A 114123-nucleotide genomic window follows, 5' to 3' on the forward strand; every position below is an offset into this window, starting at 1 on the left:
TCGCCTGGCTATCTCTGTTACACAGCGATTCTGCGCAATGCGATATACAAACGTCTTAAGGCTGGCATCCCCCCGGAATGCGGGCAGAGCTCGCCATAACCCCAGCCAGATCTCCTGTAGTAGATCATCATGCTCAGCCCTGGAATGTACATAACTATGTACCACCCGAGAAATACCTTCAGCATATTCCTCTATTGCTTGTTGAAATAATTGATCCCGCGATTCCACCGGCTACTCCATCATCTATGTAAGATACTGTACCGGCGGCATCAAAAACCTTACAAAATGTTTTCAATATTTTTTGGGCTTACCTCTATCACTATTTCCGGAATAATGGATAGGGCTATTAGCTACTCTATTGCGCTACACTGGCACAACATTGCCACCAGCAACTAGGGTGCGCCTATGGCGAAATCTATTAACAAAGACCAGAAACTCGATAACCAGCTCTGCTTTAGCCTCTATTCAGCATCTCTTGCGATGGGCAAGATGTATAAACCCCTGCTTGAAAAACTGGGGATTACCTATCCGCAATACTTATTGATGCTGGTTCTTTGGGAAGGAGATCAAATCACCGCTACGGAACTGAGTCAGCGCCTTGGGCAGGACAAGGGTGCCCTAACTCCAGTAATCAAGCGCCTGGAGAACCTCAAACTTATCAGCCGTCACCGCGACCCTGGGGATGAACGCAGGGTATTTATTGAGCTGACAACCAGCGGCAAGTCTATGCAAAAAGAGGCCGAGTCGATCCCAGAGAAGGTCTTACTGGCTTGCGGCCTTACCCGCCAATCTGCCAAGGTGCTTAGAGAGCAGATTGAAGTATTGCGCCAAAGCCTAAACCCATAAACCCCTTCGGCCCGTCAGGGGCCCCTTACTTCGTCTACCTTAGCAGTACCTATTGCCCTGATAGGCAAAAGTAATTATCGCAATAATAGTTATCGCAATAACATTTATTTGTGCCTCAGGTATGCCACTCACGGCCCCAAGGGCACTACCCCCGATTTTTATGACAAATTCATGAGGAGACGATTATGCAAACCCTATATAAAGCCGTAGCTACTGCCAACGGAGGCCGTGAAGGCCAAGCCAAATCTTCCGATGGCCACCTGAGCGTAAAACTGTCCATGCCGAAGGAATTAGGCGGCTCTGGCGGCGAAGGGACCAACCCGGAGCAACTGTTTGCAGCCGGCTACTCAGCCTGCTTTATTGGTGCGATCAAATTCGTTGCCGGCAAGCAAAAGGTAAACGTATCCGATGAGACTACTGTGCGTGCGGAAGTTGGTATCGGCCCACAAGGCAATGGATTTGGCCTGGATATTGACCTCTATATCAATATTCCCGGGCTCGATCAGGCTACAGCTGAAAAAATTGCAAACACAGCTCACGAAGAAGTTTGCCCTTACTCCAATGCAACCCGCGGCAACGTCGATGTGCGCCTGCATATATCTGTTTGACAAGTTGCAGTAGCGAACTCTTCAGAAGGTGTTAGTAATGACAAAGCTTAGTATTGCAAAGCTTGCGGTCCCTCTTCTCTTTACTATTGGTGGTATCTCAGCTTTCGCCGCCATTTCTCCTGGTGTGGAGCAAAATACGCAGAAATTCCTTAATGCACTGGCCCAAGGTGGTGGCAAGCCCATTGAGCAAATGTCTCCAAGAGATGCCCGCGCTGTTCTTGTAGGTGCACAGCAGGGCGCAACACTCCCACCGGCAGATGTCTCTCATAGAATTATTCATGTGAATGGTGAGAAAATTCGCTTAACCGTGGTTAAACCCAAAAACATCAAGGGCGAGCTACCTGTGTTTATGTATTTCCATGGTGGCGGATGGGTTCTGGGTGATTACCCCACGCATGAACGCCTGATTCGTGATCTGGTAAACCGATCAGGCGCTGCAGCAGTTTATGTTGATTACTCGCCCTCCCCGGAAGCAAAATATCCAACTGCTATTCATCAAGCTTATGCGGCGACTCAGTGGGTAGCAGATCATGGCAAGGAAATCGGAGTTGATGGATCACGTCTTGCGGTAGCTGGCAATAGCGTAGGTGGTAATATGGCAGCCGTCGTTTCCTTAATGGCTAAAAACAAGGGAACTCCGAAGCTCCGATTCCAGCTATTGTTATGGCCAGTTACGGATGCGAACTTTAATAATCAGTCTTACGAGGCGTTCGCTACAGATCACTTCCTGACTAAAAATATGATGGAGTGGTTCTGGGATAGCTACACGACTGACCCGAAGCAACGCGCTGAAATTTATGCATCGCCCCTGCGTGCCAGCATTCAGCAGTTACGCGGGTTACCACCCGCAATGGTTCAAACTGCAGAAATGGATGTACTTCGGGATGAAGGAGAGGCCTATGCCCGAAAGCTGAATGAAGCAGGCGTAACTGTCACTGCTGTCCGCTACAATGGCATGATTCACGACTACGGTCTGTTGAATGTGTTGAGTGATATCCCTGCAGTACAGGATTCTTTGGATCAGGCCGGTGCTCAATTAAGGGACCATCTAAAATAAGGCCGGAACAGATAAAAGTAGCCTCCCAAAGAGGCTACTTTTTATGATCTTAAGATGATATACGCGCTAAAGCTTCTATTTCGACCAAAGTATCCGGTGACGCCAATGATGCAACACCGATCCCAGTGATCGCCGGACGGGCTGTGCCCAAATATTTTGTCAGTATCGGTACAATCTTAGGCATATGCTCACTGAGCTCCCCTCTGATATAAACACGCAGCTGCAGCAGATTATTCACTGACGAATCTCCCTCAGTTAACACCGCTAATAGATTTTCAAATGCACTTTCTGCTTGGGCTTCAATATCTTTATTAACCACTTCATAGTCGGTATTCCAATCCACCTGACCGGAGATAAATATAAGGCCACTGATAACGTCCACTTTACCTTGAGACAGGCCAAAGAGCGCACCATCATATAGTGATTCAGGATTGATATTTAAAATATTCATAAATAAAACTCTGTAACCCGAAAAAAGTACAGAGCAATACTATGACTATGGACTTATCAAATCTATTGAGCCAGGCTTGTTACGGATACAAGCAATCTACTATTGGTTAGCTCAAATAATTAACGGCTTTTTCCAGAACCCAACTGATCAGTGGGTCACTTTCAGCAGAGGGGTGAAACGCTGCGACGATTTCATAACCAGGAGGATATTTATCAAGGGGTATTTCATATAGTCCTTCACAAGGTAATAGGCGTGAAGGTATAAAACCCACCATATTGGTCTTCTTCAGATATTCCTTTGTTATAAAAAATGAAGGTGTAGAAATTGCAACATTTCTTTTTAAACCTTGCTTTTCAAGCCATCCATCAGCAGAACCGAGAAAACTGCCCACTCCAGGTGATGTGACGACAAAGTCGTAGTCCATTAGTTTTCTTATAGGTAGATAGTTTTCAAAGCTAATTTCCCTATTTGAAGATATACATAGGTATCTTTCTGTAGCCAGAGGTCGGGCAATCAATCCACTCGGAACGTACCCTTCAGAGGTGAAGGCAAGGTCAATCTCCCCCTGATGCATTTTTTGAGTAAGTGTCGTACTTTCAATATTTTTAATGATTACTTTTATTTTAGGCGCATACTCTCTGAGATCAGCAACTAACTCGCCAGTGACAAGAGTTTGTGCATAATCCGTTGCAGATATAACCAGCGTTCTTTCTGATTTGGTGAAGTCGATTGAGTCCGGCGCCGGCATCTCATTAAGCAATATTAGAATTTCACAGATTTTTGGTTCAATCAACTTTGCATAGCTGGTTGGTACCATGCCGTGCCCCGAGCGCACGAACAGAGCATCGCCGAGTATTGTTCGAATTTTCTTTAACTGTAGGCTCACAGCCTGCTGTGAAATATCTAAATTTTCGGCAACCAGGGATAAGTTTCTATACTTAAACAACGTATCCAGTAATTTGAGGTGCGAGATTTCCAGACTCTTAATCATATAAACGGTTCTAGGCACATCCTAGTTGGAATAAATTGTTAGGAGTTTATGAAAAATTCCAGCTCTGTCTTATAAATTCAATTTCTACTTTAAGAGCACCTGTAGGCAAATTGTAACTATCCAGTGAGCTCTCTCATTACGGCAGGCCCTAGCACCTTAGAGCAGCCATGCGGTTAACAATTTGAAATCCTAGCCGGGCGGCAGTGCGAGCAGCATGATCTTCAATATCGAAATAAGGATTAAACTCAGCCATATCAGCAAGGCAAACTTTCTTGGAATCGATCACGGTATCAAGTAACACTTCCAACAAATCAAGTGACACCCCCCGGCCAGAGGGGGCACTTACAGCAGGCATCACTGCAGCAGGCAGAACATCCAGACACACAGTGAGATAGACAAAATCTACTCTATCGGTAAACGCGCGAATTTGCCCCTTTACCTTATCCAGATTCCAGCTACTGATTTCCCGATCGCGGATTACCTCAGCACCCAGCTCACCTGCCCGGTTATACAGCGCTGGTGTATTGGCGTTATCAGCCGCACCGACACACAGATAATTAAAAGGGCGACCATTGATCTGGCACTGTTCAGCAATCTGGTAAAACGGCGTACCCGATGACCCCTTTGGCGAGGGGATACGCAGGTCCAGATGCGCATCAAAATTAATAACCCCCAGGGTTTTGTCCCGCTGTTGTTCACGCATCCAGCGGGCGATACCTTGATAGCTGCCAAAAGCAATCTCATGACCACCACCCAAAACTAACGGGAAATGACCATTACCTAATAACTCATTTATCCGCGCCCCCAGTAGTGCCTGACCAGACTCCAAGTCCTCACGCTCAACACGAACATTGCCTGCATCATAGAGAGGCAATTCAAAAGTGGCAGGCAGGTTAGCCATTGCCAGGCGCAGGATACGTGGGCCTTTGGCGGCACCGATACGCCCTTTATTACGGCGAACACCCTCATCGGAGGCAAAACCGAGAATGGCGATCCCAGGAGGATTATCCAGCTGTAATGGTGTAACCCGTTGATGCCAACGCTCACCGGCGCGACCATCTTCGCTATCAGTGCGACCACTCCACAGGTGCATATCAGCCAGCTGTAACATCTCTACCTCCGAGAAAAATTTGCGCGGGCTTCAGCGCACCCACTTCATAAGCCAGCAGGTCTGGGGTATCCATCGGCCACAAAACCATATCAGCGCGTAGCCCCGGACGCAGCACGCCGCGAGAGCAACAAAGTCCCAACGCTCGCGCCGCTGATCGGGTCACACCGGCAAGTGCTTCGGCAGGAGTTAGACCAAATAAGTTACAACCCATATTCATCATCAAACGCAAAGAGGCGATCGGACAGCTGCCGGGGTTGAGGTCAGTGGACAGAGCCATGCACACTCCCGCCCCACGCAACTTTTCAACTGGTGGGACCTGGGTCTCATGCAGGGTATAAAAAGCACCTGGTAACAATACCGCCACGGTACCGCTTTCAGCCATAGCCAGTGCATCGGCATCGCTGATGTATTCAATATGATCCACGGATAATGCGCCAGCCTTGGCAGCCATAGCCGTTGCGCCGGTACGAGCCAACTGTTCAGCATGTACCTTTACAGGTAAATCGAGTTTCTTTGCAGCATCAATTACCCGCTGGCATTGGTCCACGGAGAAACCGATAGTCTCGCAAAACATATCTACAGCATCTGCCAGCTGCTCTCGCGCCACCGCTGGTAGTATCTGCTCACAAATCAGGTCAATATATTCATCAGGGCGACCATCGTATTCCGGTGGCAGGGCATGAGCTGCCAGGCAGCTGGTCACTATATTTACCGGATTATGTTGGGCCAGGCGGCGGGCGGTTCGCAGTTGCTTTAGCTCGGTATCCAGGTCGAGGCCATAACCGGATTTGATTTCTACCGTAGTAACCCCTTCGGACATCAATGCATGAAGGCGCGGTTCAGATAGTCGATATAACTGCTCGGCACTGGCTGCACGGGTGGCGCGCACTGTAGAAATAATGCCACCACCGGAGCGGGCCACTTCTTCATAGCTCTCTCCCCCCAGGCGGCGGGCAAACTCCCCGGCCCGATGACCGCCATAAACAAGGTGGGTATGGCAGTCGATTAGCCCTGGGGTCAACCACTGGCCCTCACCATCAATAACCTCGTCCGGGGTGCAGTCAGGTAATTCCCGGCGTGGTCCCAACCAGACAATCTTGCCGCCGGTTACCGCTACAGCAGCATCCTCCACAGCACCGTATGCACCCACTATCGAGGGGTCCATGGTGGCGGCATTCACATTCGTAATCAGTAGGTCACAGCGTTCTGTCATAAGCTTCTAGCGGCGCGCTTTTCCTTCTTAAACCATAGATGCCCGGCTGAGCTGCCAGGCAAAACCGAAGCACTCAGGATACAGACCATAGCCCCGGCTTGACAGTCATCATTTTGGCCACCATAGTAGCCAGAAACACCTATTGTATATACAACCATATACAAGCATTCATTACACTGTACCTGAGTCTATGAATACTGCAAGCGAGCCACGCTACGCGATGATTAAGCGCCATATCCGCCAACAAATTGAAATTGGCGCTTGGCCCGTCCACTTCCAGGTGCCCTCGGAGAACCAGCTGGCGCAAGAGTTTGGTGTCAGTCGTATGACAGCCAGGCGCGCCCTGAGCGAACTGACCGACGAAAGGGTACTGATGCGCTCCCAAGGGCTTGGCACTTTTGTTGCTGAGCCGGTGCCTGCCAGTTCCCTATTAGAAGTGCGCAATATTGCCGATGAGATTTCGGCACGCGGACACAGCTACAGCAACCGCATTTTGCTGGCACAGCAGTGTATGGCCAGCGCTGAAGTGGCGCGCGCCCTGGAAGTGCCCGAACAGGCCAAAGTTTTTCACTCCATTATTGTGCACTGTGATAACAGCCTGCCCATTCAATGGGAGGAGCGCTTCACCAATCCTGCATTAGCCCCGGAATACCTGCAGCAGGATTTCGCCCACACTACGCCCAACGCCTATCTTTCCAGGGTTGCACCTTTAACCGAGGCGGATACCACTGTTGAAGCGATCGCCGCAGAAGCATCCATTGCCTACGCATTGGAAATAGCTACCGGCGATGCATGCCTGCAGGTATGGAGACGCACCAAGAGCAGCGCCGGCACCGTGAGCTTTGCGCGCTTAGTACACCCGGGCAATCGCTACCGTCTGGGTGCACAACTGAGATTCTAGACACTGCTTTATCAAAAAAATCGCCGACTGGCCAAATAGCCAGCAATAAGGGCGCATGAAATTTAACTAATTCATTTTGCGAGGAATCCATGTCCACCGATAAACGTCACGACCCAAGTCGTAAAATCCGCGCTCCTCACGGCACCAAGCTCAATGCTAAAAGCTGGCTTACCGAAGCTCCCCTGCGCATGTTAATGAACAATCTGGATGCAGAAGTTGCAGAGCGCCCGGAAGATCTGGTGGTTTATGGTGGTATCGGCCGCGCAGCACGCGACTGGGAGTGCTACGACAAGATTGTCGAAGTGCTAACGCGCCTGGAAGGTGATGAGACCCTGCTGGTACAGTCTGGCAAGCCAGTAGGTGTATTTAAAACCCATGCCGATGCGCCGCGAGTATTAATTGCCAACTCCAACCTGGTTCCCCACTGGGCCAACTGGGAACACTTCAACGAGCTGGATAAAAAAGGCCTGGCCATGTATGGCCAGATGACCGCCGGCTCCTGGATCTATATCGGCTCCCAAGGCATCGTACAGGGAACCTATGAAACCTTTGCAGCAGTGGCACGCAAACATTTTAACGGAGAAGCAAAAGGCAAATGGATTCTCACCGGCGGCCTCGGCGGCATGGGTGGCGCCCAGCCCCTGGCAGCCACTATGGCAGGCTTCTGCATGATCGCGGTGGAGTGCGATGAAACCCGTATCGATTTCCGTTTGCGCACTGGCTATGTAGACAGGAAAGCCACCAGTCTCGACGAAGCGCTGCAAATGATTGAAGAGGCCATGGAAAGAGGCGAAGCCATTTCGGTTGGCCTGCTGGGCAACGCAGCCGATATTTTCCCGGAAATTGTGCAGCGCAATATTCTGCCAGATTCAGTTACCGACCAAACTTCCGCACACGACCCTTTAAATGGTTACCTGCCTAAAGGCTGGACCATGGAATACGCTGCAGAAATGCGGAAAAAAGACGAGGCCGCGGTGGTAAAAGCGGCCAAGCAATCCATGGCTATCCAGGTGGAAGCCATGCTGGAGCTGCAAAAGCGCGGCGCCGCCACCCTCGACTACGGCAACAATATTCGCCAGATGGCCCTCGAAGAGGGTGTGGAAAATGCCTTCGACTTCCCCGGATTTGTACCCGCCTATATTCGCCCGCTGTTCTGTGAAGGTGTAGGCCCTTTCCGCTGGGCGGCCCTGTCCGGCAACCCGGAAGATATCTACAAGACCGATGCCAAAGTTAAAGAGTTGATCCCCGACAATCCGCAGCTGCATAACTGGCTTGATATGGCCCGTGAGCGCATTCATTTCCAGGGACTGCCCGCACGTATCTGTTGGGTTGGCCTGAAAGATCGTGCGCGCTTGGCTCTGGCATTTAACGAAATGGTCGCCAATGGCGAATTGGAAGCACCAGTGGTTATCGGCCGCGATCACCTAGACAGCGGCTCAGTGGCCAGCCCTAATCGCGAGACAGAGGCCATGATGGATGGCTCCGATGCTGTCTCCGACTGGCCGTTGCTAAACGCCCTATTGAATACCGCCTCCGGTGCCACCTGGGTATCCCTGCACCACGGTGGTGGTGTCGGCATGGGCTTCTCCCAACATTCAGGTGTGGTGATTGTCTGTGACGGCACCGAAGCTGCGCGCAAGCGTATCGAGCGTGTTCTCTGGAATGACCCTGCCACCGGCGTAATGCGCCACGCTGATGCCGGCTATGAAGTCGCGAAAAAATGTGCAAAAGAACAGGGCCTCGACCTGCCCATGCTGAAGGACTGATTTTTTACCGCAATAAAAATACTGCCGGTAGAAATCTCTTACGGCTCGAATAATTTTTTCGGGCTGGACTACCGGCGCCAGTGCAGTAAATATTTTTTGGTGAATTAATTTATGTATCAATTGGAAATCGATCCCGGCCAGTTAAGCCTTGCGCAACTGCGCCGCGTAGCTCGCGAGTCGGTGCAGCTGTCCCTGGCAAAAAGTGCCTACCCCGCTATCGAAGCTTCTGCCCACACCGTTGCCCAGGTAATTACCGAAGGCCGCACGGTATACGGTATCAATACCGGTTTTGGCCTACTCGCCAACACTCGCATTGAAAAGCACGACCTGGAAAACCTACAACGCGCTATTGTACTGAGCCATGCCGCCGGCACCGGCAACTTTATGAGCGAAGCTACCGTACGCTTGCTGATGGTACTGAAAATCAACTCCCTGGCCCGCGGTTTTTCCGGCGTGCGCCCTCAGGTTATTGAAGCACTGATACAACTGGTTAATGCAGGCGTTTACCCTGCAATTCCCGAAAAGGGCTCTGTAGGTGCTTCAGGTGACTTGGCACCGCTGGCCCATATGAGTGTGGTACTGCTGGGCGAAGGTGAAGTATTTATTAAAGGCGTACGCAAGCATGCCCATGAGGGCCTGAAAGCCGCAGGCCTGGAGCCTATCACCCTGGCTCCCAAAGAGGGCCTCGCCCTGCTAAACGGTACCCAGGCTTCCACCGCCTTTGCTCTGCTCGGCCTGTTCGCCAGCGAGGATTTATTCGCCGGCGCACTGGTTACCGGTGCCATGACACTGGAAGCCGCCAAGGGCTCACGCCGTCCCTTCGACGACCGTATCCACAACGCCCGTGGCCAACAGGCACAGCGGGATGTCGCCGCCGTTTACCGCGACCTGCTCGGTGAAAATAGCCAGATCGGTGATTCACATCAGTTTTGCGAGAAAGTACAAGATCCCTATTCCTTGCGCTGCCAGCCCCAGGTAATGGGCGCCTGTCTGCAACAAATGCGCTTTGCCGCTGAAGTGCTGCTGGCCGAAGCAAATGGTGTTTCCGACAACCCACTGGTATTTACCGACGAGAAAAACCCGGATAACTCTGACATTATTTCCGGCGGTAATTTTCACGCGGAACCAGTGGCCATGGTCGCCGATAACCTGGCGTTGGCACTGGCAGAAATCGGCTCGCTATCCGAACGCCGTATGGCCCTGCTGATCGACAGCAACCTGTCCGGCCTGCCCCCGTTCCTGGTGGAAAATGGCGGAGTAAACTCTGGCTTTATGATCGCCCAGGTTACTTCTGCCGCATTGGCCAGTGAAAATAAATCCATGGCACATCCTGCCAGCGTGGACTCCCTGCCCACTTCCGCAAACCAGGAAGACCACGTTTCCATGGCGACTTTTGCCGGCCGCCGCCTGCGGGAAATGGCCGACAATACCTGTGGTATTTTGGCTGTGGAATTACTCGCAGCTTGCCAGGGGTTGGATTTTCGCGCTCCATTAAAGTCCACAGAAAAACTGGAATCGGCGAAGACAAAACTGCGCGAGCGAGTGCCTTTCTATGATAAAGACCGTTACTTTGCTCCGGATATTGAAGATGCTAAACAGCTACTAAGCAGCGGCGCTTACCTCGATGCTGTAAGCCCGTTAGTACTGCCGAGCGCCAAATAATTTGATTTAGCTCCCGCAACCAGCAAGGCTGGCAGGAGCCTTTCTCACAAAATATCGGCGATATTCCATCCCGGTATTTTGTGAATATTTAGTGGTTTTACCCCCCTCCCCACCTTACCGTTTTTGCTCCAGACAACCGCCTCTCAGAAGTGGGACTTTCCATTCGTCTCATCTCATTACCAATTTGCCCGCCAATCCCCTACTAGAACATTTTTTTTACTTCATGATGATTTTTGCGACAAAAGTGCTAGGCTGATTATTAGACGTTTTACCCGCCAAAAGGCGTGGAGGTCTTGATGAAATCGCTGTCCAGAAGGCTGCTCTGTGGCTCTGGCTTTGCACTGGCAATCGCAGCGGGAGCTTCCCTCTCTGCTTGCAGTGGTTCCGGCTACCCATGTGGGAGTTACGATTGTTCAGCCAGTTATTACGGATACAGCCCTTATTACAGTAAGACCTATTACAACCTGCGTGGTCGCTATGCCCACTGCCACCCCGATGGCACTTGTCACAACGTGCAGCATTGTAATTTCTACTGGGACGGCAATTTCTACCGCCTGAGACCACCGGCAGTAGTGAACAGAGGCTTTCAGGTGCTTGATCCTCCCGACCCACGCTTCCGCGCCAGGCCCTACTAATCCCGAAATTTAGTGTTCGCCAGATTGGCACACACAAGGGGCTTGCCCCCTGTGGGCACGGCCTCTCCGGGGGGAAATTCCACTTACCGGAGAAAGCACTATGAATAGAGCTGTGAAGTCGGTGATTATCGCCGCCACGGTATGTGTGGGCCTCACCTTAGGGGCCTGTACAACCGGAGGTTATGGTGGCTATTACAGTGGGGGGGGAATCGCCTATACCTCCTCTTACGTATACCCTTACGCCACCCCCAACTACTACCCTTCAAGTAATATTTATGTCTCCTACCGAACGCCGGTTTACCAGTACTACCGGGCAACACCGCGCTACGGCTACTACTATGGCGGAGCCTACTCCTATTACCGCTCCCCCGCGCTCCGCGGAAATCCTCGCTATCGTGCGAGGTACTACTATCGTGGGCTGCCTTACTACAACCGCTTCTACTCTCCCAGACCATCCTACCTGCGTGTTCGCGCCTACCATGGCGGATATCGCGGCCACCGAGTGTATCGTAGCCATCGCGGGTATAGAGGACATCGCGGTTACAGAGGGCATCGCGGGTATCATCGCGTTCGTGGAGGGCATTACCGCGGGAGACGCTAATCATCCGCTGTTATAAAAATTTTTACCCCATCGGGATTTTTCCAAGTCCCGGTGGGGCACTTAAAAAGCGGGACAGACATTGGTCTTTAAAGTGAACACAACCCTGAAATCTGGGCCTCAAAAAACCAATGCTCTAGAAATTGAAAGTTTCGACAAGCTATCTTCACCTCATCACTTGCGATAAGTGTCGCCACAATTTACAAAATGTCGCTTATTTCCTCACTTTGACATTTATTCCCTCTAATCTGAGAAAAGACACATCACAAGCTTGTGCAACTCATTGCAAGTCAAGAGGTAACTGCGGTGCAGAAATTACTACTGCTTCTGCTTACCGTGGCCCTGGCAACAGGAGTTGCCGGTTGTTCGACAACCGCGCCCAAGGGAAGCCCCAAGTCATTGTCCTTGAACGGGCAAAAATTTCACTGTGTAGAGCAGGAATTGGAAACTAAAACCCTGGTGCGTTGTAGCCGCTCCGGCTAAAAATAGATTTAAATACTCCGATTTTTATTTAAATTTGAAATTTACAGTTGAGTAAGATGAGCTTTACTCAACGCGAACAACCCGCAGGGTATCTGTGTGACCACCAATATCCTGTTGATAGCCTCGCGAAACCAAAACAAAATCTCCTGGCATTAACAGCTTCCTCTGCTTCAGGTGGCCTATTGCCTTTTGGTCCCTGGAGGGTCCATCCATGCCCGCAACTGCCATCAATACCGGATCGACGCCCCGGTAAAGCGCCACACGGTTACAGATACGGCGGTGTCGACAAAAGGCATAAATGGGGATTACCGAACGGACCCGTGACATCAGTAGAGCAGTATTTCCGGTTTCGGTCTGGCAGATAATCGCCTTGATATCCCTGCAATGATTCGCAATGGTAATAGCAGCCACAGCAATACAAGCATCACCAGCCGGATAATTACCACGTAAAATATCTGAGGGCCTCTGGGTAGCACGGTGTTTTTCCGCCCCAATAATCACCTCAGCCATATGCCGCACTGTCTCCACCGGGTAACGACCGCTGGCAGTTTCCGCCGAGAGCATTACCGCATCAGTACCATCCAGGACAGCATTGGCAACATCACACACTTCGGCCCTTGTCGGCACTGGGTTGGAAATCATCGACTCCATCATTTGAGTAGCGGTGATTACTGTGCGATTCAGGTAGCGCGCAAATTTAATCAGGTGTTTTTGTACCCCCATTAACTCCGCATCGCCAATCTCTACCGCCAAGTCACCGCGTGCCACCATTATTGCGTCGCTTGCCAGGATTAATTTTTCCAAATGCGCATCACTGGAAACCGCTTCAGCACGCTCTATTTTGGCGATGATTTGGGAAGTGCCGCCAGCCTGTTGCAGGAGTTCCCGCGCCCGGTGAATATCCTGAGCCTCACGGGGAAAGGAAACAGCCAGGTAATCCAGTTGCAACTCCGCGGCTACCTGAATATCCCGCAGGTCTTTTTCAGTCAAGGCCGGGGCTGTGAGTCCTCCACCTTGTTTATTAATCCCTTTGCGATCCGAAAGCCAGCCCCCTGACTCCACTTCGGTAATAACTTCAGTACCTTCGATTTTTTTTACTCGCAAACTGAGGCGACCATCGTCCAATAAGAGACAATCGCCGAGGACACAATCCTGTGCTAACTGGGGATAATCCACCGATACCCCATTGGCATCGCCACCCGCATCCGCTCGGTTGGGGTCGAGGACAAATTCCGAACCGCTCTCCAGTAAAACTCGACCATCGCCAAATTTGCCCACCCGAATTTTAGGTCCCTGCAAATCACCGAGAATCGCAACATGACACCCCTGCCGCGCCGCCTCAGCACGAACCTGTTCGGCCCGGCGGCGGTGATCTGCGGAAACACCATGGGAAAAATTGAGGCGTACCATATTGACTCCCTCCTCAATCAACTGGCAGAGGGTATCGCTCTGGTCACTCGCGGGACCGAGTGTGGCGACAATTTTCGTGCGTCTGATCATGTCTGTATTTATCCGCAAATCCCTACCCCCATCTCAGTGGAAGCATAGCTTGTCACTCCTGTCGACTCCCTATCGCAGGCAATTACTAGGCTTATATATGAGGCAGATTCCGGCTGGATATATTGGACAAAGCGGGAAAACGAAAATCGGAATAAGGGAGTTATTCGCCAATGAGCAGGTTGGTGCAAATTTGGCTACTGGGAGCCCTGCTGGTAATTGGCGGATGCCTGGCAACCGGTTCGGAGGAAGCAAGAGTCATACAAAATGCGGGGAACCCGCAGAGTGTATGCGGTAAAAAGTGGCAGTTGGTGCGCCTGCGAGTTAACGGGGCCGCTATCCCGGTACAAAAACCGGAAAACTTCACATTCCTGTGCAACCCCGATGGCAATGTAATGGGCCGCAGCGGCATCAATACCTATCGTGGGGAATTACAAATTACGGCCAACGGCCAGATGTTGTGGGACACCTCCAGCTTTGTATCTACCAAAATGGGCGGTCCACCCCAGCTGCTGCAACAGGAACATACTTACCTGCGGGCGCTCTCCGGCACCCGCCAAGCTTTTACCAAATCCCGGGGAAAACGCCTGATCCTGCGCGATGCTTCCGGTGATATATATATTGAATATGTCCGTGCAGGACCTTGAACGCCACCACAGACCGCTGGTAGTTTTTACGATTAAATGTCGCAATACTTACGAGAACGACATCATGCCGCGAGATCACTTACGCTTGCAGCTTATGATTCCAAGCCTGCTCGCCCTGCTTCTTTCCGGGTGTATGTCCTTTGACGCCCCCAGTGAACCCCAGCCTCTCCGACATTCAGCCTGGTCTGCCTGTAATCACGAGTGGGTTCTGTCCAGTCTGAAAGATGGCGAACATACCTATGAGTACCTACTCATATGGCGGAAATTTTGGCGCGAAAGACCTTTTTTCACCTGTGACCGCTTTGGTTTTGTACGCGGAAGCGGCGGTGTAAACCCCTACCTGGGACGCTTTTCCCTGGAGAGCAACGGTGCTCTGTCCTGGTCAACAGTCCCGGCCATCTCACGTAAAGGCCGGGCCCATCCCAGTGATGAGCTGGAGGCCGACTACCTGAAGGCACTGCGCAAAGCCCGACTCCTCGAAGTCGTTGGGGACAAATTGATTATGAGTAGTCGCGACAGCAATACCCGGCTCGAATTTAATCGGGTTGATGAAATCATGCGCTAAGATCACTCTACACAAAGGTTACAAGCATAAAAAAGGCGACCCAAAGAGTCGCCAATATTACAATCAAGAAGAATCAAAAAGATGAGTCAGATGCGCATTCGCTTAAGAAAGCCTCTATGCCGCGCATCATACTTTCAAAAAGTGACAAAAACATGACCACTGCGCACCTACAAACGGCGACGCTGGTGCCTCTCCAGGTTTTCCTGCCGCTTGCGCTCACTCTTGCGTAGTAACAAATAGGTCGCACCCATACCACCATGTTGCTTCTGCGCACTGTGGAAAGCTAGAACCTCATCCAGTTGCGGCAACCAGTGATTAATACAGCTTTTCAAAAGCGCCGGCTGCTTACGTCCCTCCCCTTTTCCATGAGTGATCAGGGCACAGCGTACGTCCGCCTCCACGCAATCCCGCACAAATTCCACGACGATACTACGCGCCATCTCCACAGAGTGGCGATGCAAATCCAGGCGAGCATCCACTGTGTACTTACCCAGACGCAAATTGCGGAATACCCCGTTTTGCACCCCATCCCGCTTAAACTCAATAGGGTCCCAGGGTGCCACCAGCTCAACATACTCGCCGGAGAGGGGATTCATTTCGCGCTCAGTCTTGCGAGTGGCCGCAGCGCGGCGCTCACGCAGGATTTGCTCAGGTGTTTCACCTTCCTTGCGCAATGTCACCCGGCGCTCCTGCACCAGTGGTTTAACCCCCCCCAGTTCACCGAGGGCGTCTTTAAATAACTTGCTGTCGCTGCTCACGAAATACCCCCTGCCAGCGTCAGTCTAGAAATAAATCCTTAGTTAATTCCCCCGCATTGGACGGGTTGTGAGCATAGTCGGTGAAGTCCTTTACACCGCGCTCCACCAGAAGCTCTTCATCGATTAACTGGCGTCCAGTAAGAGTACCTTTCTCAGTCGCCAGTATTTCGTAAGCAGCATCCGCCATGATCGCCGGTTTGCGGCTCTGTTCAAACATCTCGCGGTTGCCCACCGCAAATTCGATTGCCGCAGTAGCCACCAACGTACGCGGCCATAAAGTATTCACGCTAACTCCCGCCTCACGCAGCTCTTCAGCCAACCCCAAACTCAAGATGGTCATACCGAATTTGGAAAGGGCATAGGGGGCAAAGGGCCCCAACCACTTGGGCTGTAAATTCAGCGGGGGGCACAAGCTGAGAATATGGGCGTTGTCAGACTTCTTAAGGTAGGGGATTGCCAAGTGAGCCGTCAGATACACTGCGCGACTGTTGATGTTCTGCATCAGGTCGTAGCGCTTGGGCGGGGTGGACTCTACATTGGTCAGGTTGATCGCGCCGGCATTATTGATCACCGCGTCGATACCCCCAAACCTGTCTGCAGCCTGAGCCATCGCGTCCTGAACCCGCTGCTCATCACGCACATCCACCTGCAGGGCCAAGGCCTTGCCACCAGAGCCCTCAACCTCCTGGGCGACCGAGAAGATGGTGCCGGGCAGCTTTGGATGTGGTTCTGCCGACTTGGCAGCAATCACAATGTTTGCGCCGTCCGCTGCGCACTTCAGCGCTATAGCACGACCAATACCTCGGCTGGCGCCGGTGATAAAAATGGTCTTGTCCTTAAGTGCCCCTGTATTCTCTGTCAGGGTTACAAACTCTTCACTCATATTCCTCAGCCTCCGGGGCAATAACTGCCGGACTGTAAATTTCCTTGAAGATCGCCGGCATACGTTTCGGCCTACCACTGGACAGCTCGATGCACACCATCCGCCACTGGGCCCGCAATACCAGTGCCCCATCGGCGGCGCGAAAGACTTGAAAGCGGCGGGTCATATTCAGGCGCCCATCCACTTCTGTCAGCCAGGTGCCAAATACCAGTTCATCCCCCTCTCTCGCCGCCAGTATATAGTCATACTCTCCGTGGCGAATGGCCATTCCCCGGTCGAGATCCTGGTAATTCGTGACATCTAATCCCAATTCAGCACTGTGAGCCCAGGCTGTAGCTTCACACCAGTGCACATATTCCGCATTGTTGGCATGGCGCAGGCCATCTACATGGTGTGTACCTACGGTCACTCTGCGCGTAAAGGGTGTCGGTAAATCCCACTGCATAAGCAACTCCCAGCAATTCTTTAGGTTCTTATGGGAAGAGAAATTCCATCACTCGCCCAGAGGGCAAGTTACAGGTATAAAAAAAGGCCCCCTCAGGGACCTTTTTGACAAGTGACGTGTGATTATGCGTCAGCTTGTGCACCTTCGGCCTGCTTCTGGGCCTGATCCAGCGCCTGGGCGAACAGCGCATCAAAGTTAACCGGCGGCAGCATCAGGGCCGGGAAAGAACCTTTAACTACAGCGTTGTCGATCACTTCGCGGGCGTAGGGGAACAGGATTTGCGGGCAGGCAGTATTCAGTGCCTGGGCCAGCTGCTGACCTTCCAGGCCTTTAATGCCAAACAGGCCGGCTTGTTTTACTTCCACCAGGAAGGCGGTGTCTTCTTCCAGCTTCACAGTGATAGTCAGAGTGAGCGCAACCTCATACAGGTCTTCATCAACCTTGGCGGTCTTGGTGTTCAGCTCCTGGTTAACCTGGGGCTTCCACTGTTTCTTGAAAACCTCGACACCCATGGGAGTCTCGAAGGAGAGGTCCTTCAGGTAGATACGCTGCATCGCGAATTGTACTTGTGGAGCCTCTGCGTTTGCCGCGCCGTTTAATTCTTCAGCCATGTTACAGCCTGTTCTTTATAAAGTTTATTGATGCCTTCCGTGAGAAAGACTCCCTGTATGAGTCTTCAGATTGGGGCCTGAAAATACCGTTTCAAGGCCCGGTACGGATAAATAGCAAAAACCTGCCGCCGCATGTGGCCCACGGCGACAACCTTTTTCAACCAGTGGATTTCAGTAACTTATCCAACTTGCCAGCGCGCTCCTGCGCCATCAAATCGTCGCAACCTCCCACATGAACATCGCCAACCCAAATCTGCGGCACTGAGCGGCGCCCCGCTTTAGCCGCCATCTGCGCACGCAGTTCCGGTTTATTATCCACCGCGATCTCGCGATAGCTCACGCCCTTGCTGTCGAGTAGTTGCTTGGCACGAATACAGTAGGGACAGAAACGGGTGGTGTAGATGACTACATCCTGCATAACAAAACTCCGCCAAATGCTATCAAAACAAGCTACCGATCTAACTCTTTCCCTTGACCAATGGCAGGTTCTGGTTGCTCCACTCACTCATGCCACCCTGCAGGCGGCGCACCTGGAAGCCTTTTTGTTTCAACATACGCCCTACAGGCCCTGCGTGCTGACCCATTTTGTCCGCGACAATAATGACCTTATCTTTAAAAGGCTCCAGCTCAGCAATGCGCTCAGCCACGTCCCCGTGGGGGATTTGCAGGGCATCGACGATATGCCCGTCAGTGAATTCACTGCGATCGCGCACATCCAGCACCTTGGCCCCATCGCTGTTAATCAGCCGGGTAACTTCATGCATGGATACCGGTACACCGGCCTTATAGCGCTCGCTCAGAACCAGCGCATAGAGCAATGCCACGAGCAGGCCAACCAGCAGCCATTGCTCACTCAAAAAGACGAAAAAATCCACTCCGCCCCCAAAATCCTTAGTGGTTATCGTTACGGCGCTGCTGCGCCAAAGCTGGCGGGAGTATACACGATTGTGGCGAATTTCTAACCAGCAAAATGGTACCTCCGCCGTGCTTACACCACCTTTGCGAGGCTGCGCCCTGGCTAATCGACATGGTTAAATGATGGCCGAACAGGTTAAAATCCGCGTCCGCAATTTAAACCATCCAATAGAGGAATCCCGTCGCTATGGCCGCTCCGCAAGCCCCGCACAAACGCCCCTTGGTCCTGCTGATTCTGGACGGCTTCGGCCACAGCGACAATCCCGAGCACAATGCGGTTCACGCCGCAAACTCCCCGGTTTGGGACAACATCTGGGCCAGCCGCCCAAAAACCCTGATCCAGACCTCCGGTATGGCAGTGGGCCTACCCGATGGACAAATGGGTAATTCTGAAGTGGGACACATGACCCTGGGTGCCGGCCGAGTGGTGTATCAGAACTTCACCCGGATCAACAAAGCAATTCAGGATGGCGACTTCTTCCGCAACACTGCCTATACAGCGGCTGTGGACAAAGCCATCGCCAATAACGGTGCGGTGCACATTATGGGGTTACTGTCTGAAGGCGGTGTGCACAGCCATGAAGACCACATCGTCGCTATGGTGACCCTGGCTGCGCAGCGCGGTGCCCGCGCCATTTATGTACACGCTTTCCTGGATGGTCGTGACACGCCGCCGCGCAGCGCCGAGCCCTCTATCGCACGGCTGATGCAGGTATGTGATTCCATAGGCAATGCTCATATGGCTACCCTTGCCGGCCGCTACTTTGCCATGGACCGCGATCAACGCTGGGAGCGCACCGAATCTGTCTACGACATGCTCACCCTCGGTACCTCAGAGTACAAAGCGTCTGACGCCCTGGCCGGATTGGCCGCCGCTTATGAGCGCGGTGAAAGTGATGAATTCGTTGCCCCGACAATTATCGGCGAGCCCGCTCCCATCCAGAATGGCGACGCTCTTATCTTTATGAATTTCCGCCCAGATCGCGCGCGCCAGCTGACTCGCGCCTTCACCGAAACGGACTTTAGCGGCTTCAAGCGCAAAGCCAAACCAGAACTGGCGGACTTTGTGATGACCACCGAATACGCTGCGGATATCCACGCCAGCTGTGCCTTCCCACCGGAAAATCTGGTGAATTCCCTCGGTGAATATCTGTCGACCCAGGGCAAGACCCAGCTGCGCATTGCCGAGACTGAAAAATACGCCCACGTTACTTTCTTCTTCAGCGGCGGTCGCGAAGAGCCCTACAGCGGTGAAACCCGCGAACTGATCAAGTCCCCCGACGTAGCTACTTACGACCTACAACCGGAAATGAACGCGCCGAAAGTCACCGACAAGCTGGTGGCGGCGATTGAGAGCGGCGCATATGACGCCATTATCTGTAACTACGCCAATGGCGACATGGTCGGCCACACAGGGGTATTCGAAGCCGCTGTAAAAGCCGTGGAAGCCCTGGACCAATGTGTGGAACGTGTCGTAGATGCTGCCCTGGCCGCCGGCGGCGAAGTACTGATTACTGCTGACCACGGCAATGTAGAAGAAATGTTCGACGCCAACTCCGGCCAGGTCAGCACCCAGCACTCCACCCTGCCGGTACCATTTGTCTACATCGGTGAACGCAATGTACAAATGTGTGACGGAGGCAGTCTGGCGGACGTGGCTCCAACCATGTTAGCGTTGATGGATCTGCCACAGCCGGCAGAGATGACCGGCCACAGTTTGGTAAAAATGGACTGATGAAAACTCTCGTACTCTTCCTGATTGCCCTGCTGTCACTGCCCGCCTGGAGCCAGGCAGAAGCGGACCAGCAGGCACGCCTCGCGGAAATCAAGCAGCGCATCGAATCCCTGCAACTGGAACTTAACCAGGTGCGCGGGCAGCGCGACCAGCTGCTCAAGGATCTGGAAGAGAACGAGAAGGACATCTCAGGGCTTCACCGGCGGATAGACCAGATTAAAAAAGATATGCGCAGCCGCTCGGACAAGTTGCGTGAACTGCAGCGGGAACAGAAGCAGCTGCAGGAGGCGCGACGAAGTATGCAGCGGCGGGTCGAACAGGAGATCGCCGCCGCTTACCGACTAGGCCGACAAGAACAGATCAAGCTCCTGCTCAACCAACAAGATCCCCAGAACATCGCTCGCCAACTCCGCTATCACGATTACTTCCTCCAAGAACGCAGCCACACCATTGACAGCTACCTGGAAACCCTCGCCTCACTAGAGACCGTCAGCAGTTCTATTGAGCGTGAGCAGCTAGTTCTGCAGGGAGAACGGGAACAGCTACAGGAGCGCCAGAGTAAGTTGCGCAGTGCCCAGAAGAATCGCAAACGCACCCTGGACAAGCTGGCTGCGAAACTCGCTGATGGCAGTGGCGAGCTTAAGCAATTGCAGGGCGATCGCTCACGCTTGCAAAAATTGATTGATGAAGTTGGTCGCGCCATCGCCTCTCTCGTGAATCCTGGGGAGCAAAAGCCCTTTGCTCGCCAGCGAGGCAAGATGCAGTGGCCGGTAAAGGGGCGCCGCGCCAACGCCTATGGACAGCGCCGCACCAATGGCATCACCTGGAAGGGTGTAACTATCCGCGCAGCCGAAGGAGAGCCTGTGCGTGCTATACACCGCGGGCGAGTGGTATTTTCTGACTACCTGCGCGGCCACGGCATGCTGGTGATTCTCGATCACGGTGACGGCTATATGAGCCTCTATGCACACAACCAATCCCTTACCCGCAATATTGGCGAGTGGGTGGAGAGCGGTGAAACAATCGCGCGCGTGGGCAATACTGGCGGGCTTACTCAGAGCGGTGTCTATTTTGAGATCCGCCATCGCGGTAAGGCGAAAGATCCAACTGCTTGGTGCCGATCCTGATAAGCTATCGGCGGCAGAGGCCCAATCTTTTGTCGCCATTTCACAACAATTGCTGTGATGAATAAGGTTTCAAGTGCACTTTCTTCTATCGAGTGTCCTTGCCTAACAAACCGCTAGGCCAGGAAGTCCAAAGACCCCGCCACCAGCTACTCAGCCCACCTGTAAGACAGTTCGTTTTATCGCGACTAAGCCTATGACATCGTAGAAATTGGCGTCATCTTAGAATCCCTGCCAATCTCTGCGGTCTACACTTTCGCAAAGCAGCGAAGAAATAAGGCAGAGGTCACAACAACATGTTCATACCCAAGGCGCTGACCACCTTTCTCGGCGCGGCCACCCTCGCAACCCTGCCTTTGATGGGGCTTAGCGAAGGAGGCAAGCAACCCGATGTCATCGCCGAGGCCGCCGGGCGCCTACCTCTAGAAGACTTACGCAGCTTTGCCAAAGTATTCGAGCAAATCCGCCAGGGATATGTCGAGGAAGTAGACGATCGTACCCTGCTTGAATATGCCATCAAAGGTATGCTGCAGGGCCTCGACCCTCATTCTTCCTACCTCGACCGCCGCTCCTTCGATGACCTGCAAGCCAATACCACCGGCGAATTTGCCGGCCTGGGTATCGAGGTTGGTATTGCGGATGACCACATTACCGTGGTGACACCGATGGACGATACTCCTGCCTCGCGCGCGGGCTTAAAGGCCGGGGATGTCATATTGCGCCTTGCGGGTAAATCCATGAAGGGTGTCAGCCTGGATGAGGCGGTGGAATGGATGCGTGGCCCCAAAGGCAGCAGTGTCACCCTGACTATCGCCCGCAAAGGCCACAAAGAACCTTTCGATGTCACCCTCAAACGCGACACCGTGCGTGTGCGCAGTGTGCGCAGTAAAGTACTCGATGAAGGCTACGGCTATTTACGTATCAGTCAGTTCCAGCTGGATACCGGCACCGATGTGGCGAAAGAGTTAATCAAGCTGCAGAAAAAGGGCCCTCTCAAAGGCCTGATTATCGATCTGCGCAACAATCCAGGTGGTGTCCTGCAATCTTCGGTTGAAGTAGTGGATGCTTTCCTGGAAGAAGGGCTGGTCGTCTATACCGAGGGCCGTAATGAATCCTCCAATCTGAGCTACTCTGCCGAACCCGGAGACCTGACAGAAGGTGCTCCACTAGTAGTGCTGATCAATGCCGGCTCTGCCTCGGCAGCGGAAATTGTCGCCGGAGCTCTGCAGGACCACCGCCGCGCCGTAGTAATGGGGACCGATAGCTTTGGCAAAGGCTCAGTGCAAACAGTGATTCCCATCACTAACGAGCGCGCAATCAAACTCACCACTGCACTTTATTACACCCCCAATGGACGCTCGATCCAGGCCCAGGGCATCACTCCGGATATTGTGGTGGAAAGGGTAAAGATCACCCGCCTGGAAAATTCCAAGCGCCCCACTGAAGCCGACCTTGCCGGACACCTGAATAACGGCAACGGCGGTGCCGATCGCACCTCTGAGGATCGCGCGCGGGAGCAGGAAGAGCGGGATAACTGGCTGGATCGTGACAACCAGATCTTCGAAGCACTCAATGTGCTCAAAGGGCTGAATCTCTACGCTCACAGGGACAGGGGTCTGCGCGAACGCTTCGCCCGCACAGACGAAAAGCTGTAACTGGCGCGCGGCGGGCCTCCCGGCCCGCCGCCAGCGCATAGCCCCGATTTAAACTCTGAATTTTCCCGCGATATACCTGGCTACAGGCGCATCTCTATCCCAGCTTCCTGCATATACGCCTTGGCCTCGGCGATGCTGTACTCACCAAAATGGAAGATACTGGCAGCCAACACCGCATCGGCACCACCCTGCAATACGCCTTCCGCCAAATGCTGAAGGTTGCCGACACCCCCCGAAGCAATCACTGGAACCGGCACTGCCTCAGTCACGGCACGAGTCAGAGCCAGGTCAAAGCCATTCTTGGTTCCATCACGATCCATACTGGTGAGCAGTATTTCTCCAGCACCATACTCCGCCATCTGTCGCGCCCAGGCCACTGCATCAATGCCGGTCGGCTGACGCCCACCGTGGGTAAAGATTTCCCAGCGGTTCTCTCCCACCTGCTTGGCATCAATAGCCACTACGATGCACTGACTGCCAAAGCGTTCTGCCGCCTCGCGCACAAACTCAGGGTTCTTCACCGCAGCAGAGTTAATCGCCGTCTTGTCCGCACCAGCGTTGAGCAGATTGCGGATATCCTGCAAGGTGCGAACGCCACCGCCGACGGTAAGTGGAATAAAAACCTCATGGGCCATTTTTTCCACTATATGCAGGATGGTATCTCGCTGCTCATGGGTAGCCGTGATATCTAGGAAAGTCACCTCATCGGCACCCGCCTCGTTATAGCGGCGGGCAATTTCCACCGGGTCACCGGCATCGCGGATATCGACGAAGTTCACGCCTTTCACTACGCGGCCGGCATCGACATCTAGACATGGGATAATACGTTTCGCCAGAGCCATTATTTCTTCCGTTGATCGCAAAGCTGCTGCGCAGCGCGCAGATTCAACTTGTCTTCGTAAATTGCCCGGCCGGTAATCGCACCATATATCTCGCCGGTATCCAACAATTGTTCGATATCCTCAATACTGCTGACACCACCGGAAGCGATAATCGGCACCTGTACCGCGCGCGCCATCTCCAGAGTGGCCTCGAGATTGACGCCCTGCATCATGCCGTCGCGGGCAATATCTGTGTACACGATCGAGCTGACGCCACAATCAGCGAAACGCTTGGCCAGTTCTGTAGCTTTCAGCTCAGATACCTCAGCCCAGCCCTCGGTAGCTACCAGCCCATCTTTGGCATCGAGCCCGACAATAATATGTCCTTCGAACTCACGACAGGCTTCCTCTACCAACTTGGGATCTTTCACCGCAGCGGTGCCAATAATGGCCCAGGTAACACCGGCATCCAGGTAGCGTTCGATAGTATGTAAATCCCGGATACCACCGCCGATCTGCACCGGCAGATCGGGAAACTGCCTGGCGATGGCAGTAACGGCCTCACCATTTACAGGGTTGCCGGCAAAGGCTCCGTTCAGGTCCACCAGGTGCAGGCGCCTGGCTCCCTCGTTTACCCAATGCTGGGCAGTGGCTAGGGGATCATCGGAAAATACGGTGGCGTCGTCCATTTCACCCTGGCGCAGGCGCACGCATTGGCCGTCCTTGAGGTCGATAGCGGGAATTACAATCATGCTCTGTCTTTCGTCGGCAGTAGTTATTGGAGTCAGGAAAATATGGCAAGCCTCAGGCCCGGCCATTCCAGCTGACAAAATTCTTTAGTAGTTGCAGGCCAGTATCGGCACTCTTTTCCGGGTGGAACTGGGTAGCAAAGATATTCTCTTGTGCTACTGCAGCCGCCAGAGGTACGCCATACTCAGTGTGCCCGGCGAGTACAGTATTATCCCCAGCCGGCACATAGTAGCTGTGCACGAAATAAAAGCGGCTGCGATCAGCTATGCCTGCCCACAGGGGGTGTTTGCGTGTCTGTTGCACGGTGTTCCAGCCCATATGCGGCACTTTCAGTCGCTCGCCATCCTGTACCACCGGCAGGTCACTGCCAAAAAATTTCACTGGCTGTGGGAAGATACCCAGACAGTCGACACCGTTATTCTCCTCGCTGTAGCGCATCATAATTTGCATACCCACGCAGATTCCCAGTATCGGGATATCGGCGGCGATAGCATCTTTGAGTAGCGGAGCAAAGCCCGCTTCAACAAACCCTGCCATGCAATCGCGAATGGCGCCGACTCCAGGGACTAATATGCGTTCTGCGCCCTCAGCCTGCTGAGGAGTTTGCGCCAACACAACCTCGACCTCCGGAGCCACTTTATTCAAAGCGCTGGCAACCGAGTGCAGGTTGCCCATACCGTAATCGAGTACTGCGACCTTACCCATCACAAGACTCCTTTGGTGGAGGGCATGGTGCCGGCCATACGCGGGTCCGGGGTTAGTGCCATACGCAGGGCGCGGCCGAAGGCTTTGAATACCGTCTCTACCTGGTGGTGGGCGTTATGGCCGCGCAGGCAATCGATATGCACCGTCACCAGGGCATGATTGACGAAGCCCTGGAAGAATTCAAAAAACAGTTCGGTATCGAAATTGCCGATACGCTTTTGAGTAAAAGGCACTTCCATCACCAGGCCTGGGCGCCCTGAGAAATCAATCACCACCCTGGAGAGGGCCTCATCCAAAGGCACATAGCTATGGCCATACCGGGTCATGCCCTTCTTGTCTCCCAATGCTTGGGTAATGGCCTTGCCGAGGGTAATGCCGATATCTTCCACCGTATGGTGGTCGTCAATATGAATATCGCCGTCGCAGCTAATGTCCATGTCGATCATGCCGTGGCGGGCAATTTGATCAAGCATATGCTCAAGGAAGGGAACCCCAGTCGCGAACTGGCCATGGCCCTGGCCATCCAGATTAACGCTGACTTGAATCTTGGTTTCCAAGGTGTCACGAGTGACGCTAGCTGTACGCATCGAAAGCGATCCTTATTTGCACGATAAGACAGAGGGCGCAAATTATAGGATGAATGACACCCCCTGTGGTCCGCTAGTGTCAGATGAAACTTGATTCATAATCACAACTACATATCATGCGCGGTATGGTTACTCTAAAGCGCCGAAAATCCCATTACTGGGCCAGCCTGTTTCTGTTACTCGCCGTAGTAGCAGCTCAGCCGCTGTGGGCGGAGCACTTCCACCTGGGCAACACCCAGGTGGAGATGTGTGACCTGTGCTGTATGCATTCACCTGCAGCACTCGGCAGCGAGCCATTGCTCGTACAGGCTGAGCCCCAAAGTCACTACGAACGGCCCTCTGCGCCAACAGCCCACAATTGCCAGCCAGAGCGCCAGAGTGCGCGCGCCCCTCCCTTCCCCCTGTCACTCAGTTAATACCCAAGAACCGATAATTTTTTAGTGAATGCCCACGCTGGAGCGCGTATGGCATTGTCCGCCTGTGACAGGAAAAAAACCAATGATTAAGTTCAATACTCTGGCCCTGGCCATTGCCAGCCTGGCCGCGCCCGCTATTTACGCCGCTGAAAACAACTCGACCCTGGAAGAGGTCAATGTCACTGTCTCGCCGCTGGATAAGCCCGCCGACGCAGTGGCAGCTCCGGTTTCTATTCTCTCCGGGGACGCATTGCGCAAATCCGCCGCGGCAACCCTGGGCCAAACTTTGCAAGACCAACCCGGTGTAGCCAATGCCTCCTTCGGCAGTGGCGTGGGGCTGCCGGTTATCCGCGGCCAGAGTGCCAACCGTGTAAAGATCTTGAGCGATAACCTGGATGTATCCGACGCTTCCAACACCAGCGCCGATCACGCCGCCAGTATCGAGCCACTGCTTGCGGAACGCATCGAAATACTGCGCGGTCCCGCCGCCCTGCGCTACGGCAACGGTGCCGTGGGAGGGGTGGTGAACATCATCGACGGACGTATCCCCACTGCCGTGCCAGAGAAAGTGGAGGGCGCAGTTGAGCTGCGCCACAACACCGCCGACGGCCAGGACGCCTCAGTATTTCGTTTCACCGGTGGTGCTGGGCAGCTGGCGTGGTATGTAGACGGGGTTTATCGGGAAAACGACAATACCGAAATCCCGGGCCTGGCCATCGTTGAGCACGATGAGCATGAAGAACACGACGAACATGAAGAGCACGCCGGCGAAGAAGGCGAGCACGAGGACGAGTTCAACACCGATGGCTTCGTGGGCAATACCAATGCCCGCGCCCACAGCTATAGCGGAGGGGTTTCCTGGATCACCGACAGCGGCTTTATTGGCTTCTCCGTAAACCGGCTGGAAAACAATTACGGCATCCCCTTGGGCACTCATGAGCACCACCACGAAGATGAGGACCACGCGGGTGAAGACCACGACGACCACGACGACCACGAGGAGCACGAGGAGCACGCCGAGGCCGGTGAGGTCGATGCGGTACGTATCGACCTGGTACAAACCCGCTATGACCTGAAAGGCGAGCACCGCTTCGACGGCGATTACTGGGACAAACTGAGCCTGCGTATCGGCTACAACGATTACGAGCATGTGGAGCTGGATGCCGGCAATCCGAGCACCCGCTTCACCAACGAGGCCTGGGAGAGCCGTGTTGAAATAACCCACGATGCCGGCAACGGCTGGCGCGGTGCCTACGGACTGCAATTGACCGACAAAGACTTTGCCGCAAAAGACTTTTCCACAATTGGCAGTCACTCCTTTATCCAGCCCTCACATACCCGCAGTGCCGGCTTCTTTACTATGAAGGAGCGCCAATGGAGTAGCTGGCACTTAGATCTGGGCGCCCGGTTGGAGAGAGTGGATATAGACCCAGAAATTGGCAACGACCGCGATTACAATCTGATCGGCGCCAGCGCCACGCTGCAGTATTTCCTCGCCGAGCACCAGCATCTCAGCTTCGGCGCCACCCACTCCGAACGTGCACCCGTGGCCGAGGAACTGTTTGCCGATGGCGCGCACCTGGCGGAATCCCGCTATCTATTAGGCAACAGCGAGCTGGACAAAGAGAGCGGCGTCAACTTGGAGTTGGGTTATCACCACCATAACGAAGCGGCTAGCGGCTGGCACGCTGCGCGCATTGAGGCCAGCGTTTTCTACAACCAGATCAGTGACTACATCTACGCGCAGAACACCGGCGGCGAGGAAGAGGAGTTGCCGGTCTATGCCTATGCCAACCGCGATGCGACTTTCTATGGAGCCGAGGCCTCAGTGACCTTTCCCTTGCAGGGCGGCCACTATATAACGCTGTTTGGCGACATGGTGCGCGCTAGCTTCGATGATGCGATCATCGGTGAAAGCTCCGATGTACCGCGTATGCCACCGCTTCGGATGGGCGTGGCCCTGGGTGCCGATTACGACCAGTGGGGTTGGGAGTGGCGCACAGTCGAAGCTGCGGACCAGGATCGCGCCGGCGCCTACGAAGAGGAAACCGACGGCTATACCCGCATGGACCTGAGCGCCGAGTACAACCTCAATATCGGCGGCAGCAATGCGGTGCTCTTTGCCAGTGCACGCAACCTGCTGGACAAGGAAATCCGCAACTCCACCTCACTGCTACGCGACTATGCCCCGGCACCCGGCCGCAGCATCGAAGCGGGCGTACGGTTTATTTTCTAAGGCACAACTGCTTCAATGAGCCCCGCGGCGCGCCCAGCTCCACGGGGCTGCATCTCCTACACTTCCCGCATAACCTCTTTATAGAAGTGTGCGGGAACATCTAGTCGCACCGCGGCGTCTGATGTGTATCTGCACGACAAATCTTCTACGGAATAAACAGGGACAATCCACTCCATGGCCTGGATCAAGCGCACTTTTATCGCTCTATTGGTCGTTTTCCTGCTGCTCGCCGGTGCTGTCGCCTGGCTGCTGGCCGGCCTCGACGTAAACCAGTACAAACCACAGCTGGAAAAGCTCGCCGCCAAGCAGGGGATCTCCCTGCAATTGGAAGGTGATATCGGCTGGCAGTTATGGCCACAGGTTGGCCTGCAGCTGCGCGATGTAGCACTGGCACCGCTACAGCTGCCCAAAGAAACCCTGGTGCGCGCCGATAAAATCGCCATAGGTGTCGCCCTCAGGCCACTGCTACAGCGCCGCGTGCAGGCTCAGGAGATCGTACTGCTGGCGCCACAGATTGAACTCAGCGTTGACAAGGAAGGGCGCGGTAACTGGGAGCTGATCAGTGAAGCCCTGGAGGCTCAGAGCAAGCAACCTCCCAAACTGGAAATCCCCAGGGAGACAGAAGAGCCCGCCGAGCAACAAGTGCAGCTTAGCCTGGACAAGCTGCGTATTGAAAATGGCCTGGTATCTTACAGTGACGCCCGCACCGGAAAAGCCTACAAGGTCGAAGACCTGCGCGTGATAGCCGACAACCTGGTGCCAGGCGGCGAACCTGGGCAACTGCGTGCCGATGCCAGCATAAGCGGCAGTGACCTGCGCCACCCCCTCAATCTGACATTAGACAGCACCCTGGCCCTGGATGAAGGCCTCAACGGCCTGCGCCTACAACCCCTGCAGCTGACCTTTACTGCCGATAACAGTGCCAAAGCCACGATTCACTTGCGCGGTTACGTACGTCGTGACAACAACAACCAGCCCTGGCGCATACAGATGAATCTAAATGCCAGTGCCGACCCCCTGCGCCCCTGGCTTGAGCTGACCGGCACCGAAGTGATTACTCGCGATAGCGCTGTATTACAGAAGTTGAATATTGAAGCCAGCCTCGAAGGCACTGAGCAGAAACTCGATCTGACCCCACTGCAACTGCAGCTCGACAACACGACCTTCAGCGGCAATGCCCAGCTGCGCAACGCGGAGATGCCTGGGCTGGATCTGAGCCTGCGCGGCGGCGCTTTCAATTTGGATAGCTACCTGCCTCCTTCCAAAGAAAAGGAAGAAAAGCAGGGGGAAACCGCCCCCTCCTCCGAAGTAACGGCTCAAGACGAACAGACTACACACACTCAAACCGCACCTGAAACAGCAAAACCGCTGCAGGCGGAGAAGCCCACAACTAATGAACAACAGTTATCAGCCCAGCCGGTACCTGCAGAGCCCCTGCCTCTCAGTGCACTGCGCGGCTTTAATGCCAATATCAATGTGACCCTGGACCAGCTACTGGCAGCGGACCTGCAACTGGACAGTCCGGAAATACAACTCACCGTGGATAACGGCCTCTACCAACTGCAAAAACTCAGCGCAGACATCTATGGTGGACAGCTCAATAGCAATGGGCAGTTCAACGCCCGTGCCCAAACGGCTGAAGGCCAGGTACGTGGCGGCCTCAGCAATGTGGATATCGGCAAGGTACAGAAAGCGCTGTTCCCCAGTGAGAAAGTGCAGGTAGCCGGTGAAGCCAGTGTCAATTGGGATGGTCGCACTAAAGGAAAAACCTCCGAAGATCTGCAAAAAAACCTGGTCGCAGCCGTTAATATTTCCAGCAAGGAGCTCTCCATAGCCCCATTCAACCTTGAAAAGAGTATGTGCCAGCTATTTAGTTATGCGGAAAACACGCCTCTGCCAGACAGAGACTGGCCAGCACAGACTAGCCTGCAGGATGTGCGCGCTACTATTGCCGTGAAAGGCGATGAAGTGAAGGTGACCGAAATCCTTGCAGGAATCGAGAATATCGCCATGACAGGTGATGGCGAGATAGATTTACAAAAACAGGACTTCGACTTCGCTCTCGGCCTCGCCCTGGTCGGCGAGAGCACCTCCGCCGACGGCTGTACAGTGAGGAACAAGCGCTGGCGGAACCGCCCGTTGCCTTTACGCTGCAAGGGCGACTTCGATGATGTAGGCCCAGGCACTTGTAAACCCGACAGCCGCCGCCTCGACGACCTGGTACGTGAGGAACTGAAATACAAAGCCAAGAAAAAATATGGCGATAAGGTAGAAGAAAAAGTCGATGAGCTGAAAGAAAAATTGAAAAATCTCTTCGGTCGTTGATCAGAGCCGCACCGGGCCTCGCCCGGTGCGCAACTCCGGTCCCACTATCCCACTCCACTCAAGCTCTCACTACCTCCAACTCCAAATTAGTTTCAAGATTCCGCTCAGGGGGCAGCATTGTTGCAGGCTGCTTAGATTTTTTTTCCTACCACACCTCAACTTCCCTACTGTTTACACATTCTTTTCCCAATATCAGCCCGATCTCAACGAAATCAATTGGTCAGATAAAGGGAATAACAAAATGCCAATAATGGTCCGAGAGAAAGACAATAACTCCAAGCAGGTAATCGCGAGGCTGGCCACTGCTACCAAGCACCACAAGCCTGATGAGGTAGAGTGGGGTAATGACCGCGTTAACTGCTACGCCTGGGCTGCGAACTGCGAGACCCCAAACTCGGGCAAGCCCAATCCCGGCTCCAACGCCGGCTATGTCGCAACTTTGGAAGATGCCAGCCTGATTGAGGGAGCCAAGCGCGATGGTATGGCCTATGTGGCCAATGCCCCAGCAAACAAGCCACCGCCTTTTTCAGAGGGTTGCTACTGCGTTGCCCTGTATAAGTCCGCAACCGATCACCACTGGTACCGGCGGGACCCGAAAACCGGTACCTGGACTCACAAACCAGGTCCTCATGGGGTGAGAAACTACGGCCCCAATTTTGTGGTTCTGCCCGAGCAGCTGGAAACGGCAAACCATAACTACGGCCTGGCTGCCACCAATTATCGTTTTGTGGCCTATTTCTATGTGGTGGAAGAGGGCATTCAGGTCTGATGACTGCATCGTGAAGAACTAGTGCCGAGGCAACCGCCCACTGCCCCTCCGCTGCAAGGGCGACTTCGATAGTGTGATCCCAGGCTCATGCATACTCGACATCCGCCACCTGGACAACCTGATACGCGAGGAGCTGAAATACAGAGCCAGGAAAAAATATGGCAATAAGATGGAAGAAAAGGTCGACGAACTGAAAGAAAAATTGAAAAATCTCTTCGGCCGTTGATCATAGCCGCACCGGGCCCCGCCCGGTGCGCAACTCCGGCCCCAATATCCCACGCCAGCAACCTCGCAGTACCTTCATGACTCCAAAGCAGTTCCAAAATGCCGTTCTCAAGTGGTTCGATAAACATGGACGCAAGGACCTGCCCTGGCAGCAGGATATCAACCCCTACCGCGTATGGGTTTCCGAGATCATGCTGCAACAAACCCAGGTAAGCGCTGTAGTCCCCTATTTCGAGCGCTTTATGCGGAGCTTCCCCACCCTGGAAAGTCTCGCCGTTGCGCCGCTGGATAAGGTACTGGCCCACTGGAGCGGCCTCGGTTACTACGCCCGCGCGCGCAACTTGCACAAATGTGCGCAGACAGTTTTGCAAGAGTACGACGGGGAATTTCCACAGGATGTAGAAGCACTCATCGAGCTGAGCGGTATCGGCCGCTCCACTGCCGGCGCTATCGCCAGTATCAGCATGGGGCTCAGGGCACCGATCCTGGATGGCAACGTAAAACGGGTACTGGCCCGCTTTCACGCCGTGGCAGGCTGGCCGGGACAGACTGCGGTAGCCAACAAGCTGTGGGAACTGGCCGAGATTTATACCCCAGACAAGCGCGTCAACGACTACACCCAGGTCATGATGGACCTGGGTGCTACCCTGTGCACCCGTTCCAAGCCCAGCTGTAGCGACTGCCCACTAAAAAAATCCTGCGTGGCCCACGCCCAGGGCAATCCTCAAGATTACCCCGGCAAAAAGCCGCGCAAAGAAAAACCGGTGCGTAGCGCCACAATGCTACTGCTGGAGTACGAAGGTGAGATTTATCTGGAGCAGCGCTCCGCTACTGGAATCTGGGGCGGCCTATGGTGCCCTCCCCAGGCGGAAGATGCCAAGGCCTGGCTCAGGCAACAGCGCTGGCGCGCCAGTGAAATACAAGCGCTGCCGGTACTGCGCCATACCTTTACCCACTTTCATCTGGATATTTCCCCTGTATGGGTACAGCTCGACAAAGTCACCACACAGGTAGCGGAGAGCGGCGCTGGCTGGTATAAACTGCGGCGTCTAAACCGCGCCCGCGCGGCCCAGGAACTGGGGCTACCCGCCCCGATCGTAAAGCTGGCAAAACAATTACTGGCGCTGCAGGCGCCGCTGCTCGCCCCAACGACGGCCGACTAAAAACCAGGAGGAGTCCATGTCCAGAACCGTATTCTGCCGCAAGTACCAAGAGGAATTGGAAGGCCTGGACGCACCGCCTTTTCCCGGCCCCAAAGGCGTGGATATCTTCGAACACGTTTCCAAAAAAGCCTGGAAGGAGTGGATGTCACACCAGACCATGCTGATTAACGAGAAACACCTCAATATGATGGAGCCTTCCAGCCGCGCCTATTTGAGCGAGCAGATGATGAAGTTCCTGAGCGGTGAAGAATACGACGCAGCCGATGGTTACGTACCCCCAGAACAGCAGTAACAAGGCCCTGTAAACAGCCCCCGGCAAAGAAGAAAAACTTTTTACAATCAAGGGGTTGACTCTGCCTCAGGGAAGGGCTTTAATACGCGCCTCGCGACGCAGGGGAAGCCCAGCAAGATCGCAAAGCCCGGATAGCTCAGTCGGTAGAGCAGGGGATTGAAAATCCCCGTGTCGGTGGTTCGATTCCGCCTCCGGGCACCATATTTAAACCCGCGCAAGCACTCGCTTTCGCGGGTTTTTTATTTCTACCGCCCTCAAGGTTTTGGCGGTAAATTCCTCCCAAAGTGTCAACATTGTGTCAACGCAAAATCACGTTGACTCTTTGCTACTCCGCAAGCCTTCCGGCTGTGCTTAAAGCAGGCGGAGACATTGAGTCATAGCTGGAGTGCTTAGGTGCTATAGGAAGCCTCTGAATAACTCCATGATGCCTCTGGCTTACGGAGCGGTCACAATCAAGGCGCGGCTGAAACGCAGGGTGGCTGAACGGAATGAGTTCGTTCACCACCTTACCTTGCTACCTGCATTCAGCAGAACATACCCCAAAAGCTATGCAACTCTGGGCGAGAAATTGGGCAGGTAGCCTGGAAAGACTGTGCAAGTGTCCTATTCCGATAGGAAAAACCTATTGAGTAATTCCTTCACGGGAGCCGAGGAGCTCGCCCTTGCCGTAATTAGGACAAATATTAATTAACAATTTGATGCCAGCTATTTATTGCTGATTTCTTTTACTAATCAATCGCCACAACGTAGGGGTAACGATATTCCTAACTCACATCAAGTTGGCAGTCTATTTTAGGTAAATTAAATCCAGAGCTGCCTGGCAGCTTACAAAATAAGCTCCGATTAAATTCCTGTTAATGAATAAAAAAATAAAGGCAATATTGACGTTTTCTTGCAGCCATTCACTCACTTTAGAATTTAAAATATAAACCTACTCACAGCCCCAACAGCCCATTACAATTCACAGCTTTACTGTTTTGATTTGAGTGTAATAACAATGAGTGAAGCCCCCCGCAACCTTCTATATCAGGAAACCTTAGCTGTACGCTGGGGTGATATGGACGCCTTAGGACATATCAACAACGCCACCTACTTCACCTACTTTGAGCAGTGCCGCTGCAGCTGGTTAGCGGCTATTAAACGCTCCGGCGCGGTAAGCAGTAACCAAGGGGATGGCCCGGTACTACTCAATGCTTCGGCCAATTTCCATTTACCGCTGGTATTTCCAGCCAACATTACTGTTAGTATGTATGGCGGCACTCCCGGGCGCAGTAGCTTCAATAGCTACTACGAAATTAGAGAAGCAAATAATACCGACAACCTTTACACCACCTGTGAAGCGAAAATCGTCTGGGTGGATCATAGAACCGGAAAATCGATTCCCGTGCCGGATGATATTCGAGCACTGCTTCCAAATAATTAAGATAGAAAGCCCTCATCGGCGAGGGCTTTTATTGCCCTCTCAGATATTTTGTAAAAATTTCTTTCATCCTGACTTAAAATAACCATCTGGCCTTCAGAATTATCCATTTTCCCCTCCCCTGCTATTCTGAAATTCAACCATGACTTTACCAGTGCCGGATGACTTAAATGAAAGAAAATTTTGATTTAGAGCGTTTTATTAAAGCGCAAGAACACTCTTATGAAGATGCACTTTTAGAGTTAAAGAATGGAAAAAAGCGATCTCATTGGATGTGGTACATATTTCCACAAGTTGTCGGCCTTGGGCAAAGCTCCATGGCTCAAAAATATGGAATCAAGAATCTGGAGGAAGCAAAGGCTTATTTAGCCCAACCCACGCTTGGGCATAGGCTGAAATCCTGCTGTCACGCCCTACTCGACATCCATGATCGCAGCGCTCATGACATCTTCGGATCTCCAGATGATATGAAACTAAAATCCTCCATGACCTTATTTTCTCTTGCTGAAAAGGAGGAAAGCCTATTTAAGGACGTACTTGATAGGTACTATAACGGCAAGAGTGATGCTCACACCCTGGAGCTACTCGGTTTGAATTAATAGATATCGAGTGCGCAAACGCTATGTAAAAAGCACTTTTTAATAGAAAAGTTAGAATGCGGAGTTTGCTGCCATTCGTAGAGATTAAAAGATCAGAAGCCCACTTTAAGTGCCAAACATATTTATTAATGATTTATATTTCATATTTAAATCTAGACTCATTCTCAGGTTATCAACTTCCAGTCAGCTTAATTAAGCTGAACATAAATCTAAGTGGGATCACTAATGGCAATCTGTATTTCGACGCGGCGTGCAAAATCCTATATCTTTTTGATTTTTGGAATAGGTATATCAATACCATCCATCAGTTTGGCTGTTGATTGTTATGACGAAATCACGTCAACAGTGACACTCACTGAGCACTTGAATTGTGAGCTGAGCGAAGACGAACCTGTCGCACTCACTATCATCGGCCCAGGCGGAAGCCTTTCTATGAATGGCTTTGAACTGAATTGCACTTATAACCCAGCCGATCAAGATGAATGGGCCGGTGTCCGTATGGAGGGAACTTCCGGCTCAATTCACGGTGGCAGTATAAATAGCTGCCCCGATGGCATCCATGCAGTAGGATCGGGCTCTCACAGTATTTTCGATATGGAGATTACAGATTTCGAAGATGATGGCGTACTGGCCGAGAGCGATTTCAATAACATTTATGAAAATCTGATTATCGGTCAGGGGTTGGCCATTATTGGTGATGGAGTAGACGCAAATGGTGATTACACCAACATCGTTCACAATACTATCGAAGGCGCTGGAGATGAGGGTGTCGAAATTGACGGTGAATATGTAAATGTCAGTTACAACCATATTAGTGGAAGCGGTCAGGATGGTGTTGAGGTTGATGGGGATTACGCCTCAATCATAGGAAACACCCTGACTAATAACGGCAGTGATGGGATTGAGCTGGAGGAGCAGTTTGCCTTGGTTACACAAAATCACGTATCAGACAATGTAGATGATGGTATTGAGTTTCTGGGTGGGTCAGGCAACTATGTTATTCAAAACACTGTAACAAATAATGGTGCAGGATCACTTGACCCAGCTGGTATAGTTGTTAGCAGGGTAGATAGTATCAATAACTTTATTGTTGGGAATTTTGCATTTGATAATTTTGGTGATGATTTAAGGGATGACTTTGATCCGGACTGCACCGGATCAAACGTTTGGCAGGGGAATTTCTTCGGTAAAGCATCACCAACCTGTTTAAAATAAGAGCCCCTTTCATACTAAGCAGCAGGTAAATTTTTTGCCTGCTGCTTTGTAATCTCCAATCCCTTCACACCTGAATAAATCCCCCCCATTTAATGAGGTATCTCAAGCCACCTGAGTAGTCACTTCCTCCAGGTTATCGCTACCCAAAAGCTTATCCATAACCAGGCAGGCAGTCAGGTCACCAGTGACATTCACCGCAGTCCGGCACATATCCAGAATCCTATCCACACCAATAATCAACGCAATCCCCTCTGGAGGTACGCCAATCCCAGCGAGGATAGTCGCGAGAATAACAATGCCCACACCCGGCGTACTGGGCGAGCCGATGGAGGCACCTACGGTAGTTACAGTCAGCCCCACCAATTGGGCAGTGCTGAGATCAATTCCGTATACCTGGGTCAGGAATACTGCCGCTATCACCTGATAGAGTGCGGTACCGTCCATATTCACTGTAGCGCCCAGCGGCACAATAAATTTAGCGATTGAGGGTTTCACTCCAAGGGAGCTCTCCGCAGTTCGCATAGATAACGGCATCACTGCCGCAGAACTGGAAGTGGAAAATGCGAGAAGTTGTACACCGCTAATACGCTGAAGGAATCTCAGCGGTCCGGCCGGGGAAACCAGAGAGACAATTACCAGGTAAAACATCAATAGGATCAGCAACCCTAGAATTACCGTGCCAACATAGACCGACATCCCAAGAATTGCGGTCAAGCCAACACGAATGGCGATATCCGCCAATAAACCAAATACGGCAAGGGGCGCAAATAACATGGCCCAGCCGACTATCTTCAGGGCAATCTCCTGGACGATACCAAAGGCGTAAACTGCCGTCTCACGCTGCTTCTGTGGCAGCAACATCACAGCCACGCCAGTAAAGATGGCGTAGACCACCAGCTGCAACATATTACGCATGGCAATGCTTTGGTTCAGGTTGGCTGGTATCAGCTCGGCAATGCGCTCGGGCAGGGGTTTTGGTTCCAGTAACTGAGGAGCAGTAGTTCCGGGTAGTTCGGTTGCTGCAGTGAGCAACGATTCATCAATATAGTTTCCAGGTTGAATCAACTGGACCAATAGAATGCCGATAATAACGGCAACTGTGGTTGTGGCAATAAAATAGGGCGCAATGCGTAAACCCACCCGCTTTAGCTGGCTCACATTGCCGCTACCACAAAGCCCGAGGATGATAGATGAAACAATCAGGGGAATAACCACCATCTGAATCATATTCAGGAATAGTGCGCCGGGCAGCTTGAACCAGCTGGCCAACACTACACTGAGATCCTGATTCACCAGGGCTGCACCTTCCGGGGAAAGCAGTAGGCCCACCCCCAATCCCAGAACCATAGCTACCAAGATCTGCATCCACAGGCGCTTTCGAACCAGCAAGCCGAGGGATTCAACCATTCTTATCAGGTAAATATTGGTGCTGTGATGCATAAATTGAGTACCGGTTTCCAAGTGGTTCATCATCAGTGGAAGAAAAAGGAGGATTATGCCCCTGACCTGGCTCGATACCTTTGGGTCAGATCAAGCCCTGAGGAGAAAGTAGCGTATCTTTACGGGCGATGGTATTTCCATTGAAGGAGGGTAGGAAGTAAAAGTTTCAGGTTTATAAGCTGCCCGATTTTGGTGCAGCATTTCAAACATTCATAGTAATTTTTGATGTTGAGTTCTATTCAGGTTTCTGTAGTTTTGAGGCCCTACTGCCGGAAAAATTGCACTGGCTCTGGTTTTTGCCCAGCGCACAGCCCCTCTCTCCCTTTAGGCAGTGCAGGATATCGTTTTCCGCTGCGAGATTGACATGATAGTGATATCCAAGATTGGCAAACTCGTGGCCACGGCATTCATCCAGATCTTTTGGCTCCCTGCCATCGGTATTTTCCCTTGCATAAATCAGGTAGCCATCGATCGCGATGCCGATTATTGGTGCATGGCTCGCTGCCGACGGATAGGCCTGACTACAACCGAGCGCTGCGTGGTAGTGGTAGCCCACATGGGGATTAACATGCCCACCACAGGCATCTACAGGCGCCAGGGTATGCGCTCCTAAAATCGCGCCTACCGGGGCACTGATATCAAATTTAACCCCATTGAATGCCACTCCGTAACCGGAGTGGTCATTCGAACTTTGCGGGGATTTTGCTGTAAGTGGCTTTATGGGAATCAGGTAGGTCATATAGAAATTATCACCCAAATAGCTGGCCAGACACTCCACGCAATAATTATTAAACTCCGGAGCTACATCCGGCCTTGCTGCCAGCTCACAGGCCCTCTTGGTATCAGTCACCTTTACCCGCCCGGTCTTCTCGTTATACAAAACCCATTTGGGATCGGAGAAAAACTCAGCGGCATTTTTTACGAAGGGGCCGTCGGTGGCGACAACCTGCTGCTTGATGAACATCATGCCACTTGCCGTGATCGGATCTCGAATTGTTCTGGGGCACCAGGGACCCATATGGTGACGAGGTGCGGCTTTCAACTTAAGCTGCCAGCAGCGGGATTTGCTACCCTCCGACAAAGTACAATCCACTGCACGGATATCTTCCACCAGTGCTTCCCGGTTAAAGAGGGCGGGGAGGTCTATATTTGCAGCGAAGTCGGTGTGGGCTCCATCGCTATGGGCAGAGACTAAGACGCTATGGAAAGCCAAGTACAATATCCCAATTCTCATGACCCCCACCCCCGGGTAATTGCCAACCCCAGTGTAGCAAGTGATCTCACATTGGCCGGGCCGGTATTAAGACCCTCAGGCGGCACTATTTCACGGCGGCTTACGGTGTAAATTGCCCGGCTAACAGTTGCCTTACCCACTTGTGTAATGGATCCTGCCCACTGCGAGTGTGCCAGGCGGCGACCACATCAAAGCCAGGTGGCTGCTCACTAATCGGTAAGGTATGCAGGCGCGGATCAGGTAACAGGCGAGACGGCAGAAAAGCGACTGTATTTGTGGAGGCGATACATTCAGCTGCGGCGGCAAAGGAGGGAACCGACAACACAACATTACGCTTTAAACCAAACTGCTCAAACCAGCTATCCACCATGCCACGCAAGTCACCACGAGAAGGCGACACAACCAGTTGGGGAATCTCTGCCAGCTTGTCCAAGCCCAAGGGTTCTCGACTTTCCAGTTGCACCCCTGTATGCCGGCAACACACGCATACGTAATGTTCACGATACAACAACATACTGGGGCAGCTATCCGGCACAAAACCCGGTGTGCTGAACACCAGATCCACCTCACCGGTTTGCAACTGCTGGGCCATACGGTCAATTTCAAGCTTTAGCACCACCACTTTGAGGCCCGGTGCCTGCTCACGCAGCTGCTTAAGCAGGGCCGGCAACACCACTCGCTGCTCAAAGTCGGTGGCGCTGATGGTGAAGATCCCGTGATGCTCCGCAGGGGCGAATTCATCGCCGCGCAATAGAGCGGCGATATCATTAAGGATACTATCCAGCTTGGGCGCCAAGCGCTCGGCTAAGGGCGTTGGAATAACACCATTGCTGGTTCTAATGAACAGCCGGTCATCAAATAGCTCCCGCAGACGCTTCAGCTGTTCGCTAACTGTCTGCTGGCTAACCCCTAGCTGATCTGCCACCCGCGACAGGTTCAACTCCCGCAAAATAGCCTGCAATAAGCGCAACTGTTTCAGTTCCAGCCTGCCCAGGCGATCAATACCATGATTTCTGCTCAAACCTGTATCACTCACAACTGTTACTTGATTTTCATTGTATCGAGCTGAACCTAGCATTGCCCATAAGACATGATTTATTTGCCATCAACCCTTTGGGAGGAAGCCACTATGCTGACCGCGACTCTGCACTCATCGCCGAGCCGGCTGCTCAAGGCGACAATCAATTACGCAAATACCGATAGTGAATTGGTATACGACCAGCGGCAGGCCGGGCCTGGTCCCACCCACCTGCTCGATCAGGTAAACCCACAGTCTATGTCGATTGAGGATGGCCGCACCCTGCAAGTTATGGGGGAAAAATTCAGCTTGGATATTCAGGGGTTTGAGCTGGTGAAGCCACAACTAACTATCGACCTGCACCAGTTTGACGATGCCCTGTTGGCTCTGGATGACCACGCTGCAGATAGAACAGCTCCAACTAAACGCGATGATTTAATCCGCCGAGAATGGTATCCGGCTATCGAAACCTGGATCGCAAAACGCCTGGGCGCAGCCCGTGTACTCACCTTCGACCACACCCTGCGGGCACAGCCCTCCGCAGAGGGACCCACCGAGCAGAGCCGCAGCCGTCGCTCTCCGGTGAAGACCGTGCACAATGATTATACGCCTTGGTCCGCAGACAGGCAGCTCCGGCAGACCCTGCCTGAACACGGATTAAATACGGCAGATTTCCCTCGCTATAAATTCATTAATTTATGGCTGCCATTACTGCGCACAGTGAAGGAATCACCTTTGGCAATGGCAGATTTACGCAGTGTAGCCGAGGCAGACTTCCACAAGATGCGCCTGATTTACCCTGAGCGGGAGGGGCAGATCTCGGTGATCAGCGCCAATCCGAAGCACCGCTGGATCTGGTTCAGTGATATGCAGCCGGGGGAGGGCCTGCTGCTGCGCGTATTCGATAGCGAACACCAGGGTCCCATCACCGGTGTGCCCCACACTGCATTTGATCTTCCTGATAGTTCCAGTGCCCCGCGCCGCACTAGTATTGAACTGCGCACCATCGCCTTATTTAACGATTGAGCGCTGAGTTACGGGGTGAATAAAACACAACTCCGCAGCATTTATTTGAGACCAAGGTATGACCCAAACTCTATTTTCTATCGATCCCCTTACCAGTGAACAGGTTGGCAGTGTTGCAGTGAGCAACCGGGATTCCATTTCCAAGAAAGTTGCCAAAGCCAGGGAAGCCCAGATTGATTGGGCCAATCAATCATTGCAGCAACGTGTACAGGCTCTGCAACATGCCTATGAAAAATTGCAGCCGCTACAAAGTAACCTGGCACAACTTATCAGCCGTGAAATGGGTAAGGATACTCGACGTGCAAATTACGAAGTCGGCGGTGCTATTCAGGGTGGTATTTGGTTGGCGGAGGACGCCGGCAAAGCTTTAAGGGGACAATGCAACGGCGGCAGTGAAATCCAATACCGTCCGCTGGGTGTCGTGGCCGTAATTTCCCCATGGAATTACCCACTGGCCATGGCCAATAACCTGCTCGTACCCGCTCTGGTGGCCGGAAACAGTGTAATACTCAAGCCGTCAGAGGAGTCTCCTCTGGTAGCAGATCTCCTGGTAAAAACCCTGAATGAAACTCTGCCCGAGGGCATCCTGCAAATTGCTCATGGAGACAGGCACACCGGTGAAGCCTTGGCACAGTCGGATATTAATATGATCGCCTTCACCGGCTCACGGACAACCGGCCAGCAAATTATGACTAATGCCGCTCCTGCGCTGAAACGCCTGGTGATGGAGCTCGGCGGTAACGACCCCATGATCGTATTGGCCAGTGCCGATATTCAAAAAGCCGCCCAATTTGCGGTGGCCTCCAGCTTCGAGAATGCAGGCCAGATGTGCACTTCCACAGAGCGTATTTATGTGGATGCGGGTATTGCCGATCAATTCGAAAAAGCAGTGACTTCCATCGCGCGGCAATATCACACAGGGGGCTGGCAGGACCTACAAGCCGATATTGGCCCTCTGGTCAACCAGCGCCAACACCAAAAAGTGGTCGATCATATTCAGGATGCTTTAAAAAAAGGCGCAACGCTGCTGCTTGGAGAAAAAGCACCAAAACCACCCTTTATTCCCCCCACGGTGATTAGCGGAATACAACCGGGTATGCAGCTGGAGGATGAAGAAACCTTCGGTCCGATAGTTGCAATCGACCGCTTCAACAATGTGGAGGACGCCATCCAAAGAGCAAACGATTCAGTCTATGGGCTCGGAGCTGTGATTTTTGGCGGCGCAGATGCTGTACAAGTAAGTAACCGACTGCAAGCCGGCATGATCGGGATTAATCAAGGCGCTGGAGGCACACCCTGGGTCGGAGCAAAGCAAAGTGGTTTCGGTTACCACGGCGGTATCGACGGCCACCGCCAATTTGCCCAATTAACCGTTATTAATCTGTAAGAATATGTTGAGCGGAATTTGAAGTAATGAGCACAGTAACTTTAAAAAAGACACCGGCAGCGACACCGCAGGATTTATCCAAACTACCGATTAAAGATTTTTATGTGATTGCCAGGGAACCAGGAGCGGAGCATCCATCCCTGCCCACCTGGGCTACCCATCGGGAAAATCCGGCGTCACTGTCAGAGCATATCCCTTCCAATATAGAAAGGCGCGAAATCCCCGAAGTACCTGGTGCTTTTCAACTGCTGAATATATTCTCTGCTGAGGAGTGCCAGCGCCTGATTGAAATTACAGAAGCCGTTGGTTACTTGCCAGATGCCGCAGTATCTCTGCCCAGGGACGTTCGCCACAATGACAACCTGACCTGGGTTGTGGACGAGAGCACTGAGCGCCTTGTATGGCAGCGTGTACAAAATTTGATGCAAGACCCGGAAAGTTATTTTGGCGGGCGCAAACCAGTGGGACTAAATCAGCGATTTCGCTTTTATCGCTATGGGACTGGAGATTATTTTAAATTCCATACCGACGGTGCCTGGCCGGGCAGCAGAATTATTGATGGACAATTGGTCGCCAACGGCTACCCGGATTGCTTTAGCGAAATGACTTTCCTGATGCTACTCAGCGAGGATTTCGATGGTGGAGCCACTCGCTTTAGAGTCAATGGGGATGATCCCCTCCACCAGCCTACAGGCAGTTCCATGAAAGACGTGGATGTACGCACTCCAGCAGGGTCCGTCCTCTGTTTTCCCCATGGAATGCACCCACTGCACAGGGTACATAGCTCAACACCTATAGAACGTGGGGTTAAATATATAATCCGTACAGATATATTATTTCACCAAGATGGTTAATGTTACCAAACAACAGTGAACTAAGCCTGCCGTCGAATTTAGCAAACCTATTTACTTATAATTACAGGGTCACCTTTATATTCTGTTGATGTGGCCCGCGCTACCGGCCTAACTGTCAGCTGACAGTGATCGTACTCTATCTTAGGCTGCAAAAAATCAGTAAATTGGTCGGTATGCGTACTGCCGCTCAGCCATTTGCTCACAAAACCTGAATCTTTTGGAACAATCATTGGTAAAGATTTTTCATGATAGATTTTCGTCGCCGAATGGGCATCCAGGGTAATAATTGAGCAGCTTAAAGTGGAACCCCAGATTTTATACAGGCCACAGAAAAAATAGGGCTCGCCATAACTGAATTCCACCGGGTGCTTACCACGTAAACTCTCCACCCAGGCAGTCGCAGGAATCAGGCAGCGGGATTTTCGATACTCCGGGCGACTGTCCAGTTTTTTCCAATTGCTATTGATCGACCAGTATTTTTTATGGGGTTTCCAGCTACCCCCTTCCTTTTCCAGATACAAGTGCCAGATCGCATTTTCCACTTGGGGCTCACCATGCCTGCCAGTTACAATCGATACCTGTTGGGTGGGCCTGCGGCGACGACCAAAGATCATACGCTCGGGATGCTCTACACCGTAGATATCGAGAAAGCGCTCCATTTCCGCCTGTCTATCTACATCAAAAACACTGCACATACTCTGCTTCCTATTTAGCTATTGATAGCTTTTTCCCAGTATACCTCGCAAGCTACTCAAGGCTAGTTTCCACAGCCCACATTTATTGTAAGATCAAAAATATTCTTGACGTAAATTAATACCAAGGGCTACCGGAAAACAACGAACATACTTCTTACAGATTATAATGATGACCGCGTACATAGTTTTATTGTTACTAGTAGATCGGTAACAACAGAGCTAACGGACTCACCATCAAAAATATTGCCTTAGAACATACACTTAAAATCTTTAAATAAAATGGTATATAGACAGCTTATATTAACAAGGAACTGCCAAGATAACTTATATCCAGAAAATAAGGTATCTACGAATATCTACTTACGAAATAGTTGTCTGCACACGAATCAACAACTGGATAAGTGCGTAATCCGACCAGGATGTCATCTAATAGCAAGCAGGAGAAAAAACATACACAAAGAGTGCTCAAAAATAGACCGATAACCAGATTACTATCTTGAGAGCATATTTATCCCGTATAATTTGATTATCCCATCAGGCAAACGCCTCAAAAGATTTACACTCAATTTTAAATATTTCATGAAATTTAGAATATCCAGTTTGTTAGTTATTTTTTTATATATTTTATCCAGCTCAGCTCATAGCCGAGACTGGTATGAGTATAAAAGCGAAAATTTTACTGTTTACTCAGATGTATCTGCCAAAAAAGCTAAAAAGCTACTACTTGATCTAGAAAAGTTTCGCAGAGCCTCACTCCTACTCACGGGATTGGAAAACAGGCCAGAAAATTCAAGGCTCAAGGTATATCACTTCAAAAAGTCCAGAGATTTCGATGAATTATCTGGAACAAGACGTACAGTTGGATTTTACACAAATACAATTAATGGCCCTTTGATTTTTTCCCAGGAAAACAATCGGGGAATACTGAATGGCGGAGAAATCATGTTCCATGAATATATCCACCATCTTATGCGAGAACGTGGTGGTATGCGCTATCCCAAATGGTACTCCGAAGGATTTGCAGAACTATTAGCAAGCGCTATTATTAAAAAAGACTCTATAGTAATCGGAAATCTCCCCAAGTGGAGGCTTTATGGCTTGGAGCAAGGCCCGTTAAAAGCCAAACAAATAATCAAGCCAGATCTAACAAAAAAAGGCGGAGAATATAATAACAGGTATTACGGCAGCGCCTGGTTACTACTTCATTACTTATTTTTTAGCGAAGACTCCAGGAAAAGTTCGTACAATCAAGCCACAAAGGAATACCTAACAAAAATTAATGAAGGGGGCGATGCCTTAAAGCAATTCCCCATATATTACAATATTGAACTGAAAGAATTAGATGTTGCATTAGTCCACTATCTACGAGAGCGTAAACTATCTGGGTATGAGGTCAAACTCACAATAAATGATATTCAAGTTAATAAAAGAAAAATCAGCAAAAATGAAAAACTGCTACTTTTAGCAGAAAGGGCCATCGATCTGGAAAAGTACGATCTCGCTCTTAGATACTTGGAAAGAGCAGAAAGACAGTCAACCTTAGATCCTGCAATTGATTCTCTTAAATCCAATCTTTTGTTTTATAAAAAGGATTATGAATCGGCAAGTACACTTATCGAGAAGCTAATAGCGATAGGTGAGATAGACTATCGGGTAGCTACGAATTTAGCCATATATTACTTCAATCGACTGGAAAGTAATCTTGAATCCAATCAATGGGACGATAAGAGCTACTCCAAAATCTTGGATTATGCTGATATAGCTATAAAACTAAATCCAAATTCACTTTCGGCGTATCAGTTTAAATGGATGGCTCAGCAGAGAAAAGGCTCTACTATCGACGCCTTAAAGACCATGATGGCCGCTTACCAACAAAATCCAAATAGCATTGAAATCAATGGCTCTATTGGTTTTTTTCTGGCTGAAATCAAAAAACCAAAGCTAGCCAAGCCTTTCCTTGAGAGGACTCTGGCTTGGTCCCACGATGCAAAAGTCCGCGTACGGACAAAAAAACTACTCAAGCGGATTGAAAATGAGTCTGTCATCGAAACCGAGCCAACTGCAAAAAAATCGACGTAACCCTATACTCTAAGGGCATTTTATCTAAGCCCCTATTTTAACTTTATGAAGATTAAGATGGGGCATAAATTAAGAATTTTCAAAATACTAAAGACCTGACTGATGCGTAACCTGGGAATAGTAATTTAGTAGACTAATGCCCTTTTTCTTCTTCTCTCAAGGTCAAGACTTCATAGCCATCCGCAGTAACCAAAACTGTATGCTCCCACTGGGCCGATAATTTTCCGTCTTTGGTCACAACGGTCCAGCCATCTTTTTTCAACTTTGTCTTTCGATTAGCCTGGTTAATCATAGGCTCTATGGTAAATGTCATCCCTTCCTGCAGAATGACCCCACTGCCAGCACGGCCATAATGTAACACTTGCGGCTCCTCGTGCATTTCCTGTCCGATGCCATGCCCACAATATTCACGCACCACACTAAACCCCTGTCGCTCCGTATAGCGCTGTATTGCATTCCCAATATCACCCAGAGTTGCCCCTGGCTTAACTGTACGGATTCCTGCCCACATAGCTTCGTAGCAGCTCTGTACCAACTTTTTCGCAATAGGAGTGACACTGCCGATCATGTACATTTTGCTGGAGTCTGCGATATAGCCCGATTTTTCCAGGGTAATATCCACATTCAAAATGTCACCATCGCGCAGCACCTGCCCCTGTCGCGGCATACCATGACAGACCACTTCATTAACTGAAGTATTGAGAGCGTAAGGGTAGTCGTACTGACCTTTACTGGCTGGCCGTGCTTTTAGTTCCCGAACAATAAACGCCTCCACCTGATTATTAATTTCCATGGTGGTAATGCCCGGTTTCACGAAATCATCAAGCATGCCAAAAACACGGCTGAGTAATTCACCGGAGGCACGCATCAACTGCTGCTCTCTTACACTCTTGATCTTAATATTACTCACGAACCAACTCTTCCAAAGTGAAAGACTCAGTGCGCAACAACTTCTTACATAACTGGCTGTAAGTCAGCTCCGGGTTCAGCTCAGCCAGCATGCCAATCTTTATCCAGTACTCAGCCTGAGCGTTAATTGAACGCGCCAGGGTTGCACTGGCTTTGCGAATCTCATCGTGTAAATCATCAGAAATTTTGACAATACCCATTTATACAATCCATATACGTTTGATATACATAGTGTATAGCTATTTTTCTAATTCGTATAGGGAGTTGAGGCAATTGAATTATGCAACTTATTGCATAGAGGTTAAGGGGGCGATATTGTTAACGAATAACAACAATAGCTATGAGGCCACCATGACCGATACCACCGAAAAGAAGCGCAGTGCACCTAAGCCGAGCCGCCTTCGTATTGGCCGGCGCTATCGCCCAAGCCGTTTGGAAGGGCCCTATGACGCCCTGGTAATAGGCTCGGGGATAGGTGGCCTCACTACTGCAGCAATGCTCAGCGCTACCGGTAAAAAAGTGCTGGTGTTGGAGCAGCACTACACCGCAGGCGGTTATACCCATGCCTACGACCGCAATGGCTATGAGTGGGATGTTGGTGTGCACTACATCGGCGATGTAGGCCAACATCCCACTATGACGCGTAAAATTTTTGATTTTATCTCCGGCCACCAGCTGCATTGGGCGCCAATGGATGAAATTTACGACCGGATATGTATAGGCGAGGAGCAATTCGACTTACGTGCAGGACGCCAGAACTTTATTGACGAGTTGACGAAGCATTTTCCCAATGAGCGGGAAAATATCGAACGTTACCTTGGCCGCCTCAATGAAGTAGCCAAATCAATGCAGCGTCTAGCACTGGAAAAACTTCTTCCCTCCTGGTGCACCCCTTTAGTGCGCCTGTGGCGAAAGCTACGCGACCCCTCATGGCTGAACAAAACTACCCGTGAGGTGCTGGGCGAGATTACCCAAAATGAAAAACTGATTTCAGTGCTCACAGGCCAATGGGGTGACAACGGTATGACCCCTGCCGAGAGTAGTTTTATTATTCATGCATTAATTGCCAAGCATTACTTATATGGTGGCTATTACCCAGTTGGTGGTGCCAGTAAAATTTCCGAAACCATTATTCCTCAAATACAAGCCAGTGGTGGTGAAGTCTTCACTTATGCCACTGTGGAGACCGTTCTCCTGGATGGTAACCATGTCCGCGGGGTTCGTATGTCCGATGGCACGGAAATAGAAGCTCCACTGGTAATTTCCGGGGCCGGAGTTTTCAATACTTTTGAAAAACTGTTGCCACAAAGTGCTAGCGAGCGCCTTGGGTATACGCGCGATCTCAAAACTGTTAACCGCTCCATGTCCCACCTCTGCCTTTATATTGGCTTGGAAAAAACTGCGGAAGAGTTACAGCTACCCAAAACCAATTACTGGCTATACACCAGCGATAATTATGAGAAAGACATGCAGGAATTCCTGCAGGACAGCAGCAAGGATATTCCTTTAACCTACATCTCCTTTCCTTCGGCCAAGGACCCTACCTTTACTCAACGCTATCCGGGACGTGCCACTATAGAAATTGTGGCTCCAGCCAACTATGACTGGTTTACCCAGTGGCATGAAAAGCCCTGGGGCAAACGGGGTGATGATTACGAAGCCTTGAAAGAAGAATTTAGCCAGCGCCTGCTGGAGCATCTTTACAAGCACTTCCCACATCTGCGCGGGCAAATTGACTATTACGAGCTATCCACACCACTCTCTACAGACTATTTCTGCTTTTATCCCCAAGGTGAAATTTACGGACTTGATCACGACCCAAACCGCTTCGAGCAAAGCTGGCTGCGCCCCCAAACCCGACTCAAAGGCTTATATCTAACCGGCCAGGATGTAATGAGCTGTGGTGTTGCCGGCGCTATGATTTCAGGTGTACTAACCGCACAGAGTATCCTCGGCTGGCGTCAGGGAGCCAAACTAATGCGCCAGGTATTTACAAGTAAACCAGAACAGAAAGGAAACAATGAGGCAGAGGGGCTTAGCAAAGCTACCGGTTAATCAAGACACCTAACCTTACTACTAAACCTGGCTGCGATACGCTGGGTTTAGTTTTAAAGGGAACAATTAAGCCGAAGCTATTGGCGCCTTGGCAACTTGCTGGGCACCCGATCAAAATTCAAAACCCTGATTACCAAGCGGCGATTCTCTCTCTGCCCCTCTTTACTGCTGTTATCGGCGATCGGGTCAGTATCGCCATAACCCTGGGCTTCCATACGTTCAGTCGATATCCCCCTTTCCACCAGAAAGTGCCTTACCCAATCGGCTCGCCACTGGGACAGATGCAGATTCTTCTTGGGGTCGCCATCATTGTCGGTATGTCCTTCGATGGTGATTCGCAGGTCTGGGAAGTCACGCATGATAACCAGCAGGGCTTCCAAGTCGCCAATACTATCCATGCGTGGAGCGAAACCGCCTGGGTCAAACTCCAGGCGCAAGATAAAAGTATCGCCACCCTTTCGAGGATTCCCACGCAGAAAGCGCACCAGTTCATCTGCAAAAGGGGCTGCTTGGCGCGCAGCCTTTTCACTCTCACCCGACTGAACCTCGGTTAGGGGTTTCAGCGCATATTTCTTATTGGGATCGGGGCAACCGGCGATAAGTATCACCAGTAGGGAAAAACAGCAGACGAAAGTGTATTTGCCCGCCATAAACAGGACTTCCGGTTTCTAGACGTCAGATTCAGTGTAGACGCCCTGAAATCCTCAAAGCAGAGGCGGGACAATCGCTGGCAGTTACAGGCCGCACGGCTCCCTCATATAAAATTCAAAACCGCCATCATATCGCTCACCACCCGCGCCCCCTGCTTCTCGAGCTGAGGCGCACGTACAGGGTGGCCACTAAAGCCCACTACGCGCATACCCGCCGCCACTGCGGCCTGGACACCGGAAATGGAGTCCTCCACTACCAGGCAGCGCCCGGGGACAACCCCCATGGTATCAGCCGCATGAAGGAAAAGTTCTGGCCATGGTTTGCCACGGGATACATCTTCGGCGCTGAATATTCTGCCGTCAAAATACTCGTACAACCCGGTTTTATTCAGGGTTAGCTGCATTTTCTTATGAGAACCGGAGGAGGCGACACAGCTGCGCAAGCCTATCTTCTGCAACTGATCGAGCAAGCCTTCAATACCGGCTACAGGCTGCAATTCTGCATGGAAGGCCTCACGAATCAGGCGTTCCGTATTGCCAAAGTAGTGATCGGGCAGGGGGCCACCGTAACGCTTCTCGATCTCCAGCAGGCAGTCCTTGGCGGGCCGCCCACTGAACTGCTCATCCAACTCCTCTGCGGTAGTGGATATTCCGAGCTTATTCATTTCCTCCGCCAGTATGCGACAGACGATACTCTCGCTATCTACCAGCACACCGTCACAATCGAAAATAATTAAGTCTGTGGAAGACATGGGACCCCATCAAATCATCGCGCAGAGAGCAGCATCAGGCCGAGTATCACACCGACAATACCACCTATGCGCAGGAAGTTTTCGTTGCCATGGGAGATCTTGATCGCCAACGCCTTGCTGCGCTCAAAACCAATCTGCAGCATATAGGCGCCGCTGAGCAAAACCAGCACACCCAGCGCATTAAACAGGATATACCAGTGGCGGGTATCTGCGATCAGTAACAGGATTAAACCGATTATAATTCTTGCCCAGGCGGAAAAGGCAAAACCAGTTTCATTTAAGCGCTCACTGAGATCCCGTGCCAAATTAGGGCGGGCAATAATCGCAGCAGACAATACGATAATTGAGATTCCCAGCAGCCATATAATCACTTTAATCATGCTTTCCCTTCCCTGAATACACTTAAATTCATTTTATCCGTCAGGTATCCGCTTACAAATCCCCCCATTGGAACTGCAACACTGACAGTGCGGCTATAGGTGCGGTCTCTGTACGCATCACCCGCGGCCCCAATCGTAGCGGCATGAAGTTCTGGGCCAAGGCCATATCGATTTCTGCCTGGGACAATCCACCCTCAGGACCCACCAGTAGCAACGCAGAATCTGGTTTGCCACGCTCGGCCTGCCACTGACGTAAATCCAACTCGGTGCGGTGATGCAGCACCAACCTGGCCACAGAGGATGACTCTTGAGTAGAGACTTGTAAATATTGTGTCAGTTTTACCGGCTCGGCAATCTCCGGAACCAGGTTTCGCTCACACTGCTCACAGGCACTAATCGAAATCTGGCGCCAATGCTTGAGCTTTTTTTGCAATCGCTCGCCAGATAATTTTACTTCACAGCGTTCACTAAACAGCGGCTGGATTGTCGCTACCCCCAGCTCTGTAGCCTTCTGCACCACCCAATCAAAGCGTTCTCCACGGGAGATACCGATAGCCAAAGTCAAGGCAAGTGGAGACTGGCGGTCTTTGCCACGAAACTCCCCGGTACGTGCCCGTGCTCGCTTACCGGTTTCAATCAACTCTGCACTGTATTCGCCTCCATGACCATCGAAGAGCGTCAGCGGATGGCCAGTACCCAGCCGCAGGACTTTGACCAGGTGGCGTGAAGCGGACTCATCCAGTTCCACCTCCTGTTGTGTAGTCAGTGGCTGACTGGAAAAAATACGCGGGATGCGCATGGGGATAAATCCTATAAAAACACCATAAAAAAGCCGACTGGAATGTCGGCATTTTGCAGGCAGTTAGTTTAGGCATTTATGCTCTGGAGAAGCAATGGCGGAGTATTTCCACCATTGCTGTGGGTGTGGTGCAGGTCACACTGTCTCCAGTGAGACCGGGGCCTCTCCCTCTCCCAGGCGCTTACTTTTTGGACGAATCACCTCTATCACTTTGTACAGATTTGGCACCAGGATCAGGGTTACTGCGGTAGCAAACAATACGCCGAAAGCGAGACTGATCACCATCGGGATCAGGAACTGTGCCTGGATAGAGCGCTCGAACATGATTGGCACTAAACCGATAAAGGTGGTAATGGAGGTCAAGATAATCGGCCGGAAACGGTCACGTCCCGACTGAACCACCGCATCCATCACTGCCCAGCCCTGGGCACGCAGCTGGTTGATACGATCCATCAGTACCAGGTTATCGTTCACCACTACCCCCGCTGCAGCCAGGAAGCCGAGCATGGACATAATGCTGATGTTATGTCCCATCAACAGGTGTCCAACCACAGCCCCAAAGAATCCGAACGGTACTGCAGTAAGAATCAGCAGCGGCTGCGAGTAGGAGCGGAAGGCAATAGCCAGCAACGCATAAATCGCAAACAACGATAGAACGAAGAAAGCCAGGATAGCGCCGTTAAACTCCTCCTCTTCCTGCATTTCACCGGCAGTTCTCAAAGAAAAACCGGGGAACTGGCGCTTCAGCTCAGGCACCAGAGTTTCGCGCATATCCTTAAGGATTTCCTGCGCAGAGGAAGTATTAGGGGTGATCTCGGCGAAAACCCGCACTGTACGCTCGCGGTTATTGCGGCGAATAGTGGTGTAACCCGGTACATAAACCGCATCTGCCACGGCCGAGAAAGGTACCTCACCTTCCGCCGTACGAATGCGGACCCGATCCATCTGTTCCTCACTGGCGCGCTCTTCCTGGGGATAGCGCACCATCACCCGTACATCTTCACGACCGCGGGGAATACGCTGCACTTCTTCACCATAGAAACCCTGGCGCACCTGCCGGGCCACATCTGCCAAATTGATACCCATGGTGGTGGCATAAGGCTTCAACTGGATTTCAATATCGCGGCGGGCACTGGTGAGGTTGTCACGAACATCATATACACCGGCATAGGTATTGAGCTTCTCCTTTACCGCATCCGCAGCGGCACGCAATTCATCCATATCTCCGGAAGCGGTGCTCAAGTTCAGGCTCATACCGTTGCCCCCATCGTTGATGGTGGCATCGATATTCAAGTCTTCAACACTGGCCGGCATTTCGCCGATGAGTTGACGCCAGCGCAATGCCAGAGTTTTAGAGGTTACATCGCGCAGTTCGCCGTCAGTCAGCTGCAATATCACAAAGATATTGCCTCGCCAGTTGAACACCATAGAGTTTTGAACAAAGGGCTCGCCGTTATTTTGCTTTAGCATTTCCTCATCAGCCGCGAGCTTATCTGCCGCAGCCAGCACCTGGTTCATCACCCGTTCTGCTTCATGGAAGGGCTCACCAGAGGCCATGCTGGCCCGTAATTCCAACAGATCCGAAGGTACCTGCGGCGAGAAGGAGGAACCCACATAACCGCTCATAAAAACACTAATGGAAAGCCCGAGAGCCGATATAAAGATCATTACCGTGCTGCGGCTGTTACCGAGCGACTTCTTCAACAAGGGCAGGTAGTACTTATCACCGGCAGTCTTCATCGCTCCGGCAAAATGCCCACGAAGTTTCTGCAGTTTGATACCCACGCGGGTCTTAGCAGGCTGCTCTGGCTTCATACCAACCAAATGCGCCGGCAGAATCAGCAAAGATTCCACCAGGGAAAATGCCAGACACAGTAACACCACCACTGGCAAAGCGAGCATCATCTGTGCTGTATAACCCGGCAGAAACAGCATGGGAATAAAGAACACCATGGTGGAGGTCACGGCAAAAATTACCGGAGCAGAAACCTGCTTTACTCCTTCCTCCGCAGCTGCCAGGCCTGTGACACCGCGATCGTGAGCTGCGTGTACTGCCTCTCCCACGATAATTGCATCGTCCACCACAATCCCAAGAATCAACAGGAAGGCGAAAAGTGACAGCATATTCAGGCTGACACCCGTGATCGGCAACAGCCAGAGGGCACCGAGAAATGCCACCATAATGCCCACCGTCACCCATATTGCCAGGGCCGGGCGCAGGAACAGCATCAGCATTACAAATACCAGGACAAAACCACTCAGGGCATTCGTAGTCAGCAGGTTCATACGACCTTCAAAGGCCTTGGAGAAGTCGAACCAGATATCAAATTCCATCCCCGGGGGCAGCTGGGTTCGAGCCTCTGCCATAAAGGTCTTGATCCGCTCAGCGGTACCCACAACATCCAACGGCTCACCTTGGACCACTCGCAGGTTCATGGCCGGGTTGCCATTAAAGAGAATGACGTTGTTGTACTCTTCAAAGCCGTCTCGAACCGTAGCCACATCACGCAGAAGTAATACCGAGCCATCGGCGCGGCTGACTACGGGAATACGCTCAAAGTCCTCAGCACTGTATGCCTGACCGCGCGTCTGAACCTGGATATCCCCGCGATCCGAACGCACCATACCTGCCGGCAAATCCAGGGATGAGCGACGCACCGCATCAGCGACATCGTTAAAGCTCAGGTTGTAGCGGCGCAGATCCAATTCGGAAACTTCAATCGACAGCTCATCGGGGCGTTCACCCCAGATATCCACACTGCGCACACCGGGGATTAGCGTCAGTTTGTCACGCAAATCCAGGGCTGTTTCCTTGAGCTGACGCTCGGAAACCGGGCCGCCGATGGCGATCATCATCAGCTGGGTATCCCACTCTTGCAGTCGGATTATTGGGCGCTCAATCCCCTCAGGAAAAGTATTGATGCTGTCCACCTGCACCTTGATATCGTTGAGCAGGCGCAGCTCGTCATAACCATCTACGGCCTGAACTTCAACTGAAGAGTGGCCACGGCGCGAGGCAGAGTTGACCTCTTTAATTCCCTTGACCTCAGCGATCGCCTCTTCAACACGCACAGTAACCTGCTGCTCTACTTCCGCAGGGCCAGCACCAGGGTAGGAAATATTCACCTCTACAATGCCCGGCTGAATAGCCGGGAAAACTTCGCGATCGATACCGCTAATACCAAAAATACCGCCGATGATGATCATAATCATCAGCAGGTTCGCGGCCTTACTGTTGCGCACGAACCAGGGAATGATGCCGTTCATCACTGACCTCCCTGTGAGGCGTTATTCGCCGCCGCAGTCTCACTGACCGCTGTAGCAGCCGCATCAGAGGTGCCCTCGACACTGTCAATTAACCCTGCGGGCTTCTCATTAAGAGGATTGGCAGTGAGTGCCATGCCCTCGCGGGAATAACCCAAGCTGGAAACCACCACGCGATCACCAGTAGCGATTTCACCACGTAACCAAACCTTGTCACCAATGCTCTGCAGTAACTCCACTTCTTTGAATATGAGCTTGCTCTCTTCATTCAAAACCAAAAGGTGGTCTCCTTCATGCAATGCCTGGCGTGGCAATTCCACCACATCATCGAAGGTCCTGCCGGCGATATCCGCCTCAACAAAAAGACCATTCATCAGCGGTGCATCGCCTTTGTAAGGGTTCTGTACCTGGGCCACAGCAAAAATAAAGCGACTATTAGGATCGATGCTCGCCTCGGTACGTACGAGCTTCGCACGCCACTCCCGTTCACGCCCAGCCACTACTGCCTGGAGCCGCACTTCAGGGCCATTTTCAATTGTTTTACCCAATGGGAGATCGAGTAGGGCAAGTTGCTGATCAGTCAGGGGCAGACGCACTTCGGCAATACCGGTACTGTGGATTTTCGCCAACCTGGTTCCAGGGGTGATGTACTGACCCAGATCGACATAGGTTTCAACCACACGGCCTGCAAAAGGCGCTGTTATCGTTGTGCGCTTCAAGTCCAGTTTGGCTTGATCGCGATCCGCGCCCGCTGCTGCCACGGCGGCCTCTGCTGCTGCCAGGTGGGGCTTACGCAAGAACAGGGCATTTGCCTCTTCACTACCCAAATCGCGCCATTCACGCTTGGCCTGCTTGGCACGGCCCTGCTCCTGAGCCAGGGCTGACTTAGCGTCGGCTAACTGTGACTCAGCGCGAGTTACTTTGTAAATGTAATCGGCTTGCTCAAACTTCAGCAGGGGCTCCCCTTTTGAGAAAAATCCACCGGGTACAAAGGCATCGGCAACGCTTTCGATAACACCACCAACACGAGCCACCACTTCAATTTCGTGGCGGGCATGCACTGTACCCTGGCTGGGCACCAGCAGTGTCTGGCGGCCTGGCTCCACATAGAGAACATCCGCAACTGGCGGCACCACCGCTTCCGGTGGTTTCTCCTCAGGTTTGGGCTTCAGTGCAACCACCAAGGAAATTGCAGCCGCCCCAATGGCCACAACGATAAGTAACAGCTTGTTCTTGCTCGACACTTTCACAGGCACCCTCTACCCCATTTTGTGACCGAAACTGGTCAAATTTTAATTAGCGCGCATTTTACAGATGTTCGACGCAGATAAGCGTGTATTTGGATGCAGGTTGCCGCACGAGTTTGTGCCCTATCGCAAACCTTTCTCGCAACGCTCTGGTAACGCATAATGCCCGACCCAATTTACCGTTGTAGGAGAGACAGGCGGGCCGCACAAAGCCAAGGAAACCGATGGGCTAGTTCCCGGTCAAACCCCGCTCCTAGAGGTACGAAATCCCCCGGAAAACGGATGTAAACATCAAATGCTGGATATCAACGTTCGCATCGCCGAAGAACTCAATGTACGCCCACAACAAGTCACGGCCGCAGTATCCCTGCTCGATGAAGGCGCCACTGTGCCATTTATCGCCCGCTACCGGAAGGAGGTGACTGGGGCCCTGGATGACACCCAATTACGCAATCTGGAAGATCGCCTACGCTACCTGCGTGAACTGGAAGAGCGCCGCGCAGCCATCCTGAAAAGTATTGATGAACAGGGCAAACTCTCTCCGGAGCTGGCGCAACAGATCAACAGTGCCGACACCAAAAACCGCCTCGAAGACCTCTACCTTCCCTACAAACCCAAACGTCGCACCAAAGGACAAATTGCCATAGAGGCGGGACTGGAGCCACTGGCTAATGCGCTGATTAACGATCCCAGCCTAGACCCTGCTGTAGAAGCTCAGCAATATCTCAACACCGACCACGAAGACGCCTCCCTACAAGTAAAAGACATCAAAGCTGCCCTGGACGGGGCCAAATTCATCCTGATGGAACGATTCGCCGAGGATGCCGAGCTTCTGGGCAAACTGCGCGAATTCCTCAAACGGGATGGGCAGGTCAAATCCAAACTGCTGGATGGTAAAGAAGAAGAGGGAGCCAAGTTCCGCGATTACTTCGAGTATGCCGAAGACTGGTCCAAGGTTCCCTCTCACCGCGCCCTGGCAATTTTTCGCGGCCGCAATGAGGGCATCCTCGCTATCAGCGTAGGTTTGCCAGAGGAGGAGGGAGCTCCCCCCACCGCCGGCCACCCTTGTGAAACCATGATTGCGAGACACTTCGATATTAGCGATGAAGGACGCTCTGCAGATAAGTGGCTCGGCGAAGTAGTGCGCTGGACTTGGCGTATCAAGCTGCTTACCGCACTGGAAACCGACCTGCTGGGTGAACTGCGAGAAAAAGCCGAGGAAGAAGCGATCAAGGTATTCTCCCGCAACCTTAAAGACTTGTTATTAGCGGCACCTGCTGGACAAAAAGCCACTATCGGCCTGGACCCAGGCCTGCGCACCGGCGTCAAAGTAGCAGTGGTAGATGCCACCGGTAAAATACTGGACCACACCGCTATCTTCCCCAACCCACCACAGAACCGCCATCAGGAGTCCGCTGCTGTTATCGCAGCCCTATGCAACAAATATAATGTGGGCCTGATCGCTATCGGCAACGGCACCGCCAGCCGTGAGACCGATAAGTTTGTAGGCGAAACTATCAAGCAATACAAACTCAGCGCGCAGAAAGTAGTGGTGAACGAGGCTGGTGCATCTGTGTACTCTGCCTCTGAATTTGCCGCTCGGGAATTCCCTGACCTGGACGTGACTATTCGCGGCGCTATCTCTATCGCCCGCCGTCTGCAGGACCCGCTGGCAGAACTTGTAAAGATCGAACCCAAATCCATTGGTGTTGGCCAATATCAACACGATGTGTCACAGACACAGTTAGCGCGCTCCCTCGACGCTGTAGTAGAAGACTGTGTAAACGGTGTCGGTGCAGAGCTGAACTCCGCCTCAGCACCACTGCTGGCCAAAGTTTCTGGCCTGACTGCCTCTATCGCCAGCAACATCGTCAGCTATCGCGACCAAAACGGTGCCTTTAAAAATCGTAGACAACTGATGGAAGTCCCTCGCCTTGGCCCAAAGGCCTTTGAGCAAGCCGCCGGATTCCTGCGCATTAACAATGGCGATAACCCCTTGGATAAATCCGGCGTACACCCGGAATCCTACATTGTGGTAAAACGCATCGCCGAGAAAAGCAGCCGTGAGATCAACAGCCTGATCGGTGACTCCGCCTTCCTGCGTCGCCTGAATCCAGCGGACTACACCGACGAAAAGTTCGGGGTACCCACCGTTACCGACATCATCGCCGAACTGGAGAAGCCCGGTCGCGACCCGCGTCCGGAATTCCGCACCGCTCGTTTTGAAGAGGGCGTGGAGGAAATCAAGGACCTGCGCCCGGCTATGGTTCTTGAAGGTACCGTAACCAATGTCACCAACTTCGGTGCCTTTGTGGATATCGGTGTGCACCAGGACGGCCTGGTGCATATTTCCGCACTCTCAGAAAAGTTCGTCAAAGATCCCCATGAGGTGGTTAAAGCCGGCGATATTGTAAAAGTAAAAGTGATGGAAGTGGACGTTGCCCGCAAGCGTATTGGCCTTTCCATGCGTCTCTCCGACGAACCAGGAGAACAGGGAAGCGGAGGTGTTAAAAAAGGTGATCAACGGGAAAATCGCCAGGCTCAGCGCTACAACAAACAGCAAGGCAGTCGACAGCAGAAGGGGGCCCAAGCTAGCAGCCGTGGTAGTATGGGGGATATTCTGGCTGCAGCCATGAACAAAAAGAAATAACTAACCGACTACAAACATTAAAAGAAAAAACGGTCCTTTAAAGGACCGTTTTTTCTTTTAACTCGCCTTGTGGTTTAACCTCTGGCACAACTTCTTGCTTCTCAGCCATATTTACTATTACTGAGGATGGGTATTTATAAAATGCATTATTTACTCCATCAATAATACAAGAAGCTGTCAGGATGCACCCGTCCCAAACGAGATCCAAAAGCAGCCACTGCGCCTGAAAGCTAGGGCTTGCACTACCTGTGCCCTTCTGACTCTCATTCTCACACTCTACTTGTAACTGGTTGCCATCTTTATGGATAACTGAAGTTGTATTGGCAATGACACGCCACTCTCCCTCTTCATTTTTAATATTACAGAGTGTTTGCTCTGGAGAGTTATCGTTTAAGGTAGATACAATGATATCCTGGTTAGCTCCATCAAATATGGTGGCACAGCCCGCCAAAGTAAAAGTCCCTGCAATAGTACATACTGTAAATATTCTTTTAATCACTACTAAATCCTGGAATTACAAAAAACGCAAACCACCAAAACTAAATAGCATGGTGCGGACGGCGCAATATTGCTCTGTGTCGGTGTATCCCGTCAAGCCAGATATTGAATATATAAATCTCTAATAAGATTCATCAGTAGCCTCTTTCTTGCTCCGCACTGAAAGATACTGGTAGAGGAATGGAAAAATGCAGTTTTTCCCCTGTATCGGGGTGATCAAAATCAAGCTCATTGGCATGAAGCAATAGCCTTGGAGCTGCACTTAACACTTCAGAAGGAGCATAGAAAGGGTCACCTAAGATCGGATAACCCATCGCCTGCATATGTACTCTCAATTGGTGTGACCGCCCAGTTATTGGATTTAGGCGTATTAAACTACTACTATCTGAACTGGATACCCTTTCCCAATAAGTGAGGGAAGGTTTACCTACTTGGAAATCCACTTTTTGCCTCGGCCTATTTGGCCAATCACAAATAAGCGGCAAGTTTACTTCTCCAGATTCCTCTTCAGGAATCCCCCATACTCGAGCTAGATAAGTTTTATTAACTTCACGAGTTTGAAAAAGAATACTGAGTTTCCTATGAATCTCAGGGCCACGTGCCATCACCACAAGTCCCGATGTATCCATGTCCAGGCGATGGACAGTCAAGGCTTCCGGGTAGCGCTGCTGAACCCGGCTGGCCAAACTATCTTTGTTGGCAGGATCACGACCAGGCACGCTAAGGAGTCCGCTCGGCTTATCCAATATCAGCAAGGAACTATCTTCAAAAACCACAGAGAGATAGGGCTCTGTGGGAGGGTTGTACTTGCGCATCACTAACTCTTAAAAAATGCTATCTGATACCAATCCCTTCCTGCGGTTTGAGAACCCAATATTCCTTCAAAAGCGAGAGGTCATTTTGCCCCTAGGCCTAGAGATTTCAGAATATGTGCAGAGGTATCAACCTGATTCATCGTATAAAAATGCAACCCGGGTGCGCCACCCTCCAACAGGGTTTCGCATAAATCAGTAACCAATTCCAGCCCTAATTTACGAACATCCTCTGGACTTTGGTAACTCTCCATCCGCTTTTTCAGCCATCGTGGAATTTCAGCACCGCAATTGCGTGAGAAGCGTACTAAATTATCAAAATTGATAATCGGCATAATTCCTGGATAAATCGGTGCATCAATGCCAGCCTTTTCACACTGGTCAACAAAATAAAAATAAGAATCGGGGTTGTAAAAATATTGGGTCAGGGCACTGTTGGCACCTGCCTCAAATTTTCCCTTTAAATAACGTATATCATCGTCATAGCTATTGGACTCCGGATGTATTTCCGGGTAAGCGGCAACTTCCAGGTGGAAATGATCGCCTGTATGGCGACGAATAAAAGCCACCAACTCATTCGCATATACCAGTTGCGCCACAGCTCCCATACCAGAGGGCATATCACCACGAAGTGCTACAATACGGTTTACACCTGCCTCTTGGTATGTATTCAATAAACCGAGTATTGTCTCTTCATTATCACCACCGAAAGATAAATGGGGTGCAATTGAGATACCATCGCGACGCATATCAGTGACGATATTCGAGGTGGTCTCTCGCGTAGTGCCACCAGCACCATAAGTGACAGAGAAAAATTCAGGGTTAAACGCCTGTAAAGCCTCGCGGGTTTTATACAGCTTTGCGCGACCTTCGGGGGTTTTGGGTGGGAAAAATTCGAAACTGATGCGAATGGAGTTTTTCATTTTATTTTCCAGGCCCTCCGAAATTTAGGCACCGGCTAAGCCGGTGCCTTTGATGAGGATATTAGTATTTGTAACTTTCTGGTTTGAACGGACCGTCCACGGAAACACCGATATATTTAGCCTGCTCTTCTGTCATACGGGTAATCACGCCGTCAAAACCTTCAACCATATAGCGGGCTACTTCTTCATCGAGGCGCTTGGGCAGTACTTTTACATACAGTGCAGATACTTTTTGGTCTGCAGGTAGGTCAGCAAACTTCTCTTCAAACAAGTGAATCTGCGCGAGAACCTGGTTAGCAAAAGAGCCGTCCATAATACGGCTGGGGTGACCAGTAGCATTACCAAGGTTTACCAGGCGGCCCTCGGATAGCAGCAGCAGGTGATCATTGGTCTCACTGTTGCGCACCACTTTATGTACCTGGGGCTTAACTTCCTGCCACTCCCAGTTCTCACGCATAAAGGCAGTATCAATCTCGTTATCAAAGTGACCGATATTCGACACAACTGCGCCGCTCTTCAGAGCTGAAAGCATATGCGCATCGCATACATTGGCATTACCGGTAGTCGTTACGATCAAGTCAGTATTGGCCAGCAACTCCTTATTAATACCTTCCGCAGTGCCGGTGTTGATACCGTCAATGTACGGGGACACCAGCTCAAAACCATCCATGCAGGCCTGCATAGCGCAAATCGGATCTACTTCAGACACTTTTACAATCATGCCTTCCTGGCGCAGGGAGGCCGCTGAACCTTTACCCACATCTCCGTAACCGATAACCAATGCTTTTTTACCAGCCAACAGATGGTCGGTAGCACGCTTGATCGCATCGTTCAAACTGTGACGACAACCATATTTATTGTCGTTTTTACTCTTAGTAACAGAGTCATTTACGTTGATTGCCGGTACCTTTAAGGTGCCTTCACGCAACATGTCCTGCAAGCGGTGTACACCAGTGGTAGTCTCTTCACTAATACCGTGACAGTTATCGAGAATATCAGGGTACTTACGATGCAGCAGTTCGGTAAGATCTCCACCATCATCGAGAATCATATTCGGCTGCCAGCCGGCGACATCGGCACCAACAGTGCGCTCCAGACACCACTCATACTCTTCCTCAGTCTCGCCCTTCCAGGCAAATACCGGAATGCCACTTGCGGCAATGGCCGCAGCAGCGTGATCCTGGGTTGAGAAAATATTACAAGAAGACCAGCGCACTTCTGCACCCAGGGCAACCAGAGTCTCAATCAGAACCGCGGTCTGGATGGTCATATGAATGCAACCCATGATACGCGCACCTGCGAGGGGTTGGTCTGCACGATATTTTTCCCGCAAAGTCATCAGTGCCGGCATTTCGCCTTCAGCGATTTCGATTTCACGGCGGCCCCATTCAGCCTTGGAAATATCCGCGATCTTGAAGTCTTTAAATTCAGTACTCATCTGGTTCATGCTATTTAATGTCCAATAAAAATTGTTATTACATTGGAGCTTTATCGCTCCAATTTAGTAGCTCCCAATTCAGAAATAGGAGCCACCGCCTTAAGAAGTGAGATCAAAGTCCGGCCTGGACGCGCAGGGCATCCACCTTGTCAGTTTTTTCCCATGGGAAAGCGGTGAAGGTCTCACTGCGCTCCTGACCATTACTGTCCACCCAGTTATAGGTATGGGTGAAAGGATCACGCCCAAAGTGGCCATAAGCCGCTGTCAGCTGATACATGGGATGCAATAGGTCTAAGGACCTGGAAATAGCAAATGGGCGCAGATCGAAATTCTCACGTACCAGTTCGGCCAGTTTCTCTTCTGGAATAATGCCGGTACCAAATGTATTGATAGCCACAGACGTGGGCTCAGCTACACCGATGGCATAGGAAACCTGGATTTCACAGCGCTTGGCCAGGCCCGCAGCGACAATATTTTTTGCCACATATCGACCGGCGTAGGCCGCAGAGCGATCCACTTTAGAAGGGTCCTTACCGGAGAAAGCTCCACCACCGTGACGTGCAGAACCGCCGTAGGTATCCACAATAATTTTACGGCCAGTCAAGCCACAGTCGCCTACAGGACCGCCGATAACAAAGTTACCGGTTGGGTTGATATGGAACTTAGTGTCCTTGTGCAGCCACTCCACCGGCAGGGTGTGATGTACGATCAGCTCCATCACAGCTTCACGCAAATCAGCCTGGCTGACATCCGGATTGTGCTGAGTAGAAAGAACAACAGCATCAATCGCACAGGGGCGGCCCTGTTCGTCATAGCGGAAGGTCAACTGACTCTTGGCATCCGGGCGCAACCATGGCAGCAGGCCGGACTTGCGCGCTTCCGCCTGGCGTTCCACCAGGCGGTGGGAGTAGTAGATAGGCGCCGGCATAAAGGTCGGGGTTTCATTGGTGGCGTAGCCAAACATCAGGCCCTGATCACCGGCACCTTGGTCTTCCGGTTTGGCACGGTCAACACCCTGGGCGATATCTACAGACTGCTTGCCGATCACATTGATCACACCACAAGTCTCGCCATCGTAACCCACATCGGATGAGGTGTAGCCGATATCGGTGATTACTTTACGCACCAGATCCTCAAGGTCCACCCAGGCAGAAGTGGAAATCTCGCCGGCGATCACCGCAATCCCGGTTTTTACCAGGGTTTCACAGGCAACACGGGCCTGCTTGTCGCGGGCCAGCAATGCATCCAGTACCGCGTCGGAAATCTGATCGGCAATCTTATCCGGATGCCCTTCGGACACGGATTCTGATGTAAACAATCTATATTCACTCATGTGAGAGTCTCCATTTATTCCGCCGCGGGCGGTTAGTAAAATTCTGCTTCTGACAATACGTTCAGACGCCGTCAGGGTTTTATAAATTCTCGTATCTGGATCTGGAAACCGTTACGCAGTGCACTGTATACACTGCGCCCATCCCTCAGCCCGGCACTCTGTGCCCAGTCACTCAATTGCTCCGGGGTAAAGCCCAGCCATAGATCACCACAGGCCTCCCTGGCCCAGTCCTGACCGTGCTCTTGCAATTCAGCCACCAACAACTGGCCGCCAGTTTTTAACGCGCTCTGCAAATCATGAAAGATCTGCGCGGGATCTGGGGTGTGATGCAGCACCATATTTACCACGATGGTATCCGCACTTGCCGGGCGCGCCGCGGCGGCACGTGTATCGCTGCAGACAAACTCAATATTGGCCAGCCCCTGCTCATCGGCAAAAGCCTGGGCACGCTCCAACATAGCTGATGACAGGTCCAGAGCCGTTACCGTGCCAAAACGCAGGGATAGTTCCTGCAAAAACTCGCCTTCACCTGGGCCCACTTCCAATGCGTGGCGCCCAGAAATAAGCAGTTGGGCCACCTGTGGTCCATAAACGCTGTAGCTAGCGATCAGCTCCTGTTGCTCGCGGAACCGGTTACCGTAATCGGCAAAGAAACGGCGTGAAGCCTCAGCCCGCTCCTCAGAAATTCGCGCTACCGACTGGGCCCGTTCATCGGACAATGACAGAAGATCCAGATTCACAAATAACTGCTCGAGTAGCGGGGTGCCCCCCGTGCGCCGGTAAAAGATGTTGTTACCTTCGCGGCGCTTAGTCACCAGCCCAGCTTGGGCAAGGACTTTTAGGTGGTGGCTCAAGGCGGGTTGGCGCAGATCAAAAATTCGACACAATTCCAGCACACTGTAGGAGTCTTGACTGAGTAGACGCAATATCTCAAGTCGCAGGGGATCTCCTGCAGCCTTTAAGGTCATCGCCAGCTGCGAAATTTCCGCACCGGGACCGGATTCAAAGGTGGGCTGGGATTCAGACATGGGGACGAGTCTAGCAGCCACAAGATGCTATATCAAAAGATTTTGATATAGCTCCATAAAATTATTTTGATGTAGATACTTTTAGGCAATTCCAGAACCCAGATTAGGAAAATTGCTGCTGTACTTGGTGGCAATTTTTCCGGCAAGCCTTTGCGTGGGGCAGGTCTTTACGGGAAAATACGCCCCCATTTTGTCCTCGCGGCAGCTGCCAAGAGAGCGGTACCGCGGCCTACCCGAAAATCAGAGAGCTCTTCCTATGTCTTCTACCCCCTCTCGCACAGACATGGCCAACGCCATTCGCGCCCTGTCCATGGATGCGGTCCAGAAAGCCAACAGCGGCCACCCAGGTGCGCCTATGGGTATGGCAGATATCGCCGAAGTCTTATGGAATGACTACCTGAAGCACAACCCGGCAAACCCTGAGTGGGCCGACCGCGACCGCTTCGTGCTCTCCAATGGCCATGGCTCCATGCTGCTGTACTCATTGCTGCATCTTTCCGGCTACGACCTGCCGATTGAGGAGCTGAAAAACTTCCGCCAAATGCATTCCAAGACTCCGGGCCACCCGGAATACGGTTATGCGCCTGGCGTCGAGACCACTACCGGCCCGCTCGGCCAGGGTATAACCAATGCGGTGGGCATGGCTCTGGCAGAGAAAGTACTGGCAGCCCAATTTAACCGCCCCGGTTATGAACTGGTTGACCATCACACCTATGTGTTTATGGGCGACGGCTGTCTGATGGAGGGTGTCTCCCATGAAGCGTGCTCCTTAGCCGGCACTCTGGGCCTGGGCAAACTGATCGCCTTCTATGACGATAACGGCATCTCCATCGATGGCGAAGTGGAAGGCTGGTTTACCGACGACACACCCAAACGCTTCGAATCCTATGGCTGGCACGTAATCCCCAATGTAGATGGCCATGATGCAGCCGCGATCAAAGCTGCAATTGAGGAGGCCCGCTCAGTTACCGACAAGCCCACCATCATTTGCTGTAAAACGGTTATCGGTTTCGGTTCGCCAAATAAACAGGGCCGCGAAGAATGCCACGGTGCCCCCCTAGGTGACGACGAAATCGCACTGGTGCGCGAGACCATTGGCTGGGCCCACGCACCTTTCGAAATCCCCGAAGGTATCTATGCCGGTTGGGATGGAAAAGCCAAAGGTGAAGCTCAGGAAGACGAGTGGAAAGACATCCTGACTGACTACCGAGAAGAATTCCCTGAGCTGGCCGCCGAATTCGAGCGCCGTATGAGTGGCGAACTGCCGGCAGACTTTCTGGTGAAAGCCGATGATTACATTAAACAGTGCCAGGAAGACGCGCAGAAAATTGCTTCACGAAAGGCGAGCCAGAATGCACTCAATGCCTATGGCCCGTTGCTACCCGAGATCCTCGGCGGCTCTGCCGACCTGGCAGGCTCCAACCTCACTATTTGGTCTGGCTCCAAGGGTGTGAGCGCTGAAGATGCCTCCGGTAACTATGTCTACTACGGTGTGCGTGAGTTCGGCATGAGCGCCATGATGAACGGTATCGCCTTGCACGGAGGTTTCGTACCTTATGGCGCAACCTTCCTAATGTTCATGGAATATGCGCGCAATGCCGTACGTATGGCCGCACTGATGAAGCAGCGTGTTATCTTCGTCTACACACATGACTCGATCGGCCTAGGCGAAGACGGCCCTACCCACCAGCCTGTAGAACAGCTTAGCGCCTTGCGCTCCACCCCGAACCTACACACTTGGCGCCCCTGCGATGCCACTGAATCCGCCGTGAGCTGGAAGATGGCTATCGCGCGCAAAGAAGGCCCCAGCACCCTGGTATTCAGCCGTCAGGGGCTGGCTCCTCAAGCGCGCAATGCCGCACAGCTGGCGCAGATTGAAAAAGGTGGCTACGTACTTTCCGACTGTGAAGGCACTCCCGAAGCAATCATTATTGCTACCGGTTCTGAAGTCGAGTTGGCCATGGCCGCACAGGAAAAGCTCGCCGGCAAGAATGTTCGCGTAGTTTCCATGCCTTGCGCGGAAGCCTTTATGGAACAGGATGAATCTTATCGCGAATCTGTATTGCCCTCTGCTGTGCGTGCTCGTGTAGCGGTTGAAGCCAGCCATAAAGACTATTGGTACAAGTTCATTGGCTTTGATGGCGAGATTATCGGTATGAACACCTTCGGAGAATCCGCTCCGGGCGGCGAGCTGATGCAACACTTCGGCTTTACCGTAGACAACGTAGCCGCAACCGTCGAGAAGCTGGTGAAGTAACTCAGCGCGCTAGCTGGTCGCTCCCTGCTATTGTTTACCGCAGGGAGCGCTCGGTACCTTCCACAATTCCTATCTGGCAGTACTGCTATGACAACCCGACTCGCTATCAATGGTTATGGCCGTATCGGCCGCTCTGTTCTGCGTGCTCTTTATGAATCCGGTGCCCGAGATAACCTACAGATTGTCGCTATTAACGAGCTGGCTGACTGCGCCACTATTGGACACCTGACAAAGTACGATTCCGTACATGGGCGTTTTGCCGGTGAAGTCTCGGTGGAAAATGACATTTTGGTGGTCAATGGTGATCGCATTGCGGTGACACACCACGAACAGCTTGAAGATCTAAATTGGAAGCAGGAAAGAGTCGATATCGTGCTCGAGTGTACAGGCAGCTATAAGGAGCGTAAGCACGCCGAAACCCACTTGGCCACTGGGGCAAAAAAAGTTTTATTTTCCCAACCTGCCAGCCGCGATGTAGATGCCACTATTGTCTACGGCATCAACGACCACACTCTAAACGGCTCCGAAACTATTATTTCTGCAGCCTCCTGCACTACAAATTGCAGCGTGCCAGTGATCGCGGCACTCGACCGGGCATTTGGTATTGAAGCTGGGGTTTTAACCACAATCCACTCCGCCATGAACGACCAGCCAGTAAGCGATGCCTACCATCACACCGATTTGAGAAAAACACGGTCCGCCGTTACCTCAATAATTCCTGTCGATACGGCTCTTGCCCGAGGTATCGAACGCATATTGCCGCATTTATATGGAAAATTTGAAGCCCAGGCTATGCGCGTACCCACAGTCAATGTCTCCGCCATTGATCTGTCTGTTCAATTACAAAAGAATGTAAGTCAAATTGAAGTGAATGCTTTGCTGAAGTCCATAGCCGCAACAGAATTCAAAGGCGTCCTCGGCTTCACCGAAGAACCACTTGCCTCTTGCGACTTTAACCACGACCCTCGCTCAGGAATTATTGATGCCAGCCAGACACGGGTTGCCGGTGACAAATTAGTAAAAATATTAATCTGGTTTGATAATGAGTGGGGGTTTGCTAATCGCATGCTGGATGTCACAGGAGTAATGGCAAAATAAAATTTTATTAATACTCTACATTAGAATATAGGAACATAGCTAAAGTCTAAAATATATCATATATTCCTAGATTAAAACTGATCCGATAAAATCGACTAAGAATTCTATTCCTAGTATTAAACAATACTTTCTAGATATCTATATAAATAAACATTTTATGGTGAGCACTTAAATTACATAATTAACTTTCATACAACCCTTAATGGTATTTAAGGCCTGGAGGTTAACATCTTTAGAATGTCTACTGTACTCCTCTCCAAGCTGATACAACCTCTCTTCTCGATCATATTTATCCAACTCTCCTAACCATTGAGCCGCGTTGTAAAAATTTTCCCAACTACCGCTCTCAACATACAATTGCTTAAAAGCTGGCACCTGAGATTCATACTCAGCGGCTAAGGCAAGAGTGGCATTATTAGTCTTTTCTACATAGGCTTGGTAGCGCGCCGGATTAGGCCAGCTTGCAGATATTTGCCGATAACATTGACGCAAGCGTACCAGCACTAAATTTTTTTTCTCAAGCTTAAAACTATCCGGCTCTTGGGAGTCGTAAATCGGTTCGAGCTGCTTGCGCGCCATATTCATCAATTGACGCACGGCCATTGTCTCGGCACGGGCTTGGGTAGCTGAACCGGTCAAGCCCTGGCTGGCAAGCCAACCCGGTAGAGCAAGTTCCGAGACGGCAGTTGCGAAACTTTCATTGAATTGTGTATCACCAGAAATATATACACGCCTGTGTGCCAGTTCATGGAATAGCAATCCGGCTAATCTCTCTGGTGACCAATTTACAAAACTAGAGAGTACTGGGTCATCAAACCAGCCAAGGGTGCTATATGCAGGTACCGGCCCCAGATAAGTATCGTAACCCTGCGCCCTTAGACTATTAACTTTTGCAATTGCAGCAGACTTACGAAAATAACCTCGATAGCTGGCGCAACCAGCAACAGGGTAGCACCAGCGTTTTGGGGTTAAAGAAAATTCAGGAGCAGCCAAGACATTCCAGATGGGATACTGATCTTCCAGCTGTACATAAGAGCTGTAAGCTTGACCAACTGGTAAATTCAACTGCTGGGCAGCATAGGCCCGTATCTCCTGCACCAACATTAACTGTCGCCTCAGCTTTTCACTAGTGCCGGGCTGCTGTACCACTTTTTCAATTGGCTGTCGCGCGGACAGAATCCGCAACTGGCCCGCAGCAGCTTGAGCGTAATACCCCACCGTCTCACAACCACAAAGAAACAATGTGATGACTAACAGCCAAATATGCCTGCCATAAGCGCTTAATACTGACCTTAAGGCTCCAATGCTGATATACACTTTTGTCCTATTTTCCTTTTTGTTTAGTATCGTGCCTGTGGATCTATCCAGCTTCCTACAGACCTTCAATGGGTTATAGCATGCTGCCTGTTAGTGCAATCCTAATAGTCTTTGCTTTGGCATTTGCCGCTATAGCCTGGGGGCGGCTCCTGTATATCTGCTTTTCTGATGGGCCTCTAGCGGGCTTCCTTGCCCTGTTTTTACCACCAGTGGCGTTGTTTTTGCTCTTACCCAACTGGCGTGAAGAAAAGGAGCTCTATCAGTTGCTGGGAGCGGCCATAATCTGCCTGATCTTGGGCCTGGCACTTTAAGATTCCCTTATTGAATTAACTCAATTCCGGTTGATTTAGGTCAAGAGACTTACTTCCCAGGCCCATAGACTATATAGGTGAAGCATTGGCGTACTGGAGAGAAAGATGGATGCCTTAATTGATCTATTTACCAGCTTTTCCGGCTTGCTCAGCCTGGCCGTAATCGGGTTTATATTCCTGATGGCATTCTATTTTTATCGCCTGGTTCAAAACAATGTGGAAAAGGCAGTGGCGGAGCAGGAAAGGAAAGAACAAGCGGCAGTTTCCCATAGGAATAAGCCGGCCTGAACTGGAATATCCTGCTTAAGCCCAGGATCTTAGGGTAAATATTTTTGCCGTTAATACAGGCGGCAGCAGGCAATTATGCAGGGTTAACTCCAGAGCGAGCCCGGCACAATTGTCCATTTCCCGGGCTGACCGTCTGGTTTTTGTCGCGATGGGGGCTTGCTAGTAGTGGCACAAAAACCGGAGTCGATCAGCTTCTTTTTGCATGGAACGCAGACTGCCCATATACCTGGGTAACTCTTGTCTTGAGAGCAAAGGGTTACAATCAGGGGTAGGGTAGACAAAACAACAGGGCTATTGCCCCGGCAGCTTCGGCTGCCGGGGCACTTTACAGCTCAGGGAGGTGCTTATTACGCTCCCGGCTAACAGGCAGCTTATTCGGTTTACTCTTTCTTGGAACCCCTTTTTATCCAGCGCCCAAATAAAATACCCACCTCAAATAAAAGCCACATTGGCACTGCCAGAAGTGACTGGGAAATCACATCAGGTGGCGTGAGTAACATGCCAATCAGGAAACACCCCACAATCACATAGGGACGCTTGCTACCCAGGGTTTTTGCATCTACCGCTCCGCTCCAGATCAACAGCACAGTGGCGATGGGTATTTCGAAAGCAAAACCAAATGCAAAGAATAATTTCAGCACCAGATCCAAGTAGCTACGCATATCCGGCATCACTTTGATATCTGCATGGGCGGAACCGACAAAGAAATCAAAGAGAATTGGAAATACGACAAAGTAAGCAAAAGCAACACCCGCATAAAAAAGAAAAACGCTGGTGATCAGAATAGGCACCGCAATACGCTTTTCATTTTTATACAGGCCCGGTGCAATAAACGCCCAGGCTTGGTAGAGCACAAAAGGAATCGCAATAAAGAAAGAGACTATAAACGTGGTCTTAAATGGGGTGAGGAACGTTGAAGTCACCTCGGTGGCGATCATCCCAGCATCCCCAACCAGTCTCTCCTGCAGAGGGTTGGCAATAAAATTATAAATCTCTGAAGCGAAAGGCACGAGGCAGGCAAACAAGACGACCACGACCAATAAAGTACGTAACAAGCGGTCGCGCAACTCGATCAGGTGATCGATAAACGGCTGATGACTGTCTTGTGCTTTATCACTCATGGTTGCTTATCTTTTTCTTGTTGTGATGCTTTTTCTTCTTCATCCAATTCGATATTTTCCGGGTGATCGGGGTTCATGTCCGGGTCGCCAAAATCATGCCAGTGCTCCGGATATTCGGGGTCCTGCAACTCCTCCACAGTCTCATCCTGTTCAGGCAGGTAGTCCTCTTTTTCCGCACGGGGGGGCTGGGGTTCTTCGGGGCGCTTCGGGAGGGCATTATCTTTAAGCTCCTTGACCTCCCCCTGTTTGGCATGCTGCTCTGCAGGAGGCTTTTCTTCCGTATCCTCGGTAACCTTCTGCAATGATTCACTCACTTCACGATTGGTCTCAGTAAAGGTGCGCTCCATTTCCCGGCGACTTTCCTCAATCTCGCGAAGGATGCGCTCATTGTGTAATTCCCGACGAATATCATCCGCACCCACCTCTTTTTCCAACTCTTCACGGGCGCTATGTAAAGTGCGCTTTAAGCCGGACCACCAACGGGCTGTAGTGCGGATGGCATCGGGTAGGCGCTCAGGCCCAACCACGAGCAAGCCCACCACAGCGACCAGCAGCAGTTCAAAAAAGCCAATATCAAACACAGAGCATTACTCGCGTTAACGGTTGCCGAATTATTTATCCTGGGATTGCTTATCTTTTTCCTTGGCGGTACTGCCTTGGTCTGGCTTTTCTTCTTCATCATGCTGCAGGCGCTCGGGATCTTTCTCCTCGTCGGCTTCTTTTTTCTTGTCTTCATCCTTGATCGCTTTGCGGAAGCCCTTAATAGCCCCGCCGAGATCGCCACCAAGGTTTTTCAGGCGCTTGGTTCCGAACAGCAGTAGGACAATGACTAGAATAATCAACAGCTGCCAAATGCTAATTCCACCGAATCCCATAATTGTCTCCATGTCATTTAATGCGATAGCCAGACGCTAAACTGCCACGGGCTATCATTGGTAAACTGCAATTTTGGAAGCCTTCAACTACTACAGCAAAGACTCCTGAATACTTTCGATAAGCGCTTGTTAGCCCCCTTTGGGTCGCGCGGCTTTCTCCACCAGACCTGAAAGGCCAAAACGCCGGCCCAATTCCTCCAGCACATCCTGCGAATCTGCACCCAGATGAGAGAGCATCACCATTGAGTGAAACCATAAGTCCGCCGTCTCGGCGATCATATCCTGATTATCGCCGCTGGACTGTGCGTCTTTCGCAGCGAGAATGGTTTCCGTGGCCTCTTCGCCGACCTTTTCCAGGATTTTATTCAGGCCTTTTTTGTGCAGACTGGCCACATAGGATTTCTCTGCGTCTTCCTCACGCTTGCGACTTTCTAAGACGGCGTCGAGCTGCTGTAACAGGTCACTCATGCAGGGGCTCACTTGTAAATGGCTTTGGGGTCTTGAATCACAGGTTGATTCACCTGCCACTCACCATCCTGTAGTAGGTTGTAGAAGCAGCTGCTACGCCCAGTATGGCAGGCTATACCACCTTCCTGTTCCACCATCAGGAGAACGGTATCTCCATCACAGTCGAGGCGCACCTCGCGCACTTTCTGTAGAAAACCGGAGGTTTCGCCCTTGCGCCATAGGTTCTTGCGCGATCGCGACCAATAAACCGCGTAACCCTCGCTGGCGGTAAGGGCCAGAGATTCGCGATTCATCCATGCCATCATCAATACCCGGCCACTTTTATAATCCTGGGCTATGGCTGGTACCAGGCCGTCACTATTCCAACTGACCTGGTCAAGGAAATCGGTTGTCGCTTTTGCTTGAGTCAATGTCCCTTCCTTCAGAGTTCCAAGTGTAGGTCGGCCCAGACATATCTAGGGCCAGAGCAACAGTACCAGGGCAGCGATACCCAGGGCCCAACCCGAGGGCGGTAACTGCTCCAGCCACTGGGGCTTGCTCAAGACGAGAGCTCCTGCAGCAAGGATTACGCCGCCTACACGGCGCAAGTACTGCCAACGCCCACGACGCTGGCCACTCGCCAGTTTCTCGCCGATATTCTCCAACTGTGGTGCCAGTTCCCGTGACTGCTCCAAGGCGGAATACACCAGTTGCGGCATCTGCGGGAATTTCTCCAACCATTCGGGACCGTAACGCTTAATTTCGCCCACAATGGTTTTCGGGTGGATGCGGTCACGCATCCAGCGTTCCAAAAATGGATGGGCAGTCTTCCACAGATCCAGCTGCGGATAAAGCTGCCGACCCAGGCCCTCGATATTCAACAGCGTCTTTTGCAGCAATACCAATTGTGGCTGCACTGCCATATCGAAACGTCGCGCGGTCTGGAACAGGCTGATCAGCACCCGCGCGAAAGAGATCTCTCCCAGCGGTTTCTCAAAAATGGGTTCGCATACGGCGCGGATCGCCGCTTCAAAAGTATTCACCGGCGTATCGGCCCGCACCCAACCACTCTGTACGTGCAGCTCAGCCACCATTCGGTAGTCGCGGCGGAACATGGCTAAAAGGTTGCGTGCCAGATAGTACTGGTCCTCACGCGAAAGGCTACCGACAATTGCAGTGTCGATGGCAATATACTGAGGACGTTGTGGATGCTCGCGGGAGACAAAAATATTGCCAGGGTGCATATCGGCATGGAAGAAATTGTATTCAAATACCTGTTTGAAAAAAATTTCCACGCCGCGCTCGGCAAGCAGTTGCATATTAGTATCCTGAGCGCGCAACTGTGCCAAATCGGTAACCGGGATGCCCTCAATACGCTCCAGTACTAACACGCTCTCACGTGTGTATTCCCAGTACACTTCAGGGATATACAGCAGTGGAGAGTTATTGAAATTACGCCGCAACTGGGTGCCATTGGCCGCCTCACGCACCAAGTCCAGCTCTCCCTCAATGGTGTGGCGATAGTCCTCCACTACCTCCACCGGGCGCAGGCGTCGCCCATCGGGCACAAAGCGCTCAATACCGCGGGCTAATACCCCCAACAGACGCAAATCTTCCTGGATTATTTCACCAATACCTGGGCGCAGCACTTTTACAACCACTGATTCACCAGTGGTGAGCACCGCAGCATGTACCTGTGCCACCGAAGCCGCAGCCAAGGGCTCGCGCTCAAAGCTCGCGAAAACTTCGTCGACACTGGCCTCCAAGGCCTCTTCAATCAACGAGATACACTGGTCGCTTGGGAAGGGAGGCACCTTGTCTTGCAGGTAATCGAGCTGCTCGACAATATCTGGCGGTAACAGGTCAGGGCGGGTAGAAAGCAACTGACCAAATTTGACGAAAATTGGCCCCAGTTCCTCCAGGGCTCGACGCAGGCGCTCACCGCGCTCCATCTTTGGCTGTGGCAATAGCTTCAGGGGAGCCAGTATCCCTCGCAGCCACAAAGGGCGGCGCTCGGCGGGCAATAGCTGATCGAGACGATAGCGCAGGAAAACCCGCGTGATAGTAAAACTGCGAAAGAGCGGCAAAACTACTCAGCCTCCCTGCGGGAGAACTGCTCTTGCAGCAAACGCACCCGTGCTTCCAGGCGCTCAGTGGCCAGAGACAGCTCAGCGAGATCATCGGCAAAGGCCTCAAATTGCGCCTGTGGTGGGGTCAACTGCCACTCTTCGCTGATGGTTTCCGCAGCCGCAACAGGTGCGCGACTGAGACTGGCGCTCAACCAACTGCCGGCACCGCGCAATACATTGCCGATGGAGTGAGCGGGAATATCGCCTATCAATTGCGCCAGCGGCGCCTCCCAGTCGATATCCAGATCACTCATCATCCACTGCAATTCTGCCAGCAGAGCACTAGAACCACTGATAGAGACCCCCAGGGCCGCGGGCGTGGCATCCGGGTCTTTTAGAAGACGCACAAGAGAAATAGCCGAACCACTGATAGAAGTGGTGACATCTCCCTCCCAATGCTGGCGGACAAATACTTGATCGCCCTCAATGCACAAACAACACTGTAGTTTTGGAGCGGTTAGATCGAGCGCCATAACTTTACCATCCAGCTCCTGCAGACGAGCGCGAGTAGCCGGGTCATATTGCAGGGCGGTATTAATGGCGGTTTCCAGCGCAGCATCAAAACCCGCGCGATAAGTGGGATCGCTCATGGCAGTTATTGGCCTCGTGCCATCACTTGCAGGTAAATCACGTCAAACGCCAGTTAGGGCTTGATGCCACGGTGCAACGCAACAATACCGCCAGTCATATTGTGATATTCACAATCGACAAAACCGGCATCCTCCATCATCTGCTTGAGGGTTTCCTGGTCTGGGTGCATACGAATGCTCTCCGCCAGGTAACGGTAACTTTCCGCATCATTGGCTACCAATTTGCCCATAAATGGCAGTAGGCGGAAAGAATATTGATCGTAGACTTTTTCAAGCAGTTTCGACTCTGGCTTGGAGAACTCGAGCACTAGCAAACGCCCGCCGGGTTTGAGCACCCGTAGCATGGAGCGAAGCGCTAGGTCTTTGTCAGTGACATTACGCAGACCAAAGGCGATAGTTATGCAGTCGAAGGTATTATCCGGGAAAGGGAGGTATTGGGCATCTGCCTGCACTGGCACCACATTGCCGGCGATACCGCGGTCCAGCAGGCGATCGCGACCAACCCGCAACATCGATTCATTGATATCCGCCAGTACCACCTGACCACTGTCACCCACAATACGCGAAAAGCGGGCGGTGAGGTCGCCAGTTCCCCCAGCAATATCCAAAATTTTCTGTCCCGGCCGCGCGCCGGATAATTCGATGGTAAAACGCTTCCAGAGGCGGTGAATCCCCCCAGACATTAAATCGTTCATTACATCGTAGCGCGCTGCCACTGAGTGGAACACTTCTGCCACACGACCGGCCTTTTCCTCCACCGGGACCTCTTGGTAGCCGAAGTGGGTGGTCTTGCGATCCTTCATGCTGTGCTGCCTACTGAGCCAAATTCTGGGGAGCCATTGTACATCTACGAAGCCGGCGGAACACAGCCCATCATCACCCCCTTTGGAAACTCGCTAAAATTGATCCATAGAAACCGGAACGAAATACTGGTCAGGGCTCATGAGTTATCGGCTCGATTGCAACGTACTTCCAGAGCATGGACTTCGGCAAGTTGCCCTGGCGGAAATCAATACTGCAATCAGCCATACAAAACAGCTTCCCAGTGAGCATGCAGTGCACGAATTGCGTAAGCACTGCAAGAAATTACGCGCTCTACTGCGCCTCGTACAACCAGTTTATCCACTCTTATTCCAGAGTGAAAACATTCACTACCGCAACCTGGCCCACAGCCTCGCTCAGAGCCGCGATCCGGTTTCTATTCGAGGAGCCCTACTTGCGATAGCCCCGCCACACCACTTTCCGACAATGCACACACTGCTGCGCCATATGCTGCATTTAAAAATAGATAAAAGGGCCCTGGCACAGGTCGAACCGTTTCTGATTCAAAGACGGGGGCGTATCGGTAACTGGTCATTAGAGGATGTTCGCTGGGCTCATTTAGAACGCGGATACTGTCGAGGTTACCGGCGAGCGCGAAAAGCTTGGTATCAGGTGCAAAAATTGGATAGCGCGGAGAATCTGCACCAATTGCGCAAACGAGTAAAAGACCACTGGTACCACAGCCGACTGCTTGAAGAAAAATTTCCACAGCCAGCCGCATTACGCTGTGAGCCACTAAAACAATTGGCACAAGTTCTTGGCGATTGGCGCGACGCCTATTTACTTTGCCGCTTGGCAATTGCCACGGGAGAGAGCCTCGGGAAAGAGCTGATACCAATCTTGGAACTGGGTGACTGGCGCAAAATGAGGCTTCGTCGGGAAATAGAGACTCTTTGCTCTGCGCTCTTCATTAAGGCAAAGTTGAAAGTCAGATAGAAAGTAAAACAGCGCAGGGAAATACCTGCGCCATTGCATTGAAACAAATAGCCTCCGAATTTATTCGGCGTCCTGCTCCAATAAACCACCTGAGCGTGCCATAACGTGGAATAGGTAGTTCTGCTCATTGGTACCACTCACCAAGTGTGCACCCGGCCCGCGAGCCCATACGCCTACATCCTCTCCAGCGTGAGACTCGCTGCTCATGGGCACCAGTGCATCCTGCTGGTAATCAAGTGCGACAGTGTCAGTGCTTGTGAGATCATGCCGGCTACCGTCATCATTGGAGCTGTAACCCGGGCCATTGGCATAGGTCAAGGTTGTGTAGGGCAGGCCATCTTCAGCTAATGAAGGAGAGGTTTTAGCCTCACCACTGCTGTCATTACCAATCACCTTGCCAAGAATCGGGTTGCCGCGGGTGGGATAACCGGCAATCGTCATCACATGGCTGTGGTCCGCAGTAACGACTATTAGAGTATCTTCTGCACTGGTGTTATCCATTGCATACTGGATAGCCTCTGCAAATTCCACAGCATCGGTCAGTGCGCGGTGGGCGTTGCCAGCATGATGGCCATGGTCAATACGACCGGACTCTACCATAAGGAAATATCCCTTGTCGTTTTTCTGCAGGAGTTCGAGACCTTTAGATGTCATCTCAGTGAGGGAAGGCTCACCCGCAGTATCTTCCTCACGAACAGCTTCATACTCCATGTGGGAAGAGTTGAACAAACCCAGTAACTTGTCGGTTGCAGCGCTGTCTACAGCATTAAAGCCTGTGGTGTCTTCTACGTAAGCAATATTATTCACACCGTCGTTGTAACGTGTCTTCCACTCATCCACCAAGTTGCGCCCGTCTTCTCGACGCCCGGCTTCCCCCTCGATATCTGTGACGTCACTGGGCAAGAAGTTACGGCGGCCCCCTCCCATTACCACGTCGATACCATCACCAGCCTCCAGCTCAACCAGCTGCGCGGCAATATCAGTGCAACCATCAGGAGCAGACGCTTCCCAGCCACGCTCAGGCACCTTGGCATAGGTGGCTGCCGGAGTAGCGTGGGTAATTCTCGCGGTACTGATAATACCGGTGCTTTTGCCCAGATCCTCTGCCAGCTCAATGGCAGTGGTAAGAGGACGCTCCAGACTGGCGGCACAATCGCCGCGCGCCACATCTTCGGCAACACTTAATACGCCGGCCTTGGTTTTAACCCCGGTAACTAGAGCCGTCATAGTGCCAGCGGAGTCCGGAGTTTGCTGGTTGGTATTGTAAGTTTTCACCAAACCAGCAAAAGGCATTTTTTCAAAGCTCAGCTGGTGCTCCTCACCGGCGAGGCCCTGCTGTTGACCGGCGAGGATACGCGCTGCAGTCACTGTAGAAATACCCATGCCATCGCCGACAAACAGGATGATATTCTTTGCTGCGCCAGGAGTATTATTAATTGCCTGTGCCTGCGCAGCCTCTACAGCCTCTTGGCCCTCTTTGAACCAGTCGCTATCGAGCTGCCCCTGGGGAAGGTTCAACACATCTTCTGGCTCTGGCAGTTCAACCGGATTCGAGCTGGACTTGTCATCACTGCAACCAGCGGCCAGCAGGGCTACGGAGAAAGCCAGCAGGGTCTTTTTAAAATGTCTCATGGTGAATTACCCCAATTATTCTTCTGTCAACGACAGGTCAGTCGCAGCAGTCATCACATGGAAAAGCGCACTTTGCTCCAGGCTACCCTGTACCAACTTGGCTCCAGCACCAATGGCATGCAGGCTGATATCTTCACCCGCGTGACTCTCTGATTCCAGGTGAACTAGAGCCTCCTGATGAAAACCCGGTGCCTCGGTATCTACGCCAGAGAGATCTTTACGGCCGGTATCAGCAGCTATGCCATAACGTTCATCCGCATCGGTATTCTCACCCAGGTCGGCAAAGCCCAGACCATTGGCATAGGTCAGCGTGGTAAAAGGCAAGTCGTCCGATGCGGTTTCCAGTTCCGCCTTGGCTGCGCCGCTACTGTCATTCTCAACCACCTTGCCGAGAATGGGGTTACCACGGGTTGGATAACCGGCAATGGTCATCACATGGCTGTGGTCCGCAGTCACCAGGATCAGGGTGTCCTCAAGATCCACCTTATCCAGTGCAGCTTGTACCGCATCCGCAAAGGCAATCGCATCGTGCAATGCGTTGTAAGCATTACCTGCGTGATGGCCGTGGTCGATTCGACCAGACTCCACCATCAGGAAATAGCCATCGCTATCTTTCTGCAGGAGTTCAATAGCAGTACCGGTCATCTCGGCGATACTCGGCTCGTCGCTCTCCTTAGCAATACGGTCCGCATCGTAACTCATATGGCTGCTTGTGAAGAGCCCCAACAGCTTGTCTGTAGAGGCGAGATCCACGCTCGCCAGTTCAGCTCCAGTCTGCACATATTCAGCATTCTGTTCACCTTCATAGCGCTGTAGCCACTCATTGGTAAGATCGCGCCCGTCTTCACGCTTGCCACCTGTATCGGTCGTTGTAAAACTGCGACGGCCGCCACCGAGCATCACGTCGATGCCATCCCCATATTCCAGTTCAATCATTTGCGTGGCGATATCCACACAATTTCCTTCAGCTTCGTACTCCCAGCCACGCTCTGGACTACGCGAATAAGTGGCGGCGGGCGTGGCATGAGTCAATCGCGCGGTTGAGACGATGCCAGTTGATCTGCCACGATTTTCCATCAACTCGAGGAAAGTATTCAGCTCTTTGCCTTCAGCACTGACGCAATCAGCACGCAATGCATCTTCCTCAATATTAATGACTCCGGCGCGGGTTTTTACACCGGTCATCATCGCAGTCATGGTACCGGCAGAGTCCGGGGTCTGCTGGTTGGTGTTATATGTTTTGATCAGAGCGGAATAGGGAAACTCCTCAAAAGAAAGGGCATTTTCCTCACCATTCTCACCGCGCAGTTGACCCTCAAGAATACGTGCAGCAGTCAACGTGGATATACCCATACCGTCGCCGACAAAAAGAATGACGTTCTTTGCAGTCTTTGCTTCTCTGGAGAGGGCAGTACGCTCTTCCAGACGATCGGCAGCGTCGGTATACCAGTCACTTTTGGTTTGGTAGTCAGGCAGGCTTGCGGCAGAAACCGCTGAAGCGAGAGGAATTAAACAAAAGGCGCTAAGCGCGCGGGCAAGTTTGTTTGCCACGATGAGCCTCCGGAACTCGTAAATTTGGCGAGCATTAGAGTCCGGAAATATGACAAAAGAATTACGCGCCGATTAACTTCTGGCTTTCATCGCCACAATGCTTAGTACGGGCGTTAAGACTGTAAAAACACAACCACAGCAATATTACAGAATTGCGAAAAAACAGTGAGAGATTATTGTTTTTCCAGTATTTTCAATGGGTGGGGAAATAGACAAGTGCACCGCTATACGGCGCACCCCGTACTAGCCGATAAACTTCACCACACTTTCATCAGGATCGCGTCCCTTACCCTCAGCGCGCAACCGCTGCAGGTAGCTCTCCCAGTTAGCATTATATTTCTCGGCGAGTTCACGCAGGTATTCCCAGGTATAAATACCTGTGTCGTGGCCATCATCAAAATCGATTTTCAGCGCATAGCGACCAGCGGCCTCTATTTTATCGATACCCACGTGCATTTTTCCATCCACCAGAACCGGGGCACTGTTGCCATGACCACGCACCTCGGCACTGGGGGAGTAGACGCGCAAATACTCTGCCGGCAAGGTAAAGTCGCCATCAGCAAATACCAGCTGCAAGTTTTTCTCTGCGCGATTTAATCGGATTTTTTGCGGTTTCATTTACAGGATAAAACGCGAAAGGTCCTCATTTTGGCTGAGCTCGCCCAGGTGGGTATCCACATAGGCAGCATCTACATTCAGGGTTTTGTCTCCGTCACCAGCATCGAAGGAAATCTCCTCCAACAGGCGCTCCAGTACGGTGTGCAATCGACGCGCACCAATATTCTCCGTGCGCTCATTCACCTCGTAGGCCACCTCTGCAATGCGGCGGATTCCGTCTTCAGTAAATTTCAGCTCCAGGCCCTCTGTAGCAAGCAGAGCTCTCTGCTGCTCGGTCAGGGAAGCGGATGGCTCAGTGAGGATGCGCTCAAAGTCTGCCGAAGTGAGCGAGCTTAACTCCACACGGATTGGCAGTCGGCCCTGCAACTCTGGGATCAGATCCGATGGCTTGGACAGATGGAAGGCACCTGAGGCGATAAACAAAATATGGTCTGTCTTGATCATGCCGTACTTGGTGTTAACAGTACTGCCCTCAATCAGTGGCAGTAGATCTCTCTGAACACCCTCACGAGACACATCGGCACCGCCACTCTCCTGACGCTTGGCCACTTTGTCGATTTCATCGATAAAGACAATACCGTTCTGTTCGGCGGCACGAATCGCACTGGTTTTAATATCTTCATCATTAACCAGCTTGGCCGCCTCTTCATCAGTCAGCTGCTTTATGGCCTGCTTAACCGGTAATTTGCGCTTGCGGGTCTTGCCCTGGGACATATTCGAGAACATGCCCTGTAGTTGATTAGTCATTTCCTCCATACCTGGAGGCGCCATAATCTCTACGCCCACTGGCGCAGCTGCCATATCTAACTCCACTTCCTTATCGTCGAGTTCTCCCTCCCGCAATTTCTTACGAAACAACTGGCGGGTACTGGAATCCTTGTCATTGGGCTCAGTGGAGCGCGCTGGCGGCAATAAGGCATCTAAGATACGCTCCTCCGCAGCATCCATAGCACGCTGCTGCACACCGGACATAGCCAGCTCACGCTCCTGCTTCACAGCCATCTCGACAAGATCGCGTACGATCGACTCCACATCGCGGCCAACATAGCCCACCTCCGTGAACTTGGTTGCTTCTACCTTAATGAAGGGCGCATTGGCCAACTTTGCCAGACGGCGGGCAATTTCAGTTTTGCCCACACCGGTGGGGCCAATCATCAGGATATTTTTCGGGGTGATCTCGGCGCGCAAATCCTCGGTCACCTGCATACGGCGCCAGCGATTGCGCAGTGCAATCGCTACGGCGCGTTTGGCGTCCTGCTGGCCGACTATATGGCGGTCGAGCTCATGGACGATTTCTCTGGGGGTCATCTGGGACATATCAATTCAATTCCTGCAAAACATATCGGCGGTTCCCTTTGAGGGACCGCCCGGCCAATGGCGCCTAAAGAGCGCGAGGCACTTAAAAATTCAATTCTTCGATGGTGTGGTTCTGGTTGGTGTAAACACAGATATCACCGGCGATTTTCAGGCCCTGCTCAACAATTGCACGGGCATCCATATCGGTGTTGTCGAGCAAAGCCCGTGCCGCAGACTGGGCAAAAGGCCCACCAGAACCGATGGCGATCAGGTCATCTTCCGGCTGAATAACATCACCATTGCCGGTCACGATCAGGCTGGCAGTCTCGTCGGCCACAGCTAACAGGGCCTCGAGGCGGCGCAGGGCACGATCGGTACGCCAGTCTTTGGCCAGCTCCACAGCGGCGCGGGTCAATTGCCCACCATGGGCTTCCAGCTTGGCCTCGAAGCGCTCAAACAGGGTAAAGGCATCGGCGGTACCGCCGGCAAAACCGGCAATCACCTTGTCCTTATACAGGCGACGCACCTTGCGCGCATTGCCCTTCATAATGGTGTTACCCATGGACACCTGGCCGTCGCCGCCAATCACAACTTTGCCGTTGCGGCGACAGGATAAAATGGTGGTTCCGCGATACTGTTCCAATGGAGACCTCTCGGATTACGCGTGAGCTTCAGCGCAGAAGGTGGTTACCAATCGCGCCGGGAATTTCATTCAGGTTAGATAAGTGAGGACGGCACGCGCCGATTTCAATAAGGAAGGGGCAATTGCTGTACCCGGAACCCAGTATCCACTGTGGTTTTTTGCTTCAAAGCCAAAGCCGCCCACGTTAATTTGACCAAAAGTGAGAGAGTAAATAGCTTTATCTACCATGCTGGGCAGAAAGCCCTGCACATTAATCAGTTGGCTGGACGTTTCAGCACCAGCGGCATCAGTCTGTGCTCAGCCAGTACCTGTCGGGCCTTTGCCATACGCGAGCGGTTGTCGAAAGGCCCAACCAAGACTCTGTGCCAGGTTCCGCGACTATCACTAGCTGACTCGACTTTAACATCCAGATTGGCCAGGGTAAGTTGCACACGCAGGCGCTCGGCTTCAGCCGCCTCACGAAAGGAGGCTGCTTGCAGAATGTAAACCTGTTGTGGGGGTTCACTAACTGCCCCCTGCCCGGTATTGGAATCCTGCTGACGACGAGCGGGCTCGGCCACCTTGGGGGGAGGTACGGAAACCTCGTTTTCCTTCAGCATTGTGTAGAAATCAAAGCGCGGCTGAGTGCGCTCCTCAACCCTCGGTTTGGCCGCCTGTGGTTTGCCACCGCTAGCGCCTTTACCCTCCCCAGCAATACCGTATTGCAGAAGCAGAAATACCGCGAAACCGCCAACAATATTTCCCAGGAAGAACCAACCCCAGGCGGGTTTTCCCGCAGAACTTTTACTGCGGCGATTGGTTTTGCGACGGCTCATTGAGGATTTCTTCCCTGGGTGATCTGCTCAGCAGGGGAATTGTACCGCCAATTAGGCTGGGGGCATTGAATTCCAGCAAAATTTACGACAATTCCTGTGCATCCATATCTATCGCCCAGCGCAGACGACGGTTTTTATTTCCCTCTGCCCAGACACATAAGCGCGCCAAAAGAGGCTGCAGTTGCGCGCGATTCTGCGCAGTAACCTGTATATAGAAACGGAAACGCCCGGATTTGCGCTCCAACAACGCGGGCACTGGCCCCAGATACTGTAACTGCGGTGAAGGGGGTGCCAGGGACTGCATAAACATTCTCGCATTGTGCAGGAACTCCTCAGCCCAGGAGGGCTCTTCGCACTCCGCCCGCACGAGAGCCATTGCATTGGTAGGGGGCATCTGCGCCACCGCGCGATCGCGCAGTAATTGGCGCGCAAAACTACCGTAGCCTTTCTCCAATAACATCTGTAACAGGGGGTGTTCAGGAAATCGGCTCTGCACCAGTACCCGACCGCTCAGACTGCCGCGCCCTGCACGTCCAGCCACCTGCTCCAGCAACTGACCAGTACGCTCCGGGGCGCGGAAATCTGCACTAAACAGGCCACCATCCGCATCCTGAACTACTACCAAGGTCACCCGCGGCAAATGGTGACCTTTAGCCAGCATCTGGGTACCCAGGAGCAAACAGGGCTCTCCATCGCGCGCCGGAGCCAACAACCGGTCCAAGGCCAGCTTACTGGTCGTGGTGTCCCGATCCACACGGATTACCGGATATTCGGCAAAGCGCCGCGCCAACAACTCCTCACTGCGTTCAGTACCCCCACCCAGGGCGGAGATAGATCGGCTGTGGCACTGGGGGCAACTATCAACTAGTGAACAACGGTAATCGCAATGGTGGCAACGCAACTGACGCAAGCGCCGATGCATGGTGAGCTTGCTGGAGCAGTGGGGGCAATCGGCCAACCAACCACAATCATCACAGGTGAGGGCGGGAGCGAAGCCGCGCCGGTTAATAAAAACCAAAACCTGTTCACCACGCGCCAGGGTTTCCCCTATATGGCGAAGCACCTGGGGGGAAAATCCCTCCTCCAGCGGCTCGCGCAGAGTGGGCACCACATGGATCTGCGGAGGGCGCGCATCCCCCGCGCGCTGGCGCATGCGCAAATGCTGGTAACGGCCATTCAACGCGTTATGCAGGGTTTCCAGGGAGGGCGTGGCGGAGCCCAATAGCACCGGAACATTGGCATTGCGCGCCACCACCACTGCAAGATCCCGAGCTGAGTAGCGCACACCATCCTGTTGCTTAAAGGAAGCATCGTGCTCCTCATCCACTATCACTATGCCAAGTCTCGGCATTGGCGTCATAATCACCGAGCGGGTGCCAATCACAATATCGGCCTGCCCCGCCACTGCAGCGAGCCAGGACTGGGCCCGCTCGCCTTCAGCCAGGCCTGAATGCAGAGCCGCAATGCTGCGCTTGGGGAAACGCGAAGCTATACGCCGTAGGGTCTGAGGGGTAAGTCCTATTTCTGGAACCAGGAGTAGCGCCTGGCGCCCCTCAGCCAAAACCCGCTCCATCAATTGCAAGTAAACTTCGGTCTTGCCACTGCCGGTAGTGCCCTCAAGGAGGGAAGCGGAATAGTGGCCGCAATCCACCGAATCCAATACCTTTTGCTGTTCTTCACTCAATTGCGGCGCCGGAACCGGTTCTGCTACCGGTAGCGGTGGTGGAACGGTAGGGCCAGAGCTCCAATTAACAAGGCCGCGCTCCTGCAAGGCGCGCACTATCGTCGATGTATGCCCCAGGGCTTTCAGGTGAGTACGGCTTTGCCTTCCCTCACTGAGCAACAGTTGCAACAGGGCTTGTTGTTTTGGTGCCCGCGCCAATGCTGACTCGGGCAAACCCTTGCCCTCGATAGTGAGCTGCAACCATTGCTCGGCCCAGTGGTCTGCGGGCTTGCCCTTACGCAGAGCGGCGGGCAGTGCGGCTGCATACACTTCACCAATCGGGGCCTGGTAATAATCAGCGATCCAGGAAAGGAATCCCAGACTGACTCTACTAAACAGCGCCGTTTGGTCAATCACCCCCAGGGCGGGCTTTAAATGTGCAAACGATGACTTCTGCACAACGTCTACCAATACCGCAACCAGTTTGCGCCCGGCAAAGGGCACCCACAGCCGCTGCCCCGGTATTAATGTCTGCGGATCCAGGCCCTCTGGAGGCAGGTAGTCGAACAGGCGCCGCAACGGTACTGGTACCGCCAAGCGTAAAATGACATTCTGTTGGACTGCCTGTTCCACCTCACCCCCACGAACCTCGGTAAAAGGCGCTAGTGTACTGACTGCTCCGGCAAGATACAGAGGCCGATTACTTTTTTATATGGCAATGTGTAACCACCAGGTCGGTTAGCCTTCCTAAGCCAGGCCCGGCCCTATGCTTACCAACACCCCAAAGAGGCAATACCGAGATATCCAGATAAGTCCATTGGCTGAATAAATGGCAATTTAGTGACTGGCTAGGTCCCGGTATTTGGACTTGAACCCCGACGCTAATCTGATAGTATGCGCCGACTTTTTAATCAGCCTGGAACCGGTCCGGTTCCTGCTCCAACGACGATACCGTGCCCGGCAACAGATCGAGTGGCGGTTTCGAAAAGAGGCAATCATGAAAGCAGATATCCATCCTAACTACACCGACATCACCGCCACTTGCTCCTGCGGCAACGTAGTCAAAACCCGTTCTACCCTGGGCAAAGACCTGCAGATCGATGTGTGCTCCCAGTGCCACCCCTTCTACACTGGCAAGCAAAAGCAGGCTACTACCGGTGGACGCGTGGACCGCTTCAAAAAGCGTTTCGGCAGCCGCATCGGCAAGTAAACCGAACATTGGGATGCCTGGCATCTCGGAAGAGGGCATTGGGGCCACCCCAATGCCTTTTTTTTTACCCTTAATACCTATATCTGCTCAAAGGTATGCCCCACGGGCAAAATCGATTCGAATTGCTTAATGTTGTCGATTTTGACGATAAATTTATCCTTCAAAATCACACATTAGCAACTGATCATCCTGAAATTAGCCACTTACTAAGGGCAAAATAGTAAGAAGTACTAGTTTCAGCCTTCCCTTAAGCTTGTGGCTACAAGTGCCCCTCGGTTATTCTCTGGCACCCGCAGTAACCGGGATAGCACCGCAAGTTTATCCCAAGTTTTCGAGAGAATAGCCCCCAAATGACGGATTCATTGCGCCAGGCAGCGCTCGATTACCACGCGCTCCCCACTCCCGGCAAACTTTCAGTTGAGCTGACTACTGCCGCCGAAACCCAAGAGGACCTGTCCCTGGCCTATAGCCCAGGGGTAGCCGAACCGGTACGCGAGATAGCCAAAGACCCAGAGGCCGCTTATCAATACACTGGTAAGGGCAACTTGGTAGCTGTTATTTCTAATGGCAGCGCCATTCTCGGCCTCGGCAATCTGGGGCCATTGGCTTCCAAGCCCGTTATGGAGGGGAAATCACTTCTGTTCAAGCGCTTCGCCGATATCAATTCGGTGGATATCGAGGTGGACGTCAATAGCCCGGAGCAATTTATCCAGACTGTTGCCGCTATCGCCAATACCTTTGGCGGCATCAACCTTGAGGATATAAAGGCGCCGGAGTGCTTCCATATTGAAGAGGCACTGATAGAGCGCTGCCCGGTACCGGTATTCCACGACGACCAACACGGCACAGCTATTGTGACTGTAGCGGGAATGCTCAATGCACTGGAAATCCAGGGTAAAAAAATTAGCGAAGTGCGCATGGTATGCCTGGGCGCTGGCGCAGCTGCCACCGCCTGCTGCAAGCTAATGTTGGCTGCCGGTGCGCGCAAAGAGCAAATCACCATGCTCGACAGCCGTGGGGTAATCCACTCCGGGCGCACCGATATCAACGCCTACAAAGGCGAGTGGGCACGGGATACCGATATGCGCACCCTCGACGATGCCATAGCCGACGCGGATGTGTTCCTCGGCGTATCCGGACCAGACCTGCTATCTGCCGAGCAGCTGCAACGAATGGCACCTAGGCCGGTAGTCTTTGCCTGCTCCAACCCCAACCCGGAAATCAAGCCGGAGCTGGCCCACAGTGTGCGCGAAGACCTGATTATGGCTACCGGGCGTTCGGACTATCCAAATCAGGTCAATAATGTGCTGTGCTTCCCCTTTATTTTCCGCGGCGCTCTGGATGTACGTGCGGCACGGATCAATGAAGAGATGAAACTCGCGGCAATCGAAGCCATCCGCAAAATTGCCCACCTGCCCGTTCCCGACTCAGTTCGTGAAGGCTACGGTGGTATAGAACTAAGCTTTGGCTACAACTATATTTTGCCCAAGCCCACAGACCCGCGCCTGCTGCCCGAGGTCGCTGCTGCAGTAGCCCGCGCGGCAGTGGATAGTGGCTGTGCTCGCCTGCCTTACCCCGAGCACTACCCGCTGAAATCTGTATAGCCATCCCCACCTCACCCCGTGGGAGCGGGCGTTTGCCGCGTTCGCTCTCACGGACTCCTTGAGCCATACAGCACCCGTCGCTAAACTGCCTTTCTGTCACAGCATCAAAGTTGCCCAACATAATGAGTCATGTGTATGTGCTGGCCAATCAGCACCAGCAGTTCCTGAGCAAAAGTGGTGAATGGCTGGATGGCCGTGAGCCCAATAAACTGTTTCGCAGCGAACACAAAGACGTCGCCATCAATCAGATGTTCGAAGCCAACACACGTGATGTCAGCCTGCGCATCGAATTGCTGCAATGTGAGCTGAATAACAAGGGACAACCGCTAGTACCAGAAGAGGCCCTTGCCGACATTTCTACTCTGCAGGGTGACCCGGAAATTGAGCCGAACACGCCAGAGGAAATGCCTGCGCAGGAACCTCCTGAGCTGGAGCCCCAGGCAGAGCCGGAGGTATCCCCGGAACCGGCTCCCGAGGTTGTACCTGAGCAACCCCCAGAAGAAACGCCCGCTCATCCCAGCGAGAAAACATCGGAATCAGAGTCAGCCGCTTGAGCGGTAACTCTCACTGAACCGGCACAGTCGCTCTATCCAGCGACGCAAGAGAAAGTTCCGGTAGTACCAAGGAGATTCGAGTGCCTATTCCCCATCTGGCCGCCCTGTCTCAGGCCAAACCTGTGCAATTACTCAAGGGCATACGCCGTGGACTCGAGAAAGAGAGCTTGCGGGTTGCCAGTGACGGTACCTTGGCGGCAACCCCCCATGCGCAAACACTGGGCTCAGCCCTCACCCACGAGAGTATCACTACCGATTTTTCCGAGGCGCTGCTGGAATTTATCACACCGCCGGTAGCCACCCCCGAGGAGGCGTTGCGGATACTCGACCGTATCCACCGCTACACCTATAGCCAGATCGGCGATGAGCGCCTGTGGGTCAACAGCATGCCCTGTGTAATCGGTACCGATAATGATATCCCGGTAGCCCGTTACGGCAATTCCCATAGCGGTGCCATGAAAACTATTTATCGGCTCGGTCTTGGCCTACGCTACGGCCGCGCCATGCAGACGATCGCCGGTATCCATTACAACTTTTCTCTGCCCGATGATTTCTGGCTGTGGTTGCACGAGCTCGAGGGCAGCAGCGAGTCCTTGAGTGAATTCAAGACCCGTCGCTACTTTGATTTGATCCGTAATTTCCGCCGCAATTACTGGCTGTTGATTTATCTGTTTGGCGCAGCGCCAGCTGTGTGCTCGTCTTTTGTGGAAGGGCGTGAACACAAGCTTGAGGCGTTTAACGGCGATAGCCATACTTTACACGTCCCCCATGCCACCTCACTGCGTATGGGCGACCTGGGCTACAACAGTGATGTGCAGCAATCCCTGATCGTTTGCTACAACAACCTGCGCAGCTACCTCTCAACATTATGTTCTGCCATCAGTCGTCCCTACGGCCCCTATCAGGAGATGGGAGTGAAAGATGGCGATGAAAATTACCAACAGCTGTCTACCGGCATACTGCAGATCGAAAATGAATTCTATTCGCCCATTAGGCCCAAAAACCCGGCCAAGCGCGGTGAGACAGCCCTGGCTGCTCTGAACAATCGCGGGGTCGAGTATGTCGAGGTCCGCTGCCTCGATCTAAACCCGTTTATGCCTCTGGGTATTGATGCCCAGCAGATGCGTTTCCTCGACAGCTTCCTGCTTCACTGCCTGCTCACAGAAAGCCCCAAAACCAACGATACCGACTATCGCGCTACCCAGGAAAACCAGCAGCGCATTGTCTATCGCGGCAACGAGCCAGGCCTGTTGCTGCGCTCCGGCAATGGCGAGCGCAAACTCGAAGACTGGGCTTCTCAGCTTTTGGGGGAGATGAACTCCGTTGCTGAGCTGCTCGACAGTGCTTGGGGTGGCGACCAGTACCGCTGTGCCGTTGGCGTTCAGCGTGCAAAAGTGAAGGGGGAAATCCCCACTCCTGCGCAGCAGATCTTAGCCGAAATGGATGCGCAGAAACTGAGCTTCTACCAATGGGCCATGGAAAAAGCCGAGCAGCATCGACACTACTTTCTCGAGCGCCCTCTCGACAGCGATTCAGTCCGGGACTTCTCCCGTCAAGCTGAGGAATCGCTGCTCAGGCAAAAGCAGGTGGAAGCGGGAGATAAAGGCTCTTTTGAGGAGTTCCTCAGCCACTACTACGCACAATATATTTGTTGTCAGGACTAGTCGGCCACCGGCGTCTGACCGGGTGTGCGGGCTCGAACGGATCGATAGTATGAACTACCTCGCACACCTGTTGCTGTCCGGCCCCGAAGCGCGCTGGCGCCTGGGTGGACTCCTGGGTGACTTTGTCAAAGGGCCACTGGTTGGCGAAAGGCCCGCAGCCATTGAGGCCGGCATCAAGTTGCACCGGCGGATTGATGCGAGTACGGATGAACATACCGCCTACCGCGACGCCCTGGCAAGCCTGGACCCCAGGTGGCGCCGCTATGCCGGTATTGCGCTGGATATTTGGTTCGATCACCTGCTGGCACAAAATTGGCACACATGGCACCCACAGAACCTGGAAGAGTTCTGTACCGAATGCTGGAGAGACTTTCGCAGCGACAGCGCGTATATTCCGCCGCAAGCCAAAGCGTTTATGGCGCGTGCTGAGCAGTTTAAACTGCTGCAGAGCTACCGCGAAGAGCAAGTGGTAGCCCTCACTTTGGAGCGGGTTGGGCAGCGCTTGCGCCGCCCGGTGGCCCTACAGGAAATGCTGCCCGAGCTGATCGCCGGGCGGGAAAAGCTGGAACACAATTTCAATAAACTACTGACCGACTTGAATCTCGAAGCCTCCCGGTTTCGGCAGCATTATTCAGGATCTGATAAATCATGACCTTACCCAACCCACGCATCACTTTTCTGATTGTTTTCCTAATGGTTGCCTTCCTGCTGGGCTCTGCGTTCTACTTGGAATACGTTCGCGGCCTGGAGCCCTGCAAGCTCTGTATTACCCAAAGGGTAATGCTGCTCGGTGTGGGAGTGGTTTCCCTGATTGCCTTCCTGCACAACCCGGCCACCATAGGCAGGCGCGTCTACGGTCTGCTGGTATCCATCTGGGCCCTGGGCGGACTTTACTTTGCCGGCCGCCAGTTATGGTTGCAGAGCCTACCCGAAGACCAGGTGCCCGCCTGTGGTCCCAGCGTGAGTTACATGCTGGAAGTTTTTCCCATGGCCGATGTTCTCAAGGCACTTTTGAGTGGTGACGGTAACTGTGCAGAAGTCCAGTGGACAATGATGGGCCTGAGTATTCCCGGCTGGTCCGCGATCGGCTTTGGCGGCCTGGTCCTATTCGGTGCCTGGCAGGCATTCCGCAAAGCTTGATAAAAAATGGCGGCTCCACCGGGCCGCACTCCAAAATGACTCCACCCGCCCTGAGCAACATATTTCACTGGCTGATTGGCACCGCCATTCTGTTTGGTTGTGAACGCCTCGGCACACTTGCCAGCACAATGCTCGCACTTCCTGTTCCCGGCGCGGTGGTAGGTATGCTACTGCTACTATTTGGGTTGATGGTGAATGGAGGCATACCACGTGGCCTCGCCCAAATCAGTGCCCAGCTGCTCTTCCTGTTGCCACTACTTTTCCTGCCCGCTGCAGTGGGCGTCTTTTTTCTACGTGACCTTGCCCCCGCAGACTGGCTTGCGCTGATCGCTGCGGTTGTAATCGGCACCCTAATCAGCCTAGTCCTGTGCGCCATGCTACTGCAGAGGCTATTAAACAAGGCCGGTAGTAAATGGTAGTGGCTAACTGGCTGCACAGCTCTCTGTTTGCCTTACCGCTGAGTCTGGTGGCTTTCTGTATCGGCGTGTACTTTTACCGCCGCAGCGGTACAGTACTATTGCACCCAATAGTGACCGCCAGCCTGATAGTAGCGGCGCTGCTCCATACCTTGAATGTTCCCTACAGCGATTATCAGCACTCCAGTACACTGCTCTACGCACTACTCGGTCCAGCAGTAGTGGCCCTGGCAGTGCCACTGAAACAGAACCTGGCAGTGATTCGCCGGGCCGGCTGGCCACTGCTGGTAACGATTGCCGTAGGGGCAGTCCTGGCACCGGTTGTCGCTATCATAATCGCCCTTTTATTTGGCGCCGGGGAATCCGTATTACTGGCTCTCAGCGGCAAATCTGTCACTACCCCGATTGCCCTGGCTTTGGCCGAAAAAATCCACGCAGCATTGAGCCTCACCGCGGGCATCGTAGTCCTCACTGGAGTGGTTGGTGCCCTGGCCGGACCACCGTTACTAACTCTGCTTGGTATTCGCGATAAGCGTATCCTCGGGGTGGTTCTAGGTATAAACGCCCATGCCGTAGGCACCGCTCGCGCTTTCGAAATCAGTGCCCTTTGTGGCGCCTGCTCTGCCCTTGCCATGGGACTCTGCGGCGCGCTGACTGCACTGGTCCTGCCGCTGATTATCAGTAGCTGAACAGCTTTCAATTCCCCATAATCGAATTCGCACATCTGTCACAGTATTTTGGCGTAGTTTACTCCCTCTATCTTGCTGCCGGCGGGGGAATCTCCTATCTTCCATAAAGTCTTCGACATCGGCAATAAAGCTGGCCACTGCGGCAACAGTAACAAAGGGACATATTGGAGATGCTGGAAAATTGCAAATCGGCGCGGGAGCGCTGGGGTGGTGTAAGCGAAATAATCGACCGCTGGTTACAGTCGCGGCAAAATTTGCTGGTGAGCTTCTATCATCTCTCTGAAAAAAAAGAGTTCAGTGAAGACGACCCTGAAACTGAGGATCGTGTGCGCCAGTTGTGCCAGCTGTTGGTGGATTATGTCTCGGCAGGTCACTTTGAAGTCTATGAGCAATTAATGCGAGAGGGCCAGGCATTCGATGACAAGTCGGGACTTAAAAAAGCCTGTGAGCTGTACAAAGATATCGATACAACGACAGACATCGCCGTCGATTTCAATGATAAGTACTTAGAGACAGATGATCTCTCCAGCCTGGCCCCGGATCTATCCGAACTCGGGGAGGCGTTGGAAACTCGATTTAGCTCCGAAGACAAGATGATCGCCCTGCTGCATACCGCACATAAAAACCAGATTGTCTGAAAGCAGCAATAAAAAACCGCTCTTATAGTTCGCAATTTAACTCCTGTTACTGTGAAACTAAATGTATTTACAATTTTCTATTGGTTATTCGAAAGCGGTTTACTAGCGCTCAAAAGCTTCCTACCAAAAAATAAAAAAGGGCGCCCTTTAGGCACCCTTTTTCAGTAAAGTCTAAAAAGTCAGATTATTCAGGCTTTGGCTCTTCCTTCTTTTCTTCTTCTTTTTTCTTGGTCTCTTCTTCACCACCAACATTGGCCTTGTGCAACTCCACTTCAAAAATCAGGGTCGCGTTCGGGCCGATTTTGCCACCGGCACCACCGGGGCCATATGCCAATTCAGAAGGAATATAAAGTTCCCACTTGGAACCTTCCTTCATTAGTTGCAGGGCTTCAGTCCAACCTTTGATAACGCCGTTTACCGGAAACTGTACCGGCTCACCACGGGCGTAGGAGCTGTCAAACTCCTCACCGTTAATCAAGGTACCTTTGTAGTCGACTTCAACAGTGCTGCTGGCGGAAGGCTTGCTGCCGGAACCTTCAGTAATCACTTTGTACTGCAGGCCTGAATCAGTGGTAATCACACCTTCCTTTTTCGCATTCTCTTCGAGGAACGCCTTTCCTTCAGTCAGGTTTTTATCAGCAGTTTCCTTAAACTCCTGTTCCTGCTTGGCCAGCATTTCCTGCTGCTTCTTCTGCATCTGCTCCTGGAAAGCAGCAATGGTCTGTTGCTTATCTTCGTCTGTCAGACGCGATTCATGGTCACTGGCAACATCATTGAGTGCCATCAACACCACCTGAGGGTCCAGCTTCACGTCCTGGGCTTGAAGACGCTTGGCCATATCTTCAGCAATGATATAGCTGACCTTCTTCTCCTGGGTATCCAGGGTAACTTCTTTTTCCTGCTTGGATCCCTGTTCGTTACAGCCGGTCAGCGCCAGGCCAAGGGCAATTGCTGCAGCCAAAGGGTATTTATTCATGGATGTTGTCTCTTTGTCCGTATTGCGTTTATGGATTCGCGCTTGACCTTGGTCCAACGCCATCAGCGGTTTCTCGGGCAATGCTGTTGCGGCCTCCAGCCGCCAGGCGCACGCTATCCGCCAGTGCGCTCAAGTCTAACCCAAGGCGACAGCCAGTGCATACCGATGACTTTCACACTGTGCAGGACACCACATTCCCTATGCCAGTTCCGGTCTCTTCCATAAAAAAACGCAACCCGCGCTTTTTTCACCGCACTCGGCATACATTTTTATTAAAAACAGCGCTATTATCGACGAGTCACCGGTTATTGTTCTGGACTGTTTGAGGTGCTTTTCAGTTTTGGGGCAATATTGCAGTGCGCGCGTCTCTTCTTCAGCGGTATCGATCGTATTTAAGGCAAGGCTAGTGCACCACCCGGAAGTGCCAATCGATAATAAACGTCAGGACATTTACTCATGGCTGCCAAACGAAAAGCTGTCAATCCGGTCGCAGAGCTGGAAGCACAAATTTCCAAGCTCTCTGCAAAACTGGATAAAGCCCGCAATAAAAAAGTCACCGATGCCGGCAAGGCGGTATTAAAAGCCGGAAAAGCTCTGACTTCGGCAAAGGAAAAACTGGCCAAGGCCAAAACCAAGCTTAGCGAAGCCCGCGCCGCGGCTAAAACGGCCAAGACCGCCGCTGCACGAAAACGAGTCGATACCGCCAAAGCCAATGTGGAAAAACTCAATGAAGTATTCCAATTGGCTAAGAGTTCGGCAGCGGAGGCCAAAGATAGTCAATCCCTGGCTAAAGCCGAGCTTAAAGCTGCAGAAGCTGTGCGCAAAATCGCAGCCAGAACAGAAAAAGAGCTCGCTAAGAAGCAACCCAAAGCTAAGAAGGCTCCAGTAGTTAAAAAAACTGCTGGAGCTAAAAAGGCTACAGCAAAAACTGCCACTAAAGCTGTGAAAGCAGCTGGTACTAAAACGAGCAAAAAACCAGGAGCTAAAAAAGCTACTGAAAAGAAAGTTGCTACGAAAAAGGCCAGCGTACGCAAAAGCACTGCAAAAGCTACAAATTCCACTGCGAAGAAAGCCGCTGCCAAACCCGCTAAAGTCAGCACTACTCACAAAGCGACAAAGCCCGCCAGCAAAAAAGCAACCTCAGCCAAAGCTGCTTCAACAGCAAAAGCTTCTGTTGCGGCTAAGCCTAGATCTGAAAAGCCTGTGCAGGCAAAAGGCGGTGACTCCGTTACCGTAGAAAAAGCTCCAAAGGAAGCAAAAGCCTTTGTAGCTACCGAAGAGAAGAAGCCGGTGGAGTCCACACCTCCTAACCCAACTATTACACCAACCACTCCCGCCAACAGCCTGTTCTCCTCGGAAAACCGTAGCAGCGAGTGAGGGCTTCAGGCAATTGATTTACTGCGCCCAGCCGACCAACGCTCTCGATTGGCGGCAAGGGCGCAAACTTAGCAGATTTTTGCCTTATGCGACTCCGTTCTCCAGACAGGTCATGTGAGTTCATCCCACAAACAGGTCCCTGTTAAGCCCGGCGCTTATGGACTGTTGGTTTTTGTCTTACCCAGACTTCTCGATTGTGTCATAAAACTCTCTATCAACTCTGACCAGTAGGCCTGCTCTTTTTGTAGCAGACCATACTGCTGCCCAGCCAGCTCCAGGGCAGGACGATCCCCCGGCCACTCCTCAACGTAGATTTTCCAAAGAGCTGCTAACTGCAAGCGCTCAAGATTCAGCTCATAGCGTTTAAATAAATCATAAATCCGCAGGCTGTGGGGGCGAAAGCGCCCCAGCAAGCGTCGCAGGTGACGAACACTCGTGATTATCCTACGCCTCGGCGCCAGGCCACGATCCGCAACACGCCAACCCTCTTCACTCAGCTGATGACCACAGGCAGTGGCATAGCTCGCCCACAGCATCAAGCACACATCCGCACCTTTTTTATCCTGGCAACTGAGTAGGAATTCCTCCACCTCTTCATGGCGGTAAAATTCCAAGCTGAACTGCCACAGAGGGTTTTCCTGAGCAGAAGATGGAGGTGAACTATTTGTCACGTTAGAATCCCGACCTTTTGTTGATCGGCGCTTATGTAGAGGCGGCGATTGAATTCAAATACGTCGAATAGCCTAGCACCCATCGGCCTGTTCATATGAGGTTTTTCCAGTGATCAATTTGCAAGGTGTCTCCCTGCATCGGGGTGAACGTGACCTGTTGGACAGCGCAGATTGCCGTATATTTCCCGGCCACAAAGTGGGAATTATCGGTGCGAATGGCTGCGGCAAGTCAACCTTATTTAAGCTTTTACTCGGCCAGCTGGAAAGCGATGCAGGTCAGGTAGACCTACCGAGCACCTGGCGTATCTCGCATATGGCCCAGGAAGTTGAAGCCAGTGAACAATCCGCCCTTGATTATGTTCTCGATGGCGATCAAGAGCTTCGCCAACTGCAAAGACAATTGGCCCAGGCGGAAAATAGTGATGATACCGATGGCCATAAGCTGGGAGAGCTGCACGAGCGTATGGCCAGTATCGATGGCTACAGCGGGCCAGCGCGCGCCGCACAGCTGCTCGATGGACTGGGATTTTCCCACGCAGATCAACAGCAGCCAGTACGCAGCTTTTCCGGGGGCTGGCGTATTCGCCTCAACCTGGGGCGGGCGCTGATGTGCCCCGCTGATCTGATGTTGCTCGACGAGCCCACCAACCACCTGGACCTAGATGCAACCCTGTGGCTGGAGCAGTGGTTACAGCGCTTTCCCGGTACCCTGCTGATTATTTCCCACGACCGCGATTTTCTCGATGCGGTCGTCGATGGCATTGTCAGTTTTGAGCAGCAAAAACTGGTGCTCTATAGCGGTAATTACAGCGCCTTCGAGCGCACACGCGCAGAGCGCCTGGCACAGCAACAAATCCAGTTCGAAAAGCAGCAGGCCGAACGTGCGCACATGGAAGACTTTGTGCGGCGTTTCCGCGCCAAAGCGAGCAAGGCCAAACAGGCACAGAGTCGCATTAAGGCACTCGATCGCATGGCCCGGATTGCCCCAGCCCATGTGGACTCCCCCTTTCACTTCACCCTGCCTTCCGCAGAGAAAACCTCCAACCCGCTGATCGATCTGCGCGAAGCGGATATCGGCTATGCCGACAAGGTAGTGGTGAGCAAGGTACAACTGGGTATCCAGCCCGGTCGCCGCATTGGCCTGCTTGGTCCCAACGGCGCAGGTAAATCTTCACTGATCAAAACCCTCGCCGGGGAGCTGCCGCCACTGAGTGGCGAGCGCCAAAGTGGAGAACACCTGGCAATTGGCTACTTTGCCCAGCACCAGCTGGAAGCCCTCGACGGAGCCGCCTCGCCACTATTACACCTGCAACGCTTAAGCCCAAATGCCAGTGAACAATCACTGCGGGATTTCCTAGGTGGCTATGGCTTTGTCGGAGATCGGGTTTTTGAAACCGTCGCTGGTTTTTCCGGCGGCGAGAAGGCGCGCCTGGCGTTGGCTATCCTGGCTTGGCAGAAACCCAATCTGCTATTGCTCGACGAGCCCACCAACCACCTCGATCTAGAGATGCGCCACGCTTTAACCATGGCACTTGCGGAGTTTCCCGGTGCGATGGTTCTGGTTTCCCATGATCGTCATCTGCTTGCCAATACTACCGATGAGTTTATTCTGGTTGCCAATGGCCGCGCTGAACCCTTTAGCGGTGATCTCGATGACTACAAACAGTGGTTGCTGAGCTTTAACCGGGATAAACGGCGCGACGAGAAATTCACCGATAATAACGAAATTCCCGAGAGGTCTGCTGAAGACAAAAGAACACAGCGCCGCGCCGCTGCCGCGCTACGAGAACAGCTAAAGCCTCTTACCAATAAGCTGAAAACGATTGAACGGCAAATCTCTACAGCAGAGAAGAAACTGAACCAGGCTCAGGAAAAGCTTGCAGACGAAAATCTGTATAGCGGCGGCCAGCAGGAGGAAATCTCCCGCCTCAATAAAGTGCAGTCAGAGCAGCGCGAAATTCTTGATACCCTGGAAATGGAGTGGCTTGAAATTTCTGAACAGGTGGAAGAGTTGCGTGGAGAGTAACACCTCTACCCACCTATTCTTACAGCCTTAGAAGGGCACTTTGCCCGGATGATGTACCTGAAACCGCCATCACAATGTTACATCACGGGCATCCCTTATCTGGATGGCACCGCGTAAGGCGGTTTTCCAAAAAAGTGGAAACCGCCAGTTTTTAGCTGCGGATACAACCGTATTCATCCACCGCAATACCAATCGGTGTATTCGGACACTGGTCTATATAGGTAGGTACACCATCAAAGTCTGAGTCGATAGGACAACCGTCAGGCCCCACATCCACACCAACTGGTGTCTGTGGACATTGGTCTGTTGCATCAATCACACTATCGGCATCCTCGTCATACCAAAAATCCGGGTACTCAAGCCACTGATAGCCTACTGCGACACTAGCAAAACCATCTAGGCCACCTTCTTCCACCCCTTGAAAAAGACGTATATCAGCACGTGCCTGCCAACGAGGCCCCAGACTGTACTTCACTCCAATACCCAGATTGACCATAGTCTGGCTATCATGCCAATTGCAAACGTACTTTGGGTAGAGGTGCGTATAAGGGTATTTACGTTTGTACTCACAGTCATACCGATACTTGCCGTCTTTATCCCTGTAATGTTTTTTTGGTGCATCATCGTAGTTAATACGAATTTCGCCAATCCCGAAAGCTACGTAGGGTTGCCAGCAAAAGTCGCCGCAGAACTGGCCACCAAATTGATAAAGCAGATCCAAATGGTAATTGTATACTTCAACCTTTTCAGGAATTTCATCTACATTCACTACAAAGTAATCAACCACTCCCTCCATGGCCCAGTAGTTGGTCATATTGAATCCCAGGCCGCCACCGCCACCAGTGGTGTCCCGCAGTTTTAATCCATGAAAGGGTGTCCCATTTAGTCGGTCACTGTTAAACCAATGTTTACCACCATTGGCGTAGAGATTCAGTGTGCCAACAAAATCAGCAGAGGCCCCTGAACTTGTAAAAAGAAGAGAAAATAAAACGCCATACAAAATTGAAAGAAGCGAGAGACGCTTTCTCATTAGAGACACCGAAATTCCTTTTCGAACCAACCCCCCAAGGCTTTTATTCGAATGGGTACTTAGCAACGAAATCGAATTTATTGGTATATTTTTTAAGTACTCTTAATACGAATTCGTATTTGATGCCTCGCCCAGTATTAGCATCATAGACTGGAAATAGGAAAAGATAGCGATAAGGACAGGAGAGATAACCGATGCCGACGCCAACAATGTAGTGGCATTCATGGCCATTAACAAACAGTACCTTCGGCGGTCCTGAATGCAATATTTTGCCGCTACACAAAACAGTATTGTGCCTGTGAACTGGATAAGTTTTGGCAGGATTGCCTTTTAGAATCTCCGATGTCAGCGAAGATCGGAAACTACCGGGAAAAACTGGCAGATAATTTTGTAGAGACTGCGATATTTCAAAACTGATCACTGGTGGAACGGGTAATATCACCAGTGACCATACTCTCGCTCTAAGTACTAGAGACTATTCTCCACCAGGACCATAAGTGGAACTGACTTCACTCTCTATGCTAGCCACTCGCTGAGCGGGAGCTTCACCGGACAAACGCCGATACACCAAATCCCAAACACCATGGCCCAGGCGCTGGCCTCGACGTTCGAATTTGGTTTCCGGGCGCCACTCGGGCCGCGCAACATAGTCATTGCTGGCAGATGTATTTTCTAACAACTGCTCCGCCTGGAGTACTTCCAACATATGCTCGGCATAGTTCTGCCAGTCTGTCGCCATATGCATCAGCCCGGCGGTTCTTAGTTTGGCACAAATCAAGCGTACAAATTCTGGCTGCACAATGCGACGCTTGTGATGCTTTTTCTTGTGCCAAGGGTCGGGAAAATATAATTGGAACCTGTCCACGATACCCTCACCGATGCAATCGTTGAGAACGTCTACTGCATCAGCCATATAAACACGCAGGTTTTCCAGCCCAGCTTTACCGGCACTATTAATCAACCTGCCGACACCGGGAGGGTGCACCTCGATACCAATAAAATTCTTGTCGGGCTCCGCCTGTGCCATCGCGAACAGGGAGTCCCCCATACCAAAACCAATTTCCAGAACCAGTGGGGCCTCGCGCCCGAAAACTTCACTCGGATTGATAGGACCATCAAACAGGGACAAGCCAAACTGCCCCCAGTAGGTATCAAAAGCGCGGCGCTGCCCTTCAGTCATTCGCCCTGCGCGGATCACGTAACTACGGATGGACTTTTTCTTGTACTCGGTGCGGTAGGGGAACTCTTCCGCGGATTCGTCTTGCATTCTTCACGACCTCTTATGCGAAACGGTTTTCTTATATTCGGGTATTGGGATAAATTGGGCGCCGACTCAAAAATGAATCTGGTCCCGATTATTTGGAGAAATTTGCAGCGGCAATTAACAATGCAACCCAACCGGCAATCATCAGGGTCCCACCAACTGGTGTGACAGGCCCCAGCCACCGCGGCCCTCCAAGGGCGAGGGCGTAGAGACTGCCGGAAAAAAACACTACGCCAAATACAAAGAAAGCTCCGCTCAGGGTGAGTGACAAGTGCACACCCCTGTTCTGGATTAACAGAGCCACGCCAAGCAATGCCAAGGCATGGAGCATCTGGTACTGCACTCCAGTCTTGTAGGCCTCCAATAGGTTCTCTGTCACCTTATCGCGCAGGCCGTGGGCGCCGAAGGCACCCAGGGCAACACCGCTGGCGCCGAACAGTGCGGCGAGCACCAGGTAAAGTTTTGCCATTATTTATCCCTCAACAGTTTCCTTCCTGGTTAGACTCAGGAAATCGATAAATACGGAAATAAAAAAACCGCGCAACTGCGCGGTTTTCTACCGAATGACAAAGATACGGGTTCAGGCCTCCATGGCCGCCCGCACTTTCTTCATGGCATTCTTTTCCAGCTGGCGGATACGCTCAGCGGAAACACCATACTTGTCAGCCAATTCATGCAGCGTGGACTTCTCCTCACTCAACCAGCGTGCCTGGATAATATCGCGGCTGCGCTCATCCAGTTGCTCCATAGCATGGGCGAGGCTACTGAGGTTGGTTTCCTGCCAGTTATCACGCTCCAGCTGGGCGGCTGGGTCGAAACTGCGATCTTCCAGGTAATGCGCCGGTGCCTGCCAGGCAGTATCGTCATCGTCATCTACACCTGCATCGAATGCGGCATCATAAGCAGCGAGACGGCCTTCCATCTCATGGACCTGGGCAACATCCACGTTTAAGTCTTTTGCCACAGCCTTGGCTTCATCATTGCTGAGCCAAGCCAATTTCTTCTTTTGGCCACGCAGGTTAAAGAAGAGCTTGCGCTGCGCCTTGGTGGTGGCGATCTTCACAATACGCCAATTGCGCAGGATAAATTCGTGGATCTCGGCTTTGATCCAGTGAACCGCGAACGAAACCAGGCGCACACCCTTTTCAGGGTTAAAGCGCTTGACGGCTTTCATCAGGCCAACATTACCTTCCTGAACCAGATCGGCCTGATTAAGGCCATAACCGGAGTAGGACTTGGCAATATGCACTACAAAGCGCAGGTGGGACATCACCAGCTGGCGAGCGGCATTAATATCTTCACGATAGTAGAGGTCTTCTGCCAGGCGCTTTTCCTCTTCGGCAGTCAGTACATCAAAGCTACTGACCGTCTGGATATAAGCTCCCAGGTTGGCGCCCGGAGACAGCGTATGCACTGGCTGTAGGCTGGTTCCCATTCAGGTTTCTCCTCTCTTTATTAGTCGACCGGCTCCACCGGCCGCTGTCGTCGAATACTGTTTCCGGCGACAAGCTGGGCTCAGTGTAGCACTTGCACAGGCGGATAAGAAAGTCCGCCGCCAATTGCCGTATTCCGCTGTATTTCGGGCAATTAGAGGGCCGAACAACCCCTGGGGTTCCCACTGCTGCAACAGCTTTACGATTCTTTATGGAACTAACCAGTCAAGTGGGTTCGATAGCCCGAATATGCCGGGTTGCCGCCAGCCAGGCACCCAACAATCCCAAGAGGGCTGCGCCAGCGGTCAGCCCTAAAAAGTAGCTGAATCCAGGGCCTGCTAGAGCGTAGTTACTTCCATAACTGGAAGAAAGGCCTGCAATTGGCCCCGACAACAGCAGTACGCCACCCAGTAACAGCAACCAGGCCAACAACCCGCCACAAAAACCATAGCAGAGCCCGCTGTAGAGAAAGGGCCTGCGCACAAAGGCATTGGTACCGCCCACCAGCTTTACCACCAGAATCTCCTCGCGGCGGCTCTCGATATGTAGACGAATGGTATTGACTACCACCAGGATCACCCCCAGTGCCAACAGGACCGCAAGCCCAGCGGAGAGGCGCTGCCCCAGCTCAGTAAGCTGGGTAAGACGCTGCACCCAAGCTAAATCTAACACCACGGAATCAGTCAGGGCCTGTTGCTGCAAGTTCGCCACCAATATCTGCAACTTGTCATTATCTTGGGTATCCCGTGGGCGCAATAGCAATACCGCTGGTAGAGGGTTCGCATCGAGTCCCGCCAGCACATCACCGAGCCCCGATGCCTGCTCAAACTCAGCCAGCGCCTCTTCCGGGGAGATATAAGTCACTTCGGCTACTGCCGGATCGCTGCGTAGTTTTGCAGCAAAAGATTCCACAGCAGCGTCCCGCGCACCCTTATGCAGGAAAACTGAAATTTGCGGTTGTCCATCCCAACCAGCTACGGCGCGCTGAAAATTCGCTAGCCCCAGTTGCAGGGCAGCAGGTAGGGCTAAAGCTATCGCTATCACCAGTGCAGTCATGATACTAGCCATGGGGGTAGCAAAAAAACGCCGTAGGGATTCCAACGCCACCTCTCTATGATGGCCGAGCCAGCTGCGCCACAAATCGCCAAAATCGGTACGGGCTGCTACTGCCCCGGTACTGCGCGTACGTTTTTCAGCACTGGGATTGGCCTGGCGCTGTGACCTAGACTGGGTTTGCTTCACGGCTCGGAACTCCGTCATAAATCAACTGGCCAGCCTGCAGCGTCAATACTCGCCGACGCATTCGTGCGATCAATTCCAGGTCGTGACTCGCCACCATTACAGTAACGCCCACTGCATTAAAATCCGCGAACAACTGCATAATTTCCTGGGATAGTTGCGGATCAAGGTTACCGGTCGGCTCATCGGCTACCAGAATGGCTGGTTTGTTCACTACAGCGCGGGCTATGCCAACACGCTGCTGTTCACCACCAGACAACATAATGGGGTTTTGCTTTTCCTTGTGCAGGAGGCCCACCTTGTCCAGCGCAGCGCGTACCCGGCGGCCCAGTTCGCGCCTATTACAACCGGCAACTGATAGGGGCAGGGCAATGTTGTCAAACACACTGCGATCAAAGAGAAGTTGGTGGTTTTGGAATACGATGCCCAGGTTGCGGCGATAGTAGGGAACCTGACTATTACGCAGTCGATTGAGGTTTTGCCCGGCAACTAGGATAGTCCCCTTGGTGGGGCGCTCTATAGCAGTAACCAATCTCAGTAGGGTACTTTTGCCTGCACCGGAGTGACCGGTGAGGAACACCATATCCCCGCGGGGAATTTCCAGGCTGATACGCACCAGGGCATCTTGCCCCGATGCATAACGCTTGTTCACATTGTCAAAGGTGATCACGGTTTCTAATTCTTGTTATTCCCTGTGAGGAAAGTCAGGCGGTATCGCGGCCGAACAGTGCCGAAACGAACTCACGTGCCCGGAAAGGCTGAAGATCTTCCGCCTGTTCCCCCACACCGATAAAGCGTACCGGGATGCCGAAACGGCGTGCCAGGGCAAATATCACCCCACCTTTGGCCGTGCCATCTAATTTGGTGAGAACCAACCCGGTAACACCAGCCGCCTCACGGAATTGGGAGGCCTGATTGATTGCATTCTGGCCTGTACCGGCATCGAGTACCAACAGCACTTCATGGGGAGCACTGGGGTCCAGTTTGCCCATCACCCGGCGCACCTTGGCCAGCTCATCCATCAAGTTAGATTTGGTATGCAACCGGCCGGCAGTGTCTGCAATAACTACATCGATGCCGCGGGCCTGAGCTGACTGGACCGCATCAAAGATAACTGATGCGCTGTCTGCACCGGTATGTTGAGCGACAACTGGGACATCGTGGCGCTGGCCCCAAACCTGCAACTGCTCCACAGCAGCAGCGCGGAAGGTATCGCCTGCGGCGAGCATGACCGACTTACCCTCACCGAGAAAGCGATGCGCCAACTTACCGATGGTCGTGGTCTTGCCAACACCATTAACTCCCACCACCAGAATCACATACGGCTTCTTGCCAGTATCAATCATCAGCGGCGCATCGACACTCTCAAGCAGTTCCGCCAGCTCCTGCTGCAGGGCTTGGTACAGGGCATCACCATCGGCAAGCTCGCGACGGGACACGCGCTCAGTCAGGCGCTCAACAATCTCACTGGTAGCCTCAACACCCACATCTGCCATCAGCAACTGGGTTTCCAGCTCTTCAAGTAAATCCTCATCGATTTCCTTGGCACCAAGAAACAGATTGCCCATTCCCTCAACGAACTGATTGCTGGTACGGCTGAGTCCACGGCGAATGCGAGCAAAAAAGCCCTCTTTCTTTTTCTCAACAGGTTTTTCCTGAACCTGTGCAGGTTTCGCTACCGGTTCTGGTACTCGCTCGACAGCGGCTACTTGCTCCGCAACAACCTGCTGCAGCTTGGGTTCAACTTCAGCTTTTTTCTCCGTGACTTCTGCGGGCTTTTGTTCCGCAGTTGATTGTTCGGGAGCTGTGACAGGTTCCTCTCGCCCTACAGCGGTAGGCTTTTCTTCAACTGGGGGAGACACATATCCCGCTAGTTGAGCACCGGTTTCCGAAGTCGAAGGCTCTTTATGGCCTGAGGACTCTTGCTCACTGGAAAGCTCCCCAGAAGCAGCAGCAACTTCCGCATGCTCCTGCTGGGACTCGCTTTGTTCAGGTTTGCGCTTTTTCTTTTTACGCAGGAAATCAAAGATCATTCGTGTATCCGGGTGTACCGCTTGCAGAAAGACGCTAATCTTAGCATCGCTAAGCCCCCAGTAGAGAGTTCCCTTGGCCAGAAGTTCATCACGCAAGCCCACCCCACAACCTCTTTCCCAACTTCGCATCATCGGAGGGCAGTGGCGCGGACGCAAACTGCAGTTCGCACCAGTAGAGGGACTGAGGCCCACGGGCGATCGACTGCGTGAAACCCTATTCAACTGGCTGCAGTTTTATCTGCCAACCGCTCACTGCCTGGATCTATTCGCCGGTTCCGGAGCCCTTGGCCTGGAGGCCTTGTCCCGCGGCGCTGCCTCAGTGGATTTTGTCGAGCTGAATCCCCATGCGGCACGCACCCTCAAGCAGCAACTGCAGTTGCTGGGCGCACAGAGAGCCCAGGTGTATAACTGCGAGGCAGCCGATTTCCTTGCGAGTAGTGATAAGCAATACGATATTGTCTTTATTGACCCGCCGTTTGCCAAAGACCTGTGGCAGGAGAGCTTGAGCGCCCTTGAGGGCCATCTATCTGCGGAGGCATTGATATATATTGAAACCCCTCGCAACACGCCTCCCCCAGTATTGCCAAACTGGCAATTAATCAAAGAAAAACGTGCTGGGCAGGTTTGTATGCGTCTATATAGCGATAGCAGCACTAAACAACGCTCAACTGAATAGCGAGGAGCCAGCGAAATTATATGAATGCATTCGGTTTTGAGCCTTAGCCGTAAATTGTTTACCATTCGCATCCCTTTCGGCCCGCACTAAAAGCCTTGGCGTATGAAAAAAGTCGTCTATCCCGGAACGTTTGATCCAATCACCAATGGCCATCTGGACCTGGTGGAACGGGCCTGCCGCCTGTTTGACCACGTTATCGTTGCTGTGGCCGCCAGCAGTCGCAAAAACCCCTTGTTCACTTTGGATGAGAGGGTAGAGCTGTCCCAGAAGGTACTCGGCCACCTGCCCAATGTGGAAGTTATCGGCTTTGATATTCTGCTGGCCGACCTAGTTCGCCAAGTAGATGCCTACGGCGTACTACGTGGCCTGCGTGCAGTATCCGACTTCGAATACGAGTTCCAGCTGGCAAATATGAACCGGCAGCTGGCGCCGAATATGGAAAGCCTGTTCCTGACACCGGCGGAACATCTTTCCTACATTTCCTCATCTCTGGTGAGAGAAATTGCCTCTTTGAACGGTGATGTCACCAAGTTTGTTCCACCGGCAGTACAGAGCGCACTCCAGGAGAAATTCCGCTAAGCCCGGACCTGGTTATTTCTGGTACACTCAAGCGGATTTTTCCACAATCCGCGGAGTGTGTTGTGCGCTACCTTCTCCTCGCCTTTGCCGTCTTAATGACCCCAGCAATAGCCGACGAGCCGCAACCGGAGATCGATACCGGTCGCAGTGCGATCAAGTCGGCCACAGCCAACACCTATATGGCGGTTACCGCCAATCCACATGCCAGTCGCGCAGCTGAGCAGGTTCTCGCCCAAGGAGGTACCGCTGTGGATGCTGCTATAGCCGCACAAATGGTATTGGGGCTTGTGGAGCCTCAGTCATCAGGTATTGGTGGCGGTGCCTTCATGCTCAGTTATGACGCCGACGACAAAGAACTCCAATACTACGATGGTCGCGAGACAGCGCCCGCTGCAGTCGATGAACATTACTTTATGCACGAGGGTAAGCCCCGCTCATTTATCCGAGCGGTTATTGGTGGCTACTCAGTAGGTGTACCCGGCGTTATCCGCATGCTGGAAATGGCACACAAGCGCGATGGCAAACTCCCATGGGAATCCCTGTTCCAGCCCGCTATCGACTTAGCCGAAAACGGATTTGAGATTTCCCCTCGTCTGCACCAGCTCCTGCTCAGGCTTCCGAGCGTTGCCGCCAGGCCGGCTATCGCCAACTACTTCTTCGACAATGATGGAAAGCCTCTGCCTGTGGGGCACAAGCTGAAGAACCATGATTACGCCCAGACATTGCGAATGATTGCCAAAGGTGGCTCAGATGCGTTTTATCATGGCGAAATAGCCAAGGCTATTGTAGAGGCAGTAAATAACGACCCGGAAAACCCCGGTCTGCTCAGCCTGGAAGATATGGCTACCTATAAAGCCAAGCAGCGTGAGCCCTTATGCTCACTATTCCTCGAATATCGCGTCTGTGGTGCCGATGCTCCCTCCTCAGGGGGTACCACTGTGGGTGGAATATTGGGCATGCTGCAGCAGTTTCCGCTGGACAAGATGGAGGCTGGCGACGACCTTCTCACCCACCTGTTTATTGAAGCCTCCGAGCTGGCATTTGCCGACCGCAATACCTACTCCGCCGATGCGGATTTTGTCAGTGTGCCGAGCAAGCCCCTGGTCTCTCCCGACTACCTAAGCAGTCGCGCTGCCTTGATTGACCCAGATAGCGCCAACACCGCCAAGCCAGGCAATCCCTCGGCCGGTACTAGCAAGCGCACAATGGCCCAGTCACCGGAGATGCCCAACACCAGTCATCTGGTAGTGGTGGACCGCTACGGCAATGGTGTCAGTATGACGACCAGCATCGAGACGGGGTTTGGATCACGTTTACTGGTGAAGGGATTTCTGCTGAACAACCAATTAACCGACTTTTCCTTCACGCCAAGGGATGCCGATGGGAATCTGGTAGCCAACCGTATCCAAGCCGAAAAAAGACCCCGTTCATCCATGTCACCCACTATCGTATTCAACAAGGACGGCAGTATGCGCCTGCTGGTTGGCTCCCCCGGTGGATCCCGCATCATCGACTATACAGCTCGAACCATTCTCTATCATTTGGGTCTGGATATGCCGATCGCAGACGCTATAGCCGCCGGTAATATTGGCGCTATCGGCCGGCGCGTGGAACTGGAACCGGGGTTTTTCAGCAGTGAAACTGTAGAAAAGCTGAAGGCACGCGGACATCAGGTAGTCGAGCGCAATCTCAATAGCGGCATTCATGCAATTGCCCTAAAGGATAAAAAACTCCATGGCGGCGCTGACCCCCGTCGTGAGGGGAGCGCCCTGGGGCACTGATCTCAGGTGGGATACTTAAAAGCCTCTGCACATCAGGGGCTTTTTTCATTGGGCAATTTATCGCTACCAAATTCATAAACCAGCCGCCCCTTGTAATAAGTCCGCAGGATATTGGCTTTGTGGATTTCACTTACAGGAATCTGGAATAGATTACGATCCAGCACAATAAAATCCGCCCACTTATCCTTTTCCAGACTGCCTGTTTCCGATTCCAGCCCATGGGCATAGGCTCCATTTATAGTAAAAGTCTCAAGCATCACCTCCAGAGGGATATTGCGCTCTACCCCGGATTGAATCCCAAACAGTGGACTACTCTCCCTACCTGAAGACAATACATACCCAGAAACCAAAGTAACGCCTTCCGGAAAAAAATGTTTACTATTTTCTACATTGAAATTTTTTTTCTGTAGCGGAATTTTGCTCGGATGAACTACCGCTACAATTTTACCCTTTGCAAATTTCTGTAATTCATCGGCATCGGCAATCGTGGCATTGAAGATACTGTTACGCGGGTTTCTTTTTTTGGCCATATCTCCCAGCTGCAAGAGAACTCCTAAAGCCAACTCAGTGCCAACGCGATTATGCACGTAAAGTTGTACAGGGAAATTATGAATATTTGCTCGCTCTACTAGCTGTATTATTGCCGGTAATTTTCCAGTTTCTGAACTATGGCCAACTGCATTCGGAGAGACAGGGGTACTGATACTGACAGAACCTATACGAAAATCTTCACCGGAATACCGTTTGGTAAGAGCCTGTAGCGTCCTAAACTGTGCTGCTGTCATATCAGGCAAAACAGTAAATGAGCTTCTTACCCGCAAGTCCAATGGTTCTAGATCTGAAAATTTATCCAGAATCGTCATTAATTTTCCACCGCTAACCAAAGGGGTATTGGTCTCATAAAGTGTTGTCACACCCCAACTGGGGGCCAGACTATTTATACGTAAAATATCCTTATGGTAATCTGTCGAACGCTTATCTGGGATCAATTTCTGCAATAGTTCTGTCGCACCTCGGCCACGCAATAAGCCTATTGCGATACCATCCTCATTTTTAGCAATAAATCCATTTAGTGGATTTTTCGTATCGTTATCAATACCGGCGGCAGCGAGCCCTTCGGAATTTGTCCAGATACTCGTTCCGTCAGCAGAAACCAGAATAATAGGAATTAAATCATTTATTTGATCGAGAATTTCTTTATGAATTTTATGGTCTGAAAATGCTTGTGGGCGCCATCCTGAACCAACCACAACCTGTTGATCCGGGTTTTCCTGGATATAAACTTCTACCGCCCGCCGGTAATCATCAACCGTATTTCCCGCGTGCAAATCAATGCCAAATGCCGATCCGGCAATTTTTGCTCCCTGAATAAACCCTGGTAAGATCAGTTTTCCCTGTAGGTTCTCAACCTTTGTATCTGGCCCAATGTATTTTTTTGCACCCTGTGCATCGCCAATGTAAACAATATACCCATCCCTGATAACCATGGCCGAGGCAACGGAACGGGATTTATCCAGTGTATAGATATAAGCATTTTCCAAAATCAGCTGAGCAGGAACTAGGCTGGAACTATTCTGTGGAATAGCTTCACCGCAGGACAGCAAAGAAAAACAATATAAAATCAAAACCAAACGCTTCATACGAGCTTCCTTTTTCAGAGGCACCCCAGTCAATCCACGGAAAGTAATTGGCTTTAAAAATAAGCGGCTCGAAAATATTTTTTTGAAATATATGCAACTGTCTTTTATAGGTAAATGTAACAGCCAGTCCAGCACATATAACCCATGGCACTGTCGTAATTGTAGAAAAGGAGAAGCTTTTATGAGCAAGCTTAAGTCCACAACCAGTGATAGCCAAAAGAGCCACTGGTACAGGGCCCCAGGCCGCACTCAAGAAAAACGCCTATCAGATTAACCATGACGATGGTAAAAAAAGCAGTGGCAACAGATTTTTCCACAAAACTGAAACGACGTGGCGCAAAATTGCGCTGGGAAAATCCTAGCATCATGGCAACCCCTGAATAAGCTAGAAGCCCGAAAAAGGCAACAGCTGACCAGGTATAAAGGTGCAGGCCAAAGAAAGCTTCACCAAAGCCCGGGTTGCCAGGAAGGATATGCAGTAGCACTTGTCGCCCAGCCACAGCTAAACCGGCAAGCCCTGATAGTATGACCATTCCATAATGTACAGGTCGCACACCAAAGCGCAGGTTCATCAGCAGTCCAATACCCACCATAGTAAAAGCCACCCTCTGCAGTAAGCATAGAGGGCAGGGTGGCTGATGGAAAAACAGCTCCACGAGGAAAGCAAACCACAATGCCACTGTAATCAGTAACAGAAGCAGGGCGTCGAACCTTCGCACCGTATACACCATGGCGAGCCCCTTTGAGGCCTATTCTTAGAAGGAAAGGTGTAGCTTAGTAGTCCAATGATATGCGAACCAGGCAAGATAAATTGCCAAGGTCACGAGCCACCAGCCAATTGCCGCCCGCGGGTGTCCACTCCAGATGTACCATGCTGACAGTAAGGTGGTGATAAATGGCAATAACATTACCACGGACTATCTCCGTAGACGGCGATAGCTTGATATTAGTATTGCCGTAGACAGTTCCCCAGATTTACTGCAAATTAACGCTGGCAGCTGGAACAGAAGAAAGTGTTTCTCTGGCCCAAAACCATGTCCCGCACCGCTCGTCCACACGAGGGACAAGGCTCACCTGCACGGCCATAAACATTGAGCTGCTGGGCGAAATAGCCCGGCTTTCCATCGCCTCCAATGAAATCCCGCAAGGTCGTTCCGCCCTGGGCGATTGCCTGACTCAGAACCTGCTTTATGGATTTGGCCATGCGCTGGTATCGGGCTTTGGAGATGGAACCGGCCTGTCGGTCGGGGCGAACCCCCGCTAGGTATAGGGATTCACTAGCGTAAATATTGCCCACCCCCACAACGATACGGCCATCCATAATGAAGGTTTTAACCGACTGCTTACGCTTTCGCGAAGCTTCAAACAAATAGTCACCACAAAATTCTTCTGAGAGAGGCTCGGGACCCAGGTGGCTGAGCAAATCATGAGTCAGTGGGTCCGCCGCCGTCCACAGCAATGCACCAAAACGGCGCGGGTCGCGGTAACGCAGTGTGAGACCGCTATCCAGGCGCCAATCGATATGATCATGCTTTTCCGGTGCCAGTGCAGGCTCAACCATACGCAGACTGCCAGACATACCCAAGTGCCAGATAGCGCAGCCTTTGTCAGTATGCACCAGTAGGTACTTAGCCCGGCGCTCCAGCTTCAGTATTCGGGCATTTCGAATACGACGTTCAAAGTCTGCGTCCACAGTCCAGCGCAATTGGTGCTGACGCACCTTTGCGGAGCGAATTTTGTGCCCTTCCAAGTGAGGTTTCAGACCTCTGAGAGTGGTTTCTACTTCCGGGAGCTCTGGCATCGTCTGGAATACCCTGTCTAAACTGGCTGCTCAATTTCCACAACGCACAAAAAAGCCCGGTTAAAACCGGGCTTTCTGTACAGTAGCGGTAGGCAATTACTTAATTTTGCCTTCCTTGTACATCACATGCTTACGTACAACGGGATCGTACTTTTTGATCTCCATCTTCTCGGGCATGTTGCGCTTGTTCTTGGTAGTGGTGTAGAAGTGGCCAGTACCGGCGCTGGAATTCAGACGAATCTTCTCACGCATTGCTCTATCTCCAATCTATTAGCTGGGTTACAGCTGTTACACTTTTTCGCCGCGGGCGCGCAGCTCAGTCAGGACAGCGTCGATACCTTTCTTATCGATAACGCGCATGCCTTTTGCGGAAACACGCAGTTTCACGAAGCGCTTCTCGGACTCAACCCAGAAACGGTGACTGTGCAGATTTGGCACGAAGCGACGCTTGGTGCGGTTCTTAGCGTGGGATACATTGTTTCCGGTGACCGGACGCTTACCGGTTACCTGACATACCTTGGACATCTGTTGGCCTCTTCAAAACGCTTGTGCCCGCATAGCGCCAATCCTGAAGAGGAAAAGGTAGTGCGGGAACATAAAAATCGGGATTCTAATCCGGTTCCTGGATGGCGGCGGAACCTGTGCAGAATCTGGCCCGGCCGCAAAGAGCGGCGTTTTATACCAAAAGAGCCCGTAGGGAGCAAGTTTTGTACAGCAGTTCTGCGCCGATCACGGCATCTTTACAGAAGCCCCTGCTCGGCAAAGGATAAAGCCTTGTCCTCGCCAACGATTAAGTGATCTAGAACTTTAATATCGACCAGCTCCAAGGCCTGTACCAAGCGCTCAGTGATCCATATGTCCGCTTGGCTGGGCTCACAGATGCCAGAGGGGTGATTATGCGCCAGGATTAGCGCTGCCGCATTGCGATGCAGAGCCGTCTGTACCACCTCACGGGGATAGACACTGGCAGCATTGAGCGTTCCCTCAAACAGCTCCTCAAAAGCAATCACACGATGCTGGGTATCCAGGTACAGGCAGCAGAATACTTCCCGTCGGCGGTGGCGCAGCTGCATCGCTAAATAGTCTCGCACTGCAGCCGGGCTGCACAGTGCGCTCCCCTGGCTCACAGTCTCCGCCAAATGGCGCTTTGCCATTTCCAACGCCGCTTGCAGCAGGACAAACTTGGCATCCCCCAATCCGCGCGCGCGACAAAACTGGTCCCTATCCACTTCTAGCAGCGCTCGTAGACCGCCAAACTCAGTCAGTAGACTGCGTGCCAAATCCACCGCCGAAACCCCTGGCAAACCCACACGCAGGAATATGGCCAACAACTCCGCGTCCGACAACGCTGCGGCACCTCGCGCCAACAACTTCTCCCGAGGCCTTTCAGCCTCCGGCCAATCCTTGATTTTCATATCCACTTCCCAGCCTTTCCTGGCAGCCTTTTTCTGTGAACCCTCTCACCAACTCACCCCAAACGCGATTTTCGTGTCTATTCTCCGCCTTATAAGTACGGACGCAGAAATGCTAATCTAACCCGCTCGCATATATTCGGAAACTGTATCTATGTCCCCCCTTACCAATAAACGCATTCTTTTGGGTATCAGTGGCGGTATCGCCGCATACAAAAGCGCCGACCTGGTACGCCGTCTGAAAGATCGCGGTGCCGAGGTAAGGGTGGTTATGACTGCCGGAGCCCAAAAATTTGTGCAGCCCCTGACTTTCCAGGCTCTGTCTAGCAACCCTGTTCACTCTGACCTGTTGGACCCTGCCGCTGAAGCAGCCATGGGGCATATTGAGCTGGCCAAGTGGGCCGAGCTAATCCTGATTGCACCCGCAAGCGCCCAGGTGATGGCGAAACTCACCTGCGGCATGGCCGATGATCTGCTCAACACCCTGTGCCTGGCCAGTGAGGCACCCCTGGCGCTAGCACCCGCGATGAATCAGGCCATGTGGCGCCACCCCGCTACAACAGCCAATGCGAAAACTCTGCGCGACCGCGGAGTTCACTTATGGGGTCCAGCGGCCGGCAGTCAAGCCTGTGGAGATGTAGGGCCGGGGCGCATGCTCGAGCCCGCAGAGTTAGTACTACAGGCGGAAACTATGTTCGGCAGTAGCGACT

The 114123-nt window shown here is 52.2% G+C and carries 115 protein-coding genes and 1 tRNA gene (2 of these 116 only partly in view); 50 read left to right on the forward strand and 66 right to left on the reverse strand.

All coding sequences use genetic code 11. The annotated features are described in order from the left end of the window. Positions 1-228 carry the 5' portion of an RNA polymerase sigma factor gene (locus ACJJJB_RS18160; RefSeq protein ID WP_445365274.1) on the reverse strand. It extends 276 nt beyond the left edge of the window, so only the first 228 of its 504 coding nucleotides appear in the window; the start codon lies at positions 226-228; its stop codon lies off the left edge, out of view. Positions 229-405: 177 nt separating this feature from the next. Here ACJJJB_RS18160 and ACJJJB_RS18165 point away from each other — a divergent pair, with 177 nt between their 5' ends. The 3 genes from ACJJJB_RS18165 (at position 406) to ACJJJB_RS18175 (ending at position 2511) form a co-directional block, all read left to right on the forward strand. Beyond that, the gene (locus ACJJJB_RS18165; RefSeq protein ID WP_282952151.1) at positions 406-846 is read left to right on the forward strand and encodes a MarR family winged helix-turn-helix transcriptional regulator; all 441 of its coding nucleotides are present in this window, start codon (positions 406-408) and stop codon (positions 844-846) included. A gap of 185 nt (positions 847-1031) precedes the next feature. Beyond that, positions 1032-1454: an organic hydroperoxide resistance protein gene (locus tag ACJJJB_RS18170; RefSeq protein WP_020414097.1), complete on the forward strand. Its 423-nt coding sequence runs from the start codon at positions 1032-1034 to the stop codon at positions 1452-1454. A gap of 37 nt (positions 1455-1491) precedes the next feature. Continuing rightward, entirely contained in the window at positions 1492-2511 is a 1020-nt protein-coding gene (locus ACJJJB_RS18175; protein WP_020414096.1) for an alpha/beta hydrolase, read from the forward strand. Between the two features lie 49 nt (positions 2512-2560). On the opposite strand, the gene ACJJJB_RS18180 is transcribed toward ACJJJB_RS18175, so the two are convergent. From ACJJJB_RS18180 to hutI, 4 genes are all read right to left on the reverse strand, one after another. After that, positions 2561-2962, reverse strand: a complete 402-nt coding sequence (locus ACJJJB_RS18180) for a RidA family protein (RefSeq protein ID WP_445365275.1) — start codon at positions 2960-2962, stop codon at positions 2561-2563. 106 nt (positions 2963-3068) lie between these two features. Beyond that, positions 3069-3953 carry a LysR family transcriptional regulator gene (locus ACJJJB_RS18185; protein WP_444945977.1) on the reverse strand — a complete coding sequence of 295 codons (885 nt, stop codon included), beginning with the start codon at positions 3951-3953 and terminating at the stop codon, positions 3069-3071. Between the two features lie 148 nt (positions 3954-4101). Next, positions 4102-5064 (reverse strand): formimidoylglutamase, encoded by a 963-nt coding sequence (gene hutG / locus ACJJJB_RS18190; RefSeq protein ID WP_020414093.1) that lies wholly within the window; start codon positions 5062-5064, stop codon positions 4102-4104. Further along, a complete protein-coding gene (hutI, locus tag ACJJJB_RS18195) occupies positions 5048-6277 on the reverse strand; it encodes an imidazolonepropionase (RefSeq protein WP_444945976.1) in 1230 nt (409 codons plus the stop codon). Before hutI ends, hutG begins: the two co-directional genes overlap by 17 nt. Before the next feature lie 190 nt (positions 6278-6467). On the opposite strand from hutI, the gene hutC reads away from it, so the two are divergent. The 6 genes from hutC (at position 6468) to ACJJJB_RS18225 (ending at position 12322) form a co-directional block, all read left to right on the forward strand. Further along, the gene (hutC, locus tag ACJJJB_RS18200) at positions 6468-7178 is read left to right on the forward strand and encodes a histidine utilization transcriptional repressor HutC (protein WP_026305168.1); all 711 of its coding nucleotides are present in this window, start codon (positions 6468-6470) and stop codon (positions 7176-7178) included. A gap of 89 nt (positions 7179-7267) precedes the next feature. Then, entirely contained in the window at positions 7268-8944 is a 1677-nt protein-coding gene (hutU, locus tag ACJJJB_RS18205; RefSeq protein ID WP_444945975.1) for a urocanate hydratase, read from the forward strand. A 111-nt stretch (positions 8945-9055) separates the two neighbouring features. Further along, entirely contained in the window at positions 9056-10606 is a 1551-nt protein-coding gene (hutH, locus tag ACJJJB_RS18210) for a histidine ammonia-lyase (protein ID WP_020414088.1), read from the forward strand. A gap of 296 nt (positions 10607-10902) precedes the next feature. Beyond that, a complete protein-coding gene (locus ACJJJB_RS18215) occupies positions 10903-11241 on the forward strand; it encodes a hypothetical protein (protein ID WP_020414087.1) in 339 nt (112 codons plus the stop codon). A gap of 100 nt (positions 11242-11341) precedes the next feature. Beyond that, positions 11342-11842 (forward strand): hypothetical protein, encoded by a 501-nt coding sequence (locus ACJJJB_RS18220; protein WP_353375918.1) that lies wholly within the window; start codon positions 11342-11344, stop codon positions 11840-11842. A 303-nt stretch (positions 11843-12145) separates the two neighbouring features. Continuing rightward, positions 12146-12322, forward strand: coding sequence for a hypothetical protein (locus ACJJJB_RS18225; protein ID WP_020414085.1), 177 nt, complete (start codon positions 12146-12148; stop codon positions 12320-12322). A gap of 63 nt (positions 12323-12385) precedes the next feature. Here the strand turns inward: ACJJJB_RS18225 and pyk are convergent, their stop codons facing one another. Continuing rightward, on the reverse strand, positions 12386-13822 hold the full coding sequence (gene pyk, locus ACJJJB_RS18230) for a pyruvate kinase (RefSeq protein WP_445365276.1): 1437 nt from the start codon (positions 13820-13822) through the stop codon (positions 12386-12388). 170 nt (positions 13823-13992) lie between these two features. Between pyk and ACJJJB_RS18235 the strand changes: the two genes are divergently transcribed. Together ACJJJB_RS18235 and ACJJJB_RS18240 are read left to right on the forward strand one after the other, a co-directional pair. Then, the gene (locus ACJJJB_RS18235) at positions 13993-14466 is read left to right on the forward strand and encodes an META domain-containing protein (RefSeq protein ID WP_020414083.1); all 474 of its coding nucleotides are present in this window, start codon (positions 13993-13995) and stop codon (positions 14464-14466) included. After that, the gene (locus ACJJJB_RS18240) at positions 14453-15031 is read left to right on the forward strand and encodes an META domain-containing protein (protein ID WP_026305167.1); all 579 of its coding nucleotides are present in this window, start codon (positions 14453-14455) and stop codon (positions 15029-15031) included. Before ACJJJB_RS18235 ends, ACJJJB_RS18240 begins: the two co-directional genes overlap by 14 nt. 167 nt (positions 15032-15198) lie before the next feature. Here the strand turns inward: ACJJJB_RS18240 and smrA are convergent, their stop codons facing one another. The 6 genes from smrA to ACJJJB_RS18270 form a co-directional block, all read right to left on the reverse strand. Then, positions 15199-15789: a DNA endonuclease SmrA gene (gene smrA, locus ACJJJB_RS18245; protein WP_020414081.1), complete on the reverse strand. Its 591-nt coding sequence runs from the start codon at positions 15787-15789 to the stop codon at positions 15199-15201. A 19-nt stretch (positions 15790-15808) separates the two neighbouring features. Continuing rightward, positions 15809-16672, reverse strand: coding sequence for an SDR family oxidoreductase (locus ACJJJB_RS18250; RefSeq protein WP_020414080.1), 864 nt, complete (start codon positions 16670-16672; stop codon positions 15809-15811). After that, positions 16665-17117 (reverse strand): acyl-CoA thioesterase, encoded by a 453-nt coding sequence (locus ACJJJB_RS18255; RefSeq protein WP_020414079.1) that lies wholly within the window; start codon positions 17115-17117, stop codon positions 16665-16667. Before ACJJJB_RS18255 ends, ACJJJB_RS18250 begins: the two co-directional genes overlap by 8 nt. Before the next feature lie 122 nt (positions 17118-17239). Further along, on the reverse strand, positions 17240-17728 hold the full coding sequence (gene secB, locus ACJJJB_RS18260) for a protein-export chaperone SecB (RefSeq protein WP_020414078.1): 489 nt from the start codon (positions 17726-17728) through the stop codon (positions 17240-17242). A 157-nt stretch (positions 17729-17885) separates the two neighbouring features. Beyond that, positions 17886-18146: a glutaredoxin 3 gene (gene grxC, locus ACJJJB_RS18265; RefSeq protein WP_020414077.1), complete on the reverse strand. Its 261-nt coding sequence runs from the start codon at positions 18144-18146 to the stop codon at positions 17886-17888. A gap of 40 nt (positions 18147-18186) precedes the next feature. After that, a complete protein-coding gene (locus ACJJJB_RS18270) occupies positions 18187-18603 on the reverse strand; it encodes a rhodanese-like domain-containing protein (protein ID WP_445365277.1) in 417 nt (138 codons plus the stop codon). 227 nt (positions 18604-18830) lie between these two features. Here ACJJJB_RS18270 and gpmI point away from each other — a divergent pair, with 227 nt between their 5' ends. From gpmI to ACJJJB_RS18285, 3 genes are all read left to right on the forward strand, one after another. Continuing rightward, complete coding sequence (gpmI, locus tag ACJJJB_RS18275) at positions 18831-20378, forward strand: 2,3-bisphosphoglycerate-independent phosphoglycerate mutase (protein WP_020414075.1); 1548 nt, start codon at positions 18831-18833, stop codon at positions 20376-20378. Then, the gene (locus ACJJJB_RS18280; RefSeq protein WP_282952135.1) at positions 20378-21505 is read left to right on the forward strand and encodes a murein hydrolase activator EnvC family protein; all 1128 of its coding nucleotides are present in this window, start codon (positions 20378-20380) and stop codon (positions 21503-21505) included. The genes gpmI and ACJJJB_RS18280 overlap by 1 nt, the downstream gene beginning before the upstream one ends. A 293-nt stretch (positions 21506-21798) precedes the next feature. Then, positions 21799-23157 carry a S41 family peptidase gene (locus ACJJJB_RS18285; RefSeq protein ID WP_020414073.1) on the forward strand — a complete coding sequence of 453 codons (1359 nt, stop codon included), beginning with the start codon at positions 21799-21801 and terminating at the stop codon, positions 23155-23157. A gap of 80 nt (positions 23158-23237) precedes the next feature. Here ACJJJB_RS18285 and hisF read toward each other — a convergent pair whose 3' ends face one another. The 4 genes from hisF to hisB are packed head-to-tail and all read right to left on the reverse strand — an operon-like array spanning position 23238 to position 26020. Beyond that, entirely contained in the window at positions 23238-23999 is a 762-nt protein-coding gene (hisF, locus tag ACJJJB_RS18290) for an imidazole glycerol phosphate synthase subunit HisF (protein ID WP_020414072.1), read from the reverse strand. Next, the gene (hisA, locus tag ACJJJB_RS18295) at positions 23999-24730 is read right to left on the reverse strand and encodes a 1-(5-phosphoribosyl)-5-[(5-phosphoribosylamino)methylideneamino]imidazole-4-carboxamide isomerase (protein WP_026305165.1); all 732 of its coding nucleotides are present in this window, start codon (positions 24728-24730) and stop codon (positions 23999-24001) included. The genes hisF and hisA overlap by 1 nt, the downstream gene beginning before the upstream one ends. 52 nt (positions 24731-24782) lie before the next feature. Beyond that, on the reverse strand, positions 24783-25433 hold the full coding sequence (gene hisH / locus ACJJJB_RS18300; protein ID WP_445365278.1) for an imidazole glycerol phosphate synthase subunit HisH: 651 nt from the start codon (positions 25431-25433) through the stop codon (positions 24783-24785). After that, positions 25433-26020, reverse strand: coding sequence for an imidazoleglycerol-phosphate dehydratase HisB (hisB, locus tag ACJJJB_RS18305; protein ID WP_020414069.1), 588 nt, complete (start codon positions 26018-26020; stop codon positions 25433-25435). The genes hisH and hisB overlap by 1 nt, the downstream gene beginning before the upstream one ends. Before the next feature lie 116 nt (positions 26021-26136). On the opposite strand from hisB, the gene ACJJJB_RS18310 reads away from it, so the two are divergent. From ACJJJB_RS18310 to ACJJJB_RS18355, 10 genes are all read left to right on the forward strand, one after another. Further along, the gene (locus tag ACJJJB_RS18310) at positions 26137-26436 is read left to right on the forward strand and encodes a hypothetical protein (protein WP_020414068.1); all 300 of its coding nucleotides are present in this window, start codon (positions 26137-26139) and stop codon (positions 26434-26436) included. A gap of 82 nt (positions 26437-26518) precedes the next feature. Continuing rightward, a complete protein-coding gene (locus ACJJJB_RS18315) occupies positions 26519-28672 on the forward strand; it encodes a TonB-dependent receptor (RefSeq protein WP_445365279.1) in 2154 nt (717 codons plus the stop codon). A gap of 174 nt (positions 28673-28846) precedes the next feature. Continuing rightward, the gene (locus ACJJJB_RS18320) at positions 28847-30997 is read left to right on the forward strand and encodes an AsmA family protein (RefSeq protein WP_445365280.1); all 2151 of its coding nucleotides are present in this window, start codon (positions 28847-28849) and stop codon (positions 30995-30997) included. Positions 30998-31238: 241 nt separating this feature from the next. After that, a complete protein-coding gene (locus ACJJJB_RS18325) occupies positions 31239-31766 on the forward strand; it encodes a hypothetical protein (RefSeq protein ID WP_444945967.1) in 528 nt (175 codons plus the stop codon). A gap of 302 nt (positions 31767-32068) precedes the next feature. Further along, positions 32069-33154, forward strand: coding sequence for an A/G-specific adenine glycosylase (mutY, locus tag ACJJJB_RS18330; protein WP_445365281.1), 1086 nt, complete (start codon positions 32069-32071; stop codon positions 33152-33154). Between the two features lie 16 nt (positions 33155-33170). Then, a complete protein-coding gene (locus ACJJJB_RS18335) occupies positions 33171-33446 on the forward strand; it encodes an oxidative damage protection protein (RefSeq protein ID WP_020414063.1) in 276 nt (91 codons plus the stop codon). A gap of 125 nt (positions 33447-33571) precedes the next feature. Then, a tRNA-Phe gene (locus ACJJJB_RS18340) sits at positions 33572-33647 on the forward strand. 796 nt (positions 33648-34443) lie between these two features. Next, entirely contained in the window at positions 34444-34869 is a 426-nt protein-coding gene (locus ACJJJB_RS18345) for an acyl-CoA thioesterase (protein WP_445365282.1), read from the forward strand. Positions 34870-35036: 167 nt separating this feature from the next. Beyond that, entirely contained in the window at positions 35037-35465 is a 429-nt protein-coding gene (locus tag ACJJJB_RS18350) for a DUF1810 domain-containing protein (RefSeq protein WP_445365283.1), read from the forward strand. 225 nt (positions 35466-35690) lie between these two features. Further along, positions 35691-36680, forward strand: a complete 990-nt coding sequence (locus tag ACJJJB_RS18355) for a right-handed parallel beta-helix repeat-containing protein (RefSeq protein WP_445365284.1) — start codon at positions 35691-35693, stop codon at positions 36678-36680. A 102-nt stretch (positions 36681-36782) separates the two neighbouring features. Here the strand turns inward: ACJJJB_RS18355 and ACJJJB_RS18360 are convergent, their stop codons facing one another. From ACJJJB_RS18360 to ACJJJB_RS18370, 3 genes are all read right to left on the reverse strand, one after another. Then, positions 36783-38120, reverse strand: a complete 1338-nt coding sequence (locus tag ACJJJB_RS18360; RefSeq protein ID WP_051089520.1) for a dicarboxylate/amino acid:cation symporter — start codon at positions 38118-38120, stop codon at positions 36783-36785. A gap of 235 nt (positions 38121-38355) precedes the next feature. Beyond that, positions 38356-39354 carry a YHYH protein gene (locus ACJJJB_RS18365; RefSeq protein WP_353375909.1) on the reverse strand — a complete coding sequence of 333 codons (999 nt, stop codon included), beginning with the start codon at positions 39352-39354 and terminating at the stop codon, positions 38356-38358. Positions 39355-39454: 100 nt separating this feature from the next. Continuing rightward, complete coding sequence (locus tag ACJJJB_RS18370; RefSeq protein WP_353375908.1) at positions 39455-40375, reverse strand: LysR family transcriptional regulator; 921 nt, start codon at positions 40373-40375, stop codon at positions 39455-39457. A 108-nt stretch (positions 40376-40483) separates the two neighbouring features. Between ACJJJB_RS18370 and ACJJJB_RS18375 the strand changes: the two genes are divergently transcribed. The 3 genes from ACJJJB_RS18375 to ACJJJB_RS18385 are packed head-to-tail and all read left to right on the forward strand — an operon-like array spanning position 40484 to position 43639. After that, a complete protein-coding gene (locus tag ACJJJB_RS18375) occupies positions 40484-41398 on the forward strand; it encodes a CmcJ/NvfI family oxidoreductase (protein WP_445365285.1) in 915 nt (304 codons plus the stop codon). A gap of 58 nt (positions 41399-41456) precedes the next feature. Next, complete coding sequence (locus tag ACJJJB_RS18380; protein ID WP_445365286.1) at positions 41457-42785, forward strand: aldehyde dehydrogenase family protein; 1329 nt, start codon at positions 41457-41459, stop codon at positions 42783-42785. 26 nt (positions 42786-42811) lie between these two features. Then, complete coding sequence (locus tag ACJJJB_RS18385) at positions 42812-43639, forward strand: prolyl hydroxylase family protein (protein WP_445365287.1); 828 nt, start codon at positions 42812-42814, stop codon at positions 43637-43639. A 47-nt stretch (positions 43640-43686) separates the two neighbouring features. Here the strand turns inward: ACJJJB_RS18385 and ACJJJB_RS18390 are convergent, their stop codons facing one another. Beyond that, positions 43687-44334: an SOS response-associated peptidase family protein gene (locus ACJJJB_RS18390; protein ID WP_445365288.1), complete on the reverse strand. Its 648-nt coding sequence runs from the start codon at positions 44332-44334 to the stop codon at positions 43687-43689. A gap of 600 nt (positions 44335-44934) precedes the next feature. Between ACJJJB_RS18390 and ACJJJB_RS18395 the strand changes: the two genes are divergently transcribed. Beyond that, positions 44935-46413, forward strand: coding sequence for a tetratricopeptide repeat protein (locus ACJJJB_RS18395; RefSeq protein WP_020414049.1), 1479 nt, complete (start codon positions 44935-44937; stop codon positions 46411-46413). A 133-nt stretch (positions 46414-46546) separates the two neighbouring features. Here the strand turns inward: ACJJJB_RS18395 and map are convergent, their stop codons facing one another. Both map and ACJJJB_RS18405 read right to left on the reverse strand, forming a co-directional pair. Continuing rightward, entirely contained in the window at positions 46547-47323 is a 777-nt protein-coding gene (gene map / locus ACJJJB_RS18400; protein ID WP_020414048.1) for a type I methionyl aminopeptidase, read from the reverse strand. Beyond that, on the reverse strand, positions 47316-47522 hold the full coding sequence (locus ACJJJB_RS18405) for a ParD-like family protein (RefSeq protein ID WP_020414047.1): 207 nt from the start codon (positions 47520-47522) through the stop codon (positions 47316-47318). Before ACJJJB_RS18405 ends, map begins: the two co-directional genes overlap by 8 nt. Before the next feature lie 151 nt (positions 47523-47673). Between ACJJJB_RS18405 and ACJJJB_RS18410 the strand changes: the two genes are divergently transcribed. Beyond that, the gene (locus ACJJJB_RS18410; protein WP_445365289.1) at positions 47674-49377 is read left to right on the forward strand and encodes a phytoene desaturase family protein; all 1704 of its coding nucleotides are present in this window, start codon (positions 47674-47676) and stop codon (positions 49375-49377) included. A gap of 77 nt (positions 49378-49454) precedes the next feature. Here ACJJJB_RS18410 and ACJJJB_RS18415 read toward each other — a convergent pair whose 3' ends face one another. The 6 genes from ACJJJB_RS18415 to ACJJJB_RS18440 form a co-directional block, all read right to left on the reverse strand. Further along, the gene (locus ACJJJB_RS18415) at positions 49455-50027 is read right to left on the reverse strand and encodes an OmpA family protein (RefSeq protein WP_020414045.1); all 573 of its coding nucleotides are present in this window, start codon (positions 50025-50027) and stop codon (positions 49455-49457) included. Positions 50028-50131: 104 nt separating this feature from the next. Then, the gene (locus ACJJJB_RS18420; RefSeq protein ID WP_020414044.1) at positions 50132-50779 is read right to left on the reverse strand and encodes an HAD family hydrolase; all 648 of its coding nucleotides are present in this window, start codon (positions 50777-50779) and stop codon (positions 50132-50134) included. Positions 50780-50793: 14 nt separating this feature from the next. Then, the gene (locus tag ACJJJB_RS18425; protein WP_020414043.1) at positions 50794-51159 is read right to left on the reverse strand and encodes a hypothetical protein; all 366 of its coding nucleotides are present in this window, start codon (positions 51157-51159) and stop codon (positions 50794-50796) included. Between the two features lie 52 nt (positions 51160-51211). Then, the gene (locus tag ACJJJB_RS18430) at positions 51212-51958 is read right to left on the reverse strand and encodes a 16S rRNA (uracil(1498)-N(3))-methyltransferase (RefSeq protein WP_020414042.1); all 747 of its coding nucleotides are present in this window, start codon (positions 51956-51958) and stop codon (positions 51212-51214) included. A gap of 135 nt (positions 51959-52093) precedes the next feature. Next, positions 52094-55225 carry an efflux RND transporter permease subunit gene (locus ACJJJB_RS18435; protein ID WP_282952117.1) on the reverse strand — a complete coding sequence of 1044 codons (3132 nt, stop codon included), beginning with the start codon at positions 55223-55225 and terminating at the stop codon, positions 52094-52096. Further along, a complete protein-coding gene (locus tag ACJJJB_RS18440) occupies positions 55225-56466 on the reverse strand; it encodes an efflux RND transporter periplasmic adaptor subunit (RefSeq protein WP_445365290.1) in 1242 nt (413 codons plus the stop codon). Before ACJJJB_RS18440 ends, ACJJJB_RS18435 begins: the two co-directional genes overlap by 1 nt. Positions 56467-56764: 298 nt before the next feature. On the opposite strand from ACJJJB_RS18440, the gene ACJJJB_RS18445 reads away from it, so the two are divergent. Then, a complete protein-coding gene (locus ACJJJB_RS18445; protein WP_445365291.1) occupies positions 56765-59119 on the forward strand; it encodes a Tex family protein in 2355 nt (784 codons plus the stop codon). A 37-nt stretch (positions 59120-59156) separates the two neighbouring features. On the opposite strand, the gene ACJJJB_RS18450 is transcribed toward ACJJJB_RS18445, so the two are convergent. The 6 genes from ACJJJB_RS18450 to ACJJJB_RS18475 all read right to left on the reverse strand — a co-directional run bounded on the left by ACJJJB_RS18450 (position 59157) and on the right by ACJJJB_RS18475 (position 65151). Further along, positions 59157-59618 (reverse strand): hypothetical protein, encoded by a 462-nt coding sequence (locus tag ACJJJB_RS18450; protein ID WP_444945947.1) that lies wholly within the window; start codon positions 59616-59618, stop codon positions 59157-59159. 133 nt (positions 59619-59751) lie between these two features. Beyond that, on the reverse strand, positions 59752-60432 hold the full coding sequence (locus ACJJJB_RS18455) for a pseudouridine synthase (RefSeq protein ID WP_444945946.1): 681 nt from the start codon (positions 60430-60432) through the stop codon (positions 59752-59754). An 80-nt stretch (positions 60433-60512) separates the two neighbouring features. Then, positions 60513-61352: a methylenetetrahydrofolate reductase [NAD(P)H] gene (gene metF / locus ACJJJB_RS18460; protein ID WP_020414037.1), complete on the reverse strand. Its 840-nt coding sequence runs from the start codon at positions 61350-61352 to the stop codon at positions 60513-60515. 61 nt (positions 61353-61413) lie between these two features. Then, positions 61414-62799 (reverse strand): adenosylhomocysteinase, encoded by a 1386-nt coding sequence (gene ahcY / locus ACJJJB_RS18465; protein WP_026305161.1) that lies wholly within the window; start codon positions 62797-62799, stop codon positions 61414-61416. Positions 62800-62902: 103 nt separating this feature from the next. After that, positions 62903-64123: a methionine adenosyltransferase gene (gene metK / locus ACJJJB_RS18470; protein WP_020414035.1), complete on the reverse strand. Its 1221-nt coding sequence runs from the start codon at positions 64121-64123 to the stop codon at positions 62903-62905. Positions 64124-64194: 71 nt separating this feature from the next. Beyond that, a complete protein-coding gene (locus tag ACJJJB_RS18475) occupies positions 64195-65151 on the reverse strand; it encodes a metalloregulator ArsR/SmtB family transcription factor (protein WP_020414034.1) in 957 nt (318 codons plus the stop codon). 256 nt (positions 65152-65407) lie between these two features. On the opposite strand from ACJJJB_RS18475, the gene tkt reads away from it, so the two are divergent. Together tkt and gap are read left to right on the forward strand one after the other, a co-directional pair. Further along, positions 65408-67408, forward strand: coding sequence for a transketolase (tkt, locus tag ACJJJB_RS18480; RefSeq protein ID WP_445365292.1), 2001 nt, complete (start codon positions 65408-65410; stop codon positions 67406-67408). Positions 67409-67495: 87 nt separating this feature from the next. After that, the gene (gene gap / locus ACJJJB_RS18485; RefSeq protein ID WP_353375898.1) at positions 67496-68506 is read left to right on the forward strand and encodes a type I glyceraldehyde-3-phosphate dehydrogenase; all 1011 of its coding nucleotides are present in this window, start codon (positions 67496-67498) and stop codon (positions 68504-68506) included. A gap of 168 nt (positions 68507-68674) precedes the next feature. Here gap and ACJJJB_RS18490 read toward each other — a convergent pair whose 3' ends face one another. Further along, a complete protein-coding gene (locus tag ACJJJB_RS18490; protein WP_445365293.1) occupies positions 68675-69823 on the reverse strand; it encodes an aminopeptidase in 1149 nt (382 codons plus the stop codon). 80 nt (positions 69824-69903) lie between these two features. On the opposite strand from ACJJJB_RS18490, the gene ACJJJB_RS18495 reads away from it, so the two are divergent. Then, positions 69904-70134 carry a hypothetical protein gene (locus ACJJJB_RS18495; protein WP_157533540.1) on the forward strand — a complete coding sequence of 77 codons (231 nt, stop codon included), beginning with the start codon at positions 69904-69906 and terminating at the stop codon, positions 70132-70134. A gap of 105 nt (positions 70135-70239) precedes the next feature. Continuing rightward, the gene (locus tag ACJJJB_RS18500) at positions 70240-70422 is read left to right on the forward strand and encodes a DUF3149 domain-containing protein (protein ID WP_020414028.1); all 183 of its coding nucleotides are present in this window, start codon (positions 70240-70242) and stop codon (positions 70420-70422) included. 380 nt (positions 70423-70802) lie between these two features. Here the strand turns inward: ACJJJB_RS18500 and tatC are convergent, their stop codons facing one another. The 8 genes from tatC to ubiE form a co-directional block, all read right to left on the reverse strand. Further along, positions 70803-71543 carry a twin-arginine translocase subunit TatC gene (tatC, locus tag ACJJJB_RS18505; RefSeq protein WP_445365294.1) on the reverse strand — a complete coding sequence of 247 codons (741 nt, stop codon included), beginning with the start codon at positions 71541-71543 and terminating at the stop codon, positions 70803-70805. Continuing rightward, a complete protein-coding gene (tatB, locus tag ACJJJB_RS18510) occupies positions 71540-72124 on the reverse strand; it encodes a Sec-independent protein translocase protein TatB (RefSeq protein ID WP_445365295.1) in 585 nt (194 codons plus the stop codon). Before tatB ends, tatC begins: the two co-directional genes overlap by 4 nt. 30 nt (positions 72125-72154) lie before the next feature. After that, the gene (gene tatA / locus ACJJJB_RS18515) at positions 72155-72418 is read right to left on the reverse strand and encodes a Sec-independent protein translocase subunit TatA (RefSeq protein WP_020414025.1); all 264 of its coding nucleotides are present in this window, start codon (positions 72416-72418) and stop codon (positions 72155-72157) included. Between the two features lie 129 nt (positions 72419-72547). Continuing rightward, positions 72548-72886: a phosphoribosyl-ATP diphosphatase gene (locus tag ACJJJB_RS18520; RefSeq protein ID WP_445365296.1), complete on the reverse strand. Its 339-nt coding sequence runs from the start codon at positions 72884-72886 to the stop codon at positions 72548-72550. Positions 72887-72894: 8 nt separating this feature from the next. Next, entirely contained in the window at positions 72895-73296 is a 402-nt protein-coding gene (gene hisI / locus ACJJJB_RS18525) for a phosphoribosyl-AMP cyclohydrolase (RefSeq protein WP_020414023.1), read from the reverse strand. A 45-nt stretch (positions 73297-73341) separates the two neighbouring features. Further along, a complete protein-coding gene (gene ubiB / locus ACJJJB_RS18530) occupies positions 73342-74952 on the reverse strand; it encodes a ubiquinone biosynthesis regulatory protein kinase UbiB (RefSeq protein WP_020414022.1) in 1611 nt (536 codons plus the stop codon). A 2-nt stretch (positions 74953-74954) separates the two neighbouring features. Then, on the reverse strand, positions 74955-75584 hold the full coding sequence (locus tag ACJJJB_RS18535) for a ubiquinone biosynthesis accessory factor UbiJ (RefSeq protein ID WP_445365297.1): 630 nt from the start codon (positions 75582-75584) through the stop codon (positions 74955-74957). A gap of 53 nt (positions 75585-75637) precedes the next feature. Further along, positions 75638-76387, reverse strand: a complete 750-nt coding sequence (gene ubiE, locus ACJJJB_RS18540; protein WP_282952107.1) for a bifunctional demethylmenaquinone methyltransferase/2-methoxy-6-polyprenyl-1,4-benzoquinol methylase UbiE — start codon at positions 76385-76387, stop codon at positions 75638-75640. Positions 76388-76526: 139 nt separating this feature from the next. On the opposite strand from ubiE, the gene ACJJJB_RS18545 reads away from it, so the two are divergent. Next, complete coding sequence (locus ACJJJB_RS18545; RefSeq protein WP_020414019.1) at positions 76527-77342, forward strand: CHAD domain-containing protein; 816 nt, start codon at positions 76527-76529, stop codon at positions 77340-77342. Between the two features lie 60 nt (positions 77343-77402). Here ACJJJB_RS18545 and ACJJJB_RS18550 read toward each other — a convergent pair whose 3' ends face one another. From ACJJJB_RS18550 to ACJJJB_RS18580, 7 genes are all read right to left on the reverse strand, one after another. Continuing rightward, the gene (locus ACJJJB_RS18550) at positions 77403-78974 is read right to left on the reverse strand and encodes an alkaline phosphatase (protein WP_282952106.1); all 1572 of its coding nucleotides are present in this window, start codon (positions 78972-78974) and stop codon (positions 77403-77405) included. A gap of 15 nt (positions 78975-78989) precedes the next feature. Then, complete coding sequence (locus ACJJJB_RS18555) at positions 78990-80525, reverse strand: alkaline phosphatase (protein ID WP_444902456.1); 1536 nt, start codon at positions 80523-80525, stop codon at positions 78990-78992. Between the two features lie 243 nt (positions 80526-80768). Then, entirely contained in the window at positions 80769-81143 is a 375-nt protein-coding gene (locus ACJJJB_RS18560; RefSeq protein WP_020414016.1) for a gamma-butyrobetaine hydroxylase family protein, read from the reverse strand. Beyond that, on the reverse strand, positions 81144-82460 hold the full coding sequence (gene hslU, locus ACJJJB_RS18565) for an ATP-dependent protease ATPase subunit HslU (RefSeq protein ID WP_020414015.1): 1317 nt from the start codon (positions 82458-82460) through the stop codon (positions 81144-81146). Positions 82461-82542: 82 nt separating this feature from the next. Further along, positions 82543-83082, reverse strand: coding sequence for an ATP-dependent protease subunit HslV (gene hslV, locus ACJJJB_RS18570; protein ID WP_020414014.1), 540 nt, complete (start codon positions 83080-83082; stop codon positions 82543-82545). Positions 83083-83336: 254 nt separating this feature from the next. Continuing rightward, positions 83337-83897, reverse strand: a complete 561-nt coding sequence (locus ACJJJB_RS18575) for an SPOR domain-containing protein (RefSeq protein WP_020414012.1) — start codon at positions 83895-83897, stop codon at positions 83337-83339. An 82-nt stretch (positions 83898-83979) separates the two neighbouring features. After that, a complete protein-coding gene (locus ACJJJB_RS18580) occupies positions 83980-86193 on the reverse strand; it encodes a primosomal protein N' (protein WP_445365298.1) in 2214 nt (737 codons plus the stop codon). A 364-nt stretch (positions 86194-86557) separates the two neighbouring features. Here ACJJJB_RS18580 and rpmE point away from each other — a divergent pair, with 364 nt between their 5' ends. The 9 genes from rpmE to ACJJJB_RS18625 all read left to right on the forward strand — a co-directional run bounded on the left by rpmE (position 86558) and on the right by ACJJJB_RS18625 (position 93475). Continuing rightward, positions 86558-86770: a 50S ribosomal protein L31 gene (rpmE, locus tag ACJJJB_RS18585; RefSeq protein WP_083922744.1), complete on the forward strand. Its 213-nt coding sequence runs from the start codon at positions 86558-86560 to the stop codon at positions 86768-86770. Between the two features lie 350 nt (positions 86771-87120). Next, on the forward strand, positions 87121-88374 hold the full coding sequence (locus ACJJJB_RS18590; RefSeq protein ID WP_020414009.1) for a malic enzyme-like NAD(P)-binding protein: 1254 nt from the start codon (positions 87121-87123) through the stop codon (positions 88372-88374). Between the two features lie 122 nt (positions 88375-88496). Beyond that, the gene (locus ACJJJB_RS18595) at positions 88497-88928 is read left to right on the forward strand and encodes a hypothetical protein (RefSeq protein ID WP_282952101.1); all 432 of its coding nucleotides are present in this window, start codon (positions 88497-88499) and stop codon (positions 88926-88928) included. Between the two features lie 80 nt (positions 88929-89008). Further along, entirely contained in the window at positions 89009-90592 is a 1584-nt protein-coding gene (gene gshA, locus ACJJJB_RS18600) for a glutamate--cysteine ligase (RefSeq protein WP_353375889.1), read from the forward strand. A gap of 49 nt (positions 90593-90641) precedes the next feature. Beyond that, positions 90642-91244 (forward strand): acyl carrier protein phosphodiesterase, encoded by a 603-nt coding sequence (locus ACJJJB_RS18605; protein WP_020414006.1) that lies wholly within the window; start codon positions 90642-90644, stop codon positions 91242-91244. Further along, entirely contained in the window at positions 91241-91732 is a 492-nt protein-coding gene (locus ACJJJB_RS18610; RefSeq protein WP_020414005.1) for a disulfide bond formation protein B, read from the forward strand. The genes ACJJJB_RS18605 and ACJJJB_RS18610 overlap by 4 nt, the downstream gene beginning before the upstream one ends. Before the next feature lie 35 nt (positions 91733-91767). Beyond that, on the forward strand, positions 91768-92151 hold the full coding sequence (locus ACJJJB_RS18615; RefSeq protein WP_157533537.1) for a CidA/LrgA family protein: 384 nt from the start codon (positions 91768-91770) through the stop codon (positions 92149-92151). Continuing rightward, positions 92145-92837, forward strand: a complete 693-nt coding sequence (locus tag ACJJJB_RS18620) for an LrgB family protein (RefSeq protein ID WP_282952099.1) — start codon at positions 92145-92147, stop codon at positions 92835-92837. The genes ACJJJB_RS18615 and ACJJJB_RS18620 overlap by 7 nt, the downstream gene beginning before the upstream one ends. A 170-nt stretch (positions 92838-93007) precedes the next feature. After that, the gene (locus ACJJJB_RS18625; RefSeq protein ID WP_020414002.1) at positions 93008-93475 is read left to right on the forward strand and encodes an Rsd/AlgQ family anti-sigma factor; all 468 of its coding nucleotides are present in this window, start codon (positions 93008-93010) and stop codon (positions 93473-93475) included. A 184-nt stretch (positions 93476-93659) separates the two neighbouring features. On the opposite strand, the gene bamJ is transcribed toward ACJJJB_RS18625, so the two are convergent. Then, the gene (bamJ, locus tag ACJJJB_RS18630; protein WP_353375887.1) at positions 93660-94451 is read right to left on the reverse strand and encodes an FKBP-type peptidyl-prolyl cis-trans isomerase; all 792 of its coding nucleotides are present in this window, start codon (positions 94449-94451) and stop codon (positions 93660-93662) included. Between the two features lie 456 nt (positions 94452-94907). On the opposite strand from bamJ, the gene ACJJJB_RS18635 reads away from it, so the two are divergent. Then, the gene (locus tag ACJJJB_RS18635; RefSeq protein WP_020414000.1) at positions 94908-95828 is read left to right on the forward strand and encodes a hypothetical protein; all 921 of its coding nucleotides are present in this window, start codon (positions 94908-94910) and stop codon (positions 95826-95828) included. Positions 95829-95983: 155 nt separating this feature from the next. Here the strand turns inward: ACJJJB_RS18635 and ACJJJB_RS18640 are convergent, their stop codons facing one another. Next, a complete protein-coding gene (locus tag ACJJJB_RS18640) occupies positions 95984-96499 on the reverse strand; it encodes a TIGR02444 family protein (protein ID WP_445365299.1) in 516 nt (171 codons plus the stop codon). A gap of 109 nt (positions 96500-96608) precedes the next feature. Between ACJJJB_RS18640 and ACJJJB_RS18645 the strand changes: the two genes are divergently transcribed. Next, positions 96609-98525 carry an ATP-binding cassette domain-containing protein gene (locus ACJJJB_RS18645; RefSeq protein WP_353375885.1) on the forward strand — a complete coding sequence of 639 codons (1917 nt, stop codon included), beginning with the start codon at positions 96609-96611 and terminating at the stop codon, positions 98523-98525. A 151-nt stretch (positions 98526-98676) separates the two neighbouring features. On the opposite strand, the gene ACJJJB_RS18650 is transcribed toward ACJJJB_RS18645, so the two are convergent. The 7 genes from ACJJJB_RS18650 to ftsY form a co-directional block, all read right to left on the reverse strand. After that, positions 98677-99555 (reverse strand): outer membrane beta-barrel protein, encoded by an 879-nt coding sequence (locus ACJJJB_RS18650; protein ID WP_020413996.1) that lies wholly within the window; start codon positions 99553-99555, stop codon positions 98677-98679. Positions 99556-100030: 475 nt separating this feature from the next. Further along, entirely contained in the window at positions 100031-100822 is a 792-nt protein-coding gene (trmB, locus tag ACJJJB_RS18655) for a tRNA (guanosine(46)-N7)-methyltransferase TrmB (protein WP_445365300.1), read from the reverse strand. 88 nt (positions 100823-100910) lie between these two features. Next, positions 100911-101288, reverse strand: a complete 378-nt coding sequence (locus tag ACJJJB_RS18660; RefSeq protein WP_444945935.1) for a DUF423 domain-containing protein — start codon at positions 101286-101288, stop codon at positions 100911-100913. 111 nt (positions 101289-101399) lie between these two features. Then, entirely contained in the window at positions 101400-102254 is an 855-nt protein-coding gene (rpoH, locus tag ACJJJB_RS18665; protein WP_020413993.1) for an RNA polymerase sigma factor RpoH, read from the reverse strand. A gap of 223 nt (positions 102255-102477) precedes the next feature. Then, complete coding sequence (gene ftsX / locus ACJJJB_RS18670; RefSeq protein ID WP_020413992.1) at positions 102478-103494, reverse strand: permease-like cell division protein FtsX; 1017 nt, start codon at positions 103492-103494, stop codon at positions 102478-102480. Beyond that, the gene (gene ftsE / locus ACJJJB_RS18675; RefSeq protein WP_020413991.1) at positions 103475-104161 is read right to left on the reverse strand and encodes a cell division ATP-binding protein FtsE; all 687 of its coding nucleotides are present in this window, start codon (positions 104159-104161) and stop codon (positions 103475-103477) included. The genes ftsX and ftsE overlap by 20 nt, the downstream gene beginning before the upstream one ends. Before the next feature lie 34 nt (positions 104162-104195). Then, a complete protein-coding gene (gene ftsY, locus ACJJJB_RS18680; RefSeq protein ID WP_211214942.1) occupies positions 104196-105224 on the reverse strand; it encodes a signal recognition particle-docking protein FtsY in 1029 nt (342 codons plus the stop codon). Between the two features lie 373 nt (positions 105225-105597). On the opposite strand from ftsY, the gene rsmD reads away from it, so the two are divergent. The 3 genes from rsmD to ggt all read left to right on the forward strand — a co-directional run bounded on the left by rsmD (position 105598) and on the right by ggt (position 108560). Beyond that, the gene (rsmD, locus tag ACJJJB_RS18685; protein WP_020413989.1) at positions 105598-106200 is read left to right on the forward strand and encodes a 16S rRNA (guanine(966)-N(2))-methyltransferase RsmD; all 603 of its coding nucleotides are present in this window, start codon (positions 105598-105600) and stop codon (positions 106198-106200) included. Positions 106201-106302: 102 nt separating this feature from the next. Beyond that, positions 106303-106779 (forward strand): pantetheine-phosphate adenylyltransferase, encoded by a 477-nt coding sequence (gene coaD, locus ACJJJB_RS18690; protein ID WP_020413988.1) that lies wholly within the window; start codon positions 106303-106305, stop codon positions 106777-106779. 62 nt (positions 106780-106841) lie between these two features. Then, on the forward strand, positions 106842-108560 hold the full coding sequence (ggt, locus tag ACJJJB_RS18695) for a gamma-glutamyltransferase (RefSeq protein WP_444945933.1): 1719 nt from the start codon (positions 106842-106844) through the stop codon (positions 108558-108560). A 32-nt stretch (positions 108561-108592) separates the two neighbouring features. On the opposite strand, the gene ACJJJB_RS18700 is transcribed toward ggt, so the two are convergent. From ACJJJB_RS18700 to radC, 7 genes are all read right to left on the reverse strand, one after another. Further along, on the reverse strand, positions 108593-110401 hold the full coding sequence (locus tag ACJJJB_RS18700) for an amidohydrolase (protein ID WP_445365301.1): 1809 nt from the start codon (positions 110399-110401) through the stop codon (positions 108593-108595). Then, positions 110392-110931, reverse strand: a complete 540-nt coding sequence (locus ACJJJB_RS18705) for a disulfide bond formation protein B (protein ID WP_282952091.1) — start codon at positions 110929-110931, stop codon at positions 110392-110394. The genes ACJJJB_RS18700 and ACJJJB_RS18705 overlap by 10 nt, the downstream gene beginning before the upstream one ends. A gap of 24 nt (positions 110932-110955) precedes the next feature. After that, on the reverse strand, positions 110956-111108 hold the full coding sequence (locus ACJJJB_RS18710) for a DUF5993 family protein (protein WP_282953647.1): 153 nt from the start codon (positions 111106-111108) through the stop codon (positions 110956-110958). Between the two features lie 77 nt (positions 111109-111185). Then, the gene (gene mutM, locus ACJJJB_RS18715) at positions 111186-112001 is read right to left on the reverse strand and encodes a bifunctional DNA-formamidopyrimidine glycosylase/DNA-(apurinic or apyrimidinic site) lyase (RefSeq protein ID WP_020413984.1); all 816 of its coding nucleotides are present in this window, start codon (positions 111999-112001) and stop codon (positions 111186-111188) included. A gap of 96 nt (positions 112002-112097) precedes the next feature. Then, positions 112098-112253, reverse strand: a complete 156-nt coding sequence (rpmG, locus tag ACJJJB_RS18720; RefSeq protein ID WP_020413983.1) for a 50S ribosomal protein L33 — start codon at positions 112251-112253, stop codon at positions 112098-112100. A 36-nt stretch (positions 112254-112289) separates the two neighbouring features. After that, entirely contained in the window at positions 112290-112526 is a 237-nt protein-coding gene (gene rpmB / locus ACJJJB_RS18725; RefSeq protein WP_020413982.1) for a 50S ribosomal protein L28, read from the reverse strand. Positions 112527-112741: 215 nt separating this feature from the next. Beyond that, on the reverse strand, positions 112742-113416 hold the full coding sequence (radC, locus tag ACJJJB_RS18730) for a RadC family protein (protein ID WP_282952090.1): 675 nt from the start codon (positions 113414-113416) through the stop codon (positions 112742-112744). Positions 113417-113567: 151 nt separating this feature from the next. Between radC and coaBC the strand changes: the two genes are divergently transcribed. After that, positions 113568-114123 carry the start of a bifunctional phosphopantothenoylcysteine decarboxylase/phosphopantothenate--cysteine ligase CoaBC gene (gene coaBC / locus ACJJJB_RS18735; RefSeq protein ID WP_445365302.1) on the forward strand. Its footprint extends 653 nt past the window's final position, so the window shows 556 of its 1209 coding nt (coding positions 1-556); its start codon is at positions 113568-113570; its stop codon lies off the right edge, out of view.

The organism is Microbulbifer variabilis, assembly GCF_052468405.1.

Excerpts from the sequence above, each read along its gene's own strand:
- ACJJJB_RS18165 (WP_282952151.1), top strand. The coding sequence starts at position 406 with ATGGCGAAATCTATTAACAAAGACCAGAAACTCGATAACCAGCTCTGC.
- ACJJJB_RS18170 (WP_020414097.1), top strand. The coding sequence starts at position 1,032 with ATGCAAACCCTATATAAAGCCGTAGCTACTGCCAACGGAGGCCGTGAA.
- ACJJJB_RS18175 (WP_020414096.1), top strand. The coding sequence starts at position 1,492 with ATGACAAAGCTTAGTATTGCAAAGCTTGCGGTCCCTCTTCTCTTTACT.
- ACJJJB_RS18180 (WP_445365275.1), bottom strand. The coding sequence starts at position 2,962 with ATGAATATTTTAAATATCAATCCTGAATCACTATATGATGGTGCGCTC.
- ACJJJB_RS18185 (WP_444945977.1), bottom strand. The coding sequence starts at position 3,953 with ATGATTAAGAGTCTGGAAATCTCGCACCTCAAATTACTGGATACGTTG.
- hutG (WP_020414093.1), bottom strand. The coding sequence starts at position 5,064 with ATGTTACAGCTGGCTGATATGCACCTGTGGAGTGGTCGCACTGATAGC.
- hutI (WP_444945976.1), bottom strand. The coding sequence starts at position 6,277 with ATGACAGAACGCTGTGACCTACTGATTACGAATGTGAATGCCGCCACC.
- hutC (WP_026305168.1), top strand. The coding sequence starts at position 6,468 with ATGAATACTGCAAGCGAGCCACGCTACGCGATGATTAAGCGCCATATC.
- hutU (WP_444945975.1), top strand. The coding sequence starts at position 7,268 with ATGTCCACCGATAAACGTCACGACCCAAGTCGTAAAATCCGCGCTCCT.
- hutH (WP_020414088.1), top strand. The coding sequence starts at position 9,056 with ATGTATCAATTGGAAATCGATCCCGGCCAGTTAAGCCTTGCGCAACTG.
- ACJJJB_RS18215 (WP_020414087.1), top strand. The coding sequence starts at position 10,903 with ATGAAATCGCTGTCCAGAAGGCTGCTCTGTGGCTCTGGCTTTGCACTG.
- ACJJJB_RS18220 (WP_353375918.1), top strand. The coding sequence starts at position 11,342 with ATGAATAGAGCTGTGAAGTCGGTGATTATCGCCGCCACGGTATGTGTG.
- pyk (WP_445365276.1), bottom strand. The coding sequence starts at position 13,822 with ATGATCAGACGCACGAAAATTGTCGCCACACTCGGTCCCGCGAGTGAC.
- ACJJJB_RS18235 (WP_020414083.1), top strand. The coding sequence starts at position 13,993 with ATGAGCAGGTTGGTGCAAATTTGGCTACTGGGAGCCCTGCTGGTAATT.
- ACJJJB_RS18250 (WP_020414080.1), bottom strand. The coding sequence starts at position 16,672 with ATGAGTGAAGAGTTTGTAACCCTGACAGAGAATACAGGGGCACTTAAG.
- ACJJJB_RS18255 (WP_020414079.1), bottom strand. The coding sequence starts at position 17,117 with ATGCAGTGGGATTTACCGACACCCTTTACGCGCAGAGTGACCGTAGGT.
- secB (WP_020414078.1), bottom strand. The coding sequence starts at position 17,728 with ATGGCTGAAGAATTAAACGGCGCGGCAAACGCAGAGGCTCCACAAGTA.
- grxC (WP_020414077.1), bottom strand. The coding sequence starts at position 18,146 with ATGCAGGATGTAGTCATCTACACCACCCGTTTCTGTCCCTACTGTATT.
- gpmI (WP_020414075.1), top strand. The coding sequence starts at position 18,831 with ATGGCCGCTCCGCAAGCCCCGCACAAACGCCCCTTGGTCCTGCTGATT.
- ACJJJB_RS18280 (WP_282952135.1), top strand. The coding sequence starts at position 20,378 with ATGAAAACTCTCGTACTCTTCCTGATTGCCCTGCTGTCACTGCCCGCC.
- ACJJJB_RS18285 (WP_020414073.1), top strand. The coding sequence starts at position 21,799 with ATGTTCATACCCAAGGCGCTGACCACCTTTCTCGGCGCGGCCACCCTC.
- hisF (WP_020414072.1), bottom strand. The coding sequence starts at position 23,999 with ATGGCTCTGGCGAAACGTATTATCCCATGTCTAGATGTCGATGCCGGC.
- hisA (WP_026305165.1), bottom strand. The coding sequence starts at position 24,730 with ATGATTGTAATTCCCGCTATCGACCTCAAGGACGGCCAATGCGTGCGC.
- hisH (WP_445365278.1), bottom strand. The coding sequence starts at position 25,433 with ATGGGTAAGGTCGCAGTACTCGATTACGGTATGGGCAACCTGCACTCG.
- hisB (WP_020414069.1), bottom strand. The coding sequence starts at position 26,020 with ATGCGTACAGCTAGCGTCACTCGTGACACCTTGGAAACCAAGATTCAA.
- ACJJJB_RS18310 (WP_020414068.1), top strand. The coding sequence starts at position 26,137 with ATGCGCGGTATGGTTACTCTAAAGCGCCGAAAATCCCATTACTGGGCC.
- ACJJJB_RS18315 (WP_445365279.1), top strand. The coding sequence starts at position 26,519 with ATGATTAAGTTCAATACTCTGGCCCTGGCCATTGCCAGCCTGGCCGCG.
- ACJJJB_RS18320 (WP_445365280.1), top strand. The coding sequence starts at position 28,847 with ATGGCCTGGATCAAGCGCACTTTTATCGCTCTATTGGTCGTTTTCCTG.
- ACJJJB_RS18325 (WP_444945967.1), top strand. The coding sequence starts at position 31,239 with ATGCCAATAATGGTCCGAGAGAAAGACAATAACTCCAAGCAGGTAATC.
- mutY (WP_445365281.1), top strand. The coding sequence starts at position 32,069 with ATGACTCCAAAGCAGTTCCAAAATGCCGTTCTCAAGTGGTTCGATAAA.
- ACJJJB_RS18335 (WP_020414063.1), top strand. The coding sequence starts at position 33,171 with ATGTCCAGAACCGTATTCTGCCGCAAGTACCAAGAGGAATTGGAAGGC.
- ACJJJB_RS18345 (WP_445365282.1), top strand. The coding sequence starts at position 34,444 with ATGAGTGAAGCCCCCCGCAACCTTCTATATCAGGAAACCTTAGCTGTA.
- ACJJJB_RS18350 (WP_445365283.1), top strand. The coding sequence starts at position 35,037 with ATGAAAGAAAATTTTGATTTAGAGCGTTTTATTAAAGCGCAAGAACAC.
- ACJJJB_RS18355 (WP_445365284.1), top strand. The coding sequence starts at position 35,691 with ATGGCAATCTGTATTTCGACGCGGCGTGCAAAATCCTATATCTTTTTG.
- ACJJJB_RS18360 (WP_051089520.1), bottom strand. The coding sequence starts at position 38,120 with ATGCATCACAGCACCAATATTTACCTGATAAGAATGGTTGAATCCCTC.
- ACJJJB_RS18365 (WP_353375909.1), bottom strand. The coding sequence starts at position 39,354 with ATGAGAATTGGGATATTGTACTTGGCTTTCCATAGCGTCTTAGTCTCT.
- ACJJJB_RS18375 (WP_445365285.1), top strand. The coding sequence starts at position 40,484 with ATGCTGACCGCGACTCTGCACTCATCGCCGAGCCGGCTGCTCAAGGCG.
- ACJJJB_RS18380 (WP_445365286.1), top strand. The coding sequence starts at position 41,457 with ATGACCCAAACTCTATTTTCTATCGATCCCCTTACCAGTGAACAGGTT.
- ACJJJB_RS18385 (WP_445365287.1), top strand. The coding sequence starts at position 42,812 with ATGAGCACAGTAACTTTAAAAAAGACACCGGCAGCGACACCGCAGGAT.
- ACJJJB_RS18390 (WP_445365288.1), bottom strand. The coding sequence starts at position 44,334 with ATGTGCAGTGTTTTTGATGTAGATAGACAGGCGGAAATGGAGCGCTTT.
- ACJJJB_RS18405 (WP_020414047.1), bottom strand. The coding sequence starts at position 47,522 with ATGGGTATTGTCAAAATTTCTGATGATTTACACGATGAGATTCGCAAA.
- ACJJJB_RS18410 (WP_445365289.1), top strand. The coding sequence starts at position 47,674 with ATGACCGATACCACCGAAAAGAAGCGCAGTGCACCTAAGCCGAGCCGC.
- ACJJJB_RS18415 (WP_020414045.1), bottom strand. The coding sequence starts at position 50,027 with ATGGCGGGCAAATACACTTTCGTCTGCTGTTTTTCCCTACTGGTGATA.
- ACJJJB_RS18420 (WP_020414044.1), bottom strand. The coding sequence starts at position 50,779 with ATGTCTTCCACAGACTTAATTATTTTCGATTGTGACGGTGTGCTGGTA.
- ACJJJB_RS18425 (WP_020414043.1), bottom strand. The coding sequence starts at position 51,159 with ATGATTAAAGTGATTATATGGCTGCTGGGAATCTCAATTATCGTATTG.
- ACJJJB_RS18430 (WP_020414042.1), bottom strand. The coding sequence starts at position 51,958 with ATGCGCATCCCGCGTATTTTTTCCAGTCAGCCACTGACTACACAACAG.
- ACJJJB_RS18435 (WP_282952117.1), bottom strand. The coding sequence starts at position 55,225 with ATGAACGGCATCATTCCCTGGTTCGTGCGCAACAGTAAGGCCGCGAAC.
- ACJJJB_RS18445 (WP_445365291.1), top strand. The coding sequence starts at position 56,765 with ATGCTGGATATCAACGTTCGCATCGCCGAAGAACTCAATGTACGCCCA.
- ACJJJB_RS18455 (WP_444945946.1), bottom strand. The coding sequence starts at position 60,432 with ATGCGCAAGTACAACCCTCCCACAGAGCCCTATCTCTCTGTGGTTTTT.
- metF (WP_020414037.1), bottom strand. The coding sequence starts at position 61,352 with ATGAAAAACTCCATTCGCATCAGTTTCGAATTTTTCCCACCCAAAACC.
- ahcY (WP_026305161.1), bottom strand. The coding sequence starts at position 62,799 with ATGAACCAGATGAGTACTGAATTTAAAGACTTCAAGATCGCGGATATT.
- metK (WP_020414035.1), bottom strand. The coding sequence starts at position 64,123 with ATGAGTGAATATAGATTGTTTACATCAGAATCCGTGTCCGAAGGGCAT.
- ACJJJB_RS18475 (WP_020414034.1), bottom strand. The coding sequence starts at position 65,151 with ATGTCTGAATCCCAGCCCACCTTTGAATCCGGTCCCGGTGCGGAAATT.
- tkt (WP_445365292.1), top strand. The coding sequence starts at position 65,408 with ATGTCTTCTACCCCCTCTCGCACAGACATGGCCAACGCCATTCGCGCC.
- gap (WP_353375898.1), top strand. The coding sequence starts at position 67,496 with ATGACAACCCGACTCGCTATCAATGGTTATGGCCGTATCGGCCGCTCT.
- ACJJJB_RS18495 (WP_157533540.1), top strand. The coding sequence starts at position 69,904 with ATGCTGCCTGTTAGTGCAATCCTAATAGTCTTTGCTTTGGCATTTGCC.
- ACJJJB_RS18500 (WP_020414028.1), top strand. The coding sequence starts at position 70,240 with ATGGATGCCTTAATTGATCTATTTACCAGCTTTTCCGGCTTGCTCAGC.
- tatC (WP_445365294.1), bottom strand. The coding sequence starts at position 71,543 with ATGAGTGATAAAGCACAAGACAGTCATCAGCCGTTTATCGATCACCTG.
- tatA (WP_020414025.1), bottom strand. The coding sequence starts at position 72,418 with ATGGGATTCGGTGGAATTAGCATTTGGCAGCTGTTGATTATTCTAGTC.
- ACJJJB_RS18520 (WP_445365296.1), bottom strand. The coding sequence starts at position 72,886 with ATGAGTGACCTGTTACAGCAGCTCGACGCCGTCTTAGAAAGTCGCAAG.
- ACJJJB_RS18535 (WP_445365297.1), bottom strand. The coding sequence starts at position 75,584 with ATGAGCGATCCCACTTATCGCGCGGGTTTTGATGCTGCGCTGGAAACC.
- ubiE (WP_282952107.1), bottom strand. The coding sequence starts at position 76,387 with ATGAAGGATCGCAAGACCACCCACTTCGGCTACCAAGAGGTCCCGGTG.
- ACJJJB_RS18545 (WP_020414019.1), top strand. The coding sequence starts at position 76,527 with ATGAGTTATCGGCTCGATTGCAACGTACTTCCAGAGCATGGACTTCGG.
- ACJJJB_RS18550 (WP_282952106.1), bottom strand. The coding sequence starts at position 78,974 with ATGAGACATTTTAAAAAGACCCTGCTGGCTTTCTCCGTAGCCCTGCTG.
- ACJJJB_RS18560 (WP_020414016.1), bottom strand. The coding sequence starts at position 81,143 with ATGAAACCGCAAAAAATCCGATTAAATCGCGCAGAGAAAAACTTGCAG.
- hslU (WP_020414015.1), bottom strand. The coding sequence starts at position 82,460 with ATGTCCCAGATGACCCCCAGAGAAATCGTCCATGAGCTCGACCGCCAT.
- ACJJJB_RS18575 (WP_020414012.1), bottom strand. The coding sequence starts at position 83,897 with ATGAGCCGTCGCAAAACCAATCGCCGCAGTAAAAGTTCTGCGGGAAAA.
- rpmE (WP_083922744.1), top strand. The coding sequence starts at position 86,558 with ATGAAAGCAGATATCCATCCTAACTACACCGACATCACCGCCACTTGC.
- ACJJJB_RS18590 (WP_020414009.1), top strand. The coding sequence starts at position 87,121 with ATGACGGATTCATTGCGCCAGGCAGCGCTCGATTACCACGCGCTCCCC.
- ACJJJB_RS18595 (WP_282952101.1), top strand. The coding sequence starts at position 88,497 with ATGAGTCATGTGTATGTGCTGGCCAATCAGCACCAGCAGTTCCTGAGC.
- ACJJJB_RS18605 (WP_020414006.1), top strand. The coding sequence starts at position 90,642 with ATGAACTACCTCGCACACCTGTTGCTGTCCGGCCCCGAAGCGCGCTGG.
- ACJJJB_RS18610 (WP_020414005.1), top strand. The coding sequence starts at position 91,241 with ATGACCTTACCCAACCCACGCATCACTTTTCTGATTGTTTTCCTAATG.
- ACJJJB_RS18615 (WP_157533537.1), top strand. The coding sequence starts at position 91,768 with ATGACTCCACCCGCCCTGAGCAACATATTTCACTGGCTGATTGGCACC.
- ACJJJB_RS18620 (WP_282952099.1), top strand. The coding sequence starts at position 92,145 with ATGGTAGTGGCTAACTGGCTGCACAGCTCTCTGTTTGCCTTACCGCTG.
- ACJJJB_RS18625 (WP_020414002.1), top strand. The coding sequence starts at position 93,008 with ATGCTGGAAAATTGCAAATCGGCGCGGGAGCGCTGGGGTGGTGTAAGC.
- bamJ (WP_353375887.1), bottom strand. The coding sequence starts at position 94,451 with ATGAATAAATACCCTTTGGCTGCAGCAATTGCCCTTGGCCTGGCGCTG.
- ACJJJB_RS18635 (WP_020414000.1), top strand. The coding sequence starts at position 94,908 with ATGGCTGCCAAACGAAAAGCTGTCAATCCGGTCGCAGAGCTGGAAGCA.
- ACJJJB_RS18650 (WP_020413996.1), bottom strand. The coding sequence starts at position 99,555 with ATGAGAAAGCGTCTCTCGCTTCTTTCAATTTTGTATGGCGTTTTATTT.
- trmB (WP_445365300.1), bottom strand. The coding sequence starts at position 100,822 with ATGCAAGACGAATCCGCGGAAGAGTTCCCCTACCGCACCGAGTACAAG.
- ACJJJB_RS18660 (WP_444945935.1), bottom strand. The coding sequence starts at position 101,288 with ATGGCAAAACTTTACCTGGTGCTCGCCGCACTGTTCGGCGCCAGCGGT.
- rpoH (WP_020413993.1), bottom strand. The coding sequence starts at position 102,254 with ATGGGAACCAGCCTACAGCCAGTGCATACGCTGTCTCCGGGCGCCAAC.
- coaD (WP_020413988.1), top strand. The coding sequence starts at position 106,303 with ATGAAAAAAGTCGTCTATCCCGGAACGTTTGATCCAATCACCAATGGC.
- ACJJJB_RS18705 (WP_282952091.1), bottom strand. The coding sequence starts at position 110,931 with ATGGTGTATACGGTGCGAAGGTTCGACGCCCTGCTTCTGTTACTGATT.
- ACJJJB_RS18710 (WP_282953647.1), bottom strand. The coding sequence starts at position 111,108 with ATGTTATTGCCATTTATCACCACCTTACTGTCAGCATGGTACATCTGG.
- mutM (WP_020413984.1), bottom strand. The coding sequence starts at position 112,001 with ATGCCAGAGCTCCCGGAAGTAGAAACCACTCTCAGAGGTCTGAAACCT.
- rpmG (WP_020413983.1), bottom strand. The coding sequence starts at position 112,253 with ATGCGTGAGAAGATTCGTCTGAATTCCAGCGCCGGTACTGGCCACTTC.
- rpmB (WP_020413982.1), bottom strand. The coding sequence starts at position 112,526 with ATGTCCAAGGTATGTCAGGTAACCGGTAAGCGTCCGGTCACCGGAAAC.
- radC (WP_282952090.1), bottom strand. The coding sequence starts at position 113,416 with ATGAAAATCAAGGATTGGCCGGAGGCTGAAAGGCCTCGGGAGAAGTTG.